This is a genomic window from Vibrio tritonius (assembly GCF_001547935.1).
Lineage (GTDB): Bacteria > Pseudomonadota > Gammaproteobacteria > Enterobacterales > Vibrionaceae > Vibrio > Vibrio tritonius.
Map to the genome: position 1 here is coordinate 1,268,775 of NZ_AP014635.1, position 115,343 is coordinate 1,384,117.

The 115,343-nt window shown below is 44.1% G+C and carries 102 protein-coding genes, 2 riboswitches and 1 other annotated feature (2 of these 105 cut by a window edge); of the genes, 68 read left to right on the plus strand and 34 right to left on the minus strand.

What is annotated here, in order from left to right; translation table 11 throughout:
- Positions 1 to 567 carry the end of a sensor histidine kinase gene (locus tag JCM16456_RS05755; protein ID WP_068713220.1) on the plus strand. The gene continues 750 nt to the left of window position 1, outside the view, so only the last 567 of its 1,317 coding nucleotides appear in the window; the start codon falls outside the window, past its left edge; its stop codon occupies positions 565 to 567.
- A gap of 456 nt (positions 568 to 1,023) precedes the next feature.
- Here the strand turns inward: JCM16456_RS05755 and JCM16456_RS05760 are convergent, their stop codons facing one another.
- Positions 1,024 to 2,463 carry a sucrose-specific PTS transporter subunit IIBC gene (locus JCM16456_RS05760; RefSeq protein ID WP_068713222.1) on the minus strand — a complete coding sequence of 480 codons (1,440 nt, stop codon included), beginning with the start codon at positions 2,461 to 2,463 and terminating at the stop codon, positions 1,024 to 1,026.
- 249 nt (positions 2,464 to 2,712) lie between these two features.
- On the opposite strand from JCM16456_RS05760, the gene JCM16456_RS05765 reads away from it, so the two are divergent.
- From JCM16456_RS05765 to JCM16456_RS05780, 4 genes are all read left to right on the plus strand, one after another.
- Positions 2,713 to 3,702 carry a LacI family DNA-binding transcriptional regulator gene (locus JCM16456_RS05765; protein WP_068713224.1) on the plus strand — a complete coding sequence of 330 codons (990 nt, stop codon included), beginning with the start codon at positions 2,713 to 2,715 and terminating at the stop codon, positions 3,700 to 3,702.
- Between the two features lie 160 nt (positions 3,703 to 3,862).
- Positions 3,863 to 5,488: a glycoside hydrolase family 32 protein gene (locus JCM16456_RS05770; protein ID WP_068713226.1), complete on the plus strand. Its 1,626-nt coding sequence runs from the start codon at positions 3,863 to 3,865 to the stop codon at positions 5,486 to 5,488.
- Between the two features lie 190 nt (positions 5,489 to 5,678).
- Entirely contained in the window at positions 5,679 to 6,458 is a 780-nt protein-coding gene (locus JCM16456_RS05775; protein WP_231894422.1) for an MBL fold metallo-hydrolase, read from the plus strand.
- Positions 6,459 to 6,532: 74 nt separating this feature from the next.
- Complete coding sequence (locus JCM16456_RS05780) at positions 6,533 to 7,498, plus strand: GlxA family transcriptional regulator (RefSeq protein WP_197655211.1); 966 nt, start codon at positions 6,533 to 6,535, stop codon at positions 7,496 to 7,498.
- A gap of 157 nt (positions 7,499 to 7,655) precedes the next feature.
- Here JCM16456_RS05780 and JCM16456_RS05785 read toward each other — a convergent pair whose 3' ends face one another.
- Both JCM16456_RS05785 and JCM16456_RS05790 read right to left on the minus strand, forming a co-directional pair.
- Positions 7,656 to 9,062, minus strand: coding sequence for a carbohydrate porin (locus JCM16456_RS05785; RefSeq protein WP_068713230.1), 1,407 nt, complete (start codon positions 9,060 to 9,062; stop codon positions 7,656 to 7,658).
- Positions 9,063 to 9,409: 347 nt separating this feature from the next.
- A complete protein-coding gene (locus JCM16456_RS05790) occupies positions 9,410 to 10,333 on the minus strand; it encodes an aminoimidazole riboside kinase (protein WP_068713232.1) in 924 nt (307 codons plus the stop codon).
- A gap of 315 nt (positions 10,334 to 10,648) precedes the next feature.
- On the opposite strand from JCM16456_RS05790, the gene JCM16456_RS05795 reads away from it, so the two are divergent.
- The 7 genes from JCM16456_RS05795 to JCM16456_RS05825 all read left to right on the plus strand — a co-directional run bounded on the left by JCM16456_RS05795 (position 10,649) and on the right by JCM16456_RS05825 (position 18,467).
- Positions 10,649 to 11,029, plus strand: a complete 381-nt coding sequence (locus JCM16456_RS05795) for a DMT family protein (RefSeq protein ID WP_068713234.1) — start codon at positions 10,649 to 10,651, stop codon at positions 11,027 to 11,029.
- Between the two features lie 728 nt (positions 11,030 to 11,757).
- Entirely contained in the window at positions 11,758 to 13,389 is a 1,632-nt protein-coding gene (locus JCM16456_RS05800) for an ABC transporter substrate-binding protein (RefSeq protein WP_068713236.1), read from the plus strand.
- A gap of 90 nt (positions 13,390 to 13,479) precedes the next feature.
- Positions 13,480 to 14,403 carry an oligopeptide ABC transporter permease OppB gene (gene oppB / locus JCM16456_RS05805; protein ID WP_068713238.1) on the plus strand — a complete coding sequence of 308 codons (924 nt, stop codon included), beginning with the start codon at positions 13,480 to 13,482 and terminating at the stop codon, positions 14,401 to 14,403.
- A 14-nt stretch (positions 14,404 to 14,417) separates the two neighbouring features.
- Positions 14,418 to 15,320: an oligopeptide ABC transporter permease OppC gene (oppC, locus tag JCM16456_RS05810; RefSeq protein WP_068713240.1), complete on the plus strand. Its 903-nt coding sequence runs from the start codon at positions 14,418 to 14,420 to the stop codon at positions 15,318 to 15,320.
- 34 nt (positions 15,321 to 15,354) lie between these two features.
- Positions 15,355 to 16,326 (plus strand): ABC transporter ATP-binding protein, encoded by a 972-nt coding sequence (gene oppD / locus JCM16456_RS05815; protein ID WP_068713242.1) that lies wholly within the window; start codon positions 15,355 to 15,357, stop codon positions 16,324 to 16,326.
- Entirely contained in the window at positions 16,323 to 17,312 is a 990-nt protein-coding gene (gene oppF, locus JCM16456_RS05820; protein WP_068713244.1) for a murein tripeptide/oligopeptide ABC transporter ATP binding protein OppF, read from the plus strand. The genes oppD and oppF overlap by 4 nt, the downstream gene beginning before the upstream one ends.
- A 204-nt stretch (positions 17,313 to 17,516) precedes the next feature.
- The gene (locus JCM16456_RS05825) at positions 17,517 to 18,467 is read left to right on the plus strand and encodes a glutathione S-transferase family protein (protein ID WP_068713246.1); all 951 of its coding nucleotides are present in this window, start codon (positions 17,517 to 17,519) and stop codon (positions 18,465 to 18,467) included.
- A gap of 97 nt (positions 18,468 to 18,564) precedes the next feature.
- Here the strand turns inward: JCM16456_RS05825 and pta are convergent, their stop codons facing one another.
- Together pta and JCM16456_RS05835 are read right to left on the minus strand one after the other, a co-directional pair.
- Complete coding sequence (pta, locus tag JCM16456_RS05830) at positions 18,565 to 20,697, minus strand: phosphate acetyltransferase (RefSeq protein ID WP_068713248.1); 2,133 nt, start codon at positions 20,695 to 20,697, stop codon at positions 18,565 to 18,567.
- Between the two features lie 152 nt (positions 20,698 to 20,849).
- The gene (locus tag JCM16456_RS05835) at positions 20,850 to 22,046 is read right to left on the minus strand and encodes an acetate kinase (RefSeq protein WP_068713250.1); all 1,197 of its coding nucleotides are present in this window, start codon (positions 22,044 to 22,046) and stop codon (positions 20,850 to 20,852) included.
- A 347-nt stretch (positions 22,047 to 22,393) separates the two neighbouring features.
- Here JCM16456_RS05835 and yfbV point away from each other — a divergent pair, with 347 nt between their 5' ends.
- The 4 genes from yfbV (at position 22,394) to JCM16456_RS05855 (ending at position 26,007) form a co-directional block, all read left to right on the plus strand.
- Positions 22,394 to 22,846 (plus strand): terminus macrodomain insulation protein YfbV, encoded by a 453-nt coding sequence (yfbV, locus tag JCM16456_RS05840; RefSeq protein WP_068715918.1) that lies wholly within the window; start codon positions 22,394 to 22,396, stop codon positions 22,844 to 22,846.
- Positions 22,847 to 23,250: 404 nt separating this feature from the next.
- Positions 23,251 to 24,216 carry an ABC transporter substrate-binding protein gene (locus JCM16456_RS05845; protein WP_068713252.1) on the plus strand — a complete coding sequence of 322 codons (966 nt, stop codon included), beginning with the start codon at positions 23,251 to 23,253 and terminating at the stop codon, positions 24,214 to 24,216.
- Positions 24,217 to 24,316: 100 nt separating this feature from the next.
- Positions 24,317 to 25,216 carry an ABC transporter permease gene (locus JCM16456_RS05850; protein WP_068713254.1) on the plus strand — a complete coding sequence of 300 codons (900 nt, stop codon included), beginning with the start codon at positions 24,317 to 24,319 and terminating at the stop codon, positions 25,214 to 25,216.
- The gene (locus tag JCM16456_RS05855; RefSeq protein ID WP_068713256.1) at positions 25,213 to 26,007 is read left to right on the plus strand and encodes an ABC transporter ATP-binding protein; all 795 of its coding nucleotides are present in this window, start codon (positions 25,213 to 25,215) and stop codon (positions 26,005 to 26,007) included. Before JCM16456_RS05850 ends, JCM16456_RS05855 begins: the two co-directional genes overlap by 4 nt.
- Before the next feature lie 58 nt (positions 26,008 to 26,065).
- On the opposite strand, the gene dusC is transcribed toward JCM16456_RS05855, so the two are convergent.
- Complete coding sequence (dusC, locus tag JCM16456_RS05860) at positions 26,066 to 27,019, minus strand: tRNA dihydrouridine(16) synthase DusC (protein WP_068713259.1); 954 nt, start codon at positions 27,017 to 27,019, stop codon at positions 26,066 to 26,068.
- Between the two features lie 178 nt (positions 27,020 to 27,197).
- Here dusC and JCM16456_RS05865 point away from each other — a divergent pair, with 178 nt between their 5' ends.
- From JCM16456_RS05865 to JCM16456_RS05890, 6 genes are all read left to right on the plus strand, one after another.
- Positions 27,198 to 27,818: a YecA family protein gene (locus tag JCM16456_RS05865; protein ID WP_068713261.1), complete on the plus strand. Its 621-nt coding sequence runs from the start codon at positions 27,198 to 27,200 to the stop codon at positions 27,816 to 27,818.
- A gap of 116 nt (positions 27,819 to 27,934) precedes the next feature.
- The gene (gene lolA, locus JCM16456_RS05870; protein ID WP_068713264.1) at positions 27,935 to 28,534 is read left to right on the plus strand and encodes an outer membrane lipoprotein chaperone LolA; all 600 of its coding nucleotides are present in this window, start codon (positions 27,935 to 27,937) and stop codon (positions 28,532 to 28,534) included.
- A 36-nt stretch (positions 28,535 to 28,570) separates the two neighbouring features.
- Positions 28,571 to 29,920: a replication-associated recombination protein A gene (locus JCM16456_RS05875; RefSeq protein WP_068713266.1), complete on the plus strand. Its 1,350-nt coding sequence runs from the start codon at positions 28,571 to 28,573 to the stop codon at positions 29,918 to 29,920.
- A 105-nt stretch (positions 29,921 to 30,025) separates the two neighbouring features.
- On the plus strand, positions 30,026 to 31,333 hold the full coding sequence (serS, locus tag JCM16456_RS05880; protein WP_068713268.1) for a serine--tRNA ligase: 1,308 nt from the start codon (positions 30,026 to 30,028) through the stop codon (positions 31,331 to 31,333).
- A 307-nt stretch (positions 31,334 to 31,640) separates the two neighbouring features.
- Positions 31,641 to 34,301, plus strand: a complete 2,661-nt coding sequence (locus JCM16456_RS05885) for a molybdopterin-dependent oxidoreductase (RefSeq protein ID WP_082712228.1) — start codon at positions 31,641 to 31,643, stop codon at positions 34,299 to 34,301.
- Positions 34,302 to 34,632: 331 nt separating this feature from the next.
- The gene (locus JCM16456_RS05890) at positions 34,633 to 35,595 is read left to right on the plus strand and encodes a glycosyl transferase family protein (protein WP_068713270.1); all 963 of its coding nucleotides are present in this window, start codon (positions 34,633 to 34,635) and stop codon (positions 35,593 to 35,595) included.
- Positions 35,596 to 35,680: 85 nt separating this feature from the next.
- Here the strand turns inward: JCM16456_RS05890 and bioA are convergent, their stop codons facing one another.
- Positions 35,681 to 36,967 carry an adenosylmethionine--8-amino-7-oxononanoate transaminase gene (gene bioA / locus JCM16456_RS05895; protein ID WP_068713272.1) on the minus strand — a complete coding sequence of 429 codons (1,287 nt, stop codon included), beginning with the start codon at positions 36,965 to 36,967 and terminating at the stop codon, positions 35,681 to 35,683.
- 133 nt (positions 36,968 to 37,100) lie between these two features.
- On the opposite strand from bioA, the gene bioB reads away from it, so the two are divergent.
- The 6 genes from bioB (at position 37,101) to JCM16456_RS05925 (ending at position 43,311) form a co-directional block, all read left to right on the plus strand.
- Complete coding sequence (gene bioB / locus JCM16456_RS05900) at positions 37,101 to 38,153, plus strand: biotin synthase BioB (protein ID WP_068713273.1); 1,053 nt, start codon at positions 37,101 to 37,103, stop codon at positions 38,151 to 38,153.
- Positions 38,140 to 39,294, plus strand: coding sequence for an 8-amino-7-oxononanoate synthase (locus JCM16456_RS05905; protein WP_156430547.1), 1,155 nt, complete (start codon positions 38,140 to 38,142; stop codon positions 39,292 to 39,294). Before bioB ends, JCM16456_RS05905 begins: the two co-directional genes overlap by 14 nt.
- Positions 39,291 to 40,094, plus strand: coding sequence for a malonyl-ACP O-methyltransferase BioC (bioC, locus tag JCM16456_RS05910; protein ID WP_068713277.1), 804 nt, complete (start codon positions 39,291 to 39,293; stop codon positions 40,092 to 40,094). The genes JCM16456_RS05905 and bioC overlap by 4 nt, the downstream gene beginning before the upstream one ends.
- Complete coding sequence (gene bioD, locus JCM16456_RS05915) at positions 40,091 to 40,798, plus strand: dethiobiotin synthase (RefSeq protein ID WP_068713279.1); 708 nt, start codon at positions 40,091 to 40,093, stop codon at positions 40,796 to 40,798. Before bioC ends, bioD begins: the two co-directional genes overlap by 4 nt.
- A 170-nt stretch (positions 40,799 to 40,968) precedes the next feature.
- Positions 40,969 to 41,199, plus strand: coding sequence for a hypothetical protein (locus JCM16456_RS05920; RefSeq protein WP_068713281.1), 231 nt, complete (start codon positions 40,969 to 40,971; stop codon positions 41,197 to 41,199).
- 306 nt (positions 41,200 to 41,505) lie between these two features.
- Positions 41,506 to 43,311, plus strand: coding sequence for a M4 family metallopeptidase (locus JCM16456_RS05925; RefSeq protein WP_082712229.1), 1,806 nt, complete (start codon positions 41,506 to 41,508; stop codon positions 43,309 to 43,311).
- Positions 43,312 to 43,823: 512 nt separating this feature from the next.
- Here the strand turns inward: JCM16456_RS05925 and JCM16456_RS23580 are convergent.
- Complete coding sequence (locus JCM16456_RS23580; protein ID WP_156430460.1) at positions 43,824 to 43,988, minus strand: hypothetical protein; 165 nt, start codon at positions 43,986 to 43,988, stop codon at positions 43,824 to 43,826.
- 276 nt (positions 43,989 to 44,264) lie between these two features.
- Here JCM16456_RS23580 and htpX point away from each other — a divergent pair, with 276 nt between their 5' ends.
- From htpX to JCM16456_RS05970, 10 genes are all read left to right on the plus strand, one after another.
- Positions 44,265 to 45,128: a protease HtpX gene (htpX, locus tag JCM16456_RS05930; protein WP_068713283.1), complete on the plus strand. Its 864-nt coding sequence runs from the start codon at positions 44,265 to 44,267 to the stop codon at positions 45,126 to 45,128.
- Between the two features lie 397 nt (positions 45,129 to 45,525).
- Positions 45,526 to 45,693 carry a hypothetical protein gene (locus tag JCM16456_RS23585; protein WP_156430461.1) on the plus strand — a complete coding sequence of 56 codons (168 nt, stop codon included), beginning with the start codon at positions 45,526 to 45,528 and terminating at the stop codon, positions 45,691 to 45,693.
- A gap of 129 nt (positions 45,694 to 45,822) precedes the next feature.
- A complete protein-coding gene (locus tag JCM16456_RS05935) occupies positions 45,823 to 46,245 on the plus strand; it encodes a nuclear transport factor 2 family protein (protein ID WP_068713285.1) in 423 nt (140 codons plus the stop codon).
- Positions 46,242 to 46,964, plus strand: coding sequence for an SDR family NAD(P)-dependent oxidoreductase (locus tag JCM16456_RS05940; RefSeq protein WP_068713287.1), 723 nt, complete (start codon positions 46,242 to 46,244; stop codon positions 46,962 to 46,964). Before JCM16456_RS05935 ends, JCM16456_RS05940 begins: the two co-directional genes overlap by 4 nt.
- A 9-nt stretch (positions 46,965 to 46,973) precedes the next feature.
- Complete coding sequence (locus JCM16456_RS05945; RefSeq protein ID WP_068713289.1) at positions 46,974 to 48,251, plus strand: NAD(P)/FAD-dependent oxidoreductase; 1,278 nt, start codon at positions 46,974 to 46,976, stop codon at positions 48,249 to 48,251.
- Positions 48,248 to 49,012, plus strand: coding sequence for a DUF1365 domain-containing protein (locus JCM16456_RS05950; RefSeq protein ID WP_068713291.1), 765 nt, complete (start codon positions 48,248 to 48,250; stop codon positions 49,010 to 49,012). Before JCM16456_RS05945 ends, JCM16456_RS05950 begins: the two co-directional genes overlap by 4 nt.
- The gene (locus JCM16456_RS05955) at positions 49,006 to 50,247 is read left to right on the plus strand and encodes an SAM-dependent methyltransferase (protein ID WP_068713293.1); all 1,242 of its coding nucleotides are present in this window, start codon (positions 49,006 to 49,008) and stop codon (positions 50,245 to 50,247) included. The genes JCM16456_RS05950 and JCM16456_RS05955 overlap by 7 nt, the downstream gene beginning before the upstream one ends.
- Positions 50,248 to 50,256: 9 nt before the next feature.
- On the plus strand, positions 50,257 to 50,820 hold the full coding sequence (locus tag JCM16456_RS05960) for a DUF2878 domain-containing protein (RefSeq protein ID WP_068713295.1): 564 nt from the start codon (positions 50,257 to 50,259) through the stop codon (positions 50,818 to 50,820).
- The gene (locus JCM16456_RS05965; protein ID WP_082712230.1) at positions 50,787 to 51,317 is read left to right on the plus strand and encodes a hypothetical protein; all 531 of its coding nucleotides are present in this window, start codon (positions 50,787 to 50,789) and stop codon (positions 51,315 to 51,317) included. Before JCM16456_RS05960 ends, JCM16456_RS05965 begins: the two co-directional genes overlap by 34 nt.
- Positions 51,318 to 51,319: 2 nt before the next feature.
- Complete coding sequence (locus JCM16456_RS05970; protein WP_068713297.1) at positions 51,320 to 51,895, plus strand: DUF3833 domain-containing protein; 576 nt, start codon at positions 51,320 to 51,322, stop codon at positions 51,893 to 51,895.
- Between the two features lie 65 nt (positions 51,896 to 51,960).
- Here the strand turns inward: JCM16456_RS05970 and purB are convergent, their stop codons facing one another.
- From purB to JCM16456_RS24315, 4 genes are all read right to left on the minus strand, one after another.
- Positions 51,961 to 53,331: an adenylosuccinate lyase gene (purB, locus tag JCM16456_RS05975; RefSeq protein WP_068713300.1), complete on the minus strand. Its 1,371-nt coding sequence runs from the start codon at positions 53,329 to 53,331 to the stop codon at positions 51,961 to 51,963.
- Positions 53,332 to 53,391: 60 nt separating this feature from the next.
- Positions 53,392 to 54,009 (minus strand): high frequency lysogenization protein HflD, encoded by a 618-nt coding sequence (hflD, locus tag JCM16456_RS05980; RefSeq protein WP_068713302.1) that lies wholly within the window; start codon positions 54,007 to 54,009, stop codon positions 53,392 to 53,394.
- Between the two features lie 19 nt (positions 54,010 to 54,028).
- A complete protein-coding gene (gene mnmA / locus JCM16456_RS05985; RefSeq protein ID WP_068713304.1) occupies positions 54,029 to 55,147 on the minus strand; it encodes a tRNA 2-thiouridine(34) synthase MnmA in 1,119 nt (372 codons plus the stop codon).
- A 289-nt stretch (positions 55,148 to 55,436) separates the two neighbouring features.
- On the minus strand, positions 55,437 to 55,565 hold the full coding sequence (locus JCM16456_RS24315) for a hypothetical protein (protein WP_269450967.1): 129 nt from the start codon (positions 55,563 to 55,565) through the stop codon (positions 55,437 to 55,439).
- Between the two features lie 510 nt (positions 55,566 to 56,075).
- Between JCM16456_RS24315 and JCM16456_RS05990 the strand changes: the two genes are divergently transcribed.
- On the plus strand, positions 56,076 to 57,380 hold the full coding sequence (locus JCM16456_RS05990; RefSeq protein WP_068713306.1) for an inosine/guanosine kinase: 1,305 nt from the start codon (positions 56,076 to 56,078) through the stop codon (positions 57,378 to 57,380).
- 123 nt (positions 57,381 to 57,503) lie between these two features.
- On the opposite strand, the gene JCM16456_RS05995 is transcribed toward JCM16456_RS05990, so the two are convergent.
- Entirely contained in the window at positions 57,504 to 57,911 is a 408-nt protein-coding gene (locus JCM16456_RS05995; RefSeq protein WP_068713308.1) for an H-NS family histone-like protein, read from the minus strand.
- A 400-nt stretch (positions 57,912 to 58,311) separates the two neighbouring features.
- A riboswitch (Lysine riboswitch) is annotated at positions 58,312 to 58,494 on the plus strand.
- 104 nt (positions 58,495 to 58,598) lie between these two features.
- On the opposite strand from JCM16456_RS05995, the gene JCM16456_RS06000 reads away from it, so the two are divergent.
- The 9 genes from JCM16456_RS06000 (at position 58,599) to hisIE (ending at position 67,740) form a co-directional block, all read left to right on the plus strand.
- Complete coding sequence (locus tag JCM16456_RS06000) at positions 58,599 to 60,191, plus strand: Na+/H+ antiporter NhaC family protein (protein WP_068713310.1); 1,593 nt, start codon at positions 58,599 to 58,601, stop codon at positions 60,189 to 60,191.
- A gap of 187 nt (positions 60,192 to 60,378) precedes the next feature.
- Positions 60,379 to 60,515, plus strand: a sequence feature (His leader region).
- A gap of 51 nt (positions 60,516 to 60,566) precedes the next feature.
- Entirely contained in the window at positions 60,567 to 61,463 is an 897-nt protein-coding gene (hisG, locus tag JCM16456_RS06005) for an ATP phosphoribosyltransferase (RefSeq protein ID WP_068713312.1), read from the plus strand.
- Positions 61,464 to 61,468: 5 nt separating this feature from the next.
- Positions 61,469 to 62,764 (plus strand): histidinol dehydrogenase, encoded by a 1,296-nt coding sequence (gene hisD / locus JCM16456_RS06010; RefSeq protein WP_068713314.1) that lies wholly within the window; start codon positions 61,469 to 61,471, stop codon positions 62,762 to 62,764.
- A 2-nt stretch (positions 62,765 to 62,766) separates the two neighbouring features.
- Positions 62,767 to 63,828 carry a histidinol-phosphate transaminase gene (hisC, locus tag JCM16456_RS06015; RefSeq protein WP_068713315.1) on the plus strand — a complete coding sequence of 354 codons (1,062 nt, stop codon included), beginning with the start codon at positions 62,767 to 62,769 and terminating at the stop codon, positions 63,826 to 63,828.
- 41 nt (positions 63,829 to 63,869) lie between these two features.
- Positions 63,870 to 64,943 carry a bifunctional histidinol-phosphatase/imidazoleglycerol-phosphate dehydratase HisB gene (gene hisB, locus JCM16456_RS06020; RefSeq protein ID WP_068713317.1) on the plus strand — a complete coding sequence of 358 codons (1,074 nt, stop codon included), beginning with the start codon at positions 63,870 to 63,872 and terminating at the stop codon, positions 64,941 to 64,943.
- Entirely contained in the window at positions 64,943 to 65,554 is a 612-nt protein-coding gene (gene hisH / locus JCM16456_RS06025) for an imidazole glycerol phosphate synthase subunit HisH (RefSeq protein ID WP_068713319.1), read from the plus strand. Before hisB ends, hisH begins: the two co-directional genes overlap by 1 nt.
- Before the next feature lie 58 nt (positions 65,555 to 65,612).
- A complete protein-coding gene (gene hisA / locus JCM16456_RS06030) occupies positions 65,613 to 66,350 on the plus strand; it encodes a 1-(5-phosphoribosyl)-5-[(5-phosphoribosylamino)methylideneamino]imidazole-4-carboxamide isomerase (protein WP_068713321.1) in 738 nt (245 codons plus the stop codon).
- Complete coding sequence (hisF, locus tag JCM16456_RS06035; RefSeq protein ID WP_068713323.1) at positions 66,332 to 67,105, plus strand: imidazole glycerol phosphate synthase subunit HisF; 774 nt, start codon at positions 66,332 to 66,334, stop codon at positions 67,103 to 67,105. Before hisA ends, hisF begins: the two co-directional genes overlap by 19 nt.
- Positions 67,102 to 67,740: a bifunctional phosphoribosyl-AMP cyclohydrolase/phosphoribosyl-ATP diphosphatase HisIE gene (gene hisIE / locus JCM16456_RS06040; RefSeq protein WP_068713325.1), complete on the plus strand. Its 639-nt coding sequence runs from the start codon at positions 67,102 to 67,104 to the stop codon at positions 67,738 to 67,740. Before hisF ends, hisIE begins: the two co-directional genes overlap by 4 nt.
- 65 nt (positions 67,741 to 67,805) lie before the next feature.
- Here the strand turns inward: hisIE and JCM16456_RS06045 are convergent, their stop codons facing one another.
- Positions 67,806 to 68,504, minus strand: coding sequence for a pseudouridine synthase (locus JCM16456_RS06045; protein ID WP_068713327.1), 699 nt, complete (start codon positions 68,502 to 68,504; stop codon positions 67,806 to 67,808).
- A gap of 500 nt (positions 68,505 to 69,004) precedes the next feature.
- On the opposite strand from JCM16456_RS06045, the gene JCM16456_RS06050 reads away from it, so the two are divergent.
- On the plus strand, positions 69,005 to 71,233 hold the full coding sequence (locus tag JCM16456_RS06050) for an NADP-dependent isocitrate dehydrogenase (RefSeq protein WP_068713329.1): 2,229 nt from the start codon (positions 69,005 to 69,007) through the stop codon (positions 71,231 to 71,233).
- A 143-nt stretch (positions 71,234 to 71,376) separates the two neighbouring features.
- Here JCM16456_RS06050 and cspD read toward each other — a convergent pair whose 3' ends face one another.
- Positions 71,377 to 71,598: a cold shock domain-containing protein CspD gene (gene cspD / locus JCM16456_RS06055; protein ID WP_068713331.1), complete on the minus strand. Its 222-nt coding sequence runs from the start codon at positions 71,596 to 71,598 to the stop codon at positions 71,377 to 71,379.
- A gap of 494 nt (positions 71,599 to 72,092) precedes the next feature.
- Here cspD and clpS point away from each other — a divergent pair, with 494 nt between their 5' ends.
- Both clpS and clpA read left to right on the plus strand, forming a co-directional pair.
- Complete coding sequence (gene clpS / locus JCM16456_RS06060; protein WP_068713333.1) at positions 72,093 to 72,413, plus strand: ATP-dependent Clp protease adapter ClpS; 321 nt, start codon at positions 72,093 to 72,095, stop codon at positions 72,411 to 72,413.
- A 46-nt stretch (positions 72,414 to 72,459) separates the two neighbouring features.
- Complete coding sequence (gene clpA / locus JCM16456_RS06065) at positions 72,460 to 74,730, plus strand: ATP-dependent Clp protease ATP-binding subunit ClpA (protein WP_068713335.1); 2,271 nt, start codon at positions 72,460 to 72,462, stop codon at positions 74,728 to 74,730.
- A gap of 164 nt (positions 74,731 to 74,894) precedes the next feature.
- Here clpA and infA read toward each other — a convergent pair whose 3' ends face one another.
- The 3 genes from infA to aat form a co-directional block, all read right to left on the minus strand.
- Entirely contained in the window at positions 74,895 to 75,113 is a 219-nt protein-coding gene (gene infA, locus JCM16456_RS06070) for a translation initiation factor IF-1 (protein WP_005298441.1), read from the minus strand.
- 83 nt (positions 75,114 to 75,196) lie between these two features.
- Positions 75,197 to 75,898, minus strand: coding sequence for an arginyltransferase (locus JCM16456_RS06075; RefSeq protein WP_068713337.1), 702 nt, complete (start codon positions 75,896 to 75,898; stop codon positions 75,197 to 75,199).
- Between the two features lie 15 nt (positions 75,899 to 75,913).
- Entirely contained in the window at positions 75,914 to 76,633 is a 720-nt protein-coding gene (gene aat, locus JCM16456_RS06080) for a leucyl/phenylalanyl-tRNA--protein transferase (protein WP_068713339.1), read from the minus strand.
- 33 nt (positions 76,634 to 76,666) lie between these two features.
- Here aat and JCM16456_RS06085 point away from each other — a divergent pair, with 33 nt between their 5' ends.
- Positions 76,667 to 77,137, plus strand: coding sequence for an outer membrane lipoprotein (locus JCM16456_RS06085; RefSeq protein WP_068713341.1), 471 nt, complete (start codon positions 76,667 to 76,669; stop codon positions 77,135 to 77,137).
- A 126-nt stretch (positions 77,138 to 77,263) separates the two neighbouring features.
- Positions 77,264 to 78,544: a 3-phosphoshikimate 1-carboxyvinyltransferase gene (gene aroA, locus JCM16456_RS06090; protein WP_068713343.1), complete on the plus strand. Its 1,281-nt coding sequence runs from the start codon at positions 77,264 to 77,266 to the stop codon at positions 78,542 to 78,544.
- A 35-nt stretch (positions 78,545 to 78,579) separates the two neighbouring features.
- On the opposite strand, the gene JCM16456_RS06095 is transcribed toward aroA, so the two are convergent.
- Positions 78,580 to 78,828, minus strand: a complete 249-nt coding sequence (locus JCM16456_RS06095; RefSeq protein ID WP_068713345.1) for a DUF2498 family protein — start codon at positions 78,826 to 78,828, stop codon at positions 78,580 to 78,582.
- Between the two features lie 338 nt (positions 78,829 to 79,166).
- On the opposite strand from JCM16456_RS06095, the gene topA reads away from it, so the two are divergent.
- The 6 genes from topA (at position 79,167) to JCM16456_RS23595 (ending at position 86,599) form a co-directional block, all read left to right on the plus strand.
- A complete protein-coding gene (topA, locus tag JCM16456_RS06105) occupies positions 79,167 to 81,794 on the plus strand; it encodes a type I DNA topoisomerase (RefSeq protein WP_068713349.1) in 2,628 nt (875 codons plus the stop codon).
- Between the two features lie 560 nt (positions 81,795 to 82,354).
- A complete protein-coding gene (gene glgC, locus JCM16456_RS06110) occupies positions 82,355 to 83,572 on the plus strand; it encodes a glucose-1-phosphate adenylyltransferase (RefSeq protein WP_068713351.1) in 1,218 nt (405 codons plus the stop codon).
- Between the two features lies 1 nt (position 83,573).
- Positions 83,574 to 85,028: a glycogen synthase GlgA gene (gene glgA / locus JCM16456_RS06115; protein ID WP_068713353.1), complete on the plus strand. Its 1,455-nt coding sequence runs from the start codon at positions 83,574 to 83,576 to the stop codon at positions 85,026 to 85,028.
- Positions 85,029 to 85,172: 144 nt separating this feature from the next.
- Entirely contained in the window at positions 85,173 to 85,340 is a 168-nt protein-coding gene (locus JCM16456_RS23590; protein ID WP_156430428.1) for a hypothetical protein, read from the plus strand.
- 242 nt (positions 85,341 to 85,582) lie between these two features.
- On the plus strand, positions 85,583 to 86,380 hold the full coding sequence (locus JCM16456_RS06120) for an alpha/beta fold hydrolase (protein ID WP_068713355.1): 798 nt from the start codon (positions 85,583 to 85,585) through the stop codon (positions 86,378 to 86,380).
- Between the two features lie 51 nt (positions 86,381 to 86,431).
- Positions 86,432 to 86,599: a hypothetical protein gene (locus JCM16456_RS23595; protein WP_156430463.1), complete on the plus strand. Its 168-nt coding sequence runs from the start codon at positions 86,432 to 86,434 to the stop codon at positions 86,597 to 86,599.
- 590 nt (positions 86,600 to 87,189) lie between these two features.
- On the opposite strand, the gene JCM16456_RS06125 is transcribed toward JCM16456_RS23595, so the two are convergent.
- The 3 genes from JCM16456_RS06125 to JCM16456_RS23600 form a co-directional block, all read right to left on the minus strand.
- Positions 87,190 to 87,777: a TfoX/Sxy family DNA transformation protein gene (locus JCM16456_RS06125; protein WP_068713357.1), complete on the minus strand. Its 588-nt coding sequence runs from the start codon at positions 87,775 to 87,777 to the stop codon at positions 87,190 to 87,192.
- 113 nt (positions 87,778 to 87,890) lie between these two features.
- Positions 87,891 to 87,992: riboswitch (cyclic di-GMP riboswitch) on the minus strand.
- A 158-nt stretch (positions 87,993 to 88,150) separates the two neighbouring features.
- The gene (gene purR / locus JCM16456_RS06130; protein WP_068713359.1) at positions 88,151 to 89,152 is read right to left on the minus strand and encodes an HTH-type transcriptional repressor PurR; all 1,002 of its coding nucleotides are present in this window, start codon (positions 89,150 to 89,152) and stop codon (positions 88,151 to 88,153) included.
- A 431-nt stretch (positions 89,153 to 89,583) separates the two neighbouring features.
- Positions 89,584 to 89,751 (minus strand): hypothetical protein, encoded by a 168-nt coding sequence (locus JCM16456_RS23600; RefSeq protein ID WP_156430464.1) that lies wholly within the window; start codon positions 89,749 to 89,751, stop codon positions 89,584 to 89,586.
- Positions 89,752 to 90,127: 376 nt separating this feature from the next.
- On the opposite strand from JCM16456_RS23600, the gene torR reads away from it, so the two are divergent.
- Positions 90,128 to 90,832: a two-component system response regulator TorR gene (gene torR / locus JCM16456_RS06135; protein WP_068713361.1), complete on the plus strand. Its 705-nt coding sequence runs from the start codon at positions 90,128 to 90,130 to the stop codon at positions 90,830 to 90,832.
- A gap of 152 nt (positions 90,833 to 90,984) precedes the next feature.
- On the opposite strand, the gene elyC is transcribed toward torR, so the two are convergent.
- Complete coding sequence (gene elyC / locus JCM16456_RS06140; protein WP_156430465.1) at positions 90,985 to 91,833, minus strand: envelope biogenesis factor ElyC; 849 nt, start codon at positions 91,831 to 91,833, stop codon at positions 90,985 to 90,987.
- An 88-nt stretch (positions 91,834 to 91,921) separates the two neighbouring features.
- Here elyC and cmoM point away from each other — a divergent pair, with 88 nt between their 5' ends.
- Genes cmoM through mukB form a run of 4 tightly spaced genes read left to right on the plus strand, consistent with a single transcriptional unit; the run spans position 91,922 to position 99,210 of the window.
- Positions 91,922 to 92,701, plus strand: a complete 780-nt coding sequence (gene cmoM / locus JCM16456_RS06145) for a tRNA uridine 5-oxyacetic acid(34) methyltransferase CmoM (protein WP_068713363.1) — start codon at positions 91,922 to 91,924, stop codon at positions 92,699 to 92,701.
- 14 nt (positions 92,702 to 92,715) lie between these two features.
- A complete protein-coding gene (mukF, locus tag JCM16456_RS06150; RefSeq protein ID WP_068713365.1) occupies positions 92,716 to 94,053 on the plus strand; it encodes a chromosome partition protein MukF in 1,338 nt (445 codons plus the stop codon).
- Positions 94,034 to 94,756: a chromosome partition protein MukE gene (gene mukE, locus JCM16456_RS06155; protein ID WP_068713367.1), complete on the plus strand. Its 723-nt coding sequence runs from the start codon at positions 94,034 to 94,036 to the stop codon at positions 94,754 to 94,756. The genes mukF and mukE overlap by 20 nt, the downstream gene beginning before the upstream one ends.
- Positions 94,753 to 99,210, plus strand: a complete 4,458-nt coding sequence (gene mukB, locus JCM16456_RS06160) for a chromosome partition protein MukB (protein WP_068713368.1) — start codon at positions 94,753 to 94,755, stop codon at positions 99,208 to 99,210. The genes mukE and mukB overlap by 4 nt, the downstream gene beginning before the upstream one ends.
- Before the next feature lie 210 nt (positions 99,211 to 99,420).
- Here the strand turns inward: mukB and JCM16456_RS06165 are convergent, their stop codons facing one another.
- From JCM16456_RS06165 to JCM16456_RS06190, 6 genes are all read right to left on the minus strand, one after another.
- The gene (locus JCM16456_RS06165; protein ID WP_068713371.1) at positions 99,421 to 100,401 is read right to left on the minus strand and encodes an alpha-L-glutamate ligase-like protein; all 981 of its coding nucleotides are present in this window, start codon (positions 100,399 to 100,401) and stop codon (positions 99,421 to 99,423) included.
- Position 100,402: 1 nt separating this feature from the next.
- Positions 100,403 to 101,911, minus strand: a complete 1,509-nt coding sequence (locus tag JCM16456_RS06170) for an inactive transglutaminase family protein (protein ID WP_068713372.1) — start codon at positions 101,909 to 101,911, stop codon at positions 100,403 to 100,405.
- 12 nt (positions 101,912 to 101,923) lie between these two features.
- On the minus strand, positions 101,924 to 102,709 hold the full coding sequence (locus tag JCM16456_RS06175) for an ATP-dependent zinc protease family protein (protein ID WP_068713374.1): 786 nt from the start codon (positions 102,707 to 102,709) through the stop codon (positions 101,924 to 101,926).
- Between the two features lie 318 nt (positions 102,710 to 103,027).
- Positions 103,028 to 103,999 carry a tRNA 5-methoxyuridine(34)/uridine 5-oxyacetic acid(34) synthase CmoB gene (gene cmoB, locus JCM16456_RS06180; protein ID WP_068713376.1) on the minus strand — a complete coding sequence of 324 codons (972 nt, stop codon included), beginning with the start codon at positions 103,997 to 103,999 and terminating at the stop codon, positions 103,028 to 103,030.
- A 90-nt stretch (positions 104,000 to 104,089) separates the two neighbouring features.
- The gene (cmoA, locus tag JCM16456_RS06185) at positions 104,090 to 104,821 is read right to left on the minus strand and encodes a carboxy-S-adenosyl-L-methionine synthase CmoA (RefSeq protein WP_068713378.1); all 732 of its coding nucleotides are present in this window, start codon (positions 104,819 to 104,821) and stop codon (positions 104,090 to 104,092) included.
- A 130-nt stretch (positions 104,822 to 104,951) separates the two neighbouring features.
- Positions 104,952 to 105,821 (minus strand): DUF72 domain-containing protein, encoded by an 870-nt coding sequence (locus JCM16456_RS06190; protein ID WP_068715925.1) that lies wholly within the window; start codon positions 105,819 to 105,821, stop codon positions 104,952 to 104,954.
- A gap of 326 nt (positions 105,822 to 106,147) precedes the next feature.
- Between JCM16456_RS06190 and aspS the strand changes: the two genes are divergently transcribed.
- Both aspS and JCM16456_RS06200 read left to right on the plus strand, forming a co-directional pair.
- Positions 106,148 to 107,932 carry an aspartate--tRNA ligase gene (aspS, locus tag JCM16456_RS06195; protein ID WP_068713380.1) on the plus strand — a complete coding sequence of 595 codons (1,785 nt, stop codon included), beginning with the start codon at positions 106,148 to 106,150 and terminating at the stop codon, positions 107,930 to 107,932.
- Between the two features lie 222 nt (positions 107,933 to 108,154).
- Positions 108,155 to 108,736, plus strand: a complete 582-nt coding sequence (locus JCM16456_RS06200) for a thymidine kinase (RefSeq protein WP_068713382.1) — start codon at positions 108,155 to 108,157, stop codon at positions 108,734 to 108,736.
- 183 nt (positions 108,737 to 108,919) lie between these two features.
- Here the strand turns inward: JCM16456_RS06200 and JCM16456_RS06205 are convergent, their stop codons facing one another.
- Complete coding sequence (locus JCM16456_RS06205; RefSeq protein ID WP_068713384.1) at positions 108,920 to 109,552, minus strand: YdcF family protein; 633 nt, start codon at positions 109,550 to 109,552, stop codon at positions 108,920 to 108,922.
- Complete coding sequence (locus tag JCM16456_RS06210; RefSeq protein ID WP_068713386.1) at positions 109,545 to 110,375, minus strand: NAD(P)H-binding protein; 831 nt, start codon at positions 110,373 to 110,375, stop codon at positions 109,545 to 109,547. The genes JCM16456_RS06205 and JCM16456_RS06210 overlap by 8 nt, the downstream gene beginning before the upstream one ends.
- Before the next feature lie 344 nt (positions 110,376 to 110,719).
- On the opposite strand from JCM16456_RS06210, the gene JCM16456_RS06215 reads away from it, so the two are divergent.
- A complete protein-coding gene (locus tag JCM16456_RS06215; protein WP_068713388.1) occupies positions 110,720 to 112,210 on the plus strand; it encodes a hypothetical protein in 1,491 nt (496 codons plus the stop codon).
- Between the two features lie 93 nt (positions 112,211 to 112,303).
- Here JCM16456_RS06215 and JCM16456_RS06220 read toward each other — a convergent pair whose 3' ends face one another.
- The gene (locus tag JCM16456_RS06220) at positions 112,304 to 112,534 is read right to left on the minus strand and encodes a TIGR02647 family protein (protein ID WP_068713390.1); all 231 of its coding nucleotides are present in this window, start codon (positions 112,532 to 112,534) and stop codon (positions 112,304 to 112,306) included.
- A gap of 429 nt (positions 112,535 to 112,963) precedes the next feature.
- Here JCM16456_RS06220 and focA point away from each other — a divergent pair, with 429 nt between their 5' ends.
- Entirely contained in the window at positions 112,964 to 113,812 is an 849-nt protein-coding gene (gene focA / locus JCM16456_RS06225; RefSeq protein ID WP_068713392.1) for a formate transporter FocA, read from the plus strand.
- A gap of 230 nt (positions 113,813 to 114,042) precedes the next feature.
- Here focA and JCM16456_RS06230 read toward each other — a convergent pair whose 3' ends face one another.
- Positions 114,043 to 114,831 (minus strand): ABC transporter permease, encoded by a 789-nt coding sequence (locus JCM16456_RS06230; RefSeq protein ID WP_068713393.1) that lies wholly within the window; start codon positions 114,829 to 114,831, stop codon positions 114,043 to 114,045.
- Between the two features lie 90 nt (positions 114,832 to 114,921).
- On the minus strand, positions 114,922 to 115,343 hold the 3' portion of the coding sequence (locus JCM16456_RS06235; RefSeq protein ID WP_231894423.1) for a substrate-binding periplasmic protein. The gene runs 322 nt beyond the window's last position; 422 of the gene's 744 nt are visible here — the last part of the coding sequence; its start codon lies beyond the right edge, outside the window; it ends in the stop codon at positions 114,922 to 114,924.

The window sequence follows — 115,343 nt, forward strand, 5'->3', positions numbered from 1 at the left end:
AATAAGCTTATCGATAAACCTCATTCCAGCGAGATTTTGGTTAAAAAGAAACAGGTCATGGAACGCATTTTACGGGCAGGGGTAACCATGACCGATTTGTGTGAAACCTTGTTATGGCTTAATCGGCGCGAACAGAGTGAATTACCGATGGGCAAAGTAAGTTTAGCGAACATGGTTGACCAAATCAGCCGCGATTTGAGCTATTTATTGCGAGATAAAGCGGTGGAAGTGGAGCTGCACATCAAAGAGGGTACTTATGAGTTACCATCCACCTTGTGTCGTATCGTGATCAGTAACCTTATTCGTAACGCTTATCAACATACACATACGGGCAAAGTGTATATTGAACAAAGTGGTACGCGAGTGCTTATTGTTAACCGCGATGCTGGGGAAGTGGACAGCCAAGACCAGTTAGGCTTTGGTCTAGGATTGGAGTTAACCAACCGCATTATTCGTCAATATGATTGGTCTTACGATACCTTGGACAGTGCGAATGGCCGTGAAGTCACTATCGATTTTAGACCATTGGCTACCCAACTCGAGGATCACGGAGATAGCTCCCTATAGGTCAACAACCAGCGAGTGTGTTAGGCCACAACATCGCACTCGCTATCGTTATCCTCTCACCACATCTGCTAACAAATAATTCCCAAATGAGTGCCAATAAACACACGCAGTTACGCGCTTGCGACAGTGCACTGAGCCTAAAGTAACCTCAAGATGCGGTTTCAGCGAGAATGTATTCGCTCTTAGGCAAGGCACTGATTTGAATACATAGTTATTCTACGTAGAAAATCAGTAACGCAGCATAGGAGCGAATACAACTCGCCCCTTGGGAGCTCATCAACAAGCCCATTTCCGCGCCCAATTACGTTGAAAGGGAATAACCATTCCTTCCGTAATTGAGCTTGACCTGTGCTCGTTGATGAAGCTCTGAAGTCTGCATCTTGAGGTCATTTGGGTATAAAATAACCCGCTTGGAAACCAAGCGGGTTAAAGTGGGGGAGGAGCAGTTTAAAACGATTAAGCTGTCGCTTTTGCGTTCGCTTTTTGTTTGTGACGAAGGCCTAATGCCACCGTCACAACAAATGAGATGACGATAGAGATAAGCATACCAATCACGTAGTAACTGAGTTTGTCAGGAACGATAGAGATAACACCTGGCAAACCTGCTGTACCCAGTGCCAATGCTTTTACGTGGTAAAGCGTGATAAATGCACTGGCAACACCAGCACCGATGATGGCTGCAAAGAATGGGTAACGTAGTTTTAAGTTCACACCAAACATGGCAGGTTCTGTAATACCGAGCAGAGCAGTAACCCCTGATGGTAATGCAATCCCTTTCATTTTTGCATCTTTAGTGGTAAATGCCACGGCAAGTGATGCTGCACCTTGTGCTACGTTAGACATCGCTGCGATTGGGAAAATAAAGGTTCCGCCAGTGCGAGCAATATCTGCCAGTAGTTGCGTTTCGATTGCGATAAAGCTGTTGTGCATGCCAGTGATAACAAATGGTGCATACACAAAGCCCATGATACCGCCGCCGATAAAGCCAACGTTATCGTAAATCCAGCTCAAGCCATCACCAAGTAGGAAACCTGCATCACGAGTGATAGGGCCAACTAAGGTAAAAGTAAGAAAACCAGTAATAAGGATAGAGCACAGTGGAGTAACTAGGTTATCTAGCATTGATGGGGTGAACTTACGGAAAGTTTGTTCCACTTTTGCCAAGATAAAGCAGCTCACTAATACTGGAAGAACGGAACCTTGATAACCCACTTTTTGGATTTCAAAGCCCATAATGTTCCAGGTTGGAATGTCGCCCGTGACGGATGCGCTACCAAAACCCCAACCACTTAGTAGGTCTGGGTGAACCATTAACATCCCTAAAGCGGCACCGAGGAATGGGTTACCACCGAACTTTTTGGTTGCGGAGAAAGCAAGCAATACCGGCAAGAAAACAAACGGTGCGTTAGCAAAGGTGTTCAGCATGCTTGCCAAATCAGCAAGGCCAGGGTGAACATCGATAATCGATAGGTTATCGATAAATAGACCTTTTGCGGTAAAAACGTTATAAAGCCCCATTAACAAACCGCCAGCAACGATGGCTGGAATAATTGGCATGAAAATGTCGGATAACCCTTTCACTGCGCGTTGCAGTAAGTTTTGTTTTTCTGCGCCAGCTGCAGCCACATCTTTGGTTGACATGTCTGTCATACCGGTCAATTTAGCCAGCTCTGCATGAACTTTGTTTACTGTTCCTGAACCAAAAATGATTTGGTATTGACCAGCAACCTTAAATTGGCCTTTTACACCTTCGATATTTTCGATGGCCGCTTCATCAATGACCGAGTCGTCTTTCAGTGCAAGACGTAAACGAGTAGCACAGTGAGCAAGTGCTTGGAGGTTTTCTTTGCCGCCCAATTGCTCAAGTAGTTGTTTTGCTATGACAGGATAGTTCATAACACACCCCAGATATTGTTATTCGTCAGTACAGTTGTCATTGTTGTTTTTAGATTTTGGGAACGTTTGCAAAATCTATTTTTCAGTAAGTTTTTGTTGCGGTCAAAACGAATGATTGAATTCTGTGAAAAAGATCGACTATTACACGGCTCATCAATAGCAAAACAAGGTTAAAATCACGTTCTGCACGAGATTCGTGTATGATTTGGTCAATCCATTCTTAAGCAATAATGACAATAAGGATCATGAATGGCGAGTTTACATGATGTAGCCCGTTTGTCTGGCGTTTCTAAGTCTACGGTGTCACGCGTTATCAACAATGAGTATGGCGTTAAAGAGTCCACTAAAATCAAAGTCTTAGAAGCTGTGGCTCAATGTGGCTATGTAGTTAACCAAGTAGCAAAGGATTTAAAATCACAACGTACTAACCTCATTGGGGTTATCGTGCCACGTGTTTCTTCCCATGCGACAGCGCAGGGTGTGGATGGCTTAACGTCAATTTTCGAGCAGGCAGGAAAGCACGTTTTATTAGCGAATACCCACCAAGTTCACGCTAAAGAATTGGAATATATTCAGATCTTCAATCAAAAACGTGTTGAGGGCATTGTTTTTTACGCAACGCATTTAGATCAACCCTTGATTCAAGCCATTCAAGGTTCGAATGTACCTGTTGTATTGGTGGGTCAAGATGGCTCGATGTATAACATTCCCAGTGTTGTCCATGACGATACTCGAGTAGGCTATGAAGCCGGGGTACGACTCATTTCTGCAGGTTGTCGCCAAATTGGGTTTGTTGGCGTTCAAAGTGATGATACCGCAGTTGATTCCTTGCGTTCACAAGGACTAGAACAGGCGTTACAGATGAATCAGCAAGAGTTGTTGTTTCATGTACACAGTGATTTTTCGATTGAATCTGGCTATCGATTAACAAAAAACATTCTAGCCGAATACCCAAGTTTGGATGGTCTATTTTGTGCAACTGACCGTTTAGCGGTTGGGGCTGTGAAAGCGCTAACTGAATCTGGTCTTGTTGCTGGCGAGCAAATTAAAGTGTTAGGTGTGGGAAACGATGAATTGGCGTTTGTAAGCACCCCTAGCTTGTCTACATTTAACTATGCTTTTGATAAAGCAGGGGAAAATGCAGCTAAAATGCTGTTAGAACGTATTGATGGCCGTGGTAAAGAGATGAGTAAAGTTGTGCTTACCTTCCAAAATGTTGTTCGTCAAACCTGCTCTTAGCCGTCCTGATTAGTCGCTGACCGCGAGGAGTAACCACACTTTTATTGTGTAGCTCCTCACAACCACGTGAACCAAATGTGCAACATTGGCATTAAAACTTGCCTAAGGCTGCATTGTTTTATATTTTGAGAACGTTCCCAAAAAATTATTAGGTAAGACTATGTCTCTTGAATTACTTGTTGAACTGGCTGGTGGGGTGAACAATATTCGCCGCATTCTTGCGCCAGCAGGGCGCATTACTGTTGCCGTTCATCAACCAGAGCCATCTCCTCTACCAGAGACCATCTCGGCAGAGTGGGTGCTAGGCGAGCGTCAATTGAGTGTGACGCGTGGCGACATCACCGATGCGCAATTGCGCGCGCTTGGTGAGCAAATATCAATTAAGCAACGTGAAGCAGCAACGCCTCATCTTGAACCCCAATCTTCCCATTATCGACCAACTTGGCATATTGCTCCGCCACAAGGGTTGGTGAACGATCCAAATGGTTTTGTTTACCATGATGGTGCTTACCATCTTTTCTATCAGTGGTATCCATATAGCTGTGAACATAAAGACAAGCACTGGGTACACCTTAAGAGTAACGATCTTATTAACTGGCACCACCAGTCGATTGCACTAACCCCTTCTGATTGGTTCGATAGCCATGGGGTCTTTTCTGGGCACGCAGTAAGCCAAGATGACGGCCTGTGGGTATTTTATACGGGCAATGTACGCCTTGGTGAAGAGCGTTATCGTCAAACGACCCAATGCATGGCGCACAGTGTCGATGGCAAAACATTTGTTAAACATGGTCCAGTAATTCGTGAGTTACCTGAAGGTGTGACGGAACATTTCCGTGATCCTAAGATTTTTTACGCGAACGACAAATGGTTTATGATCCTCGGAGCGCAGACCACTGCGCTGGAAGGTCGCTTAGCCGTATATCACTCGCCAGACTTAATCCATTGGACGTTTGATAAGTTATACGGCGATGAACTTGCGCCATTTGGTTACATGTGGGAGTGTCCTGACTGGTTTACCTTAGGTGACGAATCCTTTTTGGTCTTTGGTCCGCAAGGGATCAAAGATGACAATCCTCATCACACCATTGGTCACCAAAACCGCATCTTTCGCATGACCTTAGATGAACATGACGCGTTTCATTTTATCGAAGGATGGCAATTGGATGCAGGCTTTGATTTCTATGCGCCACAAAGCATGCAAACGCCTGATGGTCGCCGCGTGATGGTGGGCTGGATGGGCTTACCAGATGAAGTGAATCAACCAAGCTGTGAAGATGGCTGGATTCATCAGTTGACCACTTTGCGCGAACTGCGCTGGCAAGATGGCCGTATTGTGCAAGCGCCAGCCCAAGAAATGAAGAATTTGCGTGGAGCAGAACAAGCGCTGACTCTAAGCAACACTCCAATCGATTTGGGCACTAAGAGCTTTGAGTTGCAATTGACACTACCTTGGGGGAGTGAGTTACAGCTGATGCAAAATTCAGATTACGCTGTGCGTTTGATTGCCGATGAAAAGCTGCGAGTGCTGCGTTTTGACCGCTCGCAAACCGAGCTTCGAGAAGGCGATGTGATTCGCGAACTGCCACTTGATTGTATCGACATTACTTTAACCATTTTGGCCGATAGCTCTTCTTTGGAAGTATTTATCAACCATGGTGAAAAAGTGATGACCAGCCGCGTATTTACACCAGCAGATGCGACAAAAATCACTGCCCTTGGTGGTGCAATCAACGCGACCTTCTATCCGCTTAACGGCGCATTTCAAACCTACCCATTAAGTTAACTACGTTTGGTTTAACTCTCTAAAAACGCAGCATTAGCTGCGTTTTTTGTTTGGTATTTAGTGGTAAGTTGGTCGTTCATATAGTTAAGTCGATTTTGTCCCAAATTCGACTTTATTTGTCCATTAGGCCAATTTTACAGCATGTCGAACACCTTTATTCTACTTGGCATATTCAGAACCAAGGAAAATAATGATGAAAATTACACAAGTGCGCAATGCTACCCAAGTGATTACATATGCGGGTAAAAAATTCTTAGTCGACCCTATGCTAGCTAATAAGGAAAGTTCTCCAGGCTTTGCTGGTACGGTTAATTCACATATTCGTATCCCTACCGTAGCACTACCTTTTACCATTGAGGAATTAGTGGATGTGGATGCGGTATTGTTAACTCATACACATCCTGATCACTGGGATGATGTTGCTGCAGAGCGCTTGCCTAAAGATTTGCCTATCTTTGTACAACATGAATCGGATAAGAGCCTTGTGCAGCGACAAGGATTCACCCAAGTCTCAGTGATGACAGAAACGACCGACTTCGCTGGTATTAAGTTTACTACGACACCTTGTCAACATGGCTCCGATGCTTTGTATGAAAATAAGGAGATGGCAGAATTTCTTGGGGAAGTCATGGGGATCATTTTGCAGCACCCGGCTGAACAGAAACTTTATATTATCGGCGATAGTATTTGGACTCTAGCGGTTGAGCAAACAATGAAACGTGAACAGCCAGATGTCGTCATTGTTAACGCTGGATGGGCTCATGTACTTGGATTTGGCCCTATAATCATGGGCAAAGAAGATGTATTAAAAACCCACATCACGTTACCAAATGCAAAAATCGTGGCAACTCACATGGAAGCCGTGAATCATGCTCTATTAACCCGTGCAGAATTAATTGAATATGTCAGGATTAACCAAATCAGCGATGATGTTTATGTGCCCGCGGATGGTGAAACTGTAGAATTTTAGGCGTTATAACAAGATAGATTCTACGTCTATCTTGTTTTACTGAGAGTCAATTCAACCTAATGGATAATTTAATCATGACGATGGGAAAAATCCCCACAGTGGCGATTGTGGCTTTTGACCAATTTAGCCCATTTCATTTATCCGTGCCTAGTATTGTCTTTAATCCCAGCACCTTGCATGAAACGCTGTTTGAATTAAAAGTTGTGGCTGGTGAGTTAGGGCCACTTCGTTCTGATATCGGGATGGAGATTACGACGGTAGAGCCCATAGATATCCTTGCTAGTGCAGAAATCATCATTATTCCACATTGGCGTAGCCCTGAAGAGCTCCCTAATGCTGCACTGTTGAAGTATCTTAATACCGCTTATCAACGAGGCGCCTTGATCATTGGCCTTTGTTTAGGCGCGTATGTATTGGCTTATGCAGGCTTATTAAATGGACGTAAAGCGGCCACTCATTGGGAGGTTGAGCCGGATTTTAAGCAACGTTTCCCCTATGTTCATCTCGATAGTAATGCTTTGTATGTTGAAGATGATGGGATAATTACCTCTGCGGGCACATCTGCGGGAATGGATTGCTGTTTACATGTAGTACGAAAATACTACGGGACGGTGGTAACTAATCGCTTAGCTCGTCGACTCGTGGTCGCGCCACACCGCGATGGTGGACAAGCGCAATTTGTTGAACGTCCCTTACCGGAAACCGTAGCAGACACTAAGTTTTATGCGCTGCTGAATCAGATGCGAGAGAAATTAAATCACCCATTTACGCTTGATGAATTGGCTGCCTCTGTTGCATTAACGCGACGAACGTTTACCCGTAAATTTCATAAAGCAACGGGGATGGCGGTTGGAGAGTGGCTTACGTTAGAGCGTCTCTATCTAGCGCAAAGCTTGCTGGAATCAACAGAGTTACCGATTGAAACAATATCCGACCAAGCGGGATTTTCTTCTGTCGGCAGTTTTCGAGCGAAATTCAAAGCGAAATATCAAGTGACGCCGACACAGTGGCGTAGAACATTTCATGATAGGGAAAACTAACACTTCCATAAAAAAGCCCAACAGAGTTGGGCTTGTGTGGACAATTGAATTTAGGCGGTAAGTTCCCATTAGGGGAGGTAATAATGGGAACTTACCAGAGTGATAGAGCGTTTTCAGGCAGTATCGCCCAATCACTCTGTAGTGAAAAATGGGATCCTTAGAAGAAAGTTTCCATTTGTAGAGCGAAGATAGTTTCGCCGCCATTACCCATAGTGGTTGCACCAGTAGATGTACTGACTGCAAAGTTATCTAGGTCGTTACTCCAATCCACATAACTTACTGCAAAGCGCAGTTCAGGACGGTCAAAGAAGCCTGCTACAGTAGACAGTTTCAATGTTGGGGCGATAGTCGCTTTGTAGTAGCTACCTTTTGCACTGTCGACAGAGTTATCTAGATCCATGTATTGGTAAGAACCTTCGTATACCATGGCAAAGTTTTCGTTGAAGCTTTGTTGTACACGCAGGTTGAATGTGCCCCATTTGAACTCATCGTTATCTTTGATGCGATCTTTACTGTATTCCGCCATAAACGCAGGTGCAACACTCCAAGTCGAGTTAAGATCTGCTACGCCGTAAGAGAACACGCGTACCGCTTTAGCGTCGTTATTAAGGTTGCCGTCGGAGCCAATGCCTTTTAGTTGCGCACCTAATCCTGAACCGAGCAAAATCCCCGTTTTTGATGAGCCTTTCATGCCATAGAACGTATCATTGTGATAGGCGAACATCGCGTGGACACCTGACTCTGCGCGGCGGGTAGCTTTTGCGTTAGCATCCACTTTATCGTCGCTATCTTTTACCACTATCTGTTGGTTATCTTTCGAATCCATCACACTCAACATGAATTGCCAAGGACCAATATGGTTGTTCATGGTTGCAATGTAGTTTTCGATATCGGTACCTGCACTTTCTACTGAGCCAAAGTCGCGACCGTAGATAGAGAAGTTGGCTTTCCAGTCATCGGTAAGTTGCACGTCATAAATACCTGCACCAGTACCAGCTAGAAATACGATATCAGAGTCCATAAAGTGGATATCAAAATTGTCACGGTCAAAACGTTTACCGGCCCAAACAGTTGAATTAGCAAACGCTCCAGAGAATGAAGGAAGCCCATTAAATTGAGCATAAAGCTGACGAATGTTTAGCTCACTTTCGTCTTCGGTCCAGTCATTACTGCTCTCAACGCCATCTGCCAGCATGATTTTGAACATAGCGCTTGATCCATTATCAAGTTGACGATTATGGATAAAGTTCGCTTCCAAATAGTTGGTATCCTCCAAGCCCAAACGGCCAACGGGAGCACCAAGGTCGCCAGCTGCTGTCATGTAGGGGCCAGTACCAGTCGCGCCGGTACGGTTGTCATTGATGAGCAGACCGGAACGAGCATAACCATGAAACTCAAAAGAAGAGGCAGTATCTTCTGCTTTCTTTGTTGCTTGTTCGTTTTGCGCTAAACGACTTTCCAAATCGTTAATGCGTGCTTCAAGAGCTGAAATGTCACTTGCAGCCCACACAGAGGTAGTAGGTAGTAGGGCGGCTAGAGCCAAAGTAAGTGCTTTTGCTTTCATCTTATTGTTACTCCGAAATGGATGTTCTTAGTATTGGAATCTTGCAAACGTTCCCAATAAATATCACAGCAATGTCGGAATTTGAGTTATTAACCTAAAATGACAATCGAAATAGAACGATTAAGTGCCACTTAGGTCGTGTTTTCTCGTTGCAGTGGACTATACACAAGAAAAAGGGAACGTTCCCTAAAAATGGTAAAAAACACAATCTGAGTCACGATCTCTATTGGTGTTTGTGAGCCACTTCAACAATAACTTGGAAAGATAAAAAAGCGGGATGTGATATCCCGCATGAATAGAATAATTACTCTATTAAATTGATGTGTGCTGGATTGCTTATAATTCAATTATTGAGCAATGTACTCCCTTAACGTTACGCTGTCTGGTAGGGCGGTCATGGCTCCTTTTTGGGTGGTGGCCAATGCGCCACAGCCGTTAGCGTTTACAATGGCACGAGTTAGGGAATCAATATCGCGCCAATTATTTTCCTGTGCTAATTGAGCAAGGAGCCCTCCCACAAACGCGTCACCCGCACCAGTGGTATCAACCGGTTTAATGGCTTTACCTTGGATTAATTGCTGTTGACCTTGAGTAATCAATAATGCCCCTTTTGCCCCTTGAGTGATGACCACAACAGGAATATCTAATGCTGTTAAAGCGTCAATACCTGAATCAAGCGAGTCGGTTTGGGTGAGGAGCATTAATTCGTCATCGGAAAATTTGACGACATCAGCCAGTGCGACGGCCTGCATTACAGTAGGAATAAGTTCGTCAGGATTTGCCCAGACTTCTTCTCGTAGGTTAGGGTCGAAACTGATAAAACCTTGGGCGGACTTGATGAGTTGCATCGCTCTGAGTGTGGCTGAGCGGCTTGGTTCATTGGCTAGAGCAATTGAACAAACGTGTAGCCATTGGTTAGCCTCAAAGGACGGAATATCTTGTTCGCAGAAGAATTGGTCGGCGCTTGGTTTTACCATGAAGGTAAAGCTACGTTCACCGTCATCGTCCAAATCGACGACAACCGTGGAGGTGCGGTGAATCGGGTCTAATACTAGATGTTCACAGCTTACGTTTTCATTTTCTAAGGTGTTACGTAGAAACTTTCCGAAAGGATCGTTACCGACACGACCGAAGAAAGCACTGTCACCTGCTAGACGTGCAATGGCAACTGCCACGTTCGCTGGAGCTCCCCCTGGGCATTTTAGGTAACGCATGTCGTCGTCAGGGATAAGATCAATTACCGCATCACCGGTAACCCAAACTCTGTTCATTATAAACTCCCATTAATGGATCAATTGGCGGGAGTGTAAACGAACGCCAATTTGGAAAAAAAGAGCGAAACCGCATATGGGGCATGGGATTGTTGAAAACGTGATCCTGTTAGTCGATTTGAACTTAAAAATAGAAAAAACATTGCTTTTTTGGGAACGTGCCCAAAAAGTTTTTTCACCACTTAATAATTGACAAAATTGAGTTAAAGAGCAGACTGCGCGACAAGGTCGTGCCGCTTACGTTACAAGGGCACTAAACCGAGGCTTGAGAATGAAAAGCTCGTTGGGCTAGGCCCCTTCAAGAAGAGAATGAATATGTTTGGATTACCACCGGTAGTGGTCACCGTAGGGTTGCTATTTATTAGCAATATTTTTATGACGTTTGCTTGGTATGCCCATCTTAGGGAGCTAGGGCATAAGCCTTGGATAGTGGCAGCACTCTTGAGTTGGGGGATCGCGTTATTCGAATACCTTTTTCAAGTGCCTGCGAACCGTATCGGGTATTCGGTGCTCAATTTAGGGCAGTTGAAGATTATTCAAGAAGTCATCACATTAACTGTATTTGTGCCTTTTGCATTGATTTATATGAAAGAGCCTTTCCGTTGGGATTTTGTTTGGGCGGGGTTGTGTTTATTAGGGGCTGTGTTCTTTATCTTTCGCCCTCAAATATTGACCTTTATGGAACAAGTTGTGTAATAAGCACTCTGATTTACTCGATTTAAAAATAATAAGAGCGGTACTTATTAACAAAAACGAATGAATTAATATTTAGATAGCTTTTCATTTCTGCTGTTTTAATAATCAATATTTTTATTAGTAATGAGAATAAATTCGATTTAAAGTTAAACTAATGGCCTATTAGTTTAACTAATATGATGAATTTGTGGGCATTTGTTTAATATGTGCACAGAGTGTTATGGGGCTTTACACATATATCTTTGTGCATATTTGATGCGTTTTTATGCAGTTCAATAACACCCCATATTGGTTAATTTGGTCCAACACGGTGCAGGCGGTGACAAAATTCACAAAATTCTGACTCGTTTGTCGATTAATATCACAATTCATTAGACGTGCCGCACATCAAGTGATAGATTCGGTGCGAAAAATCCGACATGGTTTGTATAAAAAATACACCATGTTTGACTTTTTAGCACATTGCTTTCATCGATAATTTCATTGATTTACGCTATTTATCAGTAATTTGTAGGCAGGTGTGGCTGTAATTATTCAAGATAAGAATAAGACACTACCCAATATGCCCCTGCTTTTTATGGCAAATTACACCAATGATTGATAATGTGTGCCGAAATCTTCGCTTAGGAATTTGTTGAATTTCTGTAAACTCAACTTTTTCACTTACTAGCCGTTCTAGAAACTTTGCGAAGATGTCATGGATGCAGAATTAAAACTTGGAGTTATGCATGTATAAAAACAAAATCACTCAAGCCCTTCTTTTGGGTGCCGGCCTAGCAGTGGCTACCGCTTCTTTCTCTTCTCTAGCAGCTAACGTTCCAGCTGGTACCAAATTAGCTCCTGTTCAGGAACTGGTCCGTGGTAATGGTTCTGAAGTTGCTTCTATCGATCCAGCTAAAATTGAAGGTACACCAGGATCTGCAGTTGCTCGCGACCTTTACGAAGGCCTAGTGACTGAAGACGATAAAGGTAATATCGTTCCTGGCGTGGCTGAATCTTGGGAAACTAAAGATAACAAAACGTTTATCTTCCATTTACGCAAAGATGCACAATGGTCGAACGGCGATAAAGTAACAGCAAACGATTTCGTTTACTCTTGGAAGCGTGCTGTTGATCCAGCGACAGCTTCACCATATTCATGGTATCTAGAAATGACTACCATGAAAAACGCTGCGGCAATCATTGCAGGTAAAGCGAAAAAAGACACACTTGGTGTCAAAGCTCTTGATGATTACACACTTGAAGTATCATTAGACCAATCAGTGCCTTACTTCGTTAAAATGATGGCACACACCACTATGCTACCAGTACACAAAGCAACGGTAGAAAAGTGGGGTGATGAATGGACTAAACCGGAACACTTCGTAGGTAACGGCGCATTTACGTTGAACAAGTGGGTAGTAAACGAACGTTTGGTACTTACTCGCAACGAGCACTACTGGGATAACAAACACACGGTTCTTAACAAGGTAACTTTCTTACCAATTGAGAACCAAGTTGCTGAAATGAACCGTTTCTTGTCTGGCGAACTTGATTTTACAGATGATGTTCCACTAGAACAGTACCGTCGTCTGAAAAAAGAGCACCCTAACGAGCTAAAAACAGTGGGTAACCTAGCGACTTATTACTACGGTTTTAACACTCAGAAAAAACCGTTTGATAATGCCGATGTTCGTAAAGCTCTTTCTTATGCGATCGATCGTAACATCATTGCCAACGCAATTCTTGGTCAAGGTCAAAAACCTGCCTACACGATGACTCCTGAAATTACAGCAGGATTCCATCCAACTATGCCTGACTACGCTGGTTGGACTCAAAAGGAACGTGTTGAAAAAGCTAAAGAATTACTGAAAAAAGCAGGCTTCGATGCTTCTCATCCTCTGCATTTCACTTTGCTGTATAACACCAATGAAAACCACAAGAAGATTGCAACTGCAATCCAATCTATGTGGAAAAAATCTTTAGGTGTGCAAGTAGAGATTGAAAACCAAGAGTGGAAAACATTCCTAGATACACGTCGTGATGGTAACTACGATGTGACTCGAGCAGGTTGGAATGGCGACTACAATGAAGCGTCTACTTTCCTTTCTTTGATGCAATCAAACAATGCCTCTAATGACCAGCGCTATAACAGCAAAGAGTATGATGCAACAATGGCGAAAGCGCTTTCTTCAACTTCGGAAGAAGAACGCAGCAAATTGTATACAAAAGCTGAAGAAATTTTAGCGAAAGATATGCCAATTGCACCAATCTATCAATATGTTAAAACGCGTTTGGTATCTACCCATGTTGGTGGCTACCCAATGCACAATGCTGGTGATAACTTATACTCAAAAGATATGTATATCATTGCAAAATAATAATAATGGCTAGTCATTAGTTAGATACTGCATGCCTGAGTGCATGCAGTTCTTTTCATTTTAATTGTCACAGACTGAAAGAGTGAGTTTATGCTTAAATTCATTTTCAAAAGGATCCTTGAATCAATCCCAACTATGTTGGTTTTGATTACAATCTCCTTCTTCCTGATGCGTTTTGCGCCAGGTAACCCATTTTCTTCAGAGCGTCCTTTACCGCCTGAGGTTATGGCTAACATCAATGTTAAGTATGGTTTAGATAAGCCTGTATCTGAACAATACTTTACCTATCTTACGAATGTCGTTATCAAAGGTGACTTTGGTCCATCATTCAAATACAAAGACTATTCAGTAAATGAACTGATCAGCAGTGCTTTGCCTGTATCGGCTAAAGTCGGTTTTGTAGCGTTTATCTTTACCGTCATCCTTGGGGTGGGGATAGGAACAATAGCAGCGCTCAAGCAGAACAGTTGGTTAGACTATTCGATAATGTCTTTAGCGATGATAGGGGTGGTTATGCCGTCCTTTGTTCTCGCTCCAGTATTGATTTATATCTTCTCTATATCGCTACATTGGGCTCCCGCTGGTGGTTGGCTTGATGGATCATTTAAATACATGGCTCTCCCTGTATTAGCGATGTCTTTAATGTACGTGGCTACATTTGCTCGTATTACTCGTGGCTCAATGATCGAAACACTTAACAGTAACTTTATCCGTACCGCTCGAGCGAAAGGCCTGAGCTATGGCTATATCGTTTTTAAGCATGCGTTAAAGCCCGCTCTGTTGCCTGTTGTATCTTATATGGGTCCTGCTTTCGTAGGTATTATTACTGGTTCGGTAGTAGTTGAGACTATCTTTGGTCTGCCTGGTATTGGTAAGTTGTTTGTAAACGCTGCCTTTAACCGTGACTACTCATTGGTAATGGGCGTGACGATTCTGATTGGTCTACTGTTCATTCTGTTTAACGCCATCGTTGATATTCTGTTGGCTTACATCGATCCGAAGATTCGCTACTAAGAGATACGAGAGCTATGTTTACGAAAAAAGAAAATATCGAAGCGATCGAGAAATTCTCTGAAAACTTAGAAATTGAAGGTCGTAGTTTATGGCAGGATGCGCGCATTCGTTTTATGCGCAATAAAGCTGCGATGATTTCGCTGTTTATCCTAGTGTTGATTACGTTGGCTGTGATTTTCCTGCCAATGTTCTCGCAATATACATTTGATGATACTGACTGGTATGCAATGCATGCGGCACCATCGTGGGAGCATTTGTTTGGTACGGACTCATTAGGGCGTGACTTATTTGTCCGTACGCTGATTGGTGGCCGAATCTCTTTGATGGTGGGTATTCTAGGTGCCTCAGTTGCGGTTATCATCGGTACACTTTACGGGGCGGCTTCTGGTTTCATCGGTGGTCGTGCTGACCGCGTGATGATGCGTACGCTTGAGATTTTGAACTCAATCCCGTTTATGTTCCTAGTTATCGTTTTGGTGACTTTCTTTGGCCGCGAAATCTACCTGATTTTCGTTGCCATTGGTGCGATTGCTTGGCTGGATATGGCGCGTATTGTTCGTGGTCAGACTCTGAGCTTACGCAGTAAGGAATTTATCGAAGCTGCCCACGTGTGTGGTGTGAGTAACTGGAAAATTATCACTCGTCATATCGTGCCAAACGTATTAGGTATCGTAGCGGTTTATTCAACCCTATTGATTCCAAGCATGATCTTGACTGAATCATTCCTTTCATTCCTTGGTCTGAGTGTTCAAGAGCCAATGACTAGTTGGGGTGCTCTGTTGCAGGAAGGCGCAAGCACAATGGAAGTGGCAATTTGGCAACTTCTTTACCCAGCAGCATTCATGGTGTTGACCCTGTTCTGCTTTAACTATGTTGGTGACGGTCTTCGTGACGCACTTGACCCTAAAGACAGATAATAATTAAAAGTCTAAAAAGATTAAGGAAGCAATGATGAGCTTGTTAGACGTAAAAGACCTGCGAGTCGAATTTACCACGCAAGATGGTATCGTCACCGCAGTAAACGATTTAAATTTCTCACTCAATCAAGGTGAGACACTGGGTATCGTGGGTGAATCTGGTTCAGGTAAATCACAAACGGTATTTGCTATTATGGGATTGCTGGCGAAAAACGGCATTATCTCAGGTAGCGCTAAATTTGAAGGTCGTGAAATCTTAAATTTGCCTGAGAAAGAATTGAACAAAGTTCGCTCTCAGCAAATTGCGATGATCTTCCAAGACCCGATGACTTCACTTAACCCTTACATGAAAGTGAGCGATCAGCTGATGGAAGTGTTGATGCTGCACAAAGGTATGGGTAAAGCAGAAGCATTTGAAGAGTCTGTACGCATGCTTGAAGCGGTGAAAATCCCAGAAGCTCGCAAGCGTATTACGATGTATCCCCACGAGTTTTCGGGCGGTATGCGTCAACGTGTTATGATCGCCATGGCACTACTATGTCGTCCTAAGCTGCTGATTGCTGATGAGCCAACCACGGCTTTGGACGTAACCGTTCAAGCGCAGATCATGGATCTGCTTAATGAACTTAAAACGGAATTTAACACTGCTATCATCATGATTACCCACGATTTGGGTGTCGTAGCTGGCTCTTGTGACAAAGTGCTAGTGATGTATGCGGGTCGTACCATGGAATACGGTAAAGTCGACGAGATCTTTTACAATCCAAGTCACCCATACGCGGAAGGGTTGCTTAAAGCGATTCCACGTTTGGATTCTGTTGGTGAGAAATTGCCAACAATTCCAGGCAATCCGCCAAACTTACTTCGTCTGCCAGTTGGCTGCCCTTATCAAGAGCGTTGTCACCGTGTAACAGACCGTTGTAAAAAAGAAGCACCTATTCTGACGCCGTTTGGTGATGGCCGTCAGCGTGCCTGTTTTTCTGATTGGGAGGCTTGGAACAAATGAGCGACAAAAAAGTCATTCTAGACGTTAAAGATCTTAAGGTTCACTTTAGCATCGCGGCTAAGTCAGCTTGGCCATGGTCAAAACCTTCACAGCTGAAAGCAGTGGACGGTGTTAACGTTCGTTTGTTCGAAGGTGAAACACTGGGTGTGGTTGGTGAATCAGGTTGTGGTAAGTCCACCTTTGCTCGCGCCATCATTGGCTTAGTTCAAGCAACTGAAGGCGAAGTGGTATGGTTGGGGCAAGACCTTACTCGCATGAAAGACGTTCAGCGTCGAGATACTCGCAAAGAAATCCAAATGATCTTCCAAGATCCTTTGGCATCTCTAAACCCTCGTATGACGGTGGGCGATATCATTGCTGAGCCGCTACAGACTTTCTATCCAGAGCTATCAAAGCAGGAAGTAAAAGATCGTGTGAAAGAGATGATGGCGAAAGTGGGCCTATTGCCTAACGTGATCAACCGTTATCCTCACGAATTCTCAGGTGGCCAGTGTCAGCGTATCGGGATTGCTCGTGCGTTGATTTTGAACCCTAAGATGATCATTTGTGACGAACCTGTTTCTGCATTGGACGTTTCGATTCAAGCTCAAGTAGTTAACCTATTAAAAGAACTGCAAGCTGAACTGGGGTTAAGCCTAGTGTTCATCGCGCACGATCTTTCGGTAGTTAAACACATTTCTGACCGCGTGTTGGTGATGTACTTGGGTAATGCAGTGGAATTGGGCACCTCGGAAGAGTTGTTTGCTAATCCATTGCATCCGTATACGAAAGCGTTGATGTCTGCGGTACCGATTCCTGATCCACACCTAGAACGTAATAAAACCATTCAGATGTTGGAAGGTGATCTACCGTCGCCAATCAGTCCTCCATCGGGATGTGTGTTCCGTACACGTTGTCCGCAAGCAACAGAAGCTTGTGCACAAACTAAGCCTCAAATCAAAGGCACTGATGCACATAGCGTCTCTTGTCTTTTCGTTGATGCATAATTTCAGCCTGTGACGGGCATAAGCGCGGCTCCCTTTTTGGGTCGCGCTTTTTTTGTATCTGCACTCTAGATACTTCAAGCCGTTAACTGAAAGAAACGTGTTCAAATTTTTTGAATAACTAAGCCAACTCCTAAGGGTTTAGCAACAACGTCAGTTTTTTATAATGGTCTCATTAACAAAGATAACGAAGAAAGTGAGGTCAATATGGGAATGCTCGTTCAAGGTAAGTGGCACGATCAGTGGTACGACACCAAAAGCAACGGTGGTCAATTTGTTCGCGAAGACGCTGGTTTCCGTGATTGGATTGAAAATAGCCCAGAGGCTCGCTTTAAGCCTGAATCTGACCGATATCACCTCTACGTTTCTTTAGCCTGCCCATGGGCACATCGTGTACTGATTTTTCGCGAACTAAAAGAGCTAACGGAACACATTGATGTCACTATTGTGTGTCCAGATATGATGCACGACGGTTGGAAATTCGGTATTCCTGAGCCGATATTTGGCCACACCAAACTTCATCAAATTTATACTCAAGCTAAGCCTGATTACACTGGACGTGTTACCGTGCCTGTATTGTGGGATAAGAAAACCAATACCATTGTGAGTAATGAATCATCAGAGATCATCCGCATGTTTAACAGTGCGTTTAATGATATGACTGGTAACCAAGACGATTTTTATCCAAAAGAATTGCGACCAGTGATTGATGAGTGGAACGAATTTATCTATCCCAATATCAATAACGGTGTGTATCGCTGTGGTTTTGCGACCACGCAAGATGCCTATGATCAGGCTTATGATTCGCTATTTACGGCCCTTGACCGAGTTGAGGAGCACTTAGCTAATAATCGTTATCTCGCAGGTAATCGCATTACGGAAGCCGATTGGCGATTATTTACTACTTTAGTGCGTTTTGATGCGGTGTATGTGGGTCACTTTAAGTGCAATAAAAAGCGCATTGTCGATTACCCAAACTTACAAGGCTATTTAAAAGAACTCTATCAATATCCGGGCATTAAAGGGACGACAGATTTCTATCATATTAAGCGTCATTACTACTATAGCCATACGATGATCAATCCAACTCAGGTTGTGCCTAATGGCCCAGAATTGGACTTAGAATCGCCTCATGGCCGAGAGCAAATTGACGAATAAGGCGGTTTATTTGAGGTCGGTTGATAAAGACAAATTGGCAGCATTAAAAAAGCCCTCGCAAGAGGGCTTTTGTATTACTGAATCAACAACTAGAGAATTAAGCTTCTTGAGTTGCTTGGATTGCAGTAAGAGCGATTGTGTAAACAATATCGTCAACCAACGCGCCGCGAGACAGGTCGTTAACTGGTTTACGCATACCTTGAAGCATTGGACCGATAGACACTAGGTCTGCAGAACGTTGTACCGCTTTGTAAGTTGTGTTACCAGTGTTTAGGTCTGGGAATACAAATACAGTTGCTTTACCTGCTACAGGAGAGTTAGGTGCTTTAGAAGCAGCTACGTTTTCCATGATTGCAGCGTCGTACTGTAGAGGACCGTCGATAACAAGATCAGGACGTTTCTCTTGAGCTAGTTTGGTTGCTTCACGTACTTTATCAACGTCTGCACCTTTACCAGAAGTACCAGTAGAGTAAGAGATCATTGCAACACGTGGGTCAATACCGAATGCTTTCGCAGAATCTGCAGATTGGATTGCGATTTCAGCGAGTTGCTCAGCCGTTGGATCTGGGTTGATCGCACAGTCACCGTAAACCAATACTTGGTCAGGTAGTAGCATGAAGAACACAGAAGACACGATAGACGCGTTAGGTGCTGTTTTGATGATTTGGAATGGAGGTACGATAGTGTTCGCAGTAGTGTGAACCGCACCAGAAACTAGGCCATCCACTTCGCCAGCTTCTAACATCATTGTGCCTAGGAAAACTGAATCTTGCAGTTTTTCACGAGCAACAACTTCGGTCATGCCTTTCTTAGCGCGTAGTTCAACTAGACGAGCAACGTAGTTTTCACGTACAGCGTCTGAATCGATGATTTCAACGCCAGCGCCAAGCTCAACACCTTGTTGTGCTGCAACACGCTTGATTTCTTCTGGGTTACCTAGAAGAACACAAGTCGCGATACCACGTTCAGCACATAGCGCTGCTGCTTTAACAGTACGTGGCTCATCACCTTCAGGAAGGATGATGCGTTTACCAGCTTTACGAGCAAACTCAGTTAGTTGGTAACGGAATGCTGGTGGGCTTAGACGACGTACGCCTTCAGTGCCTTCTGCTAGAGAATCGATCCATGGGCCGTCGATGTGGCTTGCAACGTGATCACTTACGTGTTCAATGCGCTCTTTATCGTCAGCAGGAACTTCTAGGCTGAAGCTTTGAAGGTTTAGAGACGTTTGCCAAGTGTTACCTTGTGCTTTGAATACTGGAAGACCAGAGTCAAATGCAGGTTTACATAGGTCAACGATTTCAGCTGGGATGTCGTAACCGCCAGTTAGCAGTACAGCACCGATTTCCATGCCGTTCATTGCAGCAAGAGAGGCAGCAACGATAACGTCAGGACGGTCAGCTGAAGTCACTAGTAGTGAACCTGGTTTGAAGTGTTCAATCATGTTAGGGATTGAACGAGCACAGAATGTAATGCTCTTAATGCGACGAGTGTTGATATCACCTTCGTTGATGATGTCAGCATTCAGGTGCTTAGCCATATCGACTGCACGAGTTGCGATAAGATCAATATTCCAAGGCACGCAACCTAGCACGCGAATTGGGCTAGAGTTGAAGATTTCCATCACTTCAAGGTTAGCTTGTTGTGCTGCGTCAGAACCATCGAAGATTTCAGATAGGTCTGGACGAGTACGACCAGCTTCATCAACAGGAGCGTTAAGTTTGTTGATGATAACGCCTTTGATGTTTTTGTTCTTAGTGCCGCCGAAGTTAGAACATGCTACTTCGATGCGATCTTTAAGTTGAGATGGGTTATCAAGACCTGGGCTTGCAACAAACACGATTTCTGCGCCAAGCGTTGCTGCGATATCAGCGTTTACTTGGTTAGCGAATGGGTGTTTACGAGTTGGTACTAGGCCTTCAATAAGAGTTACATCAGCATCATTTACTTGGTTGTAACGCTCAACGATAGTTTCTAGAAGAACATCAGTTTGTTCTGTACCTAGCAAGTTTTCAGCAAATGACATTGCCATTGGTTCAGCTGTTTTGATGTCTTTACCAATAATGGTAGTTGTCAAATCAGGCTGGTCACCACCATGACGTGGTTGTGCGATAGGTTTGTAAAAAGAAACGCTTACGCCTTTACGCTCCATAGAACGTAGTACACCCATGCTCACGCTAGTTAGACCAACGCCAGAGCTGATAGGGATAAGCATAATAGTACGGGACATTCGTTCAATACCTCTAACTATTGATTGCAATCTAATCACTTAGATTGGAGAGGAAACAAAGCTTAACTGCTTATTCCTCTTAGGGGAGTGGAATAGGAGTTAAGCCCCAATGAAATACTGGCTAACCTATTGGTTAGCCAGTGGGGTAGAAATTAGATACCTGCTAAACGTGCAGTATCTTCAGCAATCACTAGCTCTTCGTTAGTTGAGATAACCATTGCTGGGATGCGGCTAGATTCTTTAGTGATAGTACCTTCACCGCCGAAACGAGCTTTAAGGTTCGCTGCACCATCTACTTCGATACCGAAGATTGCAAGACGGTTTAGAACCATTTCGCGGATTGGAGCAGAGTTTTCACCGATGCCGCCAGTGAATACGATTGCGTCTAGACGACCGTCAAGGCTTGCAGTGTAACCTGCAACGTATTTAGCTAGGCGATGGCAGAAAACGTCCATTGCACGAGTTGCTTCTTCTTTTTGACCGTAGTTGTCTTCAACGAAACGACAGTCAGAAGAGATCTCAGTTAGACCTTGAAGACCAGATTCTTTAGTCAACATCTTGTTGATGTCAGCGACAGAGTAACCTAGTGTGTCGTGTAGGTGGAAGATGATCGCAGGATCGATATCACCACAACGAGTACCCATTACCAAACCTTCAAGAGGAGTTAGACCCATTGAAGTGTCAACTGATTGACCGTTTTTGATTGCACAAACAGAAGCACCGTTGCCTAGGTGGCAGTTGATGATGTTCAGTTCGTTTGCTGGTTTACCTAGTTGTTCAGCCGCTTCACGAGCGATGAATAGGTGAGATGTACCGTGCATGCCGTAGCGACGAACACCGTGCTCTTTATACAACTTGTATGGTAGAGCATATAGGTACGCTTCTTCAGGCATAGTTTGGTGGAAAGCAGTGTCAAACACAGCAACGTTTTTCAGTGCTGGGAATGCTTTTTGTGCTGCTTTAATACCAATGATGTGTGCTGGGTTGTGAAGTGGTGCTAGAGTTGCACAGTCTTCAATACCTTGCAGTACGTCGTTGTCAATCAATGCCGATTGAGTGAATTTTTCGCCGCCGTGTACAACACGGTGACCGATTGCTTTTAGCTGCTCTGCCAATTCTGGCTTAGAAGCAAGAATAGTTTCTACGATGAAAGTTAATGCTTCATCGTGAGCTGCGCCATCACCAAGTTGAGCTTCGTGCTTGCCATCAAGTTTCCACTTGATTCGAGCTTCAGGAAGGTGTAGACATTCTGCTAGACCTGTAAGATGCTCGTTGCCGTTATCAGCATCAACGATCGCGAACTTTAGCGAAGAACTACCGCAGTTTAAAACTAAAACTAGCTTAGACATGAGTAACTACCTGTAATATCAGTTAGGGTAAAAAATTTCCCAAGAGGCGTAGCAATCCTTGGGGATACGTACTAATCTTGGTCAATAAAAAAATAAATTCCATTGTTAAAGACGTGACGTGGTCAGTAAATCGTCTTAGCGTTCCGTGCTAATTTGCCCCTTAGTTGCCATACTTACGTATGAATGGCGACGCGGAAGCGAAAAGAGTCCGCAAAGGATAGCGACAATGGACTAATATAACAAAAAAAATTTGAAACGATATTAGCTTTAGTCAAATTTTTGCGTCATTTGTTGAATCATTCAACTATTTTTTAAGAAATGGTCGCTTAGAGAGTGAGAAAATGCTTATGAGTAATCGAGTCGGCATCATTTATTGTTTAAAAGATGGCCAGAAGTACATGGACACTTGGCCGGTACGTAAGGAGCTCAACCTCATTTTTCCCGAGCAACGAATCATTAAAGCAACAAAGTTTGCTGTAAAGGTGATGCCAGCGGTTGCTGCGATTGGTGTTTTAACCCAAATGGTGTTCCACAATCTGGACGCTATGCCGCAAGCAATCGTGACAGCCTTGTTTGCGATGAGCCTGCCGTTACAAGGGATCTGGTGGCTTGGCAATCGTGCCAACACTCAGCTCCCCCCAAGTTTAGCCACTTGGTATCGTGAGTTGCATCAAAAGATTGTTGAATCTGGATTTGCCCTTGAGCCGATGAAAGCAAGGCCGCGCTATAAAGAGCTTGCGGCGATATTGAATCGTGCTTTTCGTCATTTAGATGAAACCGCTTTGGAACGTTGGTTCTAGAGCCGCATTAGGTTGGCGGTGTATATGTTAACGGTGTATTTCAATAACAGCCGCTAAACCTAGGTTTTGTAACACACAAATTTAAATTGTGATGGTGCTCAAGTCAGCTCAGATTTGGGTACCTTTCGCGCTTCATTCCCCGATTAAAAACCCCCTTATCATTTTTTTTATTTATCTTCTTATGTCGCTTCCCTTTAGCAAAATATACTGGTAATAATGAAGTGATACATAAAAACGCTATGTGATTGAAGCCTCTAATCCAGTGTGCGCATTCAGCCCAGACGTTAGATGTTCGAGTGTATGGAAATGGAAAACCACACTCACTAGATGGCAAAATGCATAGATATTATTACAACGAAACAAACACAACATAGAATAAGTATGCTTTAAATCAAGGAGTTAAGATGAAAGCAGGCAAATTTATCGCCACAGCCGTTCTTGCTGGCGCGACATTACTCTCTTCCCCAACACTTCTCGCGAAAACCGTGACGGTTGCTGTCTCACAAATTGTTGAACATCCCGCTTTAGATGCTACTCGCCAAGGTTTATTAGATGGCCTTAAAGCCAAAGGCTATGTCGATGGTCAAAACCTAAAGTTTGAATACAAAACTGCCCAAGGTAACCCTGCGATTGCGGTACAAATTGCCCGCGAATTTGTGGGTGAAAAGCCCGATGTATTAGTTGGGATTGCAACACCGACGGCACAGGCTCTTGTGGCCATGACGCGTTCTATCCCTGTGGTATTTACTGCCGTGACCGATCCCGTTGGTGCAAAATTGGTGAAAAGAATGCAGCATCCGGGCAAAAATGTCACTGGTCTATCGGATCTCTCTCCCGTCGAGCAGCATGTGGAACTGATTAAAGAACTGATGCCTAACGTGAAAACGATCGGTGCCGTGTATAACCCAGGCGAAGCGAATGCCGTTAGCTTGATGGAGCTTTTGAAAGTCGCTGCGGCGAAAAACGGATTGAAAGTGGTGGAAGCAACCGCGCTAAAAAGTGCTGATGTGCAATCGGCTACGCAAGCCATTGCTGAGAAATCTGACATCATTTATGCCTTAATTGATAACACCGTAGCAAGTGCGATTGAAGCGATGGTTGGGGCTGCTAACCAAGTGAAAACGCCAGTCTTTGGTGCGGCAACGTCTTATGTTGACCGTGGTGCTATTGCAAGCCTAGGCTTTGATTACTACCAAATTGGTCTGCAAACCGCAGATTACGTTGTCGATATTTTGAATGGTAAAAAGCCAGGTGATCTTGATGTACGAGTGGCAACGGGATCGGATCTTGTTATCAACAAAACGGCAGCCGACAAACTGGGCTTTACTATTCCTCAAGCGATTTTAGATCGCGCTACCAGTGTTAAATAGTTTCTTTAGCAGAGTATTTCAATGAAAAAGAGAGCGGTGTTGACTTGCTCTTAAGGCCGGTGGGGGAGTTCCACCGGCATAAGCAGAAAAGGGAGTTGTTATGTCTGCTTTTGCGTTTTTTGGTGCACTGGAACTTGGCCTAATTTATGGTCTTGTCGCGCTTGGTGTTTACCTTACTTTCCGTGTGCTAGATTTTCCAGATTTAAGTGTGGATGGCACATTTCCAATGGGGGCGGCTGTGGCGGCAACCGCCATCGTGGCTGGCATTAATCCATGGATTGCAACCTTACTTGCCATTATCGCAGCGGCTGCTTTAGGGGGGGGTACCGCCTTTCTAACGGTGCGTTGCGGTATCTTGAATTTGCTTGCGTCAATACTCACCAGTATTGCTGCGTTTTCTATCAACATTCGCATCATGGGACGTCCGAATGTCGCGCTGCTCGGACAAGATACGATCCTTACTCCATTTGAGGAGCTTGGCGATGCCATGTACGTCCGTCCTTTGGTGGTGGGAATCTTAGTGCTCCTTTCTGCTTGGTTTGTTGTGCGTCTGCTTAATAGTGATTTTGGCTTAGGTATGCGTGCCACGGGCGTAAATACGCGTATGGTGGCGGCACAAGGCGCCAGTGTGGGGTTTTACACATACTTCTGTTTAGCATTATCAAATGGATTTGTTGGCTTTGCTGGCGCGTTGTTCGCACAAACCAATAGTTTTGCTGATGTTACCTCTGGTGTGGGGACAATTGTTGTCGGCTTAGCGGCAGTGATCTTGGGGCAAACCTTAATTCCGGGTAAGAAAATTTGGGTGGCTATTTTTGCCGTGATTCTTGGCTCGGTTTTGTATCGTTTGGCCGTTGCTTTTGCCTTGAGTTCGGGTATGTTCGGCCTGCAAGCATCTGATTTAAACTTAGTGACAGCCGTGTTAGTCGCTCTGGCGTTGGTCATGCCAAAAATGAAAGGCAAAATGAAAGCCAAAAAAGCGTCTGGAGGTGCTGCATGATTCGTTTAGAAGATATTCAAGTGACCTTCAATCCGGGCACCATTTTGGAAAATCGCGCCCTACGCGGTGTGAACTTAGAAGTACCACAAGGTCAGTTTTTGACGGTTATCGGTTCTAATGGTGCGGGTAAATCCACTTTGCTAGGAGCGGTGACCGGGGAAACCCCGATGGTAGGAGGAAAGGTACTCATTGGCGATCAAGATGTGACGCGCCGAAGTGTCGACCAACGAGCCAATTTGTGTGCGCGAGTGTTTCAAGACCCTCTGGCGGGAACCTGTGGCTCCCTAACCATTGAAGAAAATATGGCGCTAGCGTATATGCGGGGTAAACGTCGTGGTTGGAGTCTCTCTCTTGCGGGTAATCGCCGTAAGTTATTCCAAGAACGTATTAGTATTTTGGGGTTAGGCTTAGAAGATAGGTTAAGTGACAGCATCGGTTTGCTTTCTGGTGGGCAACGTCAAGCGGTGAGTCTAGTTATGGCGACGCTGGCAGACAGCCAATTGCTGCTCCTTGATGAACACACGGCTGCATTGGATCCTCGTATGGCTGCGTTTATCATTGATTTAACCAAACGTATCGTGGATGAGTTCAAACTGACGGTGATGATGGTCACCCACTCAATGAAAGATGCTTTGGCTTGTGGTGACCGGACGGTGATGCTCCATCAAGGTAACATTGTGTTGGATGTGGCTGGAGAACACCGAGCTAAAATGAACGTCCCGGATCTATTGGAGATGTTCTCCAAAGTACGCGGTGAAGCGCTAACCGATGACGCGTTGTTACTTTCCTAGTTTGACGTAATATTGATCTCGGATTACATAGTAAAAAAGCTCCTTAAAGGAGCTTTTTTTACGCTTTTTGTAGTGTGTCACGGTAACGTTGAATATGCTCCACAATCGGCTCAACTGCCATGTGGGTACGAATATCGCGAAATAAATCGGTGGCTTCAGGGTAAGCTTGACGTAAATAGGCAAACCATTGTTTTACTCGGTTAGGGTAATATTTGCTTTTATCACCACGTACTTCGTATTCGGAATAACGAAGCAGTAAATCAACTACATCAGACCAAGGCATTGGGGCGACGTTATGCTTAACCATATTCCCTAAGTTGGGAATATTGAACGCACCGCGACATACCATAAGCGAATCAACACCTGTTGTCGCAATGCAATCTTGGCCATCTTGGTAATTCCAAATTTCACCATTGGCAACCAACGGAATGTCGGTTTTACGGCGAATGGCATCAATGTAATCCCATTTTATTTCACTGGCTTTGTAGCCGCCTTGCTTGGTTCGAGCATGGACCGTGAGTTCATCAGCACCCCCTTGCACGACTGCATCGACGATTTCAAAGCAGTCGTCGGGGTTTTCCCACCCTAGGCGAATTTTGGCTGAAACAGGAATGGCGCTGTCTACCGCCTCACGACATGCTTTTATCACTTGATAAATTTTTTCAGGGTCTTGCAGCATGGCAGCACCACCACAGCTGTTATTGACCATTTTAGCTGGACAACCGAAGTTAAGATCGATTCCGTAAGCCCCTAAATTAGCAGCGCGAACCGCGTTTTCTGCCATCCATTCTGGGTCTTGACCAAGCAGCTGAACTTTTACAGGTACTCCAGAACGAGTTCGAGAGTCGGTACGTAACTCAGGACATAAGCGGTAAAAAACGTGGTCGGGTAATGGGTGACGTACCACGCGCACAAACTCAGTAACACAGAAATCGTAGTCGTTGATTTCGGTGAGCATTTCGCGCATTAAGTGGTCTAAAACGCCCTCCATGGGGCCCAATATGACTCGCATAGTAGTGATTACCTTAATTTTCGGAGGCGAGATTGTAGAGTGCTCACGCGTAAATGTCACGAGTTGAACAAAGCCTAGCCAAGTGGAACACAGATCTAAAGATTAACCTGCATTCTGAGAGGCATCTTGCTCGTACTTCAGGTTATAATGCCCCGATTCATTTAGATTAGAGAACCTTATGACGTACGTACTGATTGATTTGCAAGCGTGTGAATCGCCTGTTTCTCCCTTGTTTATCGAAGGCTTGGTGTTAGCGGCTAACTTTACGACTCAGCCACTTGACCCTGATACTTGGTTGAGTTCGCTGTTTCCTGAAGTTCAAGCAGAATGGAACCAACGCGTACAAAATCACCTGCAATGGCAGTATCAGGCGCTAAAAGCCAATCAATACCCGCTGTTGGAGCTATTGGTGGCAAATGCCGATAGCACTGAGCAGGGGTTAGCGGAACTCGCTTCCGGGTTTATGGCATTGTGGCCGATCATTGAAGAACATTGGGCGCAGGTGAACTGTACCGATGGTGCGTTACGTATGTTACAAGCATTGCTTACCACGCTTATGCTTGCCCTTGATGAGCCTGCAACGCAAAACAGTATGCGTGAAGCAGGCATCGAACATCCGCCACAATTAAGTGACTTTATTGATCAACTTGATCTCATGGTGCAAGAAGTAGCGATGGCAGCTGATGAAGCGCTGTTGGGAGCGAAAGCGCAGAGCGTTAACCCATTTAAAGAAGTGGGACGTAATGACTTATGCCCATGTGGTAGTGGTAAAAAATTCAAACAGTGTTGTGCTCGTTAAGGCAATATCACTAGCCAATGGCTAGTGATATTGTAATTTCGACATTACACTGACACGAATCATAAAAAAAATTCTTATAAGTTGGCTAATAAACCCAGTATTGGAGTAGAAATATAATGAATAAATGGCTTGCCTCTTTGGCATTTTGTAGCTTTTCTGTCCTAGCAGCACCGAAAGATGTGCTTAGTGAACGTTTAGCGTTGACCGATGGTTTCAGCGCTCAGTTTCAACAGAAAGTATTAAGCCCAGATGGGGAAGTTGTTGTGGATGGTAACGGTGAGGTAAACATTGCTCGACCAAACCTTTTTCGCTGGGAAACAAAATCTCCGGATGAAAACCTACTCGTTTCTGATGGCAAGACACTTTGGTACTACAGTCCATTTGTTGAGCAGGTGACGATTTACAATCCAGATCAGGCAACAGAGCAAACGCCATTTGTGCTGCTGACTCGCAATCGTAAAAGCGATTGGGATGCTTATAATGTGGCTGAAAATGGCGATGTGTTTACGCTGACACCAACTGCGGTAGACAGTAACCAAGGTCAATTCCAGATTGATATCACCGCAAAAGGGGTGGTAAAAGGATTTAATGTGATTGAGCAAGACGGTCAGAAGAGTTTGTTCACCTTTACCCAAGTGAAATTGGGTAAACCAAGTACTGATCTCTTTACCTTTAAAGTCCCTGATGGGGTCGAGGTTGATGATCAACGTCGCTAAGCTCACCCACTTACCCAAATAAAGGGGACAGATTAGGTGAATAATTACAGTTTAGACTTTTCAGGGGACGAAGATTTTCGTCCCCTTGCTGCTCGTATGCGCCCACAAAACGTTGAACAATACATTGGGCAGCAACATATTTTAGGACCAGGAAAACCCTTGCGTCGCGCTCTTGAGGCGGGGCACATTCACTCTATGATATTGTGGGGCCCACCAGGTACTGGCAAAACCACATTAGCGGAAGTCGCGGCTAACTATGCACAAGCAGAAGTGGAGCGCGTGTCGGCTGTGACCTCAGGGGTCAAAGAGATTCGCGCTGCAATCGAGAAAGCTCGAGAAAATAAACTAAGCGGGCGGCGCACCATTCTTTTTGTTGACGAAGTGCATCGTTTCAATAAATCGCAGCAAGATGCCTTTTTACCTCATATTGAAGATGGCACGATTACCTTTATTGGTGCCACAACCGAGAATCCTTCGTTTGAACTCAATAACGCATTGCTTTCTCGGGCTCGAGTCTACAAGCTGACATCATTAAGCAAAGAGGAAATTAGCCAAACCCTACAGCAAGCCATTACCGATGTGGAACGGGGGTTGGGCAAATACCAAGCCAAGTTTCACGATGAAGTGCTTGAACGTCTAGCTGAGCACGTGAGTGGTGATGCGCGCATGTCGTTGAACTATCTAGAGTTGCTTTATGATATGGCGGAGGAAAACTCAGATGGGGTCAAACAAATTACCATTTCTTTATTGGCGGAAGTCGCTGGGGAAAAGGTCGCGCGTTTTGATAATAAAGGTGATATTTGGTATGACCTGATTTCGGCGGTGCACAAATCGATTCGCGGGTCTAACCCCGACGGAGCGCTTTATTGGGCCGCTCGTATTATCAATGCTGGTGGCGATCCGCTTTACATCGCCCGTCGTTTATTAGCGATAGCGTCGGAAGATATTGGTAACGCCGACCCTCGCGCTATGCAAGTGGCACTATCCGCGTGGGACTGTTTCCATCGTGTCGGTGCTTATGAAGGCACGCGAGCAATTGCACAAGCCATTGTGTATCTTGCGTGCGCTCCCAAAAGTAATTCTGTGTATACCGCATGGAAGCAAGCGCTCAATGATGCGCAAAATTTACCAGAATATGAAGTGCCATTGCACTTACGTAATGCGCCAACCTCTTTGATGAAAGAGATGGGGTATGGTGAAGAGTATCGTTATGCTCATGATGAACCTGGTGCATATGCGGCGGGTGAGCGCTACTTACCGCCAGAAATGACTGGAACGCGTTATTACCACCCGACAAATCGAGGCTTAGAAACCAAGATTGGTGAAAAGTTAGATTATCTGGCGGATTTAGACGCAAAAAGCCAACAAAAGCGCTATGAAAAATAGCGGCTTTTCGTTATCTTTGACAAGGTAAATTTCAACATGTACTTGAGTGGTTAAAATTCACTCAAGTACATCTTTTCGTTAATCAAATAAAGCATAGGATTAGCAATGCTGGATTCTAAATTACTTCGTGCTGAGCTGGATGAAACAGCAGCAAAACTCGCGCGTCGCGGCTATAAGCTCGACGTTGATACTATTCGTACACTTGAAGAAAAACGTAAGTCCATTCAAGTCGAAGTTGAAAATTTACAATCCACGCGTAACTCCATCTCCAAACAAATTGGTCAATTGATGTCTAAAGGCGACAAAGATGGCGCTGAAGAGATCAAAAAACAGATCGGCACACTAGGTGACGATTTGGATGCAAAAAAAGTGGAATTGGTCGCTGTTCAAAACGAACTAGACGCTATTGCACTTGGCATCCCTAATATCCCTGCGGATGAAGTACCGGATGGTAAAGACGAAAACGACAACGTCGAAGTGTCACGTTGGGGTACACCAAAAACTTTTGAATTTGAAGTAAAAGACCATGTTGACCTTGGTGAAATGGGTGACGGTCTTGATTTCGCTAGCGCAACCAAATTAACAGGTGCGCGTTTTGTGGTAATGAAAGGTCAATTCGCACGTCTACACCGCGCAATTGCACAATTCATGTTGGATCTGCACACAGAACAACACGGTTACACCGAGCTATACGTTCCTTACCTTGTGAACGCCGATAGCTTGTACGGTACTGGTCAGTTACCTAAATTTGGTGCGGATCTTTATCACACAGAACCGCTAACTGAGAAAGTTGATGATGAAGAACTGCGTCGTTTATCTTTGATCCCAACGGCTGAAGTACCAGTAACTAACTTGGTTCGTGACGAAATTTTAGAAGAAGACCAACTTCCTCTTAAAATGACAGCTCACACGCCATGTTTCCGTTCTGAAGCGGGTTCTTACGGTCGTGATACTCGTGGTTTGATTCGTATGCACCAATTCGACAAAGTTGAATTAGTACAAATCACTAAACCAGAAGATTCAATGAACGCACTTGAAGAGCTAACTGGTCACGCTGAGAAAGTTCTACAACTTCTAGAACTTCCTTACCGTAAAGTGGTTCTGTGTACTGGTGATATGGGCTTCGGTTCTCGCAAAACTTACGACCTAGAAGTTTGGGTTCCTGCACAAAGCACTTACCGTGAAATCTCTTCATGTTCAAACATGTGGGACTTCCAAGCACGCCGTATGCAAGCTCGTTTCCGTCGTAAAGGCGAGAAAAAACCTGAGCTACTACATACACTAAACGGTTCTGGTTTGGCTGTTGGTCGTACCATGGTTGCGATTTTGGAAAACTACCAACAAGTGGATGGTCGTATCGAAATCCCAGCTGTGCTACAAAAATACATGAACGGCATGACTCACATTGGTTAATCCGTTTTGAGTCACCGTTATAAGCCGACCTTTGGGTCGGCTTTTCTTTTGGCTGCAATACTATGTTTAATCCTTTTTAATTATGTGATGCAGCTTTCACTATAAACTGAACCGATATCTTTAGTGATTTACCTCCATTGAGGTATTTCTCTCAGCTTGCTTCCCCATCATATTTAAACCGCTCTATTTGCAGGTAGTTCTGCCTTCTTAAACCTATACTCAATTTATAGAACTTCGTGCTCTGGAGCGTTTTTGACTATTCATTATTTAAGCCGACTGTGATTTGGGGAGCTTGACTGTTTCAGTAATGCCGAAAAATACGACCAAAACGACGTGTCCTTACTGCGGGGTTGGGTGCGGAATTGAAAAAAACAGTTCAGGAATTGTGGGTGATGCTAAGCATCCGGCAAATCAGGGATTGCTTTGTACCAAAGGCGCCGCGTTAGCTGAGAGCATGAAAATGCCTCATCGATTACTTACGCCGTCGATTCAGGGAATGGAAGTCACTTGGGATCAGGTGACAGAGGAGATTTCTGAGCGTATTTTTTCAGCTATTGCCCAATATGGTCCGGATTCTGTTGCTATGTATCTGTCGGGGCAGTTGCTGACGGAAGATTACTATGTGGCTAATAAATTGATGAAGGGGTTTGTGGGGACGGCTAATATCGAAACGAATACCCGTTTATGTATGATGTCGGCTGTTTCTGCCCATATTCGCGCCTTTGGCGAAGACATTGTGCCAATGAGTTATGACGATATAGACCAAACTGAGCTTATTGTCCTTGTTGGTGCCAATAGCGCTTGGACTCATCCGGTTTTATTTCGTCGTATAGAAAAGGCGCGTGAAAACAACCCTAATTTAAAGGTGGTAGTGATTGATACCCGCTCCACGGTGACCTCTAAGTTAGCTGACTTGCATCTGTGTATCGAGAACGAAGGTGACACTTTACTTTTTCACGGTCTATTGCGGTATCTAATTGATAACCGTGCGGTCGATATGAAGTTCATTAAAGAATCTACTGAAGGGTTTGGTGATATTTGGGGGCAACTTCAAGAAGTGAAGTACCAACTGCACGCTATTGGAGAACGATTAAATATCGATTGGCATGAACTGCGGAAGTTTTATGATTGGTTTATGACCAGTGCTTCTGCCATTACGATGTTTGGACAAGGGGTTAATCAATCAGCCTTTGGTGTGGACAAAGGTAATGCGATCATCAATTGTCATTTGGCTTCTGGAAAAATTGGTAAGCCAGGCAGTGGTCCATTTTCTTTAACGGGGCAGCCCAATGCGATGGGTGGGCGTGAAGTGGGGGCACTTTCAACGCAGTTGGCTATTCATCGTGGCTTTGATCCCCAGTCGACTCGTATGGTGCAAGACTACTGGCAATCGCCAGTTATCACTAATCGTCCCGGCTTAAAAGCGGTCGATATTTTTCGCGCCATTGATGCTGGGCAAATCAAAGTGCTGTGGATCATCGGCACTAATCCTATTATTTCCATGCCAGACAGTGATCGAATTCGCGAAACATTGGGCAGTTGTCCTTGTGTTATTGTTTCTGATATTAGTGCGCAAAGTGATGTGATTGAGTATGCAGATATTGTTTTGCCTGCCGCTGGGTGGGGCGAAAAACGCGGTATGGTAACCAATGCAGAAAGGGTGATTTCACGTCAGAGGGCATTTGCTAATGCGCCAGGTAAAGCAAAGCCCGATTGGTGGGCTTTAAGCCAAGTGGGCGAAAAACTGTGCGAATTGCTAGCGATACCAAATGGATTTGAATATAGGAATGAAGCGGCTATTTTTCGTGAATATGCAGGTATGACAGCGCTTAACGACCCCAGTCCTTATCTATTCTCTTTATCGAAGCTGGCTGGGATAACTGATGCTCAATATTCAAATTGGCAACCAAGGCAATGGCCTTTCGATGGGCGCAGGCCATTTGCCAATGGTTATTTTTCTACCCCAGATGGGCGCGCCAATTTTGTGTGGGGCGAGCCGATGGATGCGAATGCCGACCACTGGTGGATGAACTCTGGACGCATTCGTGATCAGTGGCACAGCATGACGCGTACCGGGCACATTCATCGATTATCGGGTTATGAGTTGGAACCTACCGTTTATATGAATAGCGGAAGTGTTGCTAAGTTGTTTTTGGTGCCTGGTCAGCTTGCTTCGATTAAACGTGACAAATATTCACCGCCTGTTTATGCCAAAGTAGCGGTTGACGATGGATTACCCGGAAAGCAGCTCTTTATGTCTATTCACTGGTCGAAATGGTTCGGAGGGCGGTCTAACGTTAACCGTATAATTGGTGCTCAAGTTGATGAACTTTCTGGTCAGCCAGCATTTAAATCGTGGCCGGTAGAAATTGAAGCGGTGGAAATGAATACCTATGGGATCTACCTAGGAAGTTCAAGACCACTACCGGCAATGGATTATCAATCTTATCAACAAGAAAAGAAAATTGGCGTTTGGCGTTTTGCCTCATTGGAATGCTTGACGCGAGATGATTTCCCTTTAGTTAGAGGGGAGAAGCTATTACGATGGGAGTTAGACGATGGTTGGATGATGGTAATCGTTGAGCGAGATTCGCCACAAAGTTTATTACATGTTGTTGGCTTTCTTGCGGTGAGTAATGCGCCTATCGAGATTGACTACTTACAAGTGTTAGCCTTGATGGATCAACCTCTAGAGCTTGAATCTTTGTTGGCTGTAGCCAGTTCAAAAGCGCGCAGTCAACTGATTTGTAGCTGTTATCAAATTACCGACCAACATATATACGAAGCCATCGAAAATGAAGAATCGGTATCGCTTAACGAGTTACAGGCCAAATTGAAGTTGGGCACCGGCTGTGGTTCATGTTTAATGGACGTAAAAATCCTCCTCAAACCATCCAGTGAAGATGAATATTTGATTGATGTCATTCCAGCTACAAATCCAAACAAAGGGCAATCAGCGCACAAATAAGGGGCATTGATGACCGGTAATGATAGTGGCTGTTTGTGAATTTACTTTGAAATGCAGGGACTTATTATCGGTATCAAACTTGGTATGGTGTTTGCTTTATAGAATGTGATTAAAGATAACTTGTTGAATAAAAGGCGTCTTGCCCCTTGGGGTATGGCGCCTTTTTTATGGTCACTGGTAACTCGAGCCGCTAGCTTGGGATTATTTGGGGATAGAGTACAAGCATAGCGTCGAAAAATCAGTCGATTAAGATAATATTGCACTCTTCTCGATTGATTATTAAGCCATTAGTGGTAAAAAGATAGGATGCAGATAATAAGTTGAGGATGTCATGAGTATCATACAAGAGTGCATACGCACTGTTGGGAGAGGAGAGCGCGGTCGAGCACCGTTGAATTACGAGCAAGCATTTCAAGTCATGACCGAATATCTAAACGGTGACGTTGGAGATGATCAAATGGCCATGCTCTTGATGCTCATTCGGGTTCAAAATGAAACCCAACAAGAAATTGCTGGGTTTGTGCGTGCTTTTCAGGCTTTCATTCCCCAAGTCAGTTGTGATGTTGATTGGCCGCTCTATGCTGGAAAGCGTTTATCGGCGGGGAAACCTTGGCACTTACTTGCTGCTCGTTTATTAGCGGATAATGGCTTATCTGTGTTATTGCACGGCTACAAAGATCCTGAAGCTGAGCGTGAACACGCCGAGACTTATCTTGCCACTCTTAATATTACACGGTGTGAAACATTGGCGAATGTCCGCGATGTTTTGGCACAAGAGAAGATTGCCTATTTGCCACTACACGCTTTTGCACCACAAGCTCAAACCATGATTGGGTGGAAAAATCGTTATGGACTTCGCACGCCTATTAATACCGTCGTTCGGGCGTTGAATCCTGGTGGGGGGCGCTTTGGTATTCGAGGCAGTTTTCATCCTGGCTATCAGAAATTGCACGCCGAAATTGAGTACGAAGTTGGTAAAACTGCTCATGCGGTGATCTCATTTAAAGGTCAATCTGGTGAATCAGAATACAATCCTAAGGTGAGCCAAACGGTGTGGTTAAGTACACCAGATGGTGTTCAGGAGCATTATTGGCCGGCGTGTTACCAAGAGAACGTGGATACCTTGTCTGATTGCCCGTTTGGAACGCCAGATGAAGATAAAGTGGCAATGGCGAACAGTGTGATAGCGACCATGGCAGCCGTGTTGTTTACTCGAGAACAAGACTGGAATAAAGCCCTAAATATCGCCAATGGCTATTGGCAAATGTATGTGCAAAAAGCTAATCGAACATAATTGTGCTCATGTGGGGGCTATTGGTCATCTGACATGATGAGTAAACTTTAGAGAGGAGATCGTATGACACGATCTCCTTTTGTTTTTAGCGCGCGTTAACAAAGCACTCGGGGGTATCTAATGCAAGAGCAATGGCATTGAGTAATACATGCAGATGTTGGTCTTCACTGATGAAGGGGGGCATCAAGTAAATCAAACAGCCAAAGGGTCTGATCCACACTCCTTGTTCAACAAATAGCGCTTGGATAGCTTCCATGTTCACTGGGACGTTAGTTTCCACGATGCCAATGGCACCTAACCAACGAACGTCCTTTACTCGGCTATGATGAGCAAATTTTGGTAATTCTTGAGCAAATACCGCTTCAATACGAGCAACATTCGCTTGCCAATCGCCTTCGCTGATCATGGTTAAACTCTCGCTTGCAACAGCACATGCGAGGGGATTGGCCATGAAAGTCGGCCCATGCATAAAGCAACCGGCGGGTCCGCCAGACACCGTATCTGCAATCCTTTTTGTGGTGATGACCGCGGATAGCGTCATAAAGCCCCCGGTCAGGGCTTTACCCACACAGAGAATATCAGGAATGATGTCTGCGTGTTCGAACGCGAAACACTTGCCAGTGCGACCAAATCCGGTCGCAATTTCATCTAATATCAACAATACGCCATACTGATCGCATAGGCGGCGCACTTCTCGTAAAAAGTGCGGATGATAAATACGCATACCTATCGCACCTTGGACAATAGGCTCCATAATCACTGCCGCTATGTTGTGATGATGATTCGCCAGTTGCTGAGCAAAATCGTCAATTTCACTGCTATCCCATGGTTTAAAAAAACCGTTGCTTGGCTCTTTGGCAAACAGGTGTTGTGGCAAAAAACCACGATACAGTGAGTGCATAGAGTTGTCTGGGTCTGTCACTGACATGGCGGCAAACGTATCGCCATGATACCCATGACGAATGGTTAAAAACTGGCTTCGGTTTTCCCCACGACTGTTCCAATATTGCAACGCCATTTTCAAACTAACTTCAACTGCCACTGAACCTGAATCGGCTAGAAATACCTTATCTAAAGGCTCTGGTGTGAGTTCAATTAACTTACGACACACATCAATGGCTGGCTGATGAGTTAAGCCGCCAAACATCACATGACTCATTTTCTCGATTTGTGCTTGTGCTGCTCGTTTTAAACGCGGATGACCATATCCGTGAATCGCACACCACCATGAAGACATGCCATCGACAAGCACTCGACCATCTTCAAGGTAGATGTGTACACCCTCAGCATGAGAAGCCGGATAACAGGTCAGAGGTGTAGTGGTAGAGGTATAGGGATGCCAGATGTGTTGGCGATCAAAGCTCAAATCCATAGTCGTGTCCAAATATTGAAATGATTAAAAAGTGTACCGATGTAAACTATGATGTGTATTTTATGTTGACAGTGTATCCTTTAGGGCTAGACTAGCCAAGCATAAAACGTAGAAAAATCAGAAGGAATTACACGTGGAAGTTCGTCATAACTGGACAGTAGCGGAAGTAAAAACGCTACTCGACACCCCTTTTATGGACCTATTGTTTCAGGCCCAAAGCCTACACCGTCAATATCAACAGCATAATTACGTACAGGTCAGTACCTTACTTTCCATCAAGACGGGGGCTTGCCCAGAAGATTGTAAATATTGCCCTCAAAGTGCCCGATACAATACCAATGTTGAGCAAGAGCGTTTGATGGAAGTCGAGCGAGTGCTGGATGCGGCACACAAAGCGAAAGCGGCAGGGTCGACTCGTTTTTGTATGGGCGCTGCATGGAAAAACCCGAAAGAGCGCGATATGCCCATGCTTAAAGAGATGATCTCAGGCGTGAAATCAATGGGATTAGAAACCTGTATGACATTAGGTATGCTGTCATCGGGTCAAGCTCAAGAGTTAGCTAAGGCCGGACTCGATTATTACAACCATAATTTGGATACCTCGCCAGAGTATTACGGCAAAATTATTACTACCAGAACCTATCAAGACCGCCTTGATACTCTTGCACATGTGCGTGAGGCGGGAATGAAAATTTGCTCTGGAGGCATCATTGGTATGGGTGAGAGCAGTCAGGACCGTGCCGGTCTTTTGGTGGAGTTAGCCAATTTGCCAGTTCACCCAGAAAGTGTGCCAATTAACATGTTAGTTAAGGTGAAAGGTACGCCGTTAGAAGATGCCCAAGATGTTGAACCGTTTGATTTTATACGTCTCATCGCAGCTGCACGCATCATGATGCCGCGATCAGCGGTGCGCCTCTCTGCTGGGCGGGAAAATATGAACGAACAGATGCAAGCGCTCTGTTTTATGGCTGGCGCTAATTCTATTTTCTACGGGTGCAAATTGTTGACCACACCGAATCCCGCTGAAGATAGCGATATGCAGTTGTTTGCAAAATTAGGCATCAACCGCCAAGACGTTGTGCAAAAACCTGACGAAATTGCAGAAAACGAGTTACTCGAGCAAGTTGCTGAACGTGTTGCAGCCCGTCCTTCAAAGGATGACTTATTTTATGATGCCAGCCTTTAATTTGCGTATTACCCAAGCCCTTGCTCAGCGCGCTGAGCAAGGATTAACTCGAACACTTCTTCCTCATCAAGGCATCGCGCAAGGAGCGTTACATCATCATGGGCAGTCGTTTGTTCATTTTTCAGGTAATGACTATCTTGGTTTGGCCAATTCTGCCGAGTTGGTGCAAGCGTGGCAACAAGGATTAGGTCGCTGGGGAGCAGGTAGTAGTGCGTCGCCTTTGGTGACAGGGTTTAGTGATGTCCACCAGCGCCTAATTAGAGAGCTGTGTGATTGGTTAGGGTACGAAGATGGGGTGCTGTTTAACTCGGGATTTAGTGCGAATCAAGCCACTTTGTTTACGTTACTTGAAGCCACCGATACGTTATTGCAAGACAAGCTCAACCACGCCTCCTTGATGGAAGCGGGAATGTTGGGTAAAGCAAAGATGAAGCGATTTAAACATAACGATACCCAACATCTTACTCACCTTTTAACTGACGATATAGCCAACCCTTTTGTGGTGACGGAAGGGGTGTTCAGTATGGATGGAGACAAAGCACCTTTGATGGATATCGCCACTGCGTGCCAAAATAGAGCATGGTGGATGGTGGATGATGCACATGGTGTTGGAGTTCATGGTCCAGATGGAGCGGGCAGTTGCGCCTTAGCCGGAGTGAAGCCGGATATTTTGGTGGTGACATTTGGTAAAGCATTTGGTCTGTCTGGTGCAGTGGTACTGACGCGGCGTGAAGTGGCAGACTATCTTACCCAGTTTGCTCGCCATCATGTCTATTCAACTGCGATGCCGCCAGCTCAAGCTCATGCGCTGCTTCATGCCTCTCATATGATTCAAACACAGCAGTGGCGCAGAGATAAGCTGAACGAGCTACAGCATGTTTACCATGATGTGTTTCATTTCCTGCCCGGATACGTTGCGACTGATACGCCGATAAAGCCCTTTATTGTCGGAGAAAGTGAGAGGGCACTGCGGTTAGCTCGGTGTTTAAAAGAACGAGGCTATTGGTTAACCGCTATTCGTCCGCCAACGGTCGCTCAAGGGAAGGCACGCCTGCGTATCACGTTAACCGCTGACCATAATCCAGAGCAAATCATTGCATTAGCTCAAGAACTGACGCGATTGTTTGAGGAGGGGATATGACGTTATCTGCTACTCAGTCTTTAGGGCGGAACAATAAAAAATGGGCTGTTGCCAGCGCGTTCTCGCGAGCGGCTCATCATTATGATCGCCACGCCGCTTTCCAACGTGAGGTCGGCGATAGGTTGATGGCTAAGCTCCCTGTTGATTTGAGCGGGTTACATATACTCGACCTTGGATGTGGTACAGGGTATTTCTCTGCACAACTGAGAGAACGTGGTGCTCATGTGGTGTGCGTTGACCTTGCTAAAGAGATGTTAGCTCAGGCTCAAAAGCGGTGTGGGTGCGACGAAATGACCTACTGTGAAGCGGACGCTGAAGCTTTACCATTCCCAGAAAATAGCTTTGATTATGTGTTCTCTAGTTTGGCTCTTCAGTGGTGTGATGAGCTTTATAGACCACTTAAAGAAATACGTAGGGTCTTAAAAAATAACGGTAAAGGTTTTTTTTCAACACTAGTTGATGGGTCCTTGTATGAATTGAGCCAAGCATGGGCAAGTGTTGATGCATATCAACACATTAACCAATTCCTCTCTGTAAATGCGGTAAAAGTTGCGTTAGCGCAAGCCGACATCTCTGAGGTTACTCTAGAATTTGACTCAATCACTGTTTGGTACGATACCGCGATGGGCCTGATGAAGGACCTCAAAGGTATTGGTGCTAACCATGTCCCTGGTCGTGCAAACCGTACGATCAGTAAGCAGGTGTTGTCTCAAGTCGAAGAGTCATATCAATGTTTTAGAGATCCTAATGGTCTTTTGCCTGCTACGTATCAAGTTTGTTTGGGGGTAATTCTTCGATGAGTCATGTATTTTTTATTGCAGGTACGGATACCGATGTCGGTAAAACCATTTCGACCAAAGCGGTTTTACAAGCATTTGCAGCGAAGGGATTGACCACTATTGGTTATAAACCAATTTCTGCTGGATGTGAAAGAACAGAGCAAGGACTGCGTAATGATGATGCGTTGCAATTAATGCAAGCGGCGACGCAAGAGGTACCTTACGAGGATGTTAATCCTTATGCTCTAGAGATGCCAGCTTCGCCTCATATTGCCGCACTTCACGAAAATGTGGTTATTGATTACCAGATTCTAAATGACAAATTGGCATTGAATCAGACTCATGCAGATGTTGTTTTGGTTGAAGGGGCTGGTGGTTGGCGAGTGCCTATCTCTGAGACAGCGTGCTTATCCGATTGGGTAAAGCAGGCTCAGTTACCCGTGATTTTGGTGGTGGGTATCAAACTTGGCTGTTTAAGCCATGCACTTTTGACTGCTGAAGCGATTAAAGCTGATGGGTTAGAGATAGCAGGTTGGGTAGCAAATCGTATTAATCCCGGCACTGAACACTATGCTGAGTTGATTGAAGTACTGGAAAAACGCTTAGGAGCGCCAAAGTTGGGTGAAATTCCTTATGTGCCAGGGGCGAAGCGTCGTGAGCTGGGTAAATACATTAACGTTGATGCGTTAGTGGGTTCGACAGAGCGTGAAAAAGAGACTGCTTAAGAGCTTTCATTTCACCTCTAAAAAAACGCTGCGAGTGCAGCGTTTTTTTTATCGCGGGGCATCAATCTGGGGCCAAACTGGCGTTCAGTCTGTGCCTTGCTTTGAGCGAACGTAGTTTCGCTGAAACAGCATCATGAGGTTGCTTAGGGATATACCCAAATGACCTCAAGATGCAGACTTCAGAGCTTCATCAACGAGCACAGCTCAAGCTCAATGACGGCAGGAATGGTTATTCCCTTTCAACGTCATTGGGCGCAGAAATGGGCTTGTTGATGAGCTCCCAAAGGGCGAGTTGTATTCGCTCCTATGCTGCGTTACCGATTTTCTACGTAGAATCACTATGTATTCAAATCGGTGCCTTGCCTATGAGCGAATACATTCTCGCTGAAACCGCATCTTGAGGTTACTTGGGTATATATCTATTGAATTATGAAATAGGCAGTTTGGGAGCAATGCCTAATATTTGAAATTTTGTAAATTATTGTAAATGGAATGAATTTTTAAGGTTAGTTTTCATTACTTCAAAATAACTGGTGGAATTATAAGTGTTTTTTATTTAAAAATTCTAATTTAGAGAATGGTATCCTTATTATTTAATGGTTGATGATATTATTTGAAAGGTTGAAATATGTTTTTTTACTGATAAGTATAAGTAGTGCTCAGAAAAAATAAGCACTTAATAATTTATCAGTGGAAGGAACCAATAAATGAAATTGTCCGCTATTGCATGCGCAATAATTGCTTCATCTTTTATATCAAGTGCAGCGTTTTCCGCAACAATTGAAAATATTAAACCAAATAGCAGTGAATCTAATTCTATTAGCCCAACAAGTAATCCGGCCAGTAGTTTAGGTTTGAGCTCCCAGTCATTTAAAGCTCAGAACACGATTTCTGTAGGTGATAAGACTAAAGCCCGAATCAAACAGTATTATAAAGGCGTACCTGTCTACGGCCATTCTATGGTTGCAGAGGTGACGGGGCAAGGCTTGTACTCAAATCTAAGTGGTAAGTACGTCAAAGGGATAGATACTGATCTAGGCTCAGTGACACCTAAGCTTAACGATAAGCAAGCGATTAATACCGTGTTGGAACAACTGGGTGTTGAGACAGCTGACCGTAGCAGTGCAAATTTATATATTTGGTTAGATGGTAGTAATACAGCGCATCTTGCTTACTTGGTAGATATATTTGTTTCAGATCCAGAACCAAGCCGTCCATTTACTATCGTTGATGCAAACGATGGAACAATATTAAAACAATGGCAACAATTAGCTCATGATCAAAATGCAACAGGTCCAGGTGGGAATATAAAAACGGGGGAGTATTATTACGGAACTGATTATGGATATTTAATTGTTAATGATAGTTGCCAAATGAATAATGACAACGTAAAAACAATTAATATGAATAACCGGACATCTGGCGGGAGTGTCGTGGAATTTTCATGTCCGGATAGTTCGGAAAATTATGTTAATGGAGCCTATTCTGCAGAAAATGATGCCCATTACTTTGGGGGCGTTATTTTTGATATGTATAACGACTGGTTTAATACTTCTCCTTTGACGTTTCAACTCGAAATGCGAGTGCACTATGGTAGCTCCTATGAAAACGCGTTTTGGGATGGCACTGGCATGACCTTTGGTGATGGTGGTTCAACCTTTTACCCTCTAGTGAGTTTAGATGTTTCAGCCCACGAAGTGTCCCATGGTTTTACTGAGCAAAACTCTAACCTCAATTATGACGGTGAAAGTGGTGGTATCAACGAAGCGTTTTCTGATATGGCTGGTGAAGCGGCCGAATACTATATGAAAGGCGAGAACGATTGGAAAGTTGGGGCTGAAATTTACAAAGCTTCTGGTGCATTACGTTACATGGACCAACCTAGTAAAGATGGTGCCTCCATCGATACAGCAGACGACTATTACAATGGGTTAGATGTCCACTATAGCTCTGGTGTCTTCAACCGTGCTTTTTATTTGCTAGCCACAACAAGTGGATGGGATACGAAAAAAGCCTTTGAAGTCTTTGTGAAAGCAAACCAACTGTATTGGAATGCGACATCTGGGTTTGATGACGCTGCGTGTGGTGTCGTTCAAGCCACAGATGATCTTGGTTATGACAGTAGCGATGTGACCACCGCTTTCACGAAAGTAGGTGTCGACGCGTCTTGCTCAGATAGCGGAGATGATGATAGCTCTGCTTCTGAACTAACCAATGGTGAACCCGTAACAGGCTTGTCGGGCAGCCGCGGTTCGGCTCAGTATTGGACAGTGACGGTACCTTCTGGCGCAAGTAACTTGGTGATCAAAACATCCGGTGGTTCTGGTGATTCCGATTTATATGTAAAATTTGGTAGCAACCCAACCACCAGTAGTTATGATTGTCGACCATATCGTACTGGAACGAGTGAAACTTGCCGTTTCTCTTCTCCTAGCACTGGTACGTATCACATTATGCTAAATGGCTATGCTGCGTACTCGGGTGTGACTCTGAGCGCATCGTACAACGACTAAACTCATTAGACGTATGCTGTTAAGCAGCCCCATTTGGCCAAGGCTGGCAAAGTGGGGCATCATGGATAGGTTTATCCAACTCTGCGTTCAGTATTTACCTAACTCTTTGATTTAGTCTACGCAGCATTAATTTGCTGATTCAATTGATGCCACTTTTTTGTTTGGAAGTGGCATTTTTTTTGGTTGTGCCCATGCCTCGAACAAGAGAATGGTTTAGAGGGGAAAGGTACGATACTGCTTTGATGATACCCCAATGACCCTATGATACAGAATTTAGAGCGTGATCAACGAGCATAGGTCTAGCTTAATTGCCGAAGCAATGGCATTGCCTTTCAAGGTAATGGACCTTGTATACTACTAAGGTAGTAATCAAGGAAGGTTACACTTAATGAAAATGAGAAAAAGCCCGAAGAATTCGGGCTTTGATCCGACCGCTAAAGTTAACACATGGAGCAGTGTTTCACAGTTAAGGGAGCCTCTCTCTTTGCTCCTGACTGCGTTTGGGGTGGATATTATTCTTGCATCAATTCGGCGAGATGAACGGCTTGTTCCAATTCTGGCTTGTTAGCTGTTTCGACTTGATCGATACCCAGTTGATGTTTTGCTTCATCTTCTGTTAACCCAAGATGACAGCACAACAGATCAATTGCCATTTTGTAACTATTTAATTCGGCCATGACGATATCCTTTTTCAACAATGTTTTCCTAAAATGTTGTATATCCAACACTCCTTAACTCTAGACACAAAAATTATCATGCTCAATTCGACCAAAGTAGTAGTGGTTGCATATATACTGGGCATACGGTAACCAATTGTTTCAATTTAATACTTAACCTTGTTTTTTAAATTGACGACTATATATATCAATGCAGGAAACAAAAAGTAGCAAGGTTACAGCGGTGTTCGCCTAACCTAAGCTGACAATAATCCGTTTCTAGTCTGGAGAAAGTAAATGAAGCGAGTCTTATTGTTCTTAGCAACTAACCTAGCTGTCGTGCTGGTGTTGAGTGTTGTTCTGAATATTGTTTACGCGGTCACTGGTATTCGTTCAGGCAGTTTGTCTGGGTTGCTGGTGCTAGCCGCAGTATTTGGTTTTGGTGGCTCTTTTATCTCGCTACTCATGTCAAAACGTATCGCTTTGATGTCGGTTGGCGCGACGGTAATTGAAAGTCCACGCAATGAGATGGAGCACTGGTTAGTTCAAACCGTCTCTCGTCAAGCTCAGCAAGCAGGTATCGGCATGCCGACGGTTGCAATTTATGATGCTCCGGACATGAACGCGTTTGCTACAGGAGCGAAACGTAACGATTCATTGGTGGCGGTTTCTACAGGCCTCCTGCACGGTATGACTCGAGATGAAGCAGAAGCCGTACTCGCCCATGAAGTTAGCCACATTGCCAACGGTGACATGGTAACCATGACCTTAATGCAAGGTGTGGTGAACACCTTTGTGATTTTCTTGTCACGCGTGATTGCCAATCTGATTGCAAATCGTGACAACGAAGAAGGGGAAGGCACCAACACCATGGCTTACTTTGCTATCTCGATGGTATTGGAGTTGGTGTTTGGTTTCCTCGCAAGCTTTCTTACCATGTGGTACAGCCGCCATCGCGAATTCTATGCGGATGCCGGCTCTGCGCAGTTAGTGGGTAAGCAGAAGATGATTGCTGCTCTGGAACGTTTAAAGCAGAGCCAGGAATCGCAGCTTGAGGGTTCGATGATGGCCTTCGGTATCAATGGCAAGCGTAGTATTACTGAGTTGCTGATGAGTCACCCACCACTAGATAAACGTATCGACGCTTTACGTCGCCTATAATCGAGTTTTATTCTCATAAAACCAGCCATAATGGCTGGTTTTTTTTTGATCTTTTTTCGCCAAGTTTCGTATGAAAATACTGTCTTCAATAAGGAAGGACTCAGCGCTTTTTTAGTAAGCACTGGTCCAGCTCAATGACAGAAGGAATGGTCACTTCCTTGCAAGGTGGATTAACGATGAATTCAAATCAGTACCTTGCCTAAGACTGAATACGGTCCAACTGAAACAGCATTTTGAGGGCACTTGGATTGAAAACACGAGTAGAAAAAATTTATCCCCTACAGTGTTGAGTTGTAAAAGCCGCTTTGTAAGTGTGGTTTTTTGTCACAAGTCATTGAATTTACTTTGTAGGATAAGGTGCTGTGAACTACATTTAATATACCCAAATGACCTCAAGATGCAGACTTCAGAGCTTCATCAACGAGCACAGGTCAAGCTCAATGACGGAAGGAATGGTCATTCCCTTTTAACGTCATTGGGCGCAGAAATGGGCTTGTTGATGAGCTCCCAAGGGGCGAGTTGTATTCGCTCCTATGCTGCGTTACCGATTTTCTACGTAGAATAACTATGTATTCAAATCGGTGCCTTGCCTATAAGCGAATACATTCTCGCTGAAACCGCATCTTGAGGTTACTTGGGTATAAGATAAAGCTGACTATAATTTGAAAAAATGTTAACGAGGCATGAGGCGAAAATGGATGTTCATTCTGTTGCGGCGTTTTATCAGCGTCTAGACAAAACAACGTTAGGTGAGCTTAGTCAGATTTACCATCCAAATATCGAGTTTCAGGATGCTGCACACCGTATGGTGGGGCTTGAGTCACTACAACATTACTTCCAAGAACTGTACCAAAATGTGAATCAGTGTCGTTTCCAGATTGGTGATGTTTTTTCCCACCCCGAAGGCGGCATGATTACTTGGGAAATGGAATTGTCTCATCCCAAACTCAAGCGCGGTAAATTAGTGACGGTTGCGGGCGTTTCTCACCTCAAATTTGCCGATGGCAAGGTTATTTATCATCGCGATTATTTTGACTTGGGCGAGATGGTATATGAACACATTCCTGTACTTGGTCATCTGATTCGCACCATTAAACAGAAGCTAGGACAGTCATGAATATTTTGGTAACAGGCGCTACGTCGGGTATCGGTCAGCAACTCGTCCTTGATTATGCACGTCAGGGACATCAAGTGATCGCTTGTGGCCGTAATCCATCGGCTTTAGCTGCTTTGGAAGCAGGCAATCAGCAGGTGCATAGCATCGCACTCGATGTAACCAAGCTAGCAGACTGCAAGATGGCATTTTCGCAGCTCCCCTTTGTGCCCGATTTGTGGATTTTTAATGCCGGAGTGTGTGAATACATCGATGAAGGGGAATTAGATAGTGCCCTTGTTCGGCGTGTCATGGACGTGAACTTTTTTGGTGTTGTCCACTGCGTTGAAGCCATGATGCCTTATCTGAAAGAAGGGCAGCACGTAGCGGTGGTTAGTTCAATAGCAGGGGAGTTAGCTCTACCAAGAGCCGAAGCTTACGGGGCGTCTAAAGCGGCTATCAGTTATCTAATCAAATCGCTTGCATTAGATTGGCATCGTCGTGGGGTGCTTCTTTCGTTGGTGATGCCTGGCTTTGTCGCCACCCCCTTAACAGACAAAAATGATTTCTCAATGCCAATGATGATTTCGGTGCAAGAAGCATCTCAGAAAATTCGCCAACATTTGAGTGCACGTAGACGTTTTATTTACCTACCAAAAAGGTTTACCACGTTTTTGCGTTTAGTGGCTTTATTACCTTATGGCTGGCAACAGAAATTGGTACAGCGTTGGATTTTAAATTAGGGAGCATGTATGAAAATCGCCATTATTGGTTCAGGAATTTCAGGATTAACCGCTGCGTACTACTTGCATCCAAATCACGATATTACACTGTTTGAGGTTAATGATTACATCGGTGGGCACACAGCAACGGTTAATGTTGATTTAGAGGGAAAGGAGTATGCGGTCGATACAGGGTTTATCGTGTATAACGACCGAACTTACCCCAATTTCATTCGTTTAATGGAAGAATTAAACGTTAAGCGTCGCGCTACTGAAATGAGCTTCAGTGTCCGCAATGATGGCAATGGGCTTGAATATAATGGTCACTCAATACGCACCTTGTTCGCGCAAAAGCGTAATATCTTTAAACCATCGTTTTATCGTTTTATCGGGGAGATATTGCGTTTTAATCAGCTAGCTAGAGAAGCGGCGAAAAGCCATAGTCGTTTTTCCACTCTGGGTGAGTTTTTACAAAAGCACGCTTTTAGTAGCGATTTTTGTGAAAACTATATTTTACCTATGGGGGCGGCTATTTGGTCTTCAACGATGGCGGACATGCGCCAATTTCCACTCGATTTTTTCCTGCGCTTCTTTCTTAACCACGGCCTGTTGGATGTATTAAATCGTCCGCAATGGTATGTCATTGATGGCGGTTCGAGTAATTATATTCCAGCGTTAACTGAAAAGTTTGCGGATAAAATACGCCTCAATAGTGCAGTAACTCGCGTGATTCGGGGAAATCTCGGTGTTGAGGTGGTGTCTAAAGGTGTTAAAGAGCGATTTGATGAGGTTGTTTTTGCTTGTCACAGCAATCAGGCTTTAGCCATGTTAAGTGATGCCTCTGAAGAGGAGCGCTCGCTCTTAAGTGCTATTCGCTATCAACCTAATGATGTTGTATTGCATACAGATACAAATTTACTACCTCGGAACAAAAGTGCGTGGGCATCTTGGAATTATTGGCTTGATGGTAGTGCTGAGACTGCAACTGCTTTACCCGCTGTGACGTACAATATGAATATCTTGCAGCATATTAAAGCGCCTCACACTTTTTGTGTCACGCTCAACAACAGTGCTCGAATTGACCCAGCTAAGATTCTACGGCGTTTTGTATACGACCACCCTGTGTTTAGTGTTGAGGCGGTAGCTGCACAAAACAAGCGAGATGTTATTAATGGACAGCATCATACTTGGTTTTGTGGTGCTTATTGGTATAACGGCTTTCACGAAGATGGTGTGCGTAGCGCCTTAGATGTTGTTACGGCCATTGAACAGAAATACGCTGAGAATATTAATCAGGGGGCGGCATGAGTTTAAACAGCGTGCTGTTTGTGGGCCAAGTTCGTCATCGACGTTTTACGCCACAGCGTCATGCCTTGAATTATTCATTATTTATGCCGTGTATTGATTTAGATGAATGGCCTACGCTGATGGGAAGCACTCGCTTACTCGGAGAGCGCTGGTGGCACTGGGCGAGATTTAAGCGACAAGATTATGTGGGCGAAGGAGATTTAAAAGCGGCAGTGCAAAAAAAGGTGGCAGAGCTGACAGGAGAGCGCTTGACCGGCAAGGTGATGGCCCTGGTTCATTTGCGTTATTTTGGTCTCTATTTCAGTCCAGTTAATTTTTATTATGTGTATGACGAACAAAATAATTGGCGTTATCTGCTTGCAGAGGTGAGTAACACTCCTTGGAACGAACGGCATTACTATGCTGTGCCTGCAGGTCAGACTGCATCAACTCAATGGCAGCACCCTAAAGCGTTTCACGTTTCCCCGTTTAACCCGATTAATCAAACCTACCAATGGACTATCCGAGAACCTGATGATCACCTAATGGTTCACTTAGAGTGTTGGCAAGACGAAAAACAGTTTGATGCGACATTGCAAATGCAAGCTCAGCCTTTTACAGCAAAAAAATTATTGTGGCTATTGGTCAAAACACCGGTTATGAGCGTAAAAGTAATGTTTGGCATCTATTGGGAAGCGATGAAGTTATGGATAAAAGGGGTTCCAGTACATGACCATCCGGATAAGGAACCACCTCATAATAAGGAGAATCCACCATGTTAAGTACTTCTTCAGTGGCCGTTATTCGACCGCTAAACAATTGGCAGAAAGGTGCGAGACGTACCATTTTACGAGGGCTCAACCGTTTAAAACATGGCCAGCTCACACTGATTGAGCGTTTTTGTGAATCTGAGCCGGCAGTAGAAATGACGTTTGGCGAGTGCAAAGGTATGACTGCGCAGATAGTCGTATCAAGCCCCGATTTCTACTGTCGTATATTACGAGGCGGAAGTATTGGCGGCGCTGAATCGTATATTGATAACGAATGGGATAGTCCCGACCTTACCGCGGTGATTGAATTGGTCGCTGCAAACCAGAGCTGGCTTGATAAATTGGAAGCTCAAACGGGATTTGTAAAACGTTTTGTCTCTAAATTAGGGCATTGGCTTAATCGGAATACAGTGAAGCAGGCTAAACAAAACATTCTGGCTCACTACGATTTAGGTAATGACCTTTACCAAACCTTTCTGGATAAGGAGATGCTTTATTCAAGCGCTTGTTACGAAACAGCAGCAGACAGTTTAGAGCGGGCACAAATCAACAAAATGGAGCGGCTTTGCCAGCAGTTACAACTGCAACAAGATGATCATGTGGTTGAGATTGGAACTGGGTGGGGCGGCATGGCGATTTATATGGCTCGTCAATACGGTTGTAAAGTGACCACAACCACTATTTCTGATGCTCAATATGACTATGCTTGCCAAAGAGTTGCGGAGCAAGGGTTAGGGCACCAAATTACTGTTCTTAAACAAGACTATCGTTGTTTGGAAGGGCAATTCGACAAATTAGTCTCCATTGAAATGATTGAAGCCGTGGGGCAGCGCTATTTACCTGATTACTTGCGCTGTTGCCAATCACTGCTTAAGCCGGGTGGCATTATGGCGCTGCAAGCCATTACTATTGCCGATCAGCGAGTTGACTATTACGCTCATAATGTTGATTTTATCCAGAAATACATTTTCCCCGGCGGTTTTTTACCGTCGGTGACTTACCTCGCACACACTCTTACCAAACAGACGGATTTCGTTATTCGGCAGTTACATGACTTTGGTTTCGATTATGCTGCAACCCTTAAGGAGTGGCGAGCACGTTTTGAACATGCTCTGCCACAAATTAGTACGTTGGGATATCCCCCCGAGTTTATTCGACTGTGGCGTTTTTACTTTTGCTATTGTGAGGGTGGTTTTCGCGCGCGCTCAATATCTGTGGTTCATTTGACTTTAACTCGCCCGGATTAGGTCACGATAATGGACCATTGTAGCCGTTGTCACATTGACCCCAAATTGGACACTAAGCGCTTTATTTTATATTCCGTTTGGTTCGATATCATTTGGGTTAGTGCCGTGATTGGGCAAGATAATTGGCAATGGCTAACGTGGCTGTTGGTGGTTGTGAGCTGGGTTGTTGTTAGTTGGCGCTGTAGGCAAGATCCTTATCCGGTTTTGCTTTTTATGGTCTCAATTGCGGCGATAGGTATTACAGTAGACTGGCTCAATAGTGAATTCGGCCTACTGTCCTTTTCAAGTTCGGGAATACCTTATTGGCTGGTTGCGTTATGGTGCGGTTTTAGTTGGTATCTTCTTTGTTTAACCTCGTTAGGCGCTAAATGGTCGTTCACGATTTGGGTTCTGTTTGGAGCTTTAGGTGGGGCCAGCAGTTATTTTGGCGGTGCACGTTTAGGTGCGGTGATATTGCCTTTAGGGACCCTAGAGAGCATAGCGATTTTAGTAATTGAATGGGCGTGTCTTTTTGTTGGGGTGAGATTATGGTGGTACCGATGGTCAAGTCGTTACATTGTCGCATCGCTTTAACGCTGATATTTGGGTGCCTGTTGTTCGGAAAAAGTGCTGTTGCGAGAGAAACTTGGACTGCGTGGCCTACCGTAGGGCAGGCCGAGTTTACTTGGTTGTGGTTCGATGTTTACCAATCCACGTTACGCACGCCAGATGGGCATTTTCATGGGCTATCATCTGACTTAACGTTGGAGATCCGTTATCAACGGCAAATCAGCGCCGCGCAACTACTGGATGCAACAGAAAAACAATGGGTTGCTATGGGGTACTCAGAGGAATCGATAAATAACTGGCTAGCGAGCTTATCGCAACTTTTCCCCACAGTTTCTGTCGACGATACACTCTATTTTGTCTTACTACGAGACCATGGGAGTCTCTACTTTTCTCAACAAGGCCAGTCTCCGCAATTGATCGGTGATGTTCATGATATTGATCTTTGCCACGCTTTTCTTTCGATATGGCTTGGGGTGAAAACGCAATATCCAAATTTACGTAAACAGCTCATTGGAGAATAGCGATGACCAGATGTTTGACTTATACACCGCGCTGGGTGTCTATAGTGCTTGTTGTTGCAATGGCGCTTATCCTGACCAGTTGTAGCGCTGATATAGAGGATTACCAAGGAACATCACCCAAGTTCGAGCTGTTTGACTATTTTTCCGGTGAGAGCGAAGCATGGGGAATGGTTCAAGATTATAGTGGACAGCAAACAAGGCGGTTTCACGTTAAATTAAACGGTGTAGTCAAGCAAAATCAATTGATTTTGGATGAGCAGTTTGTTTATGACGATGGCGAAACAGAGCGTCGAGTTTGGACTATCACTCGGGGTAATGATGGTCGGTATATTGGTACCGCAAACGGGGTGATTGGAAAGGCGATAGGTGAAGAAGTTGGTAATGCATTACGCTGGCAATACCGTTTTCACCTTAAAACAGAATCCTATGATATTGACGTCGATTTCGATGATTGGCTGTACAGGCAAGATGAATTGCATTTATTCAATACAACGACAATTTCTAAATGGGGGGTTACCTTAGGTAAAGTGACGCTGTTTTTTGCGAAAAAACCACTGGATTCATCAGCTAAAGAGTGAGTTGTGAAAGAGTGGCATTAAAAAAGGGAGCAATAGCTCCCTTTTGCACTCTTAATTTCGGATAATTACAGCTTGTCTGTTAGCTCAACCGCTTGACCGATGTAGCTGCCAGGTGTCATCGCTTTTAGACGTGTTTTCTCATCTTCAGGAAGCTCTAGGCCATCGATAAAATCACGCATGATTTCACCGTTAACGCGTTTACCACGAGTCAGTTCTTTCAACTTCTCATAAGGCTTTTCGATACCGTAACGACGCATCACAGTTTGGATTGGCTCAGCAAGCACTTCCCAGTTGTGATCCAATTCGTCAGCGAGTTCAGCAGCATTGATTTCCAGTTTGCTAATGCCTTTTAGCGTAGAAGTGTACGCAATAATGGCATAACCAACACCCACACCTAGGTTACGAAGCACAGTTGAGTCCGTAAGGTCACGTTGCCAACGAGAAATTGGCAGTTTTTGTGCTAGGTGAGTGAAGATAGCGTTCGCTAGACCCAAGTTACCTTCAGAGTTTTCAAAGTCGATTGGGTTGACTTTATGTGGCATGGTTGAAGAACCGATTTCGCCAGCAATCGTTTTTTGTTTGAAGTGACCTAGTGCAACATAGCCCCAGATATCACGGTCGAAGTCGATTAGGATAGTGTTGAAACGTGCAATCGCATCGAACAACTCAGCGATGTAATCGTGTGGTTCGATTTGAGTGGTGTATGGGTTCCAATCAACGCCCAAAGATTCAGTGATAAACTCTTCACTGAATTTATGCCAATCAACGGTTGGATAAGCTGAAAGGTGTGCGTTGTAGTTACCAACTGCGCCGTTAATTTTCGCAAGAATTTCGGTGTTTGCGATCTGCTTGTATTGACGTTCCATACGGTACGCCACATTCGCCATTTCTTTACCCATAGTAGATGGAGAAGCTGGCTGACCATGAGTACGAGATAGTAGTGGGATATCACGGTACTCAGTTGCAAGCGCTTTGATTGCATCGATGATGTTGCGAATTTCAGGCAGGATAACAGTATCACGCGCTTCTTTGAGCATAAGAGCGTGTGATGTATTGTTGATGTCTTCAGAAGTACATGCGAAGTGAATGAACTCATTGATCGCGTGCAGTTCTGGAATCGCTGCTACTTTTTCCTTAAGGAAATATTCAACGGCTTTAACGTCATGGTTTGTTGTACGTTCAATTTCTTTGATGCGTGCAGCGTCAGCTTCGTTAAAGTTAGCTGCGATTTCATCAAGGAATTGACTCGCCTGTGCGCTGAGTGCAGGAACTTCTGCAATCTCTGCAGTGGCTGCAAGCTTCTGTAACCAACGGATTTCAACGATAGTGCGGTACTTTAGGAGACCATACTCACTGAAGATACTGCGCAACGCAATCGTTTTACTTCCGTAACGGCCGTCTACCGGTGAAACAGCAGTCAATGCTGACAGTTCCATGTTCTTCTCCTGAATATTAAGTTAAGAGTGAGAGTGAAAAAGAATACGCGCCAACATCAATTAGATTCTCTTTAGAATTAATTGCGCCTGTTCAACCATTTTTTTACGGCCGAAAATCAGGTGGCGACGTTTACCACCAACCTGACGCCAAAGTACAGCGCAGCGAATGCCGGCAAGCAGCAAGGCGCGCACTTTGTGTTGGTTAGCAGTTTGTTGTAATACAGAAGGTGTACCAGTGACTTGAATACGCGGACCAATGGGGCTGATCACATCAAGGTAAACACTGGCGAGGTTACTGATCATTTGATCTTCAAATAGGTCAAAGTGAGCAGTTTGACGCTCGAGCATATCTAAACGATCGCTCAATTGAGATAGGGCGTCAGGACGACGAGTAAGCTTACGTTCAAGAGCCATCAGGCTGATGATATAGCGGGTAATTTCGCTACCCGATGGCGTGCTGTCTATGCCTTTAACCATACAGTTGAGGCCAACTCGCAAGTTGGCCTCATTGCCAAAGACGTTAATCGTGTCTTTAGGGTTCATACATAGCACTGAACGGAGTGAAACTTCAAACGCGTCTGAATCACATTGACCGTCTCTTGCAACTTGCTGTACCAAGGCGACAGCCTGGCACATTCCTGCAAAAGCAATGGTACGATCGTAAGGTGTGTTAGCCACGTATTAACTCCTAAGTTAGCTAAGAGAGGCGCTTTTCAATCACACCACCACCTAAACAAACTTCGCCTTGATAAAAAACGGCTGATTGTCCTGGTGTCACTGCGACTTGCGGCTCATTAAACATCACTTTTACTGTATTTTCGTCGATTGGTGAAACTGTACATTCAATGTCAGTCTGACGATAACGAGTTTTTACAGTGCAAGTGAGCGGTTCGGTTAACGGTTCTTTGCTAATCCAGTTCATTTGCGAAGCAATCAAACCCTCAGATTTTAGCAGAGGATGATCTCCACCTTGAACAGCGATAAGCACATTACGTTCTAAATCTTTTTCGGCAACATACCATGGTTCTTCACTTGCGTCTTTTAGACCACCAATGTGTAACCCTTTACGCTGTCCTAGAGTATGGTACATCAAACCTTGGTGTTCACCGATCACTTTCCCTTCTGGCGTTTCAATTTTACCAGGTTGAGCGGGTAAATAACGGCCAAGGAATTCAGTAAACTTACGTTCACCAATAAAGCAGATACCAGTAGAGTCTTTCTTCTTCGCTGTAATGAGGTCTTGCTCTTCAGCGATACGACGGACTTCAGGTTTTTCTAGTTCACCGACAGGGAATAGGCTACGCGCTACTTGTTCATGAGACAGCGCATGTAAAAAGTAGCTCTGATCTTTATTGCCGTCCAAACCACGTAATAACTGTGGTTTTTCACCGTTTTGAGGGAATGTACGGCGTACATAGTGTCCCATAGCAATATAGTCGGCATCCAACACTTCATCAGCAAATTCTAAGAAGGCTTTGAACTTGATCTCTTTGTTGCACAGAATATCTGGGTTAGGGGTACGACCTGCTTTATATTCCGCTAGGAAATACTCAAATACGTTGTCCCAATATTCAGCAGCAAAGTTAATTGTGTGCAAATGGATACCAAGTTTGTCGCAAACAGCCTGAGCGTCAGCAAGATCCTGTGCCGCGGTGCAATAATCTTCACCGTCGTCTTCTTCCCAGTTCTTCATAAACAGACCTTCGACTTGATAGCCTTGCTGTTGCAGAAGATAGGCAGAAACGGACGAATCTACACCACCTGACATGCCGACAATCACTTTCTTTTGACTGTTTGCGTTTAGGTTTTCTGACATAACTTAATACCACTAAATTAACTCGGACGCCGATTCTAACAGAAAGATTTTTTTGAGGACAGTTCATTCCTTGCAGTATTGCGCTTTTCCCGTGTGAGTGCTGCGCTTTGCACCACTTTTGTATACCCAAGTAACCTCAAGATGCGGTTTCAGCGAGAATGTATTCGCTCATAGGCAAGGCACTGATTTGAATACATAGTTATTCTACGTAGAAAATCAGTAACGCAGCATAGGAGCGAATACAACTCGCCCCTTGGGAGCTCATCAACAAGCCCATTTCCGCGCCCAATTACGTTGAAAGGGAATAACCATTCCTTCCGTCATTGAGCTTGACCTGTGCTCGTTGATGAAGCTCTGAAGTCTGCATCTTGAGGTCATTTGGGTATAAATGTTTTTTCTGAATGCAGTGACGAGTCATTATGCACCACATTACAGAATTAAAAGAAAGTTATCTTAACTGTAGTGGAGTTCAAAGAGGGTATATAGAGTTATAGCGATTAATTTTCGGGTGTTACAATGATAAAATTATTGGTGGAAACGTTTTCTTATAATAGAAGCAAAACATTTGCATCACGAATATGTCGTGTCACAAATTAAATATTCACTTAGTTTATTACGCTAATATCTAATCGATGGCGTTTTTGTCAGATGTGTAAATTCACTGTTTCGTTAACCACACCTTAACCATGGCTACTTTTTAATGTATTTGTTGCATAATATTAGCCTTATCTACTGTAGGTATATGGCGGTTTTTATTAATTCAGTTTTCTGTATTACCTTCAATTGAGTATGTTTGTGTTAGTAAAATATAAAAAGTGCGATCTAATTTCGTACCGAAAACGTTTGCTATACTCCTTCAAGTTGTGGAACTTTTGTGTGCGATGTAGAATCGCCGCCCCTATCTCGATTGAACTTTTTGTTGGGTACTATGAAATTTCCGGGACGCCGTAAGTCAAAACACTATTTTCCTGTTCATGCTCGTGATCCATTAGTGGTTCAGGCGCAAGAAACAGAAGCCCTTGTTACAACGCACATTATTGGTATTGACCAAACTTTGGTGGATATTGAAGCTAACGTTTCATCAGAATTAATTGAGCGTTACGGTCTCAGTAAAGGGCATTCTCTGGTGCTAGATGATGCTCAGGCTGAAGCACTTTATATAGAATTAAAGACGCAGAAGTTAATCACTAATGAATATGCTGGTGGTACCATTGGTAATACATTACATAACTATTCTGTTTTGGCTGATGACCGTTCTACCTTATTAGGGGTAATGAGTAGTGATATTAAAATCGGCAGTTACGGTTACCGTTATTTATGCAACACTTCTAGTCGAGTAGACCTAAACTATTTACAAGGTGTCGAAGGACCGATTGGTCGTTGTTTTGCCTTAATCACAGAAGACGGTGAACGTACGTTCGCTATTAGTGAAGGGAAAATGAATCAGCTTGAGCCTGAAAGCATTCCAGAATCAATTTTTGAAAATGCATCAGCTTTAGTACTTACTGCTTATTTAGTGCGTTGTAAAGCGGGTGACCCAATGCCAGCTGCGACAATGAAGGCGATTGAATATGCGAAAAAATATGACGTGCCAGTTGTATTAACGTTAGGTACAAAGTTCGTTATTCAAGATGATCCATTATTTTGGCAAACCTTTTTAAAAGACCACGTTTCTGTTGTGGCAATGAATGAAGATGAAGCTGCTGCATTAACGGGAGAAAAAGATCCTTTATTGGCATCTGACAAAGCCTTAGATTGGGTTGACCTTGTGTTATGTACTGCAGGACCGATAGGGTTATTTATGGCGGGTTATACAGAAGATGAAACCAAGCGTGAGACAACCCTGCCTCTTTTACCTGGTTCAATCGCTGAATTTAACCGTTATGAGTTTAGTCGACCAGCAAAACATGCGAGCTGCAATAACCCCCTAAAAGTTTACTCTCATATCGCTCCGTATATGGGTGGTCCATTAAAAATAAAAAATACAAATGGGGCGGGGGATGCTGCATTATCTGCATTGTTGCATGATATGGCAGCCAATAAATACCACAAAGAGATCGTTCCTAATTCTAGCAAACATCAGTATCAATTTTTGACTTATTCTTCATTTTCTCAAGTCTGTAAATATTCTAATCGTGCGAGTTATGAAGTGTTAGCTCAACATTCACCTCGTTTGTCTAAAGGCTTACCAGAACGAGAAGATAGCTTGGAAGAATCATATTGGGAACGTTAACAATAATATGAATGTCATTTATATCTATTGTATTTATTGATATGTATTAGCATATAACGTAGTTAAGCAATAAAAAAGGCTCCCTAGGGAGCCTTTTTATTGTCCAATTTACTAAATTAGAAATTAAATCTCGAATTGTTCTAGAGATTTACCTTCATCAAGTGCTTTTTGGATTGCAGATGGAGTACGGCCTTGGCCTGTCCAAGTTTTTTCTTCGCCGTTTGCGTCTACATATTTGTATTTTGCTGGACGAGGAGCGCGTTTACCTTTTGCTTTACCTTTAGTTTCGCCAGCTAATGCAGAAATTAAAGCATTAACATCAATGCCGTCTGCAGCAATTTGTTCAGCAATTGCAGAAAGTTTTGCTTCTTGTTCTGCTAACGCTGCACGCTCCTCTTCTTCAGCTTCGCGACGTTCTGTAACAACAGTCGTTAATTTATCTAGAGCTTCTTCAAGTTGCTCAAGAGTCAAATCACGAGCGTAGGCACGTAGGCTACGAATATTCAATAGTGTTTTAGTTACTTCCGACATTACTGTTTCCCATTAAATAAATTTAAATAACAAGGTAATTCTAAACCGAGCTATTTATTCTGACAACATAGAAAATCAAATTAAATTAAGATTTGCCACAAAATATAACTGCTCAGACTCAATATCAATAAAAAAGTTCAGAGAATTGTAAAATAGATCCCAAGTATTCTAGCTACAAATGTCAATTAGTGTAAATTTGTAGCTAGATTTTTAAGAAGCTCATTGCATAAGACTCGTTAATTATAGTCAATTAGGAAAAAATCGTGTGATTTTGGACAAAGTTTGGTCAAAAAATTATTAATAATAACGGGAGTTGCATTGAGAGCGTGGATAAGTACAATACGCCTACCTAAAGCGAAGTAGAACATTTAAGTCCAAAAATTATTATGGACGGTTCGAGCTTCGACGTAGAGGCGCGGTATTGAAAAGTAGTTATGGTTGGAGTGATGTCAATGAACCATAGTGAAAGGCACTATCGCCGAAGTCAGTATGTATATCAACACTGCTGGCTGGGGTTGCATTCAATAGGTGCAACACTGCCATAGTCTATTATGTTGTTAAACTATGGAGCGCTACTGTAGGGTTGGGTGGAGTGTTCGCTTCCCTTTCGCTTGCTTCAACATATATTGCGTTATTGCGTAATTGTCTGCAGTAGATCTCTAGCCAACCATTTGGTTTTTGAAGATCATGAATTTAATCGATTTTTCTGCCTCAGCACTGTCGCTACTGCCTCCGGTTGTTGCGTTAAGTCTGGCGATTATTACCCGCCGAGTCCTTGTGTCATTAGGTGTGGGTATTTTACTAGGTGCATTCCTTCTTGGTGATTTCCATATCGGGCAATCACTGCTTTATGTGTTCAACAAAGTAAAAGATGTGTTTATTGCTGATGGCGGTATTAATACTTGGAATATGAGTATTGTCAGCTTCCTTCTTTTACTCGGTATGATGACCGCATTACTCACCCTTTCTGGGGGCACGCATGCATTTGCCGAGTGGGCACAGGTTCGAGTGAAAAGTAAACGCGGATCGAAATTGCTAGCGGCTTTTCTTGGTGTGTTTATCTTTGTTGATGACTATTTTAATAGTTTGGCTGTCGGCTCAATTGCTCGTCCTGTCACCGACCGCTTTAAAGTGTCTCGTGCTAAATTGGCTTATATTCTAGACTCTACTGCTGCACCCATGTGTGTTGTTATGCCTGCATCGAGCTGGGGGGCATACATCATGACGATTGTTAGCGGTATTTTGGTCTCTCATGGCATTACTGAGTATTCGCCGCTCGGAGCTTATATTCGTTTGGTGCCGATGAACTACTATGCGATTTTTGCATTATTAATGGTATTTGTGGTGGCGTGGTTCCAAATGGACATCGGCCCAATGCGTCAACATGAGCTTAATGCCGAACAGGGTGTCGGTTTTGACAGCGATAGCTCGATGAAAGATTTGAGTGAAGAGCTGGATATCCAAGAGAGCGATCACGGTAAAGTGTCCGATCTTATTATGCCGATTGTTATGCTCATCATTGCCACTGTTAGTGCGATGATTTACACCGGTAAAACAGCCATGCTTGCAGATGGTAAACCATTTACGGTACTTGGCGCGTTTGAAAATACCGATGTAGGCACCTCGTTAGTTTTCGGCGGCCTAATTGGTTTGGTGGTTGCGCTTTACACAGTACTTAAGCAGCGTTTAGAAACCAAAGCGATAAGCCACACTTTGTGGATTGGCGCTAAATCGATGTTTGGTGCGATAGTGATTTTGGTCTTTGCTTGGACGATTGGCTCCGTGATCAGTGACATGAAAACTGGCGCGTACATGTCATCTTTAGTGCAAGGCAATATTGATCCTCACTGGTTACCTGCGATTCTATTTGTGTTGTCTGGTTTAATGGCGTTCTCTACCGGTACGTCTTGGGGTACTTTCGGTATCATGCTTCCGATTGCCGGTGATATGGCAGGAACCGCTGATGTCGCGCTGATGCTACCAATGCTTGCTTCTGTGCTAGCGGGTTCCGTGTTTGGTGACCATTGTTCTCCAATTTCTGATACCACGATTTTGTCATCGACAGGGGCACGTTGTCACCATATTGATCACGTAGCGACTCAGTTACCCTATGCATTGGTTACAGCGGCTGTCTCTTTAATTGGTTATATCGTTCTTGGTCTTACCGATTCAAGTGTTATTGCCTTTTCTGCAACTGCAGTAAGCTTTGTTGTAGCATGTTTCGTTATGATTTCGATATCGCGAAGCAAAATGACCGCTCAAAGTGCTATTGCAAGATAAAAGACGAGATAAAATCATCTGTTGCTATGATGTTAAAAAATGGAGGCGAAAGCCTCCTTTTTTTATGTTGGTAAAAAATGTGCAGAAAATGACATTTTGTGCTTGAAAAATGGACCGACCTTAGTTAGTGTGGTTTTAGTCCAACGAAATAGTAGATCATAAGTATGCGAATTTGTGAAATGAACATTCATCATCATCATCATCCCTAACCAGTCTTTCGGGAGATGAACGCATACCCGGGAGGCAGGAAGCTCCCGGTGGTCAAATCAAAGTATTGCAAGATTTCAAACCCTCGGGAGCCATAAACCCCGAGGGTTTTTTATTTGGCTTGACAAGAAATGTTTGAAATTCAATATATTGCAAAGGAATAATGTAATGCAATCACAACGTCTTCGTATCGCAATTCAAAAGAAAGGTCGCTTAGCAAAAGAGTGCCAAGCACTACTAAAACAATGTGGCGTTCGTTTTAATATTATGGGTGAGCGTCTTGTGGTTCACTCGGTAAATATGCCAATCGACCTTCTATTGGTTCGTGATGATGATATCCCTGGCTTGATCATGGATGGGGTCGTCGATTTAGGGTTTATCGGTGAAAATGAATTAGAAGAAGTTCGACTCGACCGCCAAGCTCTCAATGAACCCAACGAATTTGTAACATTACGTCGTATGGATTTTGGTGGTTGTCGCCTCTCCATCGCTATCGACTCTGATGAAGTTTACAACGGTCCGCAAGACCTTAAAGGCAAGCGTATCGCAACCAGTTATCCGCAGCTGCTTAAAGCCTACATGGACAAACAAGGGATTAACTTCAGTACTTGTATGTTGACCGGTTCGGTTGAAGTTGCACCACGCTCTGGTCTGGCCGATGCTATTGCCGACCTTGTATCAACAGGTGCAACCCTTGAAGCGAATGGACTCAAAGAAGTCGAAGTGATTTTCGAATCGAAAGCGACATTGATTCAACGTGCTGGTGAATTTGCTCCAGATAAAGCTGAACTTATCGATAAGCTTCTGACTCGTATGCAGGGGGTGCAGCAAGCTAAAGAATCTAAATACATCATGCTGCACGCTCCTGTTGAAAAACTCCCTCAAATTACAGCCTTACTGCCTGGTGCGGAAGACCCAACTGTATTGCCTCTTTCTGCTGATAAAACTCGTGTTGCAGTACACCTTGTTAGTGCTGAGAACTTATTCTGGGAAACTATGGAAGGTCTTAAAGAACTCGGTGCCAGCTCTATTTTGGTTCTTCCTATTGAAAAAATGATGGAGTAACGACGATGCGAACAGTAGTTTGGCAATCCTTAAGTGAAGAACAACAAGAAAGCATTTTAGAACGTCCAGCGATTACAGAGGGCGCAAACATTACGGCAGCTGTCGCAGATGTCATTGGTCAGGTTCGTCGTGACGGCGACGCTGCGCTCTGGGCATTGACGGAAAAATTTGATCGCGTAAAGCCCAACTCTTTACGTGTATCACAACAAGAAATTGAAGCCGCATCGGCTCGTCTTACTGACGAAATGAAACAAGCGTTAGAAACGGCTTATACCAATATCAGTAAGTTCCACAAAGCACAACGTCCGCAGGCAGTGAAAGTGGAAACCATGCCGGGGGTGATGTGTGAACAAGTCACACGCCCAATCAATAAAGTGGGTTTGTATATCCCAGGCGGCAGCGCGCCATTGCCATCAACGGTATTGATGCTTGGTGTTCCTGCGCAAATTGCTGGTTGTCGTAAAGTGATTCTCTGTTCACCACCACCGATTGCCGATGAGATTTTGTATGTCGCTAAACTGTGCCAAATCGATGAGGTGTATAACCTTGGTGGTGGTCAAGCGATTGCCGCGATGGCGTATGGCACAGAATCGGTTACAAAAGTGGATAAAATCTTTGGCCCAGGTAACGCTTATGTCACGGAAGCAAAGCGCCAAGTCAGTAACGATTTTCGTGGCGCAGCGATTGATATGCCAGCTGGGCCCTCGGAAGTACTTGTCATTGCCGATGAGTGTGCAGATGCTGATTTCATTGCTGCCGATTTACTTAGCCAAGCGGAACATGGTCCTGATTCACAAGTGGTTCTTGTTACACCGTCACCTGTTGTTGCGGATCAAGTGACTGATGCGGTACAAAAACAGCTTAAAGAGCTAAGCCGTGCGTCTATCGCGCAAAAGGCGTTAGCATCGAGTTTGATTATTATTGCGGAATCTCTGACTCAAGCCGTTTCTATTTCTAACTTCTATGGGCCAGAACACCTTATCGTACAAACTAAAAATCCTCGTGAATTAGTGCCACTTTTTGATAATGCTGGTTCGATTTTCCTTGGGGATTGGTCGCCTGAGTCTGTGGGTGATTATGCGTCAGGGACTAACCACGTTTTACCTACCTATGGTTACACGCGTACCTACTCGAGCCTAGGGCTTGCCGACTTTAGCAAACGCATGACAGTACAAGAGTTGTCGGCTGATGGCTTACAAAGTCTGGCTCCAACTGTCGTGGCTATGGCCAATGCGGAAGGGTTAGACGCACACCGCCGTGCGGTCACTATCCGTGTAGAAAAACTGACTAAGGCGAAATGATCATGGAAAAATTAGCTCGTAAACAAGTTCAAGCGCTAACGCCATATTTGTCTGCTCGCCGAATCGGTGGTTGTGGTGATGTGTGGCTAAATGCAAACGAATCTCCATTTGCCAACGAATACACACTCAATCTTAATTCATTGAATCGTTACAGTGATTGCCAACCCAAAGAGCTGATTGATGCTTATGCTGCCTATGCCGGTGTTAACCCTGAACAAGTATTAACATCGCGTGGTTCAGATGAAGGAATTGAACTGCTGATTCGTGCTTTTTGTGAAGTGGGAGAGGATGCTATTTTGTACTGCCCACCAACCTACGGTATGTATGCAATCAGTGCCGAAACCTTTGGTGTCGAGAGCAAAAAAGTCCCACTAACGGCAGAATGGCAACTGAATTTACCAGAAATCGAACGTCAGCTCGATAATGTAAAAATCGTCTTTGTTTGTAGCCCTAATAACCCAACCGGTAACTTGGTCAACCGTGATGACATTGTCACCCTGCTAGAGATGACCAAAGACCGTGCGATCGTGGTGATGGACGAAGCCTATATCGACTTTTGCCCAGAAGCATCAACCATCGATCTGTTAGCAGAATATGAACACCTTGCTGTGCTACGTACGTTATCGAAAGCTTTTGGTTTGGCAGGGTTACGTTGTGGCTTTACTCTCGCAAACGAAGAGCTTATTCAAGTTCTACTTAAAGTGATTGCCCCATATCCAGTGCCAATTCCGGTCGCGGAAATTGCAGTACAAGCGCTGTCGCCAGCAGGGCTAGCGCGCACCAAATTCCAAGTACTCGATATCATTGCAAACCGTGCTTATTTACAAGCGGGTTTGAGTGTTATTCCAGGTGTGACCGTCTTTGATGGTTGGGGTAACTATATATTGATCGAGTTTCCTGACGGCGATGCACTGTTTAAAGCGGCTTGGGATGCGGGCATTATTTTGCGCAATTCACCGATTGCTAACTGCGTGCGTATTAGTGCTGGAAGTCGTGCTGACTGTGAAAAAACATTGGCATTTATCCGCAGCTATTATCAATCTGTAACTGCTAACAATAACTGAGGCGAGGGGAGGCTAAGCCTTCTCCGAAAAAGGAACTTTCTGTGAGTCAACAACAAAAAATTCTCTTTATAGACCGCGATGGCACTCTGATTGTTGAGCCGCCAATTGATTTTCAAGTCGACCGTCTTGATAAGCTTAAATTGGAACCGTTAGTGATTCCAAGTTTGCTCAAGTTACAAGATGCTGGTTTTCGCTTAGTAATGGTGACCAACCAAGATGGTTTAGGCACTGATAGCTATCCGCAAGAGGACTTCGATGCCCCCCACAATATGATGATGGAGATCTTCACTTCACAAGGCGTGAAATTCGATGATGTGTTGATTTGCCCGCACTTTAATGAAGATAACTGTTCATGTCGTAAACCGAAATTGGGCTTGGTGAAAGACTACTTACAAAGTGGTCGTATTGATTTTACCCAATCAGCCGTGATTGGCGATCGTGAAACAGACATGCAGCTTGCGGCCAACATGGCATTGCAAGGTTTCCAATATAATCCTGAGACACTGAACTGGCCCGAAATTGTGAAACGGTTGACCACTAAGCCACGGGTGGCGGAAGTGATTCGTAAAACCAAAGAAACCGATATTAAAGTAGCGGTGAATTTGGATGAAACCGGTGGTAACCAAATTAGTACCGGTCTTGGTTTCTTTGATCATATGCTGGACCAAATTGCCACCCACGGTGGTTTCCGTATGGTATGTGAAGTTAAAGGCGACCTACACATTGATGATCACCACTCGGTGGAAGATACCGCTCTAGCTTTAGGTCAGGCTTTGAAAGAAGCACTTGGTGATAAACGCGGAATTGGCCGATTTGGTTTTTCCCTGCCAATGGATGAGTGTTTAGCGCAATGTGCATTAGACCTTTCGGGGCGCCCTTATTTGAAATTCGATGCGAAGTTTAGCCGTGAACAAGTAGGCGATCTGTCGACTGAAATGGTGTACCACTTCTTCCGTTCGTTGACGGACACCCTAGCGTGCACTTTGCACCTATCGTCAACCGGACAAAATGATCACCACATTATTGAAAGTTTGTTTAAAGCCTTTGGTCGAACATTGCGTCAGGCAATTCGTGTTGAAGGAAACGAGCTACCAAGTAGCAAAGGAGTGTTGTAATGACGCAAAACGTGGTCATCATCGATACTGGCTGTGCCAATATTTCTTCATTGAAATTTGCCATTGAGCGCTTAGGTTTCCCCGCTGTGATCTCCAAAGATCCCCAAGTGGTTTTGGCGGCCGACAAAGTGTTTCTCCCTGGCGTGGGTACGGCTACTGAAGCGATGCACAACTTGAAAGAGCGTGGGCTAGTCGAGCTGGTTAAAAAAGTGGAAAAACCCTTACTGGGTATCTGCCTTGGTATGCAGCTTTTAGGTTTGCGTTCAGAAGAAAAGCGCAGTGATGCCAGTGAAAAAGTGGACTGTTTAGGGCTTTGCGCTGGTGAAGTTAAACAGATGGATACCGCAGGCCTACCGCTACCGCATATGGGGTGGAACAATGTGACGGCGCAAGCTGGTCACCCACTGTTTACAGGCATTGAAGCAAGCGAGTATTTCTATTTTGTACACAGCTTTGCCATGCCAGTCGGTGACTACACTATTGCGCAATGTGACTATGGTCAGCCGTTTAGTGCCGCCATTCAAAGTGGCAATTATTACGGGGTGCAGTTTCACCCAGAGCGCTCTTCCAAAGCCGGCGCTAAGTTAATTGCTAACTTTCTTAACCTATAACACGGACTATTAAACAGCGATTGGCAGAGTGACACTTTGCCAATACAAGGAAGACGAGATGATAATTCCTGCATTAGATTTGATTGAAGGCCAGGTAGTGCGTCTCTACCAAGGCGATTATGGTCAAGTTACTGAATATAAAGTGGACCCGGTAGAGCAGTTTGCCGTGTATCACCAAGCCGGTGCCAATTGGTTGCACTTAGTAGATTTAACTGGCGCGAAAAATACTCAAGCGCGTCAGCTCGACTTAATTGCCAAGTTAATTGCCAGTACCCCAGCGAATGTCCAAATTGGTGGCGGTGTGCGCACTGAAGACGATGTAAAAGGTTTACTTGACGCTGGCGCACAGCGCGTTGTTGTCGGGTCAACTGCGGTTAAAAACCCTACGTTGGTCAAAGGTTGGATGGAAAAATATGGCGCTGAGCACATTGTGCTCGCACTCGATATCAATATCGATAGCCAAGGCGTGCGCCGCGTTGCGATTTCCGGTTGGCAAGAAGATTCGGGCGTCACTATCGAAGAGCTGATTGAAGATTATCAAACCGTCGGTTTGCAACATGTTCTGTGTACCGATATTTCTCGTGATGGCACATTAGCGGGTTCTAACGTTGAGCTTTATGTTGATTTATGCAAAGCGTATCCCGAGGTGCAATTTCAATCGTCTGGTGGCATTGGCAGTTTAGCGGACATTGCTGCGCTTAAAGATACCGGTGTGGCAGGCGTGATTGTTGGCCGTGCGCTACTGGATGGTAAATTCACGGCAGAGGAGGCATTCGCATGTTGGCAAAACGCATAATTCCATGCTTGGACGTTCGTGATGGCCAAGTGGTCAAAGGCGTTCAATTTCGTAACCACGAAATCATCGGTGACATTGTACCGCTTGCAAAACGCTACGCAGAAGAAGGCGCTGATGAGTTGGTGTTCTACGATATCACCGCATCAAGTGATGGTCGTGTGGTCGATAAAAGCTGGGTACAACGCGTAGCGGAAGTGATTGATATTCCATTTTGTGTTGCGGGTGGTATTCGCAGCGCCGAAGACTGCGCGCGTATATTGGAGTTTGGGGCGGATAAAGTCTCTATCAACTCTCCAGCGCTCGCTAATCCTGATTTGATCACTGAGCTTTCCGATCGTTTCGGAGTGCAGTGTATTGTGGTGGGTATCGACTCCTATTTCGATAAAGAAACGGGTAAATATCAGGTATACCAATTTACTGGCGATGAAGAGCGCACCAAAGCAACGCGCTGGGAAACTTGCGATTGGGTTCAAGAGGTACAACGTCGTGGCGCGGGTGAAATCGTGCTTAACATGATGAACCAAGATGGCGTGAGAAACGGTTACGATTTGGACCAGCTCAATAAAGTGCGTGCTGTGTGCAATGTGCCACTGATTGCGTCCGGTGGTGCAGGTGAAATGGTGCACTTTTTAGAAGCCTATCAAAAGGCCAATGTGGATGGTGCATTAGCTGCATCTGTATTCCACAAACAAATCATCAATATTGGCGAGTTAAAACGCTATTTAAAACAAGAAGGGATCGAGGTACGACTATGAGTCAAGATCAAGCACAACAGGGTACGTTAATCGAGCGAATTGACTGGGAAAAAGTCGACGGACTTGTGCCTGCGATTATCCAAGATTTCACCTCAAGCCAAGTCTTGATGATGGGATACATGAACATTGAGGCATTAGAGAAAACGCTCGAAACAGAGCAAGTGACCTTCTTCTCTCGCACTAAACAGCGCCTTTGGACCAAAGGGGAAACCTCTGGCAATGTGCTGCAACTTAAAAACATCGCGTTAGATTGTGACCAAGATACTTTGCTGGTTAAAGTCAAACCGATCGGCCCAACGTGCCACACGGGTACAACGACTTGCTTTGATGCCGATAGCCAAGAAGAGTCACAAATGGTGTGGTTACACCAATTGGAAACCTTGTTGGGCGAACGAAAGTCAGCGTCGCCAGAAACCTCCTATACCGCTAGCTTGTATGCACGCGGCACGAAGCGCATTTCTCAGAAAGTGGGCGAGGAAGGAGTTGAAGTGGCATTAGCGGCGACAGCGGGTGACAAAGATGAGCTTATTTGTGAATCGGCGGATTTGATTTACCACCTTCTCGTACTGCTTAACGATCAAGAACTGTCTTTGTCGCACGTAATCGACAAACTTAAAGAGCGTCACAATAAGTAAGCGCTCCATAGTCAGCACACAATAGTGCTTTGTTAATCGATTCGCCCCGTTTGAGTTATTCCCCATTAGGGGCGAATTTGTTTCCACTCGCCAGGCTGTAAATCACCTAAGGTGATATCGCCCATTGAATAGCGAATCAGACGCAGGGTTGGAAAACCAATGTGAGCTGTCATGCGGCGCACTTGGCGATTACGTCCTTCAATAATTGTGATTGCCAGCCAAGTGGTTGGAATGGTTGCTCTAAAACGCACCGGGGGATTGCGCTCCCACAGCCCTTCAGGTTCTGCCATTACGACAACCTGTGCTGGTAATGTCATACCGTCTTTTAATGCCACTCCGTTGCGTAGCGGTTGCAAATCGTCTTCAGTTGGCGAACCTTCGACTTGAACCCAATATGTTTTTGGAGACTTTGATTGAGGCTGAGTGAGGCGAGCTTGTAAAATGCCATCATTGGTAAGCACCATCAAACCTTCGCTATCCCTGTCTAACCGACCTGCTGCGTACACCTCTTTAAGTGGAATAAAATCGGCCAATGTTTGGCGACCATCGCCGTCAGTGAATTGGCTCAACACATCAAAGGGTTTGTTAAAAACCACCACCTTTTGATCTTTTAGAGCAACTTTAGGGCGTGCAGCATTTTTGCCATGTCGTCCTTTATGGCTTGTGGTTTTTGCCATGCTAGGACGAGGAGAGCGCTTCTTTGCTGAACTTTGCCCTCCTTTTTTTGAATTGGGATGACGTTTCTCTTGCGGGCGAGATGACATGTTAACTACCTTGCAAAAATGTAAAAATATCGCTGCAATCGTTTTTTGAAAGAGAACTTTACGTTATGATTTCGAAAACAAAAACAGGTTGGACGCGAAAGGTATTGGACTCGAGCGTCGGATTTAGTTATCAATGTAATGCGGTGCAGTAGACGCGCTCTAGGCAAGCGGCTTACTTATCGCGGTTTTGTCAAATCATATCATGTATTTCATCCGTTTGGTCTCGCGATGGATGTATTCACTGTCAAGACATGAGTCTAAGTTAGTTGGCGAGACAAAACCATGTTCCATAGGACAATGACAGCAGCAATGTTGTTCTACACTACAATCATGAAGAGTGAGCTACCCCTACTCGAAAGGTAGGTATTCATTAAGCCCTCACGTTACAGCTACACACTGTGCGGTCAATATTAGGTGAGATGAAGCAATATCATCTTTGAGTGGGAAAGCCACACACGATAGAGGCTTTATCGTGTTTTAAGAACATATAGGGAAAGTTCATGCCTACACAAAAACCAACGATCATTTATACGATCACTGATGAAGCACCGGCACTTGCGACATATTCTTTATTGCCAATTATTCAATCATTTACTGCCTCTTCTGGTATCGAAGTAGAGACGCGTGATATCTCTTTAGCTGGACGCATTCTGGCCAATTTCCCAGAGCATCTAAAAGAAAATCAGCGCATTGGTGATGCTTTGTCCGAGTTAGGTGAGTTAGCTCAAACACCAGAGGCTAATATCATCAAGCTGCCTAATATTTCTGCGTCCGTGCCACAGTTGAAAGCAGCCATTAAAGAACTGCAAAGTAAAGGTTATGCGCTACCGGATTACCCGGAAGAAGCAAATACTTATGATGAAGAAGCAATCAAAGCGACTTACGATAAAATCAAAGGTAGTGCGGTTAACCCAGTATTGCGCGAAGGTAACTCAGACCGTCGAGCGCCTGCTTCGGTAAAAAACTACGCGAAGAAAAACCCTCATTCAATGGGAGCTTGGAGTAAAGAGTCAAAATCACATGTTTCTAGCATGACGGATCACGATTTCTTTGGTAGTGAAAAGTCGGTAACCGTTGCTCAACCAACGGAAGTGAGTATTGAGTTTGTTGGTCAAGATGGCAGTAAAAAAGTACTGAAGAAACCTTTTGCGCTTAAAGCCGAAGAGATAATCGATGCTTCAGTGTTAAGTAAAAAAGCGCTAATTGCATTCTATGAAGAGCAAATTGCTGAAGCAAAACGGCAAGATGTGTTACTTTCGCTGCATCTAAAAGCCACCATGATGAAAGTCTCTGATCCAGTGATTTTCGGTTATGCAGTAAAAGCATATTACAAAACAGTATTTGAAAAACATGAGCAGTTATTCGCTCAACTGGGTGTTGATGTGAATAATGGGTTAGGTGATGTCTACGCTAAGATTCAGACATTACCTGAAGCTCAGCGCCAAGAAATTGAAGCGGATATTGCAGCGGTTTATCAAACGCAACCAGCACTGGCGATGGTGGATTCTGACCGCGGCATCACTAACTTACATGTACCAAGCGATGTGATTGTTGACGCCTCTATGCCAGCTATGATCCGTTCTTCTGGTCAAATGTGGGGACCTGATGGCAAACAGAAAGACACCAAAGCAGTAATCCCTGATCGTTGTTACTCAGGTGTGTATCAAGCAGTCATTGAGTTCTGTAAAGAGCATGGCGCGTTTGACCCAACCACCATGGGTAGCGTACCAAACGTGGGTTTGATGGCGCAAAAAGCCGAAGAGTACGGCTCTCACGATAAAACCTTTATTATTGATGCTACTGGTACAGTTAACGTTGTTGATAGCGCAGGTAAAGTGCTTCTGAGCCAAGCGGTCGAAGAAGGCGATATCTTCCGTATGTGTCAGGTGAAAGACGCGCCTATCCAAGATTGGGTGAAATTGGCTGTAGCGCGTGCTCGTGCGACCAATACGCCAGCTGTCTTTTGGTTAGATGCTCAACGTGCACATGATGCTGAGCTGATTAAGAAAGTTAATCAATATTTGCCTGAACACGATACAGCAGGGCTCGAAATCAAAATTCTGTCGCCAGTGGATGCTACGCTCTATTCGTTAGAACGCATCAAAGCGGGCAAAGATACGATTTCTGTCACGGGTAACGTACTGCGTGACTATCTCACTGACTTGTTCCCCATTTTGGAACTGGGCACGTCGGCAAAAATGCTCTCTATTGTGCCATTAATGAATGGCGGTGGCTTGTTTGAAACGGGGGCGGGTGGTTCAGCGCCAAAACACGTGCAACAAGTGCAAAAAGAGAACCATTTACGTTGGGATTCGTTAGGTGAGTTCTTAGCGCTCGCGGCCTCACTTGAACACCTAAGCCAAGTGTCTGGTAATAAACAAGCTCAAGTACTAGCCGATGCATTAGACAAAGCGACAGGGGAATTTTTGGATAACAATAAATCTCCGTCACGTAAAGTGGGCGAACTAGATAACCGTGGCAGCCATTTCTATTTAGCCATGTACTGGGCGCAAGCTTTAGCAGAGCAAACTGCTGACAAAGCGCTAGCGGCGCAATTCAAGCCAGTTGCACAGCAACTTGCCGATAATGAAACGGCGATTGTGGCAGAACTGAATGGAGCGCAAGGTAACCCTGGCGATATTGGAGGTTATTACTTACCTGAGTTTGATAAAGCTTCAACGCTAATGCGTCCAAGTGCCATTCTTAATGGCATTATCAATGCATTCTAAAGTTATGAAGCCTAGAAACAATAAAACCCGCTGCGGCGGGTTTTTTATGTGCAAATGTTTATACGCAAATTGCAGATATTCAAAGTTAGCACTTTGCTAAGTTAACGTAGTCTGCTGGTACGTTTTGCTTTGCGGCTTGGCTATTACTTAACAAGTTCGCCTTCAATGGGAACGACGCTGCTCGCGTGATAGCCTTTTGGGCCCTGTTCCACTTCATAAGACACTTGCTGTCCCGCTTTCAGTGTGCGGTAGCCATCCATTTGAATGGTTGAATAGTGAGCAAAGATGTCGCCATCTTCACCTTCTGGACAAATAAACCCAAATCCTTTTGCATTATTGAACCATTTCACTGTACCTGTAGCCATGCTATACATCCCTCATGCATTGTGTTACTGATGTGATTTACAGAACGGTTAGACCATATTGTCTAACTATCACTGTTAGTGAGAGTCGATCTACTACCAAATAATTACTCACTAATTGACCAATTTAGCTAATGATTGAACACAGTCAATAGGAAAAGTGCATAAAAATTGAATGTTTTATAGGCAAATCACTTTTAGGTTTTGCAATTTGCTAACGCAACTTACTCTTTTTTAACTTTTTTGATTCGCATTTAGCGACACAATGTGTGAAATTGTTTGTATATTTGTGATGAGATTTTGTGCGGTCAAGCAGGTCAGTGATCGGAATCGCAATCTTTTATTTGCAGCAGTGGGATTGGTGGATTAGTCTCTTTAGTAAGGGAAGTTTTTCACCTGAACTCACAGCAGCTTACGTATGAATCAATATGATCATTGCACTGTTGATTTTCACCAAGCACAATAACGACTGAGAAACACTCTTAAATAATTACGTCATGGGCAAGAATTTTGAATGGGTTACTCCAGGCTCAGATCTACTGGAGGAAGAGAAAACGGCAGTTAAGCCACCGGCAATGTATAACGTTGTGTTAAACAACGATGATTACACTCCTATGGACTTTGTTGTCGAAATCCTTGAGCGCTTTTTTTCTATGAATATAGAACAGGCAACGCAAATCATGCTCAGGGTTCATTATGAAGGTAAAGCGATATGTGGCACGTTTACTGCAGAGGTTGCAGAAACGAAAGTAGTACAAGTTACGATGTACTCAAAGGAAAATGAGCACCCGCTGCTCTGCACCATGGAGCAGGCGTAACACGATAACACATGCGAAAACCGTGGTTGTTTCTTAAGGAGGCCTTATGCTTAACAAAGAACTAGAATCGAGTTTAAATGGAGCGTTCGCTCGAGCTCGAGATAAAAGACATGAGTTTATGACCGTGGAGCACCTCCTTTTAGCGTTGTTGGAAAACGATGCTGCTAAGGAAGCATTAGTCGCGTGTCAGGCAGATATTGATACACTCCGTCGTGAGCTTGACACATTCATAGATCAAACCACTCCGTTAATCCCAGATAACGATGAAACCCGTGAAACTCAGCCAACCTTGAGTTTTCAACGTGTGTTACAGCGCGCCGTGTTCCATGTTCAATCTTCAGGTCGCAGTGAAGTCACCGGTGCTAACGTACTGGTGGCCATATTTAGCGAACAAGAGTCTCACGCTGCTTATCTTCTGAAAAAGAATGACATTAGCCGTCTTGATATCGTCAATTACATCTCTCATGGCATCACTAAGGCATCGAGCTCAAGTGATGATTCCGCGCCCGACTCATTTGGTACTGAAAGCTCAGAAGAAATGGGCTCGGATGAGCGTTTAGAAAGTTTTGCCTCCAACTTAAATCAACTGGCAAAACAGGGTCAAATCGATCCCTTAATTGGTCGTGACAAAGAATTAGAACGTACCATTCAAGTGTTGTGTCGCCGTCGTAAAAACAACCCACTACTGGTTGGTGAGGCTGGGGTAGGTAAAACGGCAATTGCTGAAGGTTTAGCTTGGCGTATCGTTGAAGGTTCGGTCCCTGAAGTGATCAAAGACAGTGTGATTTATTCATTGGATATTGGTTCACTGTTGGCCGGGACTAAGTATCGTGGCGACTTTGAAAAGCGCTTTAAATCCATCTTGAAGCAGCTAGAAAAAGAGAAAGACGCGATTCTTTTTATCGACGAAATTCACACCATCATCGGTGCTGGGGCTGCTTCTGGTGGCCAAGTTGATGCAGCTAACCTAATTAAACCGCTTTTGAGCAGCGGTAAATTACGTTGTATTGGTTCGACTACCTATCAGGAATACAGCAATATTTTCGAAAAAGAGCGCGCTTTGGCTCGTCGCTTCCAAAAAATCGATGTTGTGGAGCCATCACTTGATGACACCACTAAGATTTTGATGGGGTTAAAACCGAAATACGAAGCTCACCATGATGTGCGTTACACCAACAAAGCATTGCGTGCGGCAGTAGAATTGTCAGCAAAATACATCAACGAACGTCACCTTCCTGACAAAGCGATCGATGTGATTGATGAAGCTGGTGCTCGTGTTCGTCTTCTGCCAGTCAGTAAACGTAAGAAAACCGTTGGCGTGTCAGAGATTGAAGCCATGGTGGCAAAAATGGCTCGTATTCCGGAAAAATCTGTCTCTTCTTCTGATAAAGATATCCTGAAAAATCTTGATCGTAAGATGAAAATGTTGGTTTTCGGACAAGACAATGCCATCGAGGTGTTGAGTGAGTCGATTAAGCTTACTCGTGCTGGATTAGGTTCAGATAATCGACCAGTTGGTTCGTTCTTGTTTGCAGGCCCAACAGGGGTAGGTAAAACAGAAGTGACAGTGCAGTTAGCCAAGTTACTCGGAATAGAACTGCTGCGCTTTGATATGTCTGAATACGGCGAACGTCACTCTGTGAGCCGCTTGATTGGTGCGCCTCCAGGTTACGTAGGCTATGACCAAGGTGGTTTGCTCACGGACGCGGTCATTAAAAATCCGCACTCTGTGGTGCTTCTGGATGAAATTGAAAAAGCTCACCCAGATATCTTTAACTTGTTACTGCAGGTGATGGATAACGGCACGCTTACCGATAACAATGGACGTAAGGCCGATTTTCGCAACGTCATTTTGGTAATGACCACCAATGCTGGTGTGGCAGAAACAGTGAAGAAATCGATTGGTTTGATTCAACAAGACCACTCCCATGATGCACTGTCAGAAATCAAGAAAGTCTTTACGCCAGAGTTTAGAAACCGCTTAGACCACATTATTTGGTTTAATAGCTTGGATGAGCGTGTTATTGCTCAAGTGGTGGATAAATTCATCGTTGAACTGCAAGCTCAGTTGGATGTACGTGGCGTTTCTTTGGAAGTGTCAGAAGATGCAAGACACTGGCTTGCTATTCGAGGGTACGACAGAGAGATGGGCGCTCGCCCAATGGGTCGTGTTATTCAAGATAAACTCAAGAAACCACTGGCCAATGAACTGTTGTTTGGCTCGCTAGTCGATGGCGGTACAGTGAAAGTGGAATTGGATGGTGATGAACTAAAATTCGAATACCTTGGCTCAAAAGAAGAAGCTCAAGTCGAATAGTGTTGTGTCACTGAAGACCAAAAAAGCGTGCTTAGGCACGCTTTTTCTTTGCCGTAAGCACATTATTCATTACACGCGTTTGCGGAACGAATAATTACCGTGGGCTTAAATCTATACGCATAAAAAACGGGACAATGTCCCGTTTAGCTGTTCGCAATCAAAGATTAACGAGCACGGAAGACGATGCGTCCTTTGGTTAGATCGTATGGAGTTAACTCTACAGTTACTTTGTCGCCAGTCAGAATACGGATGTAGTTTTTACGCATTTTGCCGGAGATATGAGCTGTAACCACGTGGCCGTTTTCAAGCTCAACACGGAACATAGTATTAGGAAGAGTATCAAGGACAGTACCTTGCATCTCAATTACGTCTTCTTTAGCCATTTAATCCTCTTTAGAAATTTGGCGATATTTTAGCGGCGGGAATTGTGCCCCTAAAAGTTCAATAAGTAAAGTTGCCGCGTATTTTACCCTTGCCAACGCTGATTTACTAGCCTTTGATGCGCCTGAAAACGTACTTTGTAACTCATAGCTGGGCATTCATCAATTTGATAACCAAGATATAACCACTGTTTTGAGTCTTTTTTACACAGTTCTATCTGATACAACACGCAAAGTGTACCAAGGGACAGATCTATATCCGGGTCGAAAAACGTGTAAAACGCACTGGCGCTGGAGGGCAGTATATCTGTCACGGCAATCGCGACTAAACGTTGCTGATAATAAACGTGAAGGTAGCGCGTGTCCAGCCAATCACACATAGTAAACTTACTAAACTCGTCACATTTTGGTGGATACATGGTGCCATTGCGATGTCGTGCATTAATATAACGGGCATAAAGGTCAAACCAAGCCTCGTCCATTGTGGGTTTGACCTCCCAGTGAAAATCTCCCCGAGCTTTATTAAGCAACCGCTTTTGACTTTTGCTCGGGAGATTATCAGGAACCGCAATACGTAATGCCTGGCAAGCTTGGCATTGGTCACAGTGGGGTTTATAGATGGTATCACCACTACGACGAAACCCATTAGCGAGCAGAACCTCGTAGTTGCCTGCATCTTGCATTTGTGGGTCGATTGCCACCGCGACCCGCTCCAGCTTATCAGCCAGATAACTGCACGGATGATTGTTTGTTAAACCGATCCGTATCTGATGAATGTCTGAACTCATGGTTTCAACCTCAACTTAGCGAACGTCGATTGGCATGGATAACCATTGGCGCTGAAAACAGTGGTCACTGATGACCTGCTTTTGTAAGGATAGCAATCTTTCCATAAATTGTTGTCTTGGTAGCTCTTGAGCTCCTAATGATTGGGTGTGAGGGTTTAAAACTTGGCAGTCGATCATTTCCCCTCCGTTGCGAGCAAAATGCTCACAGAAATACCACAGCGCTATTTTTGAGGCATTGCTTTTGAGACTAAACATCGATTCACCGCAAAAGAGTCGCCCCAAATTGATGCCATATAGCCCTCCTATGAGTTCTTGGTTTTGCCATACCTCTACAGAATGACAAATGCCTTGCTGAGCAAGCAACTTATAGGCTTCGCGCATCTCCTCATGTAACCAAGTTTGCTCAGGAGGACGAGTCGATGCACACAAATCAATCACTTGTGCGGTAGCCATGTTTAGACTGATGTTATAATTTTGCTTTCTTTGAAATTTTTTAACACTTTTACTCGGTTTAAATGTCTTAGGATAGAAGACTGCTCGTGGCGAAGGGCTCCACCACAGGATCGGCTCCCCAGTTCCATACCAAGGAAAGATTCCTGACTGATAGGCTTTTACGATCCTTTTTGGATTCAAATCTCCCCCAAAGGCCAAGAGACCATTGGGTTCATCCAAGGCTTCATAGGGAGAAGGAAAGTGAAAGTTGTCAGGTGCCAATTCTGGCAGATAAATCGTCATAGCCTACCTATTGTCTATTAAAGGAGACACAAGATGAAAAAGTGGTTTTGGATCTTATTGATTTTTCCGATGTTTGCCAATGCAGCTTATCAAAGGAATCAGGCCAGACCCGTGAATCAGGTCGTATTTGGTTCGGTTGAAACAGTTAGATACATTTCTCAACATGATATTGGCCGAGCTCAGCAAGGCAACGATGGTTGGAAGACACTGTTGGGAGCAGTGGTCGGCGGTGTAATTGGCCATCAATTTGGCGGTGGGCATGGGAGACAAGTTGCGACAGTTGCTGGTGCCGCTGCTGGGGCAGGAATTGTGCATGCTCAATCGCAAAATGTTGATCCCATTTATCGGGTTGAATACAAGCTTGTGGAGCTGCTGATTAAGACCGATGACGGAAAACTGATCGATGTGATTCAAGATGTTGACCCTGACATGCTCTTTGGTTCAGAGGATAAAGTCCGCATTCTTTACTTTGATGATGGTGTACGCGTCGATAAAGAGATGTGAGATAAAAATAAGCCGATTTTACACTGGCACAGGGCGAAATTTTTCGTTAGTCTGCCACTACGAAGAATTTTCGTCGCCCAACCAAAGAGACAACCGAAAGAGGCGACGCAAGGATACACAATTTAGATGGAAAGCCTTACGTTACAACCCGTTCAAAAAATTGAGGGGGAAGTGAATCTCCCTGGTTCAAAAAGTGTTTCAAACCGCGTTCTATTGCTGGCTGCCTTAGCAAAAGGAACCACACGACTGACCAACCTGCTCGATAGTGATGACATTCGCCATATGTTGAATGCACTCTCAAAATTGGGCGTTTCCTACCAGCTTTCAGCCGATAAAACCTGTTGTGAAGTGGAAGGGCTTGGTCGTCCATTTAGTTCGACAGAAACACTAGAACTGTTTTTAGGTAACGCAGGTACGGCAATGCGTCCGTTGGCGGCGGCTTTATGCCTAGGCCAAGGAGACTTCGTACTCACCGGTGAACCGCGCATGAAAGAGCGCCCGATTGGTCATTTGGTCAATGCGCTACGCGAAGCTGGTGCGAGCATTGCTTATCTCGAGAACGAAAACTATCCGCCACTTGCGATTAAAGGCACTGGCTTAAAGGCCGGTACCGTATCGATTGATGGTTCGATTTCAAGCCAGTTTTTAACCGCGTTTTTGATGTCTGCGCCACTGGCCGATGGTGAAGTGATTATCAATATTGAAGGGGATTTGGTCTCCAAACCCTATATTGATATTACTTTGCAAATCATGAGTCAGTTTGGTGTGACAGTCGAAAACCGCGATTACCAACAATTTGTGATTCCAGCAGGCCAAAGCTACGTTGCACCCGGTGATTTTCTGGTGGAAGGCGATGCTTCATCGGCTTCCTACTTCTTAGCTGCTGCAGCTGTGAAAGGTGGCGCGGTTAAGGTGACTGGCATCGGTAAAAACAGCATTCAGGGCGATGTGCAGTTTGCGTATGCATTAGAAAAAATGGGCGCTGACATCGAGTGGGGGGATGATTATGTGATTGCCCGCCATGGTGAACTGAATGCGATTGACATGGACTTTAATCATATCCCGGATGCTGCCATGACCATTGCTACGGCTGCGTTATTTGCTAACGGAACTACCGCGATTCGTAATGTGTACAATTGGCGTGTAAAAGAGACGGACCGCCTAGCGGCGATGGCAACAGAATTACGTAAGGTCGGAGCGGTAGTGGAAGAGGGTGAAGATTTCATCACCATTACGCCACCGCAGCAATTTGTTCATGCGGCAATTGATACTTACGATGATCACCGGATGGCGATGTGTTTCTCTCTCGTGGCGTTAAGTGACGTGGGTGTCACAATTAACGACCCTAAATGCACATCGAAAACCTTCCCAGATTATTTTGAGAAATTTGCACATTTAGCTCATTAGAGCACATGAAATAAAAGCCTCTTTTGAGGCTTTTATTATTTTTCTACTGTGAATTCCGGTGAAAGCTTGTGAGCTAGGAATTTAAACATATTGAATACGGCTGTGGTTTTCTCAGTAGGCAATCCTTTTTCATCGAGAAAATAGTTACCTTTGAATACGAGAACACCGTCTTTTTCTTCTACACTGTCGGCTCGCATACCATCGATAAACGCTTCGTGATCGATGATTAATTGGTTTGCGATCATCAGTAAGTCGAACTCAGAAATACATTTTTTCTCAGCCATTGCTTATACTCCTCATGTAATTTGCTGGTCAGTGTAACGAGCAGAATAGGGATTGCAATGATCGAGCTCAGTAAATTTTGGGGATTTGCTCTAACTAAAATTGTGATTTATTCCAAAAAACATCGGTTTGATCTCGCCTTACCCAGCGAGTGTCATTACTATGTGCCTGTTTTTCTCATTCGCTTAGCATGTCGTCGATTTGTCGAGCAAATAAGTCGCTTTTTTAAAAAACAAGTTGATCTTCTGGTTATCTACCTCGATAGTAAAAAAAGAAGCAATATTTAAGAACATCATGCGATAAACCATTCGCAAGTGGTTAAGGACATTTGAATCAAATTATGGGTAAATCACTCGTTATCGTGGAGTCACCAGCCAAGGCCAAAACAATCAACAAATATCTTGGTAAAGACTTTATTGTAAAGTCTAGTGTCGGTCATGTCCGCGATCTGCCAACTGCTGGTCAAAGTAGCACTGCCACGAAAAAGGCGGCACCACAGTCGACCAAAAATCTCAGTGCCGAGGAAAAAGCTCGCCTGAAAAAAGAAAAAGAAAAATCTGCTCTGATAAAAAAAATGGGTATCGACCCATACAATGGCTGGGATGCAAATTATCAAATTCTCCCGGGCAAAGAGAAGGTGGTTTCTGAACTGAAGAAATTGGCGAAAGACGCAGACAGCGTTTATCTCGCAACCGACTTGGACCGCGAGGGAGAAGCCATCGCTTGGCACCTTCGTGAGATCATCGGTGGCGATGAAGAGCGATATAAACGTGTTGTGTTTAACGAAATTACCAAGAGTGCGATTCAGCAGGCCTTTAAACAGCCAGGTGAACTGAACATGGATGGCGTGAATGCTCAGCAGGCACGTCGTTTCATGGACCGCGTTGTGGGTTTCATGGTATCCCCTCTGCTATGGAAAAAGGTAGCGAGAGGCTTGTCTGCAGGCCGTGTTCAGTCCGTTGCCGTTAAGCTACTTGTTGAACGTGAACGCGAAATCAAAGCGTTCGTGCCGGAAGAATTCTGGGACATTAATGCGGATACGAAAACCGCAGCGAAAGAAGATTTTCGTTTGTTGGTGGCACAAAAAAATGGCACTGCTTTTAAGCCTTCTAACGAGCAAGAAACCATGGCCGCAGTGGCGACTTTGGAAAAAGCACGTTACGAAGTGTGTAAGCGCGAAGATCGTCCTACCAGCAGCAAACCAAGTGCACCGTTTATCACGTCAACGCTACAACAAGCGGCAAGTACCCGTCTAGGTTATGGCGTTAAGAAAACCATGATGTTAGCTCAACGTTTGTACGAGGGCGGTTACATCACTTATATGCGTACCGACTCTACTAACTTGAGTAAAGAGGCAGTAGAAGCAGTACGTAGCTTTATTCAAGACGAATTTGGTGACAATTACTTACCAAGTAAGCCAAACGTGTATGGCAGTAAAGAAAACGCACAAGAGGCACACGAAGCGATTCGTCCTTCTAGCGTTGATGTCAAATCAGATGATCTACAAGGTATGGATGCTGATGCGCACAAACTTTATGCGTTGATTTGGAATCAATTTGTCGCATGTCAGATGACGCCAGCACAGTACGATTCAACCACGGTGAGTGTAAAAGCCGCTGAGTTTACTTTAAAAGCGAAAGGTCGCATTTTGAAGTTTGATGGTTGGACTCGTGTACAGCGTCCATTGGGTAAAAACGAAGACCAGATTCTGCCAGCAGTAAAAGTCGGTGATGAGCTTTCTTTGACTGCGCTAGACCCTAAACAGCACTTCACTAAGCCGCCAGCACGTTTTACCGAAGCTGCATTGGTGAAAGAGTTGGAAAAACGTGGTATTGGGCGTCCGTCAACTTACGCATCGATCATTTCAACTATTCAAGACCGTGGTTATGTGAAAGTCGAACAGCGCCGTTTCTATGCTGAGAAAATGGGCGAAATCGTGACTGACCGTCTCGATGAAAGCTTTGAAGACTTAATGAACTACGACTTTACCGCGCGTATGGAACAAAAACTGGACCAAATCGCAGAAGGTGAAACGAGTTGGAAAGGGGTTTTGGATAACTTCTTTAACGATTTTAGCCATAACCTCGAACAAGCAGAGCAAGATGAAGAACACGGCGGAATGAAGCCAAACCACATGGTTGAAACCGACATTCACTGTCCTACGTGTGATCGTCCTATGGTGATTCGTACGGCTTCAACAGGTGTGTTCCTTGGTTGTTCTGGTTACGCATTACCGCCAAAAGAACGTTGTAAAACGACCATCAACCTCGGTGATGAAGATGGTGTGATCAATGTTCTTGAAGAAGATGTTGAAACCGCAGCTCTACGCGCTAAAAAACGTTGCCCGATTTGTAGTACGGCAATGGATGCTTACCTAATTGACGATAAGCGCAAACTTCACGTTTGTGGTAATAACCCTAACTGTGATGGTTATATCGTTGAAAAAGGGGAGTTTAAAGTTAAAGGCTATGATGGCCCTATTGTTGAGTGTGATAAGTGTGGTTCGGATATGGAGCTGCGCAATGGTCGCTTCGGTAAGTACATGGCATGTACTAACGAAGAGTGTACTAATACGCGTAAGATACTGAAAAACGGTGAAGTTGCTCCACCAAAAGAGGACCCTGTCCACTTCCCTGAATTACCTTGTACTCAGTCTGATGCGTATTTTGTATTACGCGATGGTGCTTCTGGCTTATTTATGGCTGCAAGTAACTTCCCTAAATCTCGCGAAACTCGCGCGCCATTAGTTGAAGAGCTAGCACGCTTTAAAGATCGTCTTCCAGCGAAGTTCCAATATCTGGCAGATGCGCCGAGTCACGATCCCGATGGCGAGCCTGCAGTGGTTCGTTTTAGTCGTAAATCGAAAGAGCATTATGTACGTACCGAGCATGATGGTAAGCCAAGTGGTTGGACAGCATTGTGTGTCGATGGTAAATGGGAAATCACCGATAAACGTAAGAAAAAATAGGATTTTCTACTCGTTCAATGAAAAGGCAGCCCAAGTGGCTGCCTTTTATTTTGTTGCCTACCTCTCAAATTTGAATGGCACTCGTTAAAGTTTTGTTAAATGAGTGCAGTTTTGTTCTCATTATTCAATATGTTGACTATGTTTTCTATAGTGCCTCAGTGTCGGCACAACAAGCTAATGGTTGAGCGTATATCATCAATAGTGAAATATATTCAGTAAGTTAGCTGAGTAATTTCTTATTAGAGTGTACCTATTGCGTGACCTTTAGGTTAGTAATGAATGGAGTAAAAGCTCTAATATGTTAAAAGCAAGATATGAGGACCTGCCGGTGTTATGCATTCGCCAAAGTGAATGTCACGAGGAAATTCGCTGTTGGGTCGCCATTCAAGACGGATAACATTTGCGGAAAACACACCGTGCGATTGGGGTGTTTGAATCCTTTGAATGACATGTCTTCATAGTTTGATGCATTAATGTGCGGTATAAATTCCTGTAGTGCCTTGTGTCTGGTCAGTTGGGGAGCATCGAGCACTATGAGTATAAATAACGGAGAATAATGAATGGCTGGTGTACTGGGAATGATTTTGGCGGGAGGTGAAGGGACTCGCTTGATGCCTTTAACTGCCTCTCGGAGTAAACCAGCTGTCCCATTTGGGGGCAGCTATCGATTGATTGATTTTGCTTTAAATAACTTTGTTAACGCGGACCTAATGCGCATTTATGTGCTCACTCAGTTCAAATCGCAATCCTTATTTATGCACATGAAAAAAGGGTGGAATGTTGCCGGAATTACTGACCGCTACATTGATCCAGTTCCGGCGCAGATGCGGGATGGTAAACGCTGGTATGAAGGAACTGCAGACGCGATTTACCAAAATATCCGTTTTATTGAAGTCGCAGCACCTGACGAAGTTTGTATTTTCGGCTCTGACCATATTTATAAAATGGATATTCGTCAAATGCTCGATTTTCATCGTCGTAAAGAGGCGCAACTTACCGTCTCAGCATTGCGCATGCCGATTGAAAAAGCGTCGCAGTTTGGAGTGATAGAGGTCGATACTGAAGGCCAAATGATTGGCTTTGAAGAGAAACCTGCGCACCCTAAATGCATTCCGGGAGAACCAGAATGGGCCATGGTGTCGATGGGGAACTACATTTTTGACGCTTGTGCTCTTTATCGTGAGTTACGAGAAGATGCTGATAACAAAAACTCTACCCACGATTTTGGCAAAGATGTTATACCTAAAATGTATCCGCAAGGTGGCGTGTATGTATATGATTTCTCGACTAATGTTATCAAGGGTGAGCGTAAAGAAACCTATTGGCGTGATGTCGGTACGATAGAATCGTACTGGGAAGCTCATATGGATTTGCTCGATAAGGAACCCGCGTTTTCACTGTACAACCGCAGTTGGCCATTGCATACCTATTATCCTCCACTACCTCCAGCAACATTTATCGATGTTGATGATACAAAGGTAAAAATTACCGACAGTTTGGTCTCGGGAGGCAGTTATATCCAAGGCGCTAACATTTACAAATCCGTTTTAGGTTATCGCAGTAATATTGGTGCTGGTTCTTGTATTAGTGAATCTGTTATCTTAGGTGATGTGAAAATTGGTGCAGGGTGTACGATCAAGCGAACCATCATTGATAAAAACGTTGAGATCGCCCCTGGTACTGTTATCGGTGAAAATATCGAGTTGGATAAACAACGTTTTCATGTTTCACCGTCTGGAATAGTTGTAATTGCTAAAGGAACAAAAGTTGGATTCTAAAATGGAGCACATGAATGTGTGGTTCGCCGTTTCAGAAGCCCAAGGGTTGGTCAAAAGTGGTGGCCTTGCCGATGTGGCGAAGGCCCTACCTAAAGCGCTCCAGGAATTAGGACATCAGGTAGCCATTGTGCTACCTGCTTATCGTAAGATTCCCGATAAAAACGCCTTACCCGTGGTATTGGAAACAGAACTTACACATTGGCCACACACTCACTATTTAGTGAGAAAAACAGAACTGGATGGTGTCTTAGTTTATTTAATTGATTGTGATGCCTATTTTGACCGTCCAGAGCTTTATGCAGAGCAAAACCAAGCGTATGCAGACAATGGCGAGCGATTTAGTTTCTTCTCCGCCGCATGTTTGGATGTGTTACCCAAACTTGATATTCATCCGGACATCATACATGCCAACGATTGGCATACCGGATTAATCCCTTTCTTACTGAAGACTCGTTATCGTTATGACGGTTTTTTTGAAGGCGTGAAAAGCGTTCTCACGGTACATAACGCCATTTTTAAAGGGATTTTTTCTTATCATGAGCTAGAGGTAGTACCTGAACTCAATCTTACGGGAATGGAGTTTCTCCGGTATGGCGTTGATCACGTGAGTATGCTGCGTGCGGGCATTGCATACGCAGATAAGATTAACGCCGTTAGCCCTAACTATGCGTGTGAGCTGCTTACACCATTAGGTTCTCATGGGTTGGTGGATGACTTTGTAAGGCGTGCCCGTGATTTACACGGCATAGTTAACGGTTGTGACTATAGTGAATGGGATCCGAAAACCGATCACTACTTGCCAGTGAATTATAGTGCTGAGGCGGATTCTCTACGCCAAGGTAAAAAGGCAAGTAAGCATGCGTTGCAGAAAGAACTGGGGTTACCGGTTAAAGAATTACCCATGTTTGGCATGGTGTGTCGTTTAACGCACCAAAAAGGTTTTCACTACTTACTGCCTATTATTGAACTGTTCTTACGTAACGATGTGCAATTGGTAATAGTCGGAACCGGTGAACCAGAAGTGGCGAGCCGTTTGCATTCATTAATGGCAGCTTACCCTGATAAATTTGCTTTTGTTGAGGCCTACGATAATAAGCTCGCGCACTGGGTTGAGGCGGGTTCGGATTTCTTCTTAATGCCGTCTGAGTTTGAAGCGTGTGGTTTAAACCAGATCTACAGCATGGCTTATGGTACATTGCCAATTGTAAGGGAAGTGGGGGGCTTGAAAGACACTGTCATGGATTATGACAAGTATCCGCAAGAAGCAACCGGATTTGGCTTTTTAGAGCCTTCTGCACAAGCTTTGCTGATTACTATGCAACGCGCTTTACTGTTCTACCTGCAAAATCCAGACGAATTTCTTGCTGTTCAGCAAAGAGCGATGGGGAAAGACTTCAGTTGGCATGAGTCTGCGTTGGAATACACCAAAATGTATCGATTGGCCGTCTTTGCCTAAGTTCGTTTGTTGTCTGACAACCGTATCATAATGACCTCTTAAGGCAGGATTTAGAGCGGCATCAATAAATACAGGTCAAGCTCAATAGCGAAAGAAAGGGCAATTCCCTTTCAACCTGAGTATATATACCCAAATGACCTCAAGATGCAGACTTCAGAGCTTCATCAACGAGCACAGGTTAAGCTCAATGACGGCAGGAATGGTCATTCCCTTTCAACGTCATTGGGCGCAGAGATGGGCTTGTTGATGAGCTCCCAAAGGGCGAGTTGTATTCGCTCCTATGCTGCGTTACCGATTTTCTACGTAGAATAACTAGGTATTCAAATCGGTGCCTTGCCTATGAGCGAATACATTCTCGCTGAAACCGCATCTTGAGGTTACTTGGGTATAAAGCCATATAACGTGTTTTATATGGCTTTTTTGTTACTTTGTTGCTGATGCTGTTACGTTGAGAAAAAGTTCAATGTAACAGCGCACAAAGCGAATGAATCTCTGTTTGGCATCATCCCTGTTTATGGTAGGCTAGCGCCGATTTGACCACAGTAGAGCGCTACATGACCCATCATCTTCTTTATCATAAGGTTTATCCTCATCCTAATAGCTCACAATGGGTGGTGTTTGTGCATGGTGCTGGTGGCAGTTCATCATTGTGGTTTAAGCAAATCAAGGCCTATAAACGCCATTTCAATTTACTGCTCATCGATTTACGTGGTCATGGTCAATCAAGCCAATTAGTCAAAGAGTGGATAACGCATCCTTATACTTTTGATGCCGTTGCTCAAGACGTGCTCAATGTCTTGCATCATTGTCAGATACCCAAAGCACATTTTGTTGCCATGTCTCTGGGAACCATTATCGTCCGAAAAACCTCAGAGCTTGCGCCAGATGTTGTGCAATCCATGGTATTAGGTGGGGCGGTAATTCGTTTTGACCTTCGTTCTCAGTTATTAGTCACCCTAGGCCGCTGGTCAAAGCATCTTATACCCTATATGTGGCTCTATCGGCTCTTTGCCTACATCGTTATGCCGAGTCGTTTACAGAAAGAGTCACGCCATCTTTTTGTTCGTGAAGCGAAGAAGTTGTGTCAAAAAGAGTTTAAACGCTGGTATCGGCTCACTGCAGAAGTGAACCCTTTTATGCGTTACTTTCGTGAGAAAGATGAGTCCATTCCTACACTCTATCTTATGGGGGATAGGGATTATCTTTTCTTGTCGCAGGTTAGAGAGATCGTGATGATACATCAAAAGAGTCAACTGATTGAACTTACCAATTGTGGTCATGTTTGTAACATCGAACAGGCAGAGCGATTTAATCATCACTCAATTCGTTTTATTCAGGGTTGCTTGAATTAATAGCGCTGTTAGTCAGTAAGTTATCGCCATCTATACCCAAATGACCTCAAGATGCAGACTTCAGAGCTTCATCAACGAGCACAGGTCAAGCTCAATGACGGCAGGAATGATCATTCCCTTTCAACGTCATTGGGCGCAGAAATGGGCTTGTTGATGAGCTCCCAACGGGCGAGTTGTATTCGCTCCTATGCTGCGTTACCGATTTTCTACGTAGAATAACTAGGTATTCAAATCGGTGCCTTGCCTATGAGCGAATACATTCTCGCTGAAACAGCATCTTGAGGTTACTTGGGTATATGAGACAACAGAGTACGGCGGTGTTGTCTCATGGATGTAATCACATATCCTCTCATCGGCCTAGACTTATCTTACATCGCCTAAGCACATGCGTGATGACCTAATTCAGGCTGGCACATCACACATATGTGAGATTCAAAACTAAACGACAAATATACCCATCACCAATTCGCTAAAACAGCATCTTGAGATGACTTGGGTATGACTAAATCACTGCTTTTCTATTGTCACTCCATTTTAATGATGAATGAAAAATTAATGATGAAATAGTCAGTGTTCACCAAACCAAACAACGCATATGGATGTGAAGTTGGGCTCGCAGTACAGTTATTACTATGTCTCGGATTTTGGGGGCACCACTATAGTAACGTGATTTGTCATTAAGAAAATGCTGAAATGGAATGCGGACTAATGTTGTCCTACTGATGGACGAAAAAATGCCTACTTTTATGACAGGCAAAAAAAAGCACCCACTAAAGTGAGTGCTTTCGTTACTCTTACTAGCTAATCTTCTACAAGCGTTGCATTAACTCATCGCGGCGATTCTGAGGAATCACTGACCAATGCTTCCCTTCAATTGCGCCTTCTAGAGCCCAAAGAAGTTCAATGCTTACATCATTAGAGTGAGTCTGCTGTATCGCTTTATACGCTTCTACAGAGCCTTTCTCATGAAGCTCTTCAACCGATTCGATACCTGCTTTACGCAACATACGTTCTGTTGCTAGACGTAAATTAGGTAAGTCTTTCAATCGGTTAGGTTTTGCTTGAGCTTGAGTTTTACGCTCTTGCTTAGCAATAACCAAAGCTTCTTTTGCTTCTTTCAGGATTTTTTCTGGGGCTTCCCAGAAGTTGTCTGGAAGAGCAAAGTATTTAGTAACCACTGGGAAACCACGTTTTTTGTAAACGTAAGGTTCTAAGCCTTGCTGCTTGTATTTTTCTGAACAATTATCATCTGCTCGGATGTGAAGTTTGTCATTAACAACCAATGCAAACATTGTGTCGTCAACAAAAATTCCAAATCCGCCGAACATTGAACGAGATTTTACGCGTCCTAAGTTTTCAAACAGACGCATTGAGTCTTTTAATATTGGTTTATCCATGCCTTTAGTCTCGGTGTATTAACAATACGCCACCAAAATCAGGTCCGAGAATGTAGCAAAAGAATGCAAAGATTGTGTCAGTAAGAAGTTAACGTCTTATATGCATTTTTGCCATCGGTAACCCCGCTACCTACCCAGAGCCAGAAAATACCATCTAAGGGTTTAGGCCGGAGGCTTTGCGTCCCACCTTTTCAGATGGTTTGCCCTGTACGTGACATTTCGTTCACTAGAGTAATCTTAAACTTGAATATAAATCACAAAAAAATTCGCCTAATGTGATGTCGGTCCAAAAAATCACTGTATTTTTAATAACCGACATTTTCATCAATAAGATTGTGTCTCAAAAGTGAAAATATAATGTAACACTATGATATTAAAGTTTTTTTACGGTATTTCGTGCGACAAGTTCAGGGTGCATCTCAAAAATGCGACGATCATGTGCTTTGTTTTTGATCCTTTCTAGTAGGATCTCAAAGGCATTTTTACCCACACGACGTTTTGGTTGGTGAATGGTCGTCAGTGGTGGAGAGAAATACTCAGAAAGCTCGATATTATCGTAACCTACGACAGAAATATCATCAGGCACTTTCACGCCTTTTTGTTGTAATCGACTCATTAAACCCAGTGCCATGGTGTCGTTAAAACAGAATACCGCGGTTGGTTTGTGATCCATCGCAAGAATTTTATCTGCAGCGAGCACGGCTGTATCACATTCGAAGTTGCCTTCCAAAATCCAATCTTCATTGACGGGCAGGTTGGCTTCTGCCATTGCCCGACGAAAACCAACAATGCGTTCTCTACACGCCATTTTAGAAAAATGACCGCTTAAACACGCGATGTCTTTGTGACCATTATCGATGAGGTGTTTAGTGGCAATGTAGCCACCTTCTTCTGAGTTATCCATAATGGTGTCGGCTTGAGAATCCTCAAGACCCCAGTCCATAATGACTTTTGGAATGTCTGAGTGACCTTCGAGCATTTCCATTAGTTCTGGAGTCATGTCTGAACACATCACCAAAATGCCATCAACGCGCTTTTCTGCCAGCATGCGAACATAGTCGCGTTGTTTTTCATAAATACCGCCAGTATTACACAAGATCAGTGTATAACCTTGGCGATAGCAGTAGCTTTCCACACCATCAATGACTTCAGAGAAAAACTGGTTAGTTGATTGAGTCACCAACATACCAATCGTGCGAGTCGTGTTGCATTTCAAACTACGAGCGACCGCGCTAGGGGCATAGTTGAGCTCTTTTACCGCTGCCAACACTTTCTCTTGTGTTGCTTCGGCTACGAAACGGGTTTTGTTAATTACGTGTGATACAGTGGTGGTTGACACGCCAGCAATGCGTGCAACATCTTTTATAGTCGCCATTGGTTGTTCCCATCGATATCTGCTGACAAGGACAAAGATTTACAGTATTGACCACTTCAACAGGTGTTGATTCGATATGTTAGTGAAGCTTAAAAGTAGTAAAAACACAAAAACCGCTTCATAACAGCGGTTTAAGTAAAATTTCTATAGATTATCGTTTGCGCTATCGATTTTAGACTGCTATCGAACTGCCCGCAATGAAAAATTCATCTTAGTTTGATATCAAGCGTTTTCTCATTGTGTTACGTAAGAAGGGCAGAGTTTCTCGTTAGATGACTGAGGATGCACGCATAATTTGCTCTAATTGACCACGTGAATGTGAAGGCGCGGCTTTAGTTTTAGCATCTTGAGGATATACCCAAGTAACCTCAAGATGCTGTTTCAGCGAGAATGTATTCGCTCATAGGCAAGGCACCGATTTGAATACCTAGTTATTCTACGTAGAAAATCGGTAACGTAGCATAGAAGCGAATACAACTCGCCCTTTGGGAGCTCATCAACAAGCCCATCTCTGCGCCCAATGACGTTGAAAGGGAATGACCATTCCTGCCGTCATTGAGCTTGACCTGTGCTCGTTGATGAAGCTCTGAAGTCTGCATCTTGAGGTCATTTGGGTATAAAAGTATAAAGGCCAATAGATAAACTGGCTCTCAGTTATCTATACCTCGGTTTTGGTCACAATTACGTTTAATAAAAATCATTAAATTTATTAAATGAACTTAACGAATAGAAATGAATATTATTTCCTTATTCAGAAAATAAATGAGTAACAATGTGACAAAAAAGAAGTCAAATTTTTACAATTTTGAGAAATGGAAATAAAGTCTTTTATTTCGATTGTTCAAATAAAGCAAAATGTTATCGAAGCTTGTTTTGAATCAATAAAGCATCAGGTTTTAAGTATGTACTCTAGAATTGTGACCATCTATGAATAGAATGAATAGGGATTTAATTTAGCGGAATAAAGTGACGTCTATGAGTTATCACTTATTAGTCGTAGAAAGCGACAGAGACACCCGAGTGACTTTGGTCGATTATTTTAAACGAGAGGGCTACCAGATTTCTGTCGCGGATACAGGCGCAGAAATGCGGGAGGTTTTACGTCAGCAGGCTATTGATTTGGTGCTGATGGAAACCAATCTTCAATTTGATGACAGCCTTATGTTAACTCGTGAATTACGCAGTCATTCAGATGTCGGTATTATTCTCATTAATGGTAGAGAAGACAGTATAGATAGAATTATTGGCTTGGAAATGGGAGCTGATGATTATATTGCAAGACCGTTTGAGCTAAGAGAAATATTAGCGAGAGTGAAAAATTTAACTTGGCGAGTATCTAATTGTCGTTCTGGTTCACTCGAAACTAATTCAAGCAATCAACTTCTCCATTTTGGAGAATGGTCGTTTGATATACAACGCCGAGCTTTAAGTCTCAATGGCGAGCCTATTAAATTGACGAAAGCAGAGTACGAATTACTCGTGGCATTAACCTCTAATCCACACCAAGTTCTTAGTCGCGAGGCAATTTTAGATATGATCAGTCATCGGGTTGATGCACCAAATGATCGGACGATCGATGTATTGATTCGTCGACTGCGTTCAAAGATGGAGCTAGACCCTAAAACGCCGCAGATTATTGTAACGGTCCATGGGGAAGGTTACATGTTTGCTGGAAGTTAAAGGCCTGTTCGCTGACTCCAGTCAATAATAAAATGCCAGCACTGAGTGCTGGCATTTTGCTAAACAATGGTTCCCAAACATGCTCTTGTTTTGATAGTCAGGCGAAGTTATTCGCACTGAACCAACAGCTTGAGTTTGCTTGGGGATAGAGATTATTGTTGAGATGGGTCATCAACAGTAATGGCATGCTTGCTGCCTTGTGCAGCTTCATAACCGGTCACCCAGTCACGTAGTACTTGCCAAATGTGCCCCATGGTTTCATACCAATAACGCTCCGTTTGCTCCAAATAACGTGCTTTAGGCGCGTATTTTTCCCAAGGTTGATAGATGTGTTTTTGCGCCAGAAAGTTAGTTGGTGCGGGCATCGGGTTTAATCCCGCCGAGCGAAACTCGTAAAGAGCCCGTTCCATATGAGAAGCAGATGTAACTAAAACCAGTTTTTTCTGCTGTACAAAGGCCGCAGCTTGGCGCGCCTCTTCCCAAGTATCTTTAGCGGTTTCAAGTAAAATGATTTCAGATTTTGGCACACCAAGTGCAAGTGCAACCTGTGCGAGCATCCTCGCATGGCTGAATTCACTGCCACCAGAATAGCCAGATAAAATTAACTTGGAACCTGGATACATACGCATAATCCGAATGCCCTCAGTGAGGCGCACAAGAGCGGTACGGCTTAACTCCGATGTGGGTGGGATTTGATCATCCACAACATGACCACTGCCAAGCACCATGACGTAGTCGATGGATTGGTCAGTAGGTAAAAACACCGTGTATTGGCGCTCAAGCGGCATCAAAAGCCGGGATGAAATTGGTTGAAACGAAATCAAAAATAGCCCACACAACGAGAAGAGGACGATAAAGCAACCACTCTTACGTTTTGCAGTAAACATGATCAATGATAAACCTATGAATCCAATGATCAGCAATGCTGGCAGTGGCATAAATAGGGAAGAAATGATTTTTTTCAGCTCAAACATATACAAAATAGCCCGAAAAAACAGCACTTGAGAGTAAAAACAACGAAACTCTCTTTATTCCTGCCATTCCTATGACAGAATAGCGGTACGTTCCGTTATCATAACTCAAGCTGCCGTGACTAAAGATCGCAATTTCGACGATATTGCCCACAAATTTGCAAAAAACATCTATGGCTCAGACAAAGGTGAAATTCGCCAAGTCATTGTTTGGGAAGACATAGAGCAATTGTTAACTCATTTTGCTACCGCTGACAAGCCTTTGCATATTTTAGATGCTGGTGGCGGATTAGCACAAATGTCGCAAAAAATAGCCCAACTGGGGCATAAGGTAACATTATGTGATCTCTCTTCTGAAATGCTACGCCTGGCTGAGTCGGATATTGAAAAAAACGGCCTGCTTGAGCAGTATCAGCTGGTTCATGCTCCAGTTCAGGAGATCCAAAATCATTTGGATGGGCCAGTTGATATCCTAATGTTCCATGCTGTGATGGAGTGGTTAGAAGAACCTAGAGCTGCACTGGAAAATTTGCTGAATCAAGTGAAACCGGGTGGCATGGTATCGATAATGTTCTATAACTACCACGGTTTGGTTTACAAAAACGCGGTGTGTGGAAATATTCCCCATATTCTCAACGGGATGCCACACAAAAAACGATTTAAATTACAGCCACAAAAAGGCTTACTGCCAGAATCTGTCTATGCTTGGATAGAAGAGGCTGGATATGAAATTTGTGGCCGATCTGGAATTCGTTGTTTTAGTGATTACATCGGTAACATGACAAACATGGGCGAATTCGATCATGACGATGTAGTGGCTTTAGAGCGGAAATTTTGCCGCCAAGAGCCTTACCTCTCATTAGGCCGATACATTCACGTATGGGCTAAGAAGCAATAACAACAGGAAAACGAATGAGTGAGTTGACTCATACTGCTGAAAAACAGCCAATCGATGAATTGGTTGGCTGGGTTAAACAGCATGATTTCTCACTGAACTTAACTTCTGAACGTCTGGCGTATTTAATCGCAATCTCCGTACTGAGTAGTGAACGTTTTGACGAAGAGTTAGGTGAAGGTGAGCTGCACGATGCATTCAAAATTGTCACCAAACTATTTGATAACACTGGCGAAGCATCAGCTTTTCGCGCCAATAACGCGATTAATGAATTGGTTGGCCAAAGATTAATCCGGCGTTTTACTAGTGAAGTCACCGATGGAGCCAGTATCTATCGTCTCTCTCCTTTGGCCATTGGTATCACCGATTACTACGTCCGCCACAGGCAGTTTTCGAAATTGAAACTGTCGATTCAGCTGTCGATGGTGGCCGATGAAATGGCCAAAGCGGTGAACGCTGCTAAACAGAGTGGAACTCCGACTGAATGGCGCAAGAACGTTTATGGCGTGCTGAAATACTCGGTTGGTGAAATCTTTGACCAAATTGATTTAAACCAGCGCGTGATGGACGAACAACAACACGCAGTGAAAGAGCAAATTGCAGAGCTACTGAATCAAGATTGGCGTGATGCCATCAGTAGTTGTGAGGCGCTACTATCTGAGACATCCAGCACTTTAAAAGAGCTGCAAGACACCTTGCAGGCGGCTGGGGACGAATTGCAAACCCAGATATTGGATATTCAAGAAACGGTATATGGTGATGACGAACTGGAGTTCATTGCCGAAACGCTATTTGCTTTGCAAATGAAGCTGGACCGTATCGTTAGCTGGGGGCAACAGACGATTGATTTGTGGATTGGTTACGATCGCCATGTGCACAAGTTTATCCGTACCGCGATTGATATGGATAAGAACCGCGCATTCAGTCAGCGTTTACGTCAGTCTGTTCATGATTTTTTCGACCAACCGTGGTTTCTTACTTATGCAGATGCAGAGCGGTTACGAGATTTACGTGACGAAGCCTTGATTCTGCGTGATGAAGAAGTGACAGGCTTGGTTCCGGATGAAGTCGAATATCAAGAATTTGAACGCATACATGATGAGTTGGCCGAGCGCGTTGGCGACATGCTTCAGCAGTATAAACAGCATAATCAGCCGATTGATTTAGGTATGGTGCTGCGTAATTACTTAGCGGAACATCCAAGCTCTCATCATTTTGATTTAGCCCGAATCGTGGTTGATCAGGCCGTGCGCCTGGGCTATTCAGAATCTGATTATCAAGCCATCCAGCCAGACTGGAAAGCGATCAATGAATTTGGTGCAAAGGTACAAGCGAATGTCATCGACCGATATTAATGAATTTATGCCAGTGAATCTGGCCAAAGCGATCGCTAATCCGCTCTTTCCTGAGTTGGATAGCCTATTGCGTGCTGGACGCCATATCGGCAGTGACGATATGGATAACCACGCATTTTTATGTGATTTTGAAAGCGAATTGGCACATTTTTACCAACGGTATAATACCGAGTTGGTTCGTGCTCCAGAGGGCTTTTTCTATTTACGTCCACGTTCCACCTCACTGATTAGCCGCAGTGTATTGTCTGAACTGGATATGCTGGTTGGAAAAGTATTGTGCTTTTTATACTTGAGCCCTGAGCGCTTAGCGCAAGAGGGGATTTTCTCCAACCAAGAGTTGTACGATGAACTGCTGCAACTTGCCGATGAACAAAAGCTAATGAAGTTAGTGACAAACCGTGCAACGGGCTCTGATTTAGACCGTGAAAAACTGTTTGAAAAGGTGCGCACTTCATTACGTCGTCTTCGTCGTCTTGGTATTATCATTCACGTGGGTGAAACCTCGAAATTCCGTATTTCTGAAGCGGTGTTCCGTTTTGGTGCTGATGTACGGGTAGGGGATGATATGCGTGACGCACAACTTCGCCTGATTCGAGATGGTGAAGCTGTGGTGTACCATGAAGAGCCCGCTCAGCCATCACTTCTTGATGAGTCAGACGAGCAAGATTACGACGAAAAAACAGAATTAGAAGGTGAAGCATGATTGAAAGAGGTAAGTATCAATCGCTGACCATGATCAACTGGAACGGTTTTTTTGCCCGTACCTTTGATATTGATAACTTAGTGACTACGCTATCTGGTGGTAACGGGGCAGGTAAATCAACCACGATGGCATCGTTTATCACCGCGTTGATTCCAGACCAATCGTTACTGCATTTTCGCAACACAACCGAAGCAGGTAGTTCTCAAGCGTCACGAGATAAAGGTTTGTACGGTAAGCTGCAACCTGGTACTTGTTATGCGGCGTTAGACGTTGTGAACTCCCGTAAGCAGCGTCTGCTGTTTGGTGTGAAGCTGCAACAAGTGGCCGGCCGTGATAAAAAGGTCGACATTAAACCTTTTGTTATCCAAGGCTTACCAAGCCACGTCAAACCAACGGATGTGTTGGTTGAGACTGTATCTGCTAACCAAGCGCGCGTACGTCAAATTAATGAAGTAAAAGAAGCGGTGGCTGAGATTGAAGGCGTAAGCTTTCGCACATTCAACTCTGTGGTGGAATACCATAGTCAAATGTTTGAATTCGGTGTTATTCCTAAGAAGCTGCGCAACAGCAGTGACCGTTCTAAGTTCTATCGTTTGATAGAAGCATCCCTGTATGGTGGTATTTCCAGTGCCATCACACGTTCGTTGCGTGATTACTTACTGCCGCAAAATGGTGGGGTAAAAAAAGCATTCCAAGATATGGAATCGGCGCTACGCGAAAACCGTATGACGTTGGAAGCGATTAAAACCACGCAAGCGGACCGTGACTTATTCAAACATCTGATTACGGAATCAACCAATTACGTGGCTGCTGACTATATGCGCCATGCGAATGACCGTCGCAATAAAGTCGATCAAACGCTTACTATGCGTTTAGAGCTATTTGAGACACGTAATGCATTAATTGAACATAACGATGTACTTAACCGCGTTCAAGAAGAATTAGCTCAGTTTGGTGACCAAGAAGGTGCTCTTGAGCAAGATTATCAAGGTGCTTCTGACCATCTACAATTGGTACAAAATGCCTTGCGTCAGCGAGAGAAAATCGAGCGCTATCAAGAAGATCTAGAAGAACTGAATGTTCGTCTAGAAGAGCAAATGATGGTAGTGGAAGAGGCGCAAGAGCGTCTGTTGATGGCCGAAGATCAAGCAACGGTTGCCGAAGAAGAGGTAGACAGCCTTAAATCGCAATTGGCGGACTATCAACAAGCATTAGATGTACAGCAAACCCGTGCGCTTCAATACCAACAGGCAGTTCAAGCTTTGGATAAAGCTCGTCAACTGCTTGGCAACGATGAGCTGACTATCGATGACGCCGTGGCTACGGTTACCGAACTCAAAAAGGCACAAGAGACTCAAACCTCAACGCTATTGGCGCTAAAACACCGTTTAGATATGTCTTCTGCTGCAGCAGAGCAGTTCGACAAGGCGTTTGCTCTTATTCGCAGTATCAAAGGCGATGTGGTTCGTGCTGATGCAGCAAGTGTGGCTCGTGATGTGCTTAATCAAGCACGAGAAGCAGGTCATATTGTCACGAACGAACAGCAATGGGTCGCGCAACAACGTGATCTCGCACGTCAAAAAGAGCAGCAGCAACAAGTTCGCCGCTTAATCAACGAATATCAGCAACAACATCATTTGAGTTTGACAGATGAGTTGACCGTTGAACAAGAGCGCGAGCGTCACAATGAATTGCTTGAACAGCTCGAAATTAATTCAGAACAACTGCGTGAAGAGCGCAGCACTCTGCGCCAGCAAGATCAAGAACTGCAAAGCGATGTGAACCGTCTTGAAGCACAAGCGCCGGCATGGATTAAAGCAAACGATGCGCTGGAAACATTGCGCGATCAAAGTGGCGCTGAACTGACGGATAGCCAGTCGGTGATGAGCCAGATGCAAATTGTGCTGGAAGAAGAGAAAAGCCTGTCGCTGGCGAAAGATAAATTGGCGCACCGACGTGATGAACTCGATAGTGAGATTGGGCGTTTGGCGTCTCCTGGTGGTTCAAATGATCCGCGTTTGAAAGGTCTTGCCGACTCATTAGGCGGTGTATTGCTATCGGAAATTTATGATGACATCACTATTTCTGATGCACCGTATTTTAGTGCCATGTATGGTCCAGCACGTCATGCGATTGTGGTTTCTGACCTCTCGGGTATCAAAGAGCGCTTGGTTGAATTGGATGATTGTCCTGAAGACTTATATCTCATTGAAGGTGATGTCGATGCCTTTGATGACAGCTCATTTGATGCTGAAGAGTTAGAAGGTGCGGTGTGCGTGCAGTTTAACGCGCGTCAAATGCGTTACTCTCGCTTACCAGAAATTCCATTGTTTGGTCGCGCTGCTCGTGAGCAACGTTTAGAGAAATTGCGTGACGAGCGAGAAGATGTGATAGAGCAGCATGCCAAGGCCGCTTTTGATGCACAGAAATTGCAGCGTCTGTATCAATCGTTTAATCAGTTTGTTGCTGAGCACATTCAGGTAGCGTTCCAAGCCGACCCTGAACAAGCCCTCACTAAAGTTCGCGAACGTCGTAATCAGGTATCACGCCAATTAGTTGAATTGGATAATCGCGATCAGCAGCAACGTTCTCAGCGTCAAATCAGCAAACAAGCATTAACAGCACTTGAACGAATTGCACCAAGCATGATGTTGGTGGAAGACGATACACTTGAAGCTCGTTTTGATGAGATGAGCGATAAACTTGCCCAGCTTGATACGGCAAAAGTGTTTATTCAAAAGCATGGTAAAGCGGTTAGCGAACTTGAGAAGATTGTTACTTCGCTGGATGCTGACCCTGAGCAGTTTGAAAATTTAGAGCAGGAATATCACGCAGCGGACCAAGCACTGCAAACACTAAAAACTCAGATTTTTGCTTTGTCTGATTTGGTTGAGCGTCGCCATTACTTTGCGTATTCCGATTCGGTAAGTTTACTGAGTCAAAGTAGTGAATTGAGTGAGCAACTGAAAGCGAAGCTCGCTCAAGCAGAAGGACAACGTACTCGCAGTCGTGATGCACTCAAGCAAGCACAAAATCAGATGAACCAGTACAACCAAGTATTGGCGTCTCTGAAGAGTTCGCATCAAGCAAAATTGGAAACGGTTCAAGAGTTTAAACTTGAACTGCAAGACCTTGGCGTGCAAGCGGACGAAAGTGCACTAGAGCGTGCTCAATACCGCCGTAACGAGCTGCAAGAGCGCTTACACGCGATGCGTAATCGTAAGAGTGAGTGCGAGCGCATCATGACCTCAACCGATATGGAAATGAAGTCATTAGCTAAGCGACTGAAAAAACTTGAAAAAGAGTATCGCGATCTTCGCACCTTTGTTGTAAACGCAAAAGCAGGTTGGTGTTCTGTATTGCGTTTGGCGCGTGAGAATGATGTTGAGCGTCGTCTGCATAAGCGTGAATTGGCTTACCTCTCTGCTGATGAACTGCGTTCAATGTCGGATAAATCGTTGGGAGCATTGCGTCTTGCCGTTGCTAACAACGACGATCTACGAGATGCACTGCGTCTTTCGGAAGATAATGCGCATCCAGAACGTAAGGTCTTGTTCTACATTGCGGTTTACCAACACTTACGTGAACGTATTCGTCAAGACATTATCCGTACCGACGATCCTGTTGAAGCGATTGAAGAGATGGAAGTGGAACTTGGTCGCTTAACAGAAGAGCTAACCCAACGCGAAAACCGTTTAGCTATTAGTTCAGAGTCCGTATCCAGCATCATTCGCAAAACGATTCAACGTGAACAAAACCGTATTCGTATGCTAAACCAAGGGTTATCGAACATCGGCTTTGGTCAAGTGAATGGGGTTCGTTTGAATGTGAAAGTTCGTGATAGCCATGAAACCTTGCTTTCTGGTCTATCGGACCAGCAAGATCAGCATCGTGATCTGTTTGAAAGTAGCCGTTATACCTTCTCAGAAGCGATGGCGAAATTGTTCCAACGTGTGAACCCACATATCGATATGGGCCAACGTTCACCGCAGGTACTGGGTGAAGAGCTGCTTGATTACCGTAACTACCTTGAACTCAGTATTGAGGTCAATCGTGGTTCTGATGGCTGGTTACAAGCGGAATCTGGCGCATTATCTACAGGTGAAGCGATTGGTACAGGTCAATCGATTCTTCTGATGGTGATTCAGAGCTGGGAAGAAGAGTCCCGTCGCCTCCGCAGTAAAGACATCGTTCCTTGTCGTTTATTGTTCTTGGATGAGGCGGCTCGTCTGGATGGTAAGTCGATTGCAACGTTGTTTGAACTGTGTGATCGCCTTGATATGCAATTGTTGATTGCAGCACCAGAAAATATCAGCCCAGAGAAAGGCACAACCTACAAGCTAGTGCGTAAAGTGTTTAAAGATCATGAGCACGTGCATGTGGTTGGACTTCGTGGTTTTGGTCAAGAGCCCAAAGATAAAACGCCTGAGCAAACCTTAGCTGAAGAGCTGTAAGGTCTTATTTGCTTATTATCTAAAAGCGCCTTTCAAGGCGCTTTTTTAATGCAGCCACACGAAAGGAAAGTAGGGAATGATCATCCCTTGTGTCATTGGGCGTAACCTGTGCTCATTGATAAAGTCCTGAATTCTGCATTTAAGGTCAGGTATAAAAAAGCCAGTCGTTGCGACTGGCTTTTATCGTTCTAGCGAGAGTGAACAATGCAATTAGAATTGATGTTCATCTACCGCGAATCGTTTGACTGAGTAAGCAACACGCTCAGCGGCAGAAGGGTAAATTAACGGCGTGCCTAAACTTTCAATATGTCGCAGTCGTGGCAATAAGCCAGCACCGTTAGCGATTTGAATGGCTAGCCCTGGGCGAGCGTTTAATTCAAGCACCATCGGCCCTTCTTTTTTATCCAAGACCATATCTGTCCCCATGTAGCCTAAGCTTGTCATTTCCCAAGCGCTGGCTGCTAGAGTTAGCAGGTTTTGCCATTGAGGTACTTGCAGTTCAATCAGCTCGCGACCTGTGTCTGGATGCACTGTAACAGGGCGGTTAAACTGTACTGCTTTTACCGCCTTACCCGTTCCAATATCAATGCCGACACCTACCGCACCCTGGTGCAAGTTTGCCTTGCCGTCTGAGGCTGAGGTTGAAAGACGCATCATCGCCATTACAGGATAACCTTTGAATACGATTATGCGAACGTCGGGCACACCCTCATAACTAAACCCGTCGAAACAGTCATCAAATTCAATGAGGTTTTCGATAACCGCCACATCATTCTTACCGCCTAGGGAAAATAGACCAGCAAGAATATTACTGATATGACGCTCTACATCACTGTTGTTAATACTGCTACCTGATGGTTTTGTGTATTCACCTTCTTTATGTGATGTCACCACTAAGATGCCTTTACCACCACTACCCCGAGCGGGTTTGATAACAAAGCCTGGCCAGTTTGCAACCATAGAGTGAATGTTTCTCACGTCCCCCTGGTTACTAATGACGCCGATCAATTTAGGTACAGTTGCACCAGCACGTTGAGCGATGAGCTTTGTTTTTAACTTATCATCCACCAGTGGGTATTTTGAGCGATCATTATATCGCCCAATATAGCTGTGGTTACGCTGGTTCATACCCATAATGCCTTTACGGCGAAGTTTGAACGGTGACGTATATTCAGAGAGCGAAAACAACATATTAATCATCCTCTGCTAATGGCTTAAAGCGACGTAGCTCTGAGATTCGGTAACCTGTGTATGTGCCAAGCAATAGGATAATAGCCATAACGACCAATTGCAGACCAATAAAGTTAAAGGTCAGGTGTTGTACATAGCCGTTAGTCATTGCAAGGTAAATAAGAATTGCGGTAAATAGTGAGCCGCCACCTTGCATCAACACCTCTTTGGTACCTTCTTCTTCCCAAAGAATCGACATACGTTCAATAGTCCATGACAAGATGATCATTGGGAAGAAAGTGATGGTTAGACCCTCTGTCAAACCAAGCTTGAATGCGACCACCGTAAACACAGAAATTATCAGAATAACGGCGATAATAACGGCCGATATTCGCGCAACCAGCAATAAGTTAAGCCGCGATAGGTAGCTACGGATAATCAAGCCTGTTCCCACAATGAGTAGGAACCCGATAATCCCGGTCATTAATTGGGTTTGCACAAATGCAACCGCAATCAGCACTGGCATAAACGTACCGGAGGTTTTTAGCCCGACAATCACACGAAGGAACACCACGATCAAAGCACCGATTGGCATCAGCATGATGGTTTTAAACATCGCTTGTTCTTCGAGTGGTAGGCTGTGAATTGATAGGTTGAGTAGCCCATCAGCCTCAACTTTACTTGATGTTGCTTGCTGAGGTGACACTTCTTCAGAGATCATACTGAAGTAAACTTGGCTATTTTGACCGCCGATAACGTCGAGTAATGAAACGTTGGACTCATCCCAGACCAATAGGTTTGGATGGGTTGGCTGTGTACCTGTTTCAGGATTAAATAGCTCCCATTTTTCACCATCCCACACTTGGTTCATCATTTGAATGGGCTGGCGTCGGCGGCCATCTTCTAAAGAAATAACCCCAACAACTTTGTTCTGAATGTTGGCGTACGAGAGCAATTTTTGCGTTGCTTCATATCGAGACATGTTATTGAGCAATAAAGATGCATTTTGGCTCTCTGGATCGTTGAGTGTTTTAATTAGCTCGCGTGTAAAGCTGACAGGATCTGCTGACAGTTTGTTTGCGCGATTAATTAATGCAACGGCAGCTGCTTCTTCTGGACCATCTAAGGTTGGTTTTTCAATTTCACCCGTGGGCGGAATAGGCGTTGAACGAGCTTGAGGATCGACCAAAAATTGTGTTTTGTAATAAATGGTTTGTGGTCCTTTAGCGTGGCGGATAGACCACTCTGCACGACGTCCTGAGTTGCTTGAAATGTACGAAACTCCGTAACCAGGCGAGGAAGCGGTTTCATTAATCAGCGTATAGCCATCCTGCGTCGCTGGAGCAGCAAGAGAGACTTTTACGGGCTTGTCCATCGCGTAAAATTCGATACGAGCTTCTAAATCCCATACCTGACGCGTTTCTCCGGGTGTCCACGGTACACCGTACTGCTGGTGACGCATAACACTGAGTGTTATTCCAGCTACAATCAGTAGCAATATGGAGATGTAAAACGGTACTTTAGATGTCATAAAAGACCTTTACTATTTAGTGTTTTCTTTATTGGCTTCTTTAACGCTGTCGGTATGAATGAATTTTTTGCTGACATCCACTACGGCAATGTCACGAATAAATTCTCTACCCAACAAAATAGGGTGGCTCATTTGTGAACGGTCTGCCAATGTAAATGGTGTTTTCTCATGAATATCACCTAGTTTCACCCATAATTCAATCACAGCGCGACGTTCTGCTTCTTCACTGTTCGCTTGACGAATACGAACATAACGTAAAATAGGCGCTTCAATCCACGGAGCATCTTTTGCGACCGTATCGCCTGCAGCGAGGTGGAAACGAACCCAATTCTTACTATTACGTTCAAATTCTTGAATATCTACGGCGTTAAGAGATGAGGTCGCGGCGCCTGTGTCGACACGAGCATCAAAGGTTTGATTGATGGTATCGATAGTGACTTTCTCTACTTCGCCTAACACCACTTCGTGTCGTGGTTTTTGTGGGGTGATTTTTAGTGGTGCCACACCATCAGCAGCTTGCTGAACGGCTAACTGTTGCTCAGTCTGCGAATCAATTTCGGAGGCCGTATGTTGCAGTAGTTTGACATGTTCTTGAAGCTTGATGACTTCTTTTTCTAGACTGTCGATATAGTCCATCTGATTACTAATTTGCAGTTCCAAATTGGTAAGATGATTGTCGATATTCGATTCTGAATGTTGGATGGCGGCGAGCGTAGCTTGATGATATTCATCACCGTTCATCATAGTGCAACCTGATAGCATGCTAAGAGCAATAACGGGTGCTATTCGCTTAAACATTTGCGACCTTATTAATATGTTTGGTGTTAATTATTATGATATTTAGAGCAAAACATAGCGCATATTGACCTGAATAAAGAATACCTATTACCGATGCAGCACTTCGATAATTAAGCTGTGGATGAAATGCCACGCCTTTATGGTCGTTTTTAATGCTCATATCTCTTCAATATCGCAAGCAATAACATATTGCCACTGAGAAAAGTGTGAATCCAGCTATATGATATTTCTTGATTATACTTATTCAGTTGGGGAGCGGTTAGCTTCCGTGCCATAGCTTAGCCTCATCATCCTGATAGAGCGTTAAAACTGTGTCAATTATGGTTTTTTTGCAACTAAAATTGCTCGACGTGGCGCCGGATAACCTTCTACCGTCATATTTGGATTTTCTGGGTCTACGTAATCAGGTAACGAATTGTGTTTCATCCATTCCGTTGTACGTTGTTCATCCAATGATGTGATATTTTCGTCGACGATTTTTACGTCAATAAAGCCGACTTTTTCTAACCATACTTTCAATGCTAAAGCGGATGGGAAGAAATAAACGTTACGCATTTGCGCGTAGCGGTCAATCGGTACTAATACTGCGTTTTCATCGCCATCAATAACCAGCGTTTCAAGAATCAACTCTCCGCCGGAAACCAATTGGTTTTTCAACTGAATAAGATGATCAATAGGGGAGCGACGATGATAAAGAACCCCCATGCTAAATACGGTATCAAAGGCTTCCAATTCAGGGAGTTGTTCAATACCTAATGGCAGTAAGTTGACGCGTTGATCATTACCCATTAGTGCGCGAATAGCTTCAAATTGAACAAGGAACAGTTCTGATGGATCAATACCGTATACTTGACGTGCGCCAGCACCCAACATGCGCCACATGTGATAACCGTTGCCACAACCCACATCCAATACGGTGCGGTTAGTCAGGTCAGAAATATGGGGCAATAGGCGATCCCATTTCCAATCAGAACGCCACTCTGTATCAATGTGAATACCGTGTAGGAAATAAGGACCTTTGCGCCATGGGTGGAAGGTCTTAAGCAAGTTTTCTAACTTTTTCTGTTCACCTAACGGTAGTGGCGTCTGATTATGCAGAGTCACCGAGTCTTTCAAATCAATAACGTCTGGGCGATCGGTTGATATTTTTTTGAGCGCGCGTAACCAACGGTCAAGATCGCCATGCTGCTGTTGCTGCCAATCGGTGAGCTGTTGAGGAAGAATATTTAGCCAAGGTTGCAGACGGGTATCTTGCGCAATCAATTGGTATACGTTGGCAAAGTTGAACATGAATATGTGTACCTAAATACGGAGTCCCAAAGTGACAATTGGTGCCTGTGTTCGCGTGGGACTCACATGCGAACACAGAGACCAAAATCGTTATTTAATCGCGAACATTGAGCCGAAGTTAAAGCACTGGAACCACACCTCGAAACTCGAAAAACCAATTTCACTAAAACGTTGTTTGTGCATCGGAATTGAATCTGGGCGCATCACGTGCTCAATGGCACTGCGCTTTTGACTGATTTCCAGCTCGCTGTAGCCGTTTGCGCGTTTAAAATCGTGGTGAAGATCGATGAGCAATTCATGGGCGGTATTGTCTTCAAACACGTACTTTTCCGACAGAATTAAAATGCCGCCGGGACGCAAACCGTGGTAGATTTTTTCGAGTAAGCTATAGCGATCTTCTGGGGATAAAAACTGTAGAGTGAAGTTAAGTACCACGACCGATGCATTTTGAATGTCGATTTCACGAATATCCGCTTCAATCACGTCTACGTGAGTATCTGAGCGGTAAGCGTTGACGTGCAATTTACAGCGTTCCACCATCGCATGGGAATTGTCCACCGCGATGATTTTACAGCCCTCTTGTCCTTCAATATGGCGACGCATTGAGAGTGTTGCTGCGCCAAGTGAGCAGCCAAGGTCGTAAACATGGGTGTTAGGTTTAGCAAAGCGCTCCGCCAACATTCCGATGGCAGAGATAATATTGCTATATCCAGGCACCGACCGTTGGATCATATCTGGGAAAACCTCTGCGACACGCTCGTCAAAGGTAAAATCGCCAATTTTGTCAATCGGTGCTGAAAAAATAGTGTCTTTGTTACTCATGTAGACCTCATTGCGGAAAACCAAACAACCTGCCGCCCTTGAACTGCGTCTGAAAAGGCGCGTATTTTATGCAAAATTGATGCTGGTGTCATTAAGGGGAATGGTTAGAAAGGGTAAATGAGAGATTCAATTAGAACATTGATAGTTGATTGATGCCTTTTTGTGCGGGAAATTCTGATAAATCTGGCAAGGTTAGCGCAAATTGATTCTGAACATGCGTTTGTAATTGGCCATATATTTTTTTCGCAAGTTGCGGGGCAAGTAAGTTGTCTGGAGTGTGAATCATCAGATAAGGCTGTTTGCCATGCGCAATCCACTCTGACAGCTTAGTTAACCAAGGTGTAACAAAGACCACATTAGCCTCTAAATCGGGATGGCCAATAAAACGAACCATTGGATGATGAGCCGTTGCAATAGCATGGACGGGCACTTTGGGTTTCTTTTGTTGGGCATCTAGAACGAAAGGGTCGGTCGGCGAAGCACTAAACACTGGGCGACTGTCCATTATAATTCGGTCGATGTTCTGCTCAATCAGCCATTGATTCAGCTCTTTCTCTGCCGCGCCTTTGGCAAAGAATTGGGGATGGCGGACTTCTAAACCGAGAGGAAAATCTTTGGGGAATTGCTGACGAAAACGGTAGAGAACCCCAAGGTCTTCAGGACCAAAAGAGGCGGGCAGTTGTATGGTCCACATGCCAATCTTGTGCTGCAACGGGGCCATCAGTGTTAAGAAATCGTTTAATAGTGGTGAGGCGTTTCGCAAACGATGCTCATGTGTAATCGCTTTGGGCAACTTAAAGGTAAAGCGAAACTCATCAGGTGTTGCATCGCGCCAGTTTAATACCGTATGCGCTCCTGGGCTGGCATAAAAGGTGGTGTTGCCCTCCACGGTGTTGAATACCTCTGCGTAGCGAGCAAGACGATCGCCTGCGCTGGTTCCTGAACCGTAAAATTCACTTTGCCATCCAGAGTGAGACCACAAGGTCAAACCAAGACGCATAGGCAATGACGTTGTCGACATACTCTCTTCCTTTTCGCGATGCTGAGGGATATTTCCTCGTAGATCTGTTTGGCCACACTGTAACAGAGCTCTGTTGTCGATGACAATTTGTCGTTATAATCGGCACCACGAATCTGTTCTTGTTGCATGATTTGGTTGAAATTTGTACCAAATGAACGTGTGCTTGAACAAAAGCACCTCTTTTATCTGCTGGAAGGTCGATTTTCGCGGTTTTTCAGCGTATAAATGGAATCTTGTACTGCAGTGCGGTGAGCAACTGCAGCGTAAAATTTAAATGATTATTTTAAGAGATTGGGAAATTCATTATGCGTAGCCATTATTGTGGTCACCTGAACAAGTCCCTCGTTGGACAAACTGTGGAACTGTGCGGCTGGGTAAACCGTCGTCGTGATTTAGGCGGTCTTATCTTCATTGATATGCGAGATCGTGAAGGTATCGTTCAGGTGGTTGTCGATCCAGATATGGCGGACGTGTTTGCTGTAGCAAACCAATTGCGCAGTGAGTTCTGTATCAAACTGACTGGCGCAGTTCGTGCTCGTCCAGACAGCCAAATCAACAAAGATATGGCAACGGGTGAAGTTGAAATCTTGGCATCAGGCATTGAGATCATTAACCGTTCTGAAGTATTGCCTCTCGATTTCAACCAGAAAAACTCGGAAGAACAGCGTCTAAAATACCGCTATTTAGACCTTCGCCGTCCAGAAATGAGCGACCGTATTAAACTGCGTGCAAAAGCATCAAGTTTTGTTCGTCGTTTCCTAGATGACAACGGCTTCTTGGATATCGAAACTCCAGTACTAACTAAAGCAACACCAGAAGGTGCTCGTGACTACTTAGTACCAAGCCGTGTGCACAAAGGTAAATTCTACGCACTACCACAATCACCACAGCTATTTAAGCAGCTGCTAATGATGTCTGGTTTTGACCGTTACTATCAAATCGTTAAGTGTTTCCGTGACGAAGATTTACGTGCTGACCGTCAGCCTGAATTCACTCAGATCGATATCGAAACATCATTTATGCCTGCGGAAGAAGTTCGCGGCATGACTGAAAAAATGGTTCGTGATATGTGGAAAGAACTGCTAGACGTTGAGCTAGGTGATTTCCCAATCATGCCTTACAGCGAAGCAATGCGTCGTTTTGGTTCAGACAAGCCTGACCTACGTAACCCACTAGAAATCATCGATGTCGCTGATCTCGTAAAAGACGTTGAATTCAAAGTGTTTGCAGGCCCTGCAAATGACGAAAAAGGTCGCGTAGCGGTTCTTTGTGTTACTGGCGGTGCAGCGTTAACTCGTAAGCAAATTGACGAATACACCAACTACGTTTCAATCTACGGTGCGAAAGGCATGGCATGGTTGAAAGTAAACGATCGTGCAGCAGGCCTAGAAGGCATTCAGTCTCCAGTAGCGAAATTCTTGAGTGCAGAGATCATCGAATCTCTACTTGAGCGCACTAACGCACAATCTGGCGACATCATCCTATTTGGTGCCGATAACGCAAATGTTGTGACTAACGCACTTGGCGCACTTCGTCTGAAAATTGGTAAAGACTTAGGTCTAACTGATGAATCAGCATGGGCTCCACTATGGGTTATCGACTTCCCAATGTTCGAAAGTGATGAAGAAGGTAACGTTGCAGCAATGCACCATCCATTCACTTCACCACTAGGTGTGTCACCTCAAGAGCTGAAAGCCAACCCTGCAGAAGCAAACTCTAATGCTTACGATATGGTAATTAATGGCTATGAAGTCGGTGGTGGTTCAGTTCGTATCCACAATGCCGAAATGCAATCCGCTGTTTTTGATGTGCTAGGTATCAACGAAGAAGAACAACGTTCTAAATTCGGTTTCTTATTAGACGCACTAAAATACGGTACACCACCACATGCTGGTCTAGCATTCGGTCTTGACCGTTTGGTTATGCTACTTTGCGGCACAGAAAACATCCGTGACGTAATTGCATTCCCTAAAACAACTGCAGCAGCTTGTCCTCTAACAGAGGCGCCTAGCTTCGCAAACCCAGCAGCACTAGAAGAACTTTCTATTGCTGTGATTGCAAAAGAAGAAGCAGAGAAAGACGCTGAATAAGTGTTGGTTACTGTATCAATATAAAAAGGCGACCTTAGGGTCGCTTTTTTTCGCACTATTTTGCCACACGATGGTGAATTAATGACGACGATGGATTTGACAGCTAACTCGTTAATTTGCGGTAGCGCATGGTCACAACAAGGTTTTTTGTTACAATGCGCCCACTCAATATTTTGTTAGTTGCCGATAAACGATGGTCGGCCCGTTTCAGGAATTTCTCTTTTGGCTCAGATGTATTTTTATTACTCCGCAATGAATGCGGGTAAATCCACCACACTGTTGCAATCGGCGTTTAACTATAAAGAGCGTGGTATGACACCTGTCATTTATACCGCAGCAATTGATGATCGTTTTGGGGCAGGGAAGGTCAGTTCACGTATTGGCTTAGAAGCGTCTGCTTATATTTTTAGTGCGCAAACCGATCTCTACGCAGAAATTACGGCTCTTAACGAAGAAGCACCACGCCACTGTATTTTAGTCGACGAATGTCAGTTTTTATCGAAAGAACAAGTATACCAACTTACCGAAGTTGTTGACCGTCTTGATATCCCGGTGCTGTGCTATGGTTTACGCACCGACTTTTTGGGCGAGCTTTTCCCAGGGAGCCTAGCATTACTGGCTTGGGCAGATAAGCTGGTGGAGTTAAAAACGATTTGTCATTGTGGGCGTAAAGCCAATATGGTGATTCGCACCGATGAGCATGGCAAGCCAATAGCCGAAGGTGATCAAGTTGCGATTGGTGGTAACGATAAATACGTATCTGTATGCCGTTTACATTACAAAGAGGCTCTCGGTCGCAAGTAACAGATCAAGAGTGACTAATTACTGCCACTATCTGACGATTAACGATTGTGCCGGTAAGCGATGAGAACAATACAAAAAAGGATGTCAACTGACATCCTTTTCTATGAAAATGTAGGTTTAAGCTCGATGCAATTCAAGCGGATTGTAACCTACTACAGCCATCAACTGACGGCGTTTAAGGCGTTAGCTAAAAATCGTTTTAAGGGCTTCATACGCTTCGTGGACTTCTACTGGCACTGGTTGGCTGATTTGAAATCCTTGTGCTGGGTAATTTTCTATCCGCTCAAAATCACCTAGCAATTGCTCAATCACTAAATCTAATGTCATTTCTTCAGTAAGATATTCAAATAGATCGGTTGCACAAGACGTCACTTGTAAACTCTCAACCGCTTCTGGCCACTGTTTCATAAAAGTCGCATAGGCGCGGCGTTCTTTATACGGTTTGTGGACTAATATTACCCGCTTCGGATGGATGTTGTGTTCAGCCAATAGGCGAGCAGAAAATTGAATATTCTCGCCACTATTTTGCGATGTACCTTCTAGTAATATGTTCTCTTCGGCAACGCCAGCGTCTTTGGCTACGGTGGCAAATCGCTCTGCTTCTGGTGTGTCATAAACACCGCGAGTGAGGCGACCATAGCCCCCACTAAAAACGATTAAAGGAGCTAATCCTTGTTTGAATAGAGTTACTGCATGTTCTGCAACCCGTAAATCATTGCTTCCCATAGCAATAATGACATCAGCAGATTGGAGGTCGTGGTCCAATTGCATGTAACGCCAAAGCGTTTCTAAATGTTGGTAAAGATGTTTACTCATTTTCGGACAAAGCCTCCAGAGTATTTGAGTAATTGAACTGATAGCCCAGTTCGATCAGCCTGTCACAGACAATTCGCTTGTCAGGTCGATCTTGGATTGGAGGAAGGCTAACCTCCTCGCTCATTTTAGAAATCGCAGCCGCGTAAAACTCGGCTTTGCTCACAGTTTTTGGAGTCGTTGCATTAATCACTTCATTAATTAAGTGATTTACCGCAAATTCAATGATGCCGATGGCATCTTTAAGATGGAGCATGTTAGCTGGCGCGGTGGAACTAACCGAGCTAAGCTTGTTAACAAAGCGGCTAGGATGGCGGTCTGGTCCAAATAGGCCACTACAGCGGACTATCACGTATTCAAGCCCAGAATCAATGACGCACTGCTCTGCTTGAAGCATGATACGAGCATTGGTTGAAAAGTCCTCACTATCTAAAGCTTGAGAGTAAGTAGCATCAGACTCATGCATGGCTTGTATTCGATTGGGGTAAACAGTAGTAGAGCTAACCATTACTATCTTACGTACTCCTGCTGCTTTAGCATGAGTAACTAAGTTACCCCAATAATGGGCGTATTCATCGCCTTGTCCGCGGCGAAAGCCCGGAGGAAAACAACCAATGATGACGTCACATTGACGCTGAAATAGCTGTTCAGTTAGCTCTTTAGGTTGGTTTAGGTCACATAAAAAACTAGGAATACCGAGTTGTGAGAGTGCTTCAACACCTTCCATTTGGGTTCGGGTTGCACTGACTTTGATCTTTTTTTGCAGAAACGACTGTGCTAGAGGCTTACCGAGCCATCCTGCACCAATGATTACAACGCGACTCATGTTACGCTCCCCTGTGAATTACATAACAGAATGATAATAACGTGAGTAAAATCAATTCGCGACCTTAAAGGTAAGAATATTCTAAAACAACATCAACTCTTACAATAGTGAAGTCGGTTACATATTAAGTTTGATTGACCCATTGTCGGGTATTTATTGTGCTTATTGTTGCTCGTTAAAAATAAAATCAACAATTAACCCAAATTCGGGATTAACCTTAGCACGATTTTGTACTACATTATGCGTCCAGTTTTATTAGAGGGTATCGCCCTTTCATCTGTTGTCTATTTCACTGCGCTTTCAGAATAAACAGAACAAAGAGCCAAGCTCGTTAAGGATTAGCTATGAATCAACTTCGAAAAGCACTCGTTGCTTCGGCATTAGTGACTCTTATTGGTTGTCAATCAACGCCGAAAGAGGGCCAGCAAGCGGTCCAAACGAATCAAGAATTACAACAAGCAAACGCTGAGTTTGCTAAGATCCAAACGATGCAAAGTGAGTGGACAAAAACACTTGCGACAGTTGCCGAACTCAAGATTTATTCTCCTAGCGATTATGCTGCTTTGGTTAAATCCTGGAATGAAGCCAGTGAGCTTTATAACGTCATGGAGAAAAACCCCAATGTGACCACAGAAGATCGTTCTTTCTTTTCCAGTCAAAGCTACGCTAAAGCTTACCAAGATAAAATAGCTGCAGTTGATGCTCTACATCAGACGTTATTGACCTTTAAAGGCAAAGCTGATGTATTGCTTGCAGATTCAATTGCTCAAATGCATTACTTGGAAAAGATTTTCGCTAAGCGTCATTTCCCGGGCGAGTTTCGTTCGTTAACCGTAAGTTATAATAAGCTATTTGCTTACGTTAAAAACGATGACTTAGAAGATGCGCAAGGTAAGCAAGTTGAGTTTTTGGACCAAGGGAAAAAACTCGAGATTAAGATCAGTTTGAAATTACACATTTCACCTTTGGAGCAAGAACGTTATGTGCTGCAGCGTGAAGGCTTTGATGACGTGGCTCCGATGACGTTTAGCGCAGCTCAAAGCGAAATTCAATTGGCATCTAATGTCGTTACCCGAAATCCGCGTGATAAGGCGGCTATAGAAGCTGCTGTTGCGAAAGCACGTTTTGAATTGCAGCATGTAAAACAAGTGGCTCATCAAGTTAAACTGCTGGCAGCAGTAGAAGATGATAAGTACGAAGGTTATGTGTTAGAAATTGAAAATCAGCTTCTTGCTATCTCTAAAACCATTGATGGTTCAGATTTTCGTGATGTCGTGTTACGTGAGCAAGCTGAGAAAATCCTGAAACAAGTAAAAGCGCTGCGTAATTCCGATCAAGTAGAGCAGCTAGCGCATCAATTGGCGACAGAAAAAACATCAACTCAAAGCCTAACAAGTGATAATGAGCAACTGAAAGCGGAATTAAGCCAAATTAAAGAGTTGAACAAAGCCTATCTCAACCAAATCGCTCAACAGGCTAAATTAATTGAGAATCTTGAGAAGCAGCTGCAACCCAAAGAACAAGCGGCGGTAGTACCAGCGGCAGTAACGCCAACGGTTGTTGAACCTCAATCGCCAAATATGGATGCGGCTCCCCAAACTGTGACAGAACCTGTGACTCCAGCAGCTCCAGAGACAATAACAGCTGATACTCCTGCGGATGAGTCGCCTGAAGCTGCAACAGATACTACATCAGAGGTTGTCAGTGATTCGGCATCACCGACTGAGCCCGTTACCACCGTTGAGCCTGTATCTGAGACTCCTGCAGAACTCCCTGTGACAGAAACTCCAGTGGAGACGCCAACCACTGGTGAAATGACATCAGCAGCCAATTAAGGCGAATCAAACGATAAAAAGAGTGCAGATGCACTCTTTTTTATTGCGGGTGAATTAAGTTAATCGCAGTCATTAACTGACCACACGTGGGCATTATTCGAGAATGCGATGAATTCGGTGGATGCATTCTGCAAGTTCGATACCTTCATGAGTTAAATAACCACCATCAGGCTGAGTGCAAAGACCTTTTCTGTGTAGGCTGTTGATAGCATCTTGTATAAGAGGGGAGGCATCACTGTGTACTTTGATGCCTTTTGAGGTACTACCCAAATCAAATTGTAGTAACAGATTAAGTTCATCAATATGGTTTTGGCTAAACTTCATATTTCTACTCCTGCCTGTTTTTGTCTTTATTAACATAGCGAAACGAGCGCACACTGCAATATAAATTCTAGTGATTTGTTACCTAACCCACTTAATTTCATTATCATTTTTCAATGAAAATGCTTTTCACTAAAGTGATATTTATATAAATAAAAATTCTATAAAAGGATTCAATAGGATAGATATACTTATATGGAAGGTGAAAAGACAAAATGACCCACTCAAATCCGCGTTAAACAGTCGGATAAACATATTCGCGCTAATTCATGAGTGCCGCTTATAGGACAATTAACAACAAGGTTAAATTTATAGATAAACTGAATATTTAAACGGTCAATTTTGTTAAAAGTATAAAATTTCCTTGAATTCATAGGGAAATAAAGCCATCATCCGCGGACTTTAATTTTTGTATCAAAACGTAAATTTATCATGGAACTTAACCAATTCGACGCTCTATCACCACAACAGATGGCGGAACGCGCCGCTGAAGTTGGTGTTGGTAAGGCAACTAAGCCTGCCTATAAATCTTTCCTACTTGCTATGTCTGCTGGTATGCAAATCGGTATCGCATTCGTGTTCTATACACTTGTGACTACTGGTACTGGTGATGTGGCATTTGGTTTTAGCAAACTAATGGGTGGCCTTGCATTTAGCTTAGGTCTGATTCTTGTTGTTGTTACTGGCGGTGAACTATTTACTAGCTCAGTGCTGACTCTTGTTGCAAAAGCATGTGGCAAAATCACCTGGAAACAGATGTTCAAAAACTGGGCAATTGTTTATGCGGGTAACTTTGTTGGCTCAATGCTTTTGGTTGGCATTATGCTGGTCACCAAGCAATACATGAGTGATGCTGGTCAACTCGGCATCAACGCAATGCACATCTCTCAACATAAACTTCATCACACGTTCTTCCAAGCAGTAGCGCTAGGCCTTATGTGTAACCTTTTAGTGTGTTTGGGTGTTTGGATGACATTTGGCGCGCGCTCTATGTCAGATAAAGTACTGCTTCTTGTGTTGCCTGTTGCGATGTTCGTATCTTCAGGTTTTGAGCACTGTATTGCTAACATGTTCCAAGTACCGATGGCAATTGGCATCAAAGCGTTTGCTCCTGAATCATTTTGGCAAATGACTGGTGCTGATATTGCTCACTTTGCTGACCTTAACTGGGCGACCTTTATTGTTAACAACCTTATCCCTGTGACCATTGGTAACATGATCGGTGGTGGTATTGTGGTTGGTATGCTTTACTTTGTCGTATTCCTTAAGAATAAACACTAAGTTACATTCCTAACTATTTGAAAAAGCGGCCTTTAAGGTCGCTTTTTTTTGATTTTTTGCAATTTGTCTTCAAATTGAACCGTAACTTGATAAAAGGTTATCCACATTTTCTGTGGATAAGTTGTTTTAAATCTGGTGTGTAACCTTAAAGTGATGATATTTGGTGCAAAAGGCGCACGTTTTTCGTGCGACAATGTCACGATGAGAAGTAAAAGTTTAGATAAAAGAAGCTATTTATTAAATTGAACTAGGACGCGACCTTCTTTACTGAATGCTCTCCCTAAAGTGAAGTGAATGGAGCAGACCAGTGAAATGTTCATTGTGACAAAAATCGCCATCATGATCATGAGTTGGTATTTTATCGCGATCATCGGACTAGAGCCGCCTAGTATCTGCCCGGTCATCATTCCAGGTAAGGTAACTAAGCCAATCGTTGCCATAGAAGCAAGAAGTGGTGCAGAGGCTTTACGCAATGCTTCTTGCACAAACTGGCGGGAGGCATAACGAGGGGAAGCGCCCAACGCGATAGCGGCTTCATATTGATCTTTACGTTCTTTAAAGCAAGTAAAAAGGTTTTGTAGTGCAATAATGTTACTGCTTAAGGTGTTACCCAGTAACATTCCTGCTAGTGGTATCATGTATTGTGCATTATACAATGGGGTGGGGCGTACTATGGCGGTGCATAGAATGAGAAGAACAGGGGAAAGTCCAATACCGATGCCCAGCGCAATAGGAAACAGCAATACTTTTTGAGGCAAGTGTGTCTTCGATAGAACAGAACTTGCACCAACGACCAGCATCAAGAAAAGCCAAACGATATTAACCCACAGACTATTTAGGTTGAATAGATATTGTAAATAACTCCCAACTAGAAGCAGTTGTAATGCCATTCTGCCCACAGAGATCAGAATATCCTTGGCTTGATCTAGGCGGTGATAGTAATTGATAGCCAGCGGTATAAGTAAGATAAAACTGAAGGCAAATAGCTGTGACCAAGAGATATCCAGTGCTTCGTTCATATGTGTCCACAAATAAAAGCGACTCGTTACCTGCTAATGCATGAGTGAATGCTTTTGTTTGAGCAGGCAGGAGCTAAAAAGTGATTTAACTCATTCATTATCATATTTTTTTACGATTCTATCTAGTTCGCCGTTACTGCGAATGAGGCGTAACCCACGATTAAACGCCTCGATATACACTTTGGCTTTGGGATTTGCTTTCCCTGACGCAACGTATAGGCCGCTGTAAGCAACATTAGGATAGATTTTGGTAAATAAATTAGGAGGAATTTTGTTTTTACGCATTGTCCATAGTGCGACGCGATATTCCTCAATGAACATATCGATTCGGCCATTCATTACTTTATGAATGTTGGTCAGCAAATCAGAGGCCTCGATACGCTTAAGCCAAGGTGACTGTAAAAAATCGTCATCGTAGGCGTAGCTCTTAATGACACCTACCGTTTTGCCATTGAGATCTTTGTAGGTTCCCCACTCAAATTGGTTATCTTTCAGTGTGACAAGGCTAATTT

What these genes read in the sequence shown, in the direction of transcription:
- JCM16456_RS06175 (WP_068713374.1), bottom strand. Translation starts at nt 102,709, where the DNA reads ATGTTTAAGCGAATAGCACCCGTTATTGCTCTTAGCATGCTATCAGGT.
- JCM16456_RS05800 (WP_068713236.1), top strand. Translation starts at nt 11,758, where the DNA reads ATGTATAAAAACAAAATCACTCAAGCCCTTCTTTTGGGTGCCGGCCTA.
- cmoA (WP_068713378.1), bottom strand. Translation starts at nt 104,821, where the DNA reads ATGAGTAACAAAGACACTATTTTTTCAGCACCGATTGACAAAATTGGC.
- JCM16456_RS06125 (WP_068713357.1), bottom strand. Translation starts at nt 87,777, where the DNA reads ATGGATAAACCAATATTAAAAGACTCAATGCGTCTGTTTGAAAACTTA.
- oppB (WP_068713238.1), top strand. Translation starts at nt 13,480, where the DNA reads ATGCTTAAATTCATTTTCAAAAGGATCCTTGAATCAATCCCAACTATG.
- JCM16456_RS06000 (WP_068713310.1), top strand. Translation starts at nt 58,599, where the DNA reads ATGAATTTAATCGATTTTTCTGCCTCAGCACTGTCGCTACTGCCTCCG.
- infA (WP_005298441.1), bottom strand. Translation starts at nt 75,113, where the DNA reads ATGGCTAAAGAAGACGTAATTGAGATGCAAGGTACTGTCCTTGATACT.
- JCM16456_RS06165 (WP_068713371.1), bottom strand. Translation starts at nt 100,401, where the DNA reads ATGTTGTTTTCGCTCTCTGAATATACGTCACCGTTCAAACTTCGCCGT.
- JCM16456_RS05965 (WP_082712230.1), top strand. Translation starts at nt 50,787, where the DNA reads ATGGTCAAGTCGTTACATTGTCGCATCGCTTTAACGCTGATATTTGGG.
- glgC (WP_068713351.1), top strand. Translation starts at nt 82,355, where the DNA reads ATGGCTGGTGTACTGGGAATGATTTTGGCGGGAGGTGAAGGGACTCGC.
- JCM16456_RS05835 (WP_068713250.1), bottom strand. Translation starts at nt 22,046, where the DNA reads ATGTCTAAGCTAGTTTTAGTTTTAAACTGCGGTAGTTCTTCGCTAAAG.
- JCM16456_RS05905 (WP_156430547.1), top strand. Translation starts at nt 38,140, where the DNA reads ATGCCAGCCTTTAATTTGCGTATTACCCAAGCCCTTGCTCAGCGCGCT.
- bioD (WP_068713279.1), top strand. Translation starts at nt 40,091, where the DNA reads ATGAGTCATGTATTTTTTATTGCAGGTACGGATACCGATGTCGGTAAA.
- JCM16456_RS05925 (WP_082712229.1), top strand. Translation starts at nt 41,506, where the DNA reads ATGAAATTGTCCGCTATTGCATGCGCAATAATTGCTTCATCTTTTATA.
- JCM16456_RS23580 (WP_156430460.1), bottom strand. Translation starts at nt 43,988, where the DNA reads ATGGCCGAATTAAATAGTTACAAAATGGCAATTGATCTGTTGTGCTGT.
- JCM16456_RS05795 (WP_068713234.1), top strand. Translation starts at nt 10,649, where the DNA reads ATGTTTGGATTACCACCGGTAGTGGTCACCGTAGGGTTGCTATTTATT.
- hisD (WP_068713314.1), top strand. Translation starts at nt 61,469, where the DNA reads ATGCGAACAGTAGTTTGGCAATCCTTAAGTGAAGAACAACAAGAAAGC.
- hisH (WP_068713319.1), top strand. Translation starts at nt 64,943, where the DNA reads ATGACGCAAAACGTGGTCATCATCGATACTGGCTGTGCCAATATTTCT.
- JCM16456_RS05995 (WP_068713308.1), bottom strand. Translation starts at nt 57,911, where the DNA reads ATGTCGGAAGTAACTAAAACACTATTGAATATTCGTAGCCTACGTGCC.
- JCM16456_RS05785 (WP_068713230.1), bottom strand. Translation starts at nt 9,062, where the DNA reads ATGAAAGCAAAAGCACTTACTTTGGCTCTAGCCGCCCTACTACCTACT.
- clpS (WP_068713333.1), top strand. Translation starts at nt 72,093, where the DNA reads ATGGGCAAGAATTTTGAATGGGTTACTCCAGGCTCAGATCTACTGGAG.
- yfbV (WP_068715918.1), top strand. Translation starts at nt 22,394, where the DNA reads ATGAGTAATCGAGTCGGCATCATTTATTGTTTAAAAGATGGCCAGAAG.
- hisF (WP_068713323.1), top strand. Translation starts at nt 66,332, where the DNA reads ATGTTGGCAAAACGCATAATTCCATGCTTGGACGTTCGTGATGGCCAA.
- JCM16456_RS23590 (WP_156430428.1), top strand. Translation starts at nt 85,173, where the DNA reads ATGCAGACTTCAGAGCTTCATCAACGAGCACAGGTTAAGCTCAATGAC.
- JCM16456_RS05825 (WP_068713246.1), top strand. Translation starts at nt 17,517, where the DNA reads ATGGGAATGCTCGTTCAAGGTAAGTGGCACGATCAGTGGTACGACACC.
- aroA (WP_068713343.1), top strand. Translation starts at nt 77,264, where the DNA reads ATGGAAAGCCTTACGTTACAACCCGTTCAAAAAATTGAGGGGGAAGTG.
- JCM16456_RS05765 (WP_068713224.1), top strand. Translation starts at nt 2,713, where the DNA reads ATGGCGAGTTTACATGATGTAGCCCGTTTGTCTGGCGTTTCTAAGTCT.
- JCM16456_RS05940 (WP_068713287.1), top strand. Translation starts at nt 46,242, where the DNA reads ATGAATATTTTGGTAACAGGCGCTACGTCGGGTATCGGTCAGCAACTC.
- mukE (WP_068713367.1), top strand. Translation starts at nt 94,034, where the DNA reads ATGTCATCGACCGATATTAATGAATTTATGCCAGTGAATCTGGCCAAA.
- JCM16456_RS05850 (WP_068713254.1), top strand. Translation starts at nt 24,317, where the DNA reads ATGTCTGCTTTTGCGTTTTTTGGTGCACTGGAACTTGGCCTAATTTAT.
- JCM16456_RS06215 (WP_068713388.1), top strand. Translation starts at nt 110,720, where the DNA reads ATGAATCAACTTCGAAAAGCACTCGTTGCTTCGGCATTAGTGACTCTT.
- bioA (WP_068713272.1), bottom strand. Translation starts at nt 36,967, where the DNA reads ATGGATTTGAGCTTTGATCGCCAACACATCTGGCATCCCTATACCTCT.
- JCM16456_RS05990 (WP_068713306.1), top strand. Translation starts at nt 56,076, where the DNA reads ATGAAATTTCCGGGACGCCGTAAGTCAAAACACTATTTTCCTGTTCAT.
- JCM16456_RS06210 (WP_068713386.1), bottom strand. Translation starts at nt 110,375, where the DNA reads ATGAGTCGCGTTGTAATCATTGGTGCAGGATGGCTCGGTAAGCCTCTA.
- JCM16456_RS05775 (WP_231894422.1), top strand. Translation starts at nt 5,679, where the DNA reads ATGATGAAAATTACACAAGTGCGCAATGCTACCCAAGTGATTACATAT.
- aspS (WP_068713380.1), top strand. Translation starts at nt 106,148, where the DNA reads ATGCGTAGCCATTATTGTGGTCACCTGAACAAGTCCCTCGTTGGACAA.
- JCM16456_RS06170 (WP_068713372.1), bottom strand. Translation starts at nt 101,911, where the DNA reads ATGACATCTAAAGTACCGTTTTACATCTCCATATTGCTACTGATTGTA.
- JCM16456_RS05780 (WP_197655211.1), top strand. Translation starts at nt 6,533, where the DNA reads ATGACGATGGGAAAAATCCCCACAGTGGCGATTGTGGCTTTTGACCAA.
- JCM16456_RS05790 (WP_068713232.1), bottom strand. Translation starts at nt 10,333, where the DNA reads ATGAACAGAGTTTGGGTTACCGGTGATGCGGTAATTGATCTTATCCCT.
- oppF (WP_068713244.1), top strand. Translation starts at nt 16,323, where the DNA reads ATGAGCGACAAAAAAGTCATTCTAGACGTTAAAGATCTTAAGGTTCAC.
- topA (WP_068713349.1), top strand. Translation starts at nt 79,167, where the DNA reads ATGGGTAAATCACTCGTTATCGTGGAGTCACCAGCCAAGGCCAAAACA.
- clpA (WP_068713335.1), top strand. Translation starts at nt 72,460, where the DNA reads ATGCTTAACAAAGAACTAGAATCGAGTTTAAATGGAGCGTTCGCTCGA.
- JCM16456_RS06095 (WP_068713345.1), bottom strand. Translation starts at nt 78,828, where the DNA reads ATGGCTGAGAAAAAATGTATTTCTGAGTTCGACTTACTGATGATCGCA.
- JCM16456_RS06045 (WP_068713327.1), bottom strand. Translation starts at nt 68,504, where the DNA reads ATGTCATCTCGCCCGCAAGAGAAACGTCATCCCAATTCAAAAAAAGGA.
- serS (WP_068713268.1), top strand. Translation starts at nt 30,026, where the DNA reads ATGCTGGATTCTAAATTACTTCGTGCTGAGCTGGATGAAACAGCAGCA.
- JCM16456_RS05855 (WP_068713256.1), top strand. Translation starts at nt 25,213, where the DNA reads ATGATTCGTTTAGAAGATATTCAAGTGACCTTCAATCCGGGCACCATT.
- purR (WP_068713359.1), bottom strand. Translation starts at nt 89,152, where the DNA reads ATGGCGACTATAAAAGATGTTGCACGCATTGCTGGCGTGTCAACCACC.
- JCM16456_RS05845 (WP_068713252.1), top strand. Translation starts at nt 23,251, where the DNA reads ATGAAAGCAGGCAAATTTATCGCCACAGCCGTTCTTGCTGGCGCGACA.
- focA (WP_068713392.1), top strand. Translation starts at nt 112,964, where the DNA reads ATGGAACTTAACCAATTCGACGCTCTATCACCACAACAGATGGCGGAA.
- aat (WP_068713339.1), bottom strand. Translation starts at nt 76,633, where the DNA reads ATGACGATTTATCTGCCAGAATTGGCACCTGACAACTTTCACTTTCCT.
- JCM16456_RS23585 (WP_156430461.1), top strand. Translation starts at nt 45,526, where the DNA reads ATGCAGACTTCAGAGCTTCATCAACGAGCACAGGTCAAGCTCAATGAC.
- JCM16456_RS05970 (WP_068713297.1), top strand. Translation starts at nt 51,320, where the DNA reads ATGACCAGATGTTTGACTTATACACCGCGCTGGGTGTCTATAGTGCTT.
- oppC (WP_068713240.1), top strand. Translation starts at nt 14,418, where the DNA reads ATGTTTACGAAAAAAGAAAATATCGAAGCGATCGAGAAATTCTCTGAA.
- hisG (WP_068713312.1), top strand. Translation starts at nt 60,567, where the DNA reads ATGCAATCACAACGTCTTCGTATCGCAATTCAAAAGAAAGGTCGCTTA.
- JCM16456_RS06220 (WP_068713390.1), bottom strand. Translation starts at nt 112,534, where the DNA reads ATGAAGTTTAGCCAAAACCATATTGATGAACTTAATCTGTTACTACAA.
- mukF (WP_068713365.1), top strand. Translation starts at nt 92,716, where the DNA reads ATGAGTGAGTTGACTCATACTGCTGAAAAACAGCCAATCGATGAATTG.
- JCM16456_RS05950 (WP_068713291.1), top strand. Translation starts at nt 48,248, where the DNA reads ATGAGTTTAAACAGCGTGCTGTTTGTGGGCCAAGTTCGTCATCGACGT.
- JCM16456_RS05955 (WP_068713293.1), top strand. Translation starts at nt 49,006, where the DNA reads ATGTTAAGTACTTCTTCAGTGGCCGTTATTCGACCGCTAAACAATTGG.
- JCM16456_RS05935 (WP_068713285.1), top strand. Translation starts at nt 45,823, where the DNA reads ATGGATGTTCATTCTGTTGCGGCGTTTTATCAGCGTCTAGACAAAACA.
- JCM16456_RS23600 (WP_156430464.1), bottom strand. Translation starts at nt 89,751, where the DNA reads ATGCAGACTTCAGAGCTTCATCAACGAGCACAGGTCAAGCTCAATGAC.
- mnmA (WP_068713304.1), bottom strand. Translation starts at nt 55,147, where the DNA reads ATGTCAGAAAACCTAAACGCAAACAGTCAAAAGAAAGTGATTGTCGGC.
- JCM16456_RS23595 (WP_156430463.1), top strand. Translation starts at nt 86,432, where the DNA reads ATGCAGACTTCAGAGCTTCATCAACGAGCACAGGTCAAGCTCAATGAC.
- htpX (WP_068713283.1), top strand. Translation starts at nt 44,265, where the DNA reads ATGAAGCGAGTCTTATTGTTCTTAGCAACTAACCTAGCTGTCGTGCTG.
- JCM16456_RS05920 (WP_068713281.1), top strand. Translation starts at nt 40,969, where the DNA reads ATGCAGACTTCAGAGCTTCATCAACGAGCACAGCTCAAGCTCAATGAC.
- JCM16456_RS06190 (WP_068715925.1), bottom strand. Translation starts at nt 105,821, where the DNA reads ATGCGTCTTGGTTTGACCTTGTGGTCTCACTCTGGATGGCAAAGTGAA.
- JCM16456_RS06230 (WP_068713393.1), bottom strand. Translation starts at nt 114,831, where the DNA reads ATGAACGAAGCACTGGATATCTCTTGGTCACAGCTATTTGCCTTCAGT.
- hisC (WP_068713315.1), top strand. Translation starts at nt 62,767, where the DNA reads ATGGAAAAATTAGCTCGTAAACAAGTTCAAGCGCTAACGCCATATTTG.
- JCM16456_RS24315 (WP_269450967.1), bottom strand. Translation starts at nt 55,565, where the DNA reads ATGACTCGTCACTGCATTCAGAAAAAACATTTATACCCAAATGACCTC.
- cmoB (WP_068713376.1), bottom strand. Translation starts at nt 103,999, where the DNA reads ATGTTCAACTTTGCCAACGTATACCAATTGATTGCGCAAGATACCCGT.
- JCM16456_RS05945 (WP_068713289.1), top strand. Translation starts at nt 46,974, where the DNA reads ATGAAAATCGCCATTATTGGTTCAGGAATTTCAGGATTAACCGCTGCG.
- hisIE (WP_068713325.1), top strand. Translation starts at nt 67,102, where the DNA reads ATGAGTCAAGATCAAGCACAACAGGGTACGTTAATCGAGCGAATTGAC.
- cspD (WP_068713331.1), bottom strand. Translation starts at nt 71,598, where the DNA reads ATGGCTACAGGTACAGTGAAATGGTTCAATAATGCAAAAGGATTTGGG.
- JCM16456_RS05960 (WP_068713295.1), top strand. Translation starts at nt 50,257, where the DNA reads ATGGACCATTGTAGCCGTTGTCACATTGACCCCAAATTGGACACTAAG.
- lolA (WP_068713264.1), top strand. Translation starts at nt 27,935, where the DNA reads ATGAATAAATGGCTTGCCTCTTTGGCATTTTGTAGCTTTTCTGTCCTA.
- JCM16456_RS05760 (WP_068713222.1), bottom strand. Translation starts at nt 2,463, where the DNA reads ATGAACTATCCTGTCATAGCAAAACAACTACTTGAGCAATTGGGCGGC.
- bioC (WP_068713277.1), top strand. Translation starts at nt 39,291, where the DNA reads ATGACGTTATCTGCTACTCAGTCTTTAGGGCGGAACAATAAAAAATGG.
- JCM16456_RS05865 (WP_068713261.1), top strand. Translation starts at nt 27,198, where the DNA reads ATGACGTACGTACTGATTGATTTGCAAGCGTGTGAATCGCCTGTTTCT.
- JCM16456_RS05770 (WP_068713226.1), top strand. Translation starts at nt 3,863, where the DNA reads ATGTCTCTTGAATTACTTGTTGAACTGGCTGGTGGGGTGAACAATATT.
- oppD (WP_068713242.1), top strand. Translation starts at nt 15,355, where the DNA reads ATGAGCTTGTTAGACGTAAAAGACCTGCGAGTCGAATTTACCACGCAA.
- purB (WP_068713300.1), bottom strand. Translation starts at nt 53,331, where the DNA reads ATGGAACTGTCAGCATTGACTGCTGTTTCACCGGTAGACGGCCGTTAC.
- torR (WP_068713361.1), top strand. Translation starts at nt 90,128, where the DNA reads ATGAGTTATCACTTATTAGTCGTAGAAAGCGACAGAGACACCCGAGTG.
- JCM16456_RS05885 (WP_082712228.1), top strand. Translation starts at nt 31,641, where the DNA reads ATGCCGAAAAATACGACCAAAACGACGTGTCCTTACTGCGGGGTTGGG.
- JCM16456_RS05890 (WP_068713270.1), top strand. Translation starts at nt 34,633, where the DNA reads ATGAGTATCATACAAGAGTGCATACGCACTGTTGGGAGAGGAGAGCGC.
- hisA (WP_068713321.1), top strand. Translation starts at nt 65,613, where the DNA reads ATGATAATTCCTGCATTAGATTTGATTGAAGGCCAGGTAGTGCGTCTC.
- glgA (WP_068713353.1), top strand. Translation starts at nt 83,574, where the DNA reads ATGGAGCACATGAATGTGTGGTTCGCCGTTTCAGAAGCCCAAGGGTTG.
- JCM16456_RS06205 (WP_068713384.1), bottom strand. Translation starts at nt 109,552, where the DNA reads ATGAGTAAACATCTTTACCAACATTTAGAAACGCTTTGGCGTTACATG.
- JCM16456_RS06085 (WP_068713341.1), top strand. Translation starts at nt 76,667, where the DNA reads ATGAAAAAGTGGTTTTGGATCTTATTGATTTTTCCGATGTTTGCCAAT.
- JCM16456_RS06075 (WP_068713337.1), bottom strand. Translation starts at nt 75,898, where the DNA reads ATGAGTTCAGACATTCATCAGATACGGATCGGTTTAACAAACAATCAT.
- JCM16456_RS06050 (WP_068713329.1), top strand. Translation starts at nt 69,005, where the DNA reads ATGCCTACACAAAAACCAACGATCATTTATACGATCACTGATGAAGCA.
- pta (WP_068713248.1), bottom strand. Translation starts at nt 20,697, where the DNA reads ATGTCCCGTACTATTATGCTTATCCCTATCAGCTCTGGCGTTGGTCTA.
- dusC (WP_068713259.1), bottom strand. Translation starts at nt 27,019, where the DNA reads ATGCGAGTCATATTGGGCCCCATGGAGGGCGTTTTAGACCACTTAATG.
- mukB (WP_068713368.1), top strand. Translation starts at nt 94,753, where the DNA reads ATGATTGAAAGAGGTAAGTATCAATCGCTGACCATGATCAACTGGAAC.
- JCM16456_RS06120 (WP_068713355.1), top strand. Translation starts at nt 85,583, where the DNA reads ATGACCCATCATCTTCTTTATCATAAGGTTTATCCTCATCCTAATAGC.